Annotated in this window: 113 protein-coding genes, 5 tRNA genes, 1 rRNA gene and 1 pseudogene (1 of these 120 running past the window's edge); 73 read left to right on the plus strand and 47 right to left on the minus strand. The window is 44.7% G+C overall.

The annotated features are described in order from the left end of the window. Positions 1–61: 61 nt before the first annotated feature. Complete coding sequence (locus tag ACIM339_RS00005) at positions 62–1,309, plus strand: ORC1-type DNA replication protein (protein ID WP_015282557.1); 1,248 nt, start codon at positions 62–64, stop codon at positions 1,307–1,309. Here ACIM339_RS00005 and ACIM339_RS00010 read toward each other — a convergent pair. Continuing rightward, positions 1,298–2,134, minus strand: coding sequence for a S26 family signal peptidase (locus tag ACIM339_RS00010; protein ID WP_015282558.1), 837 nt, complete (start codon positions 2,132–2,134; stop codon positions 1,298–1,300). The two genes, ACIM339_RS00005 and ACIM339_RS00010, sit on opposite strands and share 12 nt — an antisense overlap. Before the next feature lie 87 nt (positions 2,135–2,221). Between ACIM339_RS00010 and ACIM339_RS00015 the strand changes: the two genes are divergently transcribed. Genes ACIM339_RS00015 through ACIM339_RS00045 form a run of 7 tightly spaced genes read left to right on the plus strand, consistent with a single transcriptional unit; the run spans position 2,222 to position 9,586 of the window. Next, positions 2,222–2,617: a translation initiation factor IF-5A gene (locus ACIM339_RS00015; RefSeq protein ID WP_015282559.1), complete on the plus strand. Its 396-nt coding sequence runs from the start codon at positions 2,222–2,224 to the stop codon at positions 2,615–2,617. A 2-nt stretch (positions 2,618–2,619) separates the two neighbouring features. Further along, positions 2,620–3,495, plus strand: coding sequence for an agmatinase (gene speB, locus ACIM339_RS00020; RefSeq protein ID WP_015282560.1), 876 nt, complete (start codon positions 2,620–2,622; stop codon positions 3,493–3,495). A 33-nt stretch (positions 3,496–3,528) separates the two neighbouring features. Next, positions 3,529–4,425 carry a hypothetical protein gene (locus ACIM339_RS00025; RefSeq protein ID WP_162007658.1) on the plus strand — a complete coding sequence of 299 codons (897 nt, stop codon included), beginning with the start codon at positions 3,529–3,531 and terminating at the stop codon, positions 4,423–4,425. Further along, positions 4,425–6,062, plus strand: a complete 1,638-nt coding sequence (locus tag ACIM339_RS00030) for a type II/IV secretion system ATPase subunit (RefSeq protein ID WP_015282562.1) — start codon at positions 4,425–4,427, stop codon at positions 6,060–6,062. The genes ACIM339_RS00025 and ACIM339_RS00030 overlap by 1 nt, the downstream gene beginning before the upstream one ends. Continuing rightward, complete coding sequence (locus ACIM339_RS00035) at positions 6,059–7,057, plus strand: type II secretion system F family protein (protein WP_015282563.1); 999 nt, start codon at positions 6,059–6,061, stop codon at positions 7,055–7,057. The genes ACIM339_RS00030 and ACIM339_RS00035 overlap by 4 nt, the downstream gene beginning before the upstream one ends. Continuing rightward, positions 7,054–7,926, plus strand: coding sequence for a type II secretion system F family protein (locus tag ACIM339_RS00040; protein ID WP_015282564.1), 873 nt, complete (start codon positions 7,054–7,056; stop codon positions 7,924–7,926). Before ACIM339_RS00035 ends, ACIM339_RS00040 begins: the two co-directional genes overlap by 4 nt. A gap of 7 nt (positions 7,927–7,933) precedes the next feature. Next, on the plus strand, positions 7,934–9,586 hold the full coding sequence (locus tag ACIM339_RS00045; protein ID WP_015282565.1) for a type II/IV secretion system ATPase subunit: 1,653 nt from the start codon (positions 7,934–7,936) through the stop codon (positions 9,584–9,586). Position 9,587: 1 nt separating this feature from the next. On the opposite strand, the gene ACIM339_RS07720 is transcribed toward ACIM339_RS00045, so the two are convergent. Continuing rightward, entirely contained in the window at positions 9,588–14,750 is a 5,163-nt protein-coding gene (locus tag ACIM339_RS07720; RefSeq protein ID WP_015282566.1) for a CARDB domain-containing protein, read from the minus strand. Positions 14,751–15,016: 266 nt separating this feature from the next. Between ACIM339_RS07720 and ACIM339_RS00060 the strand changes: the two genes are divergently transcribed. The 4 genes from ACIM339_RS00060 (at position 15,017) to ACIM339_RS00075 (ending at position 20,865) form a co-directional block, all read left to right on the plus strand. Then, positions 15,017–17,965, plus strand: a 23S ribosomal RNA gene (locus tag ACIM339_RS00060). Between the two features lie 69 nt (positions 17,966–18,034). Beyond that, entirely contained in the window at positions 18,035–19,024 is a 990-nt protein-coding gene (locus ACIM339_RS00065) for a class I SAM-dependent methyltransferase family protein (RefSeq protein WP_337954327.1), read from the plus strand. Between the two features lie 24 nt (positions 19,025–19,048). Further along, positions 19,049–19,768 carry a hypothetical protein gene (locus ACIM339_RS00070; protein WP_015282568.1) on the plus strand — a complete coding sequence of 240 codons (720 nt, stop codon included), beginning with the start codon at positions 19,049–19,051 and terminating at the stop codon, positions 19,766–19,768. After that, a complete protein-coding gene (locus tag ACIM339_RS00075; RefSeq protein ID WP_015282569.1) occupies positions 19,732–20,865 on the plus strand; it encodes a transglutaminase family protein in 1,134 nt (377 codons plus the stop codon). The genes ACIM339_RS00070 and ACIM339_RS00075 overlap by 37 nt, the downstream gene beginning before the upstream one ends. Here ACIM339_RS00075 and ACIM339_RS00080 read toward each other — a convergent pair. The 4 genes from ACIM339_RS00080 to ACIM339_RS00095 are packed head-to-tail and all read right to left on the minus strand — an operon-like array spanning position 20,862 to position 23,106. Then, a complete protein-coding gene (locus ACIM339_RS00080; RefSeq protein WP_015282570.1) occupies positions 20,862–21,830 on the minus strand; it encodes a hypothetical protein in 969 nt (322 codons plus the stop codon). The genes ACIM339_RS00075 and ACIM339_RS00080 overlap by 4 nt on opposite strands. 7 nt (positions 21,831–21,837) lie before the next feature. Continuing rightward, positions 21,838–22,041: a hypothetical protein gene (locus ACIM339_RS00085; RefSeq protein WP_015282571.1), complete on the minus strand. Its 204-nt coding sequence runs from the start codon at positions 22,039–22,041 to the stop codon at positions 21,838–21,840. Between the two features lie 34 nt (positions 22,042–22,075). Beyond that, the gene (locus tag ACIM339_RS00090) at positions 22,076–22,492 is read right to left on the minus strand and encodes a hypothetical protein (protein WP_015282572.1); all 417 of its coding nucleotides are present in this window, start codon (positions 22,490–22,492) and stop codon (positions 22,076–22,078) included. A 35-nt stretch (positions 22,493–22,527) separates the two neighbouring features. Beyond that, positions 22,528–23,106 (minus strand): HVO_0476 family zinc finger protein, encoded by a 579-nt coding sequence (locus ACIM339_RS00095; protein ID WP_015282573.1) that lies wholly within the window; start codon positions 23,104–23,106, stop codon positions 22,528–22,530. Between the two features lie 102 nt (positions 23,107–23,208). Here ACIM339_RS00095 and ACIM339_RS00100 point away from each other — a divergent pair, with 102 nt between their 5' ends. Beyond that, positions 23,209–26,733 carry an exo-alpha-sialidase gene (locus tag ACIM339_RS00100; RefSeq protein ID WP_162007659.1) on the plus strand — a complete coding sequence of 1,175 codons (3,525 nt, stop codon included), beginning with the start codon at positions 23,209–23,211 and terminating at the stop codon, positions 26,731–26,733. A gap of 18 nt (positions 26,734–26,751) precedes the next feature. On the opposite strand, the gene albA is transcribed toward ACIM339_RS00100, so the two are convergent. Together albA and ACIM339_RS00110 are read right to left on the minus strand one after the other, a co-directional pair. Next, a complete protein-coding gene (albA, locus tag ACIM339_RS00105) occupies positions 26,752–27,024 on the minus strand; it encodes a DNA-binding protein Alba (RefSeq protein ID WP_015282575.1) in 273 nt (90 codons plus the stop codon). 82 nt (positions 27,025–27,106) lie between these two features. Beyond that, positions 27,107–31,180, minus strand: a complete 4,074-nt coding sequence (locus tag ACIM339_RS00110) for an MMPL family transporter (protein ID WP_015282576.1) — start codon at positions 31,178–31,180, stop codon at positions 27,107–27,109. A gap of 142 nt (positions 31,181–31,322) precedes the next feature. On the opposite strand from ACIM339_RS00110, the gene ACIM339_RS00115 reads away from it, so the two are divergent. Further along, on the plus strand, positions 31,323–32,393 hold the full coding sequence (locus ACIM339_RS00115; RefSeq protein ID WP_048103630.1) for a helix-turn-helix domain-containing protein: 1,071 nt from the start codon (positions 31,323–31,325) through the stop codon (positions 32,391–32,393). Here the strand turns inward: ACIM339_RS00115 and ACIM339_RS00120 are convergent. Then, entirely contained in the window at positions 32,330–33,481 is a 1,152-nt protein-coding gene (locus tag ACIM339_RS00120; RefSeq protein WP_015282578.1) for a M20 family metallopeptidase, read from the minus strand. The two genes, ACIM339_RS00115 and ACIM339_RS00120, sit on opposite strands and share 64 nt — an antisense overlap. A 78-nt stretch (positions 33,482–33,559) precedes the next feature. On the opposite strand from ACIM339_RS00120, the gene ACIM339_RS00125 reads away from it, so the two are divergent. From ACIM339_RS00125 to ACIM339_RS00150, 6 genes are read left to right on the plus strand one after another with little or no spacing between them, the layout of a single operon-like run. After that, entirely contained in the window at positions 33,560–34,135 is a 576-nt protein-coding gene (locus tag ACIM339_RS00125; RefSeq protein WP_015282579.1) for a hypothetical protein, read from the plus strand. Positions 34,136–34,187: 52 nt separating this feature from the next. Next, on the plus strand, positions 34,188–34,643 hold the full coding sequence (locus ACIM339_RS00130; RefSeq protein ID WP_015282580.1) for a 30S ribosomal protein S19e: 456 nt from the start codon (positions 34,188–34,190) through the stop codon (positions 34,641–34,643). 6 nt (positions 34,644–34,649) lie between these two features. Next, complete coding sequence (locus ACIM339_RS00135; protein WP_015282581.1) at positions 34,650–34,982, plus strand: DNA-binding protein; 333 nt, start codon at positions 34,650–34,652, stop codon at positions 34,980–34,982. Positions 34,983–34,984: 2 nt separating this feature from the next. Beyond that, a complete protein-coding gene (locus ACIM339_RS00140; RefSeq protein WP_015282582.1) occupies positions 34,985–35,140 on the plus strand; it encodes a 50S ribosomal protein L39e in 156 nt (51 codons plus the stop codon). Between the two features lie 10 nt (positions 35,141–35,150). Further along, a complete protein-coding gene (locus ACIM339_RS00145; RefSeq protein ID WP_015282583.1) occupies positions 35,151–35,414 on the plus strand; it encodes a 50S ribosomal protein L31e in 264 nt (87 codons plus the stop codon). Then, on the plus strand, positions 35,411–36,067 hold the full coding sequence (locus tag ACIM339_RS00150) for a translation initiation factor IF-6 (protein ID WP_015282584.1): 657 nt from the start codon (positions 35,411–35,413) through the stop codon (positions 36,065–36,067). Before ACIM339_RS00145 ends, ACIM339_RS00150 begins: the two co-directional genes overlap by 4 nt. Here the strand turns inward: ACIM339_RS00150 and ACIM339_RS00155 are convergent. Beyond that, positions 36,057–36,692 carry an MBL fold metallo-hydrolase gene (locus ACIM339_RS00155; RefSeq protein WP_048103924.1) on the minus strand — a complete coding sequence of 212 codons (636 nt, stop codon included), beginning with the start codon at positions 36,690–36,692 and terminating at the stop codon, positions 36,057–36,059. The genes ACIM339_RS00150 and ACIM339_RS00155 overlap by 11 nt on opposite strands. A gap of 66 nt (positions 36,693–36,758) precedes the next feature. Between ACIM339_RS00155 and ACIM339_RS00160 the strand changes: the two genes are divergently transcribed. Both ACIM339_RS00160 and ACIM339_RS00165 read left to right on the plus strand, forming a co-directional pair. Then, a complete protein-coding gene (locus ACIM339_RS00160; protein ID WP_015282586.1) occupies positions 36,759–37,280 on the plus strand; it encodes a HemK2/MTQ2 family protein methyltransferase in 522 nt (173 codons plus the stop codon). 24 nt (positions 37,281–37,304) lie between these two features. After that, positions 37,305–37,559, plus strand: coding sequence for a MazG nucleotide pyrophosphohydrolase domain-containing protein (locus tag ACIM339_RS00165; protein ID WP_015282587.1), 255 nt, complete (start codon positions 37,305–37,307; stop codon positions 37,557–37,559). On the opposite strand, the gene ACIM339_RS00170 is transcribed toward ACIM339_RS00165, so the two are convergent. Then, complete coding sequence (locus ACIM339_RS00170) at positions 37,537–38,115, minus strand: hypothetical protein (protein WP_015282588.1); 579 nt, start codon at positions 38,113–38,115, stop codon at positions 37,537–37,539. The genes ACIM339_RS00165 and ACIM339_RS00170 overlap by 23 nt on opposite strands. Next, on the minus strand, positions 38,112–38,807 hold the full coding sequence (locus ACIM339_RS00175) for an RAD55 family ATPase (RefSeq protein WP_015282589.1): 696 nt from the start codon (positions 38,805–38,807) through the stop codon (positions 38,112–38,114). The genes ACIM339_RS00170 and ACIM339_RS00175 overlap by 4 nt, the downstream gene beginning before the upstream one ends. Before the next feature lie 93 nt (positions 38,808–38,900). Here ACIM339_RS00175 and ACIM339_RS00180 point away from each other — a divergent pair, with 93 nt between their 5' ends. From ACIM339_RS00180 to ACIM339_RS00195, 4 genes are all read left to right on the plus strand, one after another. Further along, positions 38,901–39,614 carry a GNAT family N-acetyltransferase gene (locus ACIM339_RS00180; protein ID WP_015282590.1) on the plus strand — a complete coding sequence of 238 codons (714 nt, stop codon included), beginning with the start codon at positions 38,901–38,903 and terminating at the stop codon, positions 39,612–39,614. 128 nt (positions 39,615–39,742) lie between these two features. Then, the gene (locus ACIM339_RS00185; RefSeq protein WP_337954328.1) at positions 39,743–39,928 is read left to right on the plus strand and encodes a hypothetical protein; all 186 of its coding nucleotides are present in this window, start codon (positions 39,743–39,745) and stop codon (positions 39,926–39,928) included. Between the two features lie 57 nt (positions 39,929–39,985). Then, positions 39,986–40,058, plus strand: a tRNA-Thr gene (locus ACIM339_RS00190). A 3-nt stretch (positions 40,059–40,061) separates the two neighbouring features. Further along, the gene (locus ACIM339_RS00195) at positions 40,062–40,724 is read left to right on the plus strand and encodes a DUF47 domain-containing protein (protein WP_015282592.1); all 663 of its coding nucleotides are present in this window, start codon (positions 40,062–40,064) and stop codon (positions 40,722–40,724) included. On the opposite strand, the gene ACIM339_RS00200 is transcribed toward ACIM339_RS00195, so the two are convergent. Genes ACIM339_RS00200 through ACIM339_RS00225 form a run of 6 tightly spaced genes read right to left on the minus strand, consistent with a single transcriptional unit; the run spans position 40,699 to position 46,872 of the window. Further along, complete coding sequence (locus tag ACIM339_RS00200; RefSeq protein WP_015282593.1) at positions 40,699–41,628, minus strand: inorganic phosphate transporter; 930 nt, start codon at positions 41,626–41,628, stop codon at positions 40,699–40,701. The genes ACIM339_RS00195 and ACIM339_RS00200 overlap by 26 nt on opposite strands. 33 nt (positions 41,629–41,661) lie before the next feature. Beyond that, on the minus strand, positions 41,662–42,435 hold the full coding sequence (locus ACIM339_RS00205) for a TRM11 family methyltransferase (RefSeq protein WP_015282594.1): 774 nt from the start codon (positions 42,433–42,435) through the stop codon (positions 41,662–41,664). A gap of 31 nt (positions 42,436–42,466) precedes the next feature. After that, a complete protein-coding gene (locus ACIM339_RS00210; RefSeq protein WP_015282595.1) occupies positions 42,467–43,930 on the minus strand; it encodes an aminotransferase class I/II-fold pyridoxal phosphate-dependent enzyme in 1,464 nt (487 codons plus the stop codon). 30 nt (positions 43,931–43,960) lie between these two features. Continuing rightward, positions 43,961–44,899 (minus strand): carbamate kinase, encoded by a 939-nt coding sequence (gene arcC / locus ACIM339_RS00215; RefSeq protein WP_015282596.1) that lies wholly within the window; start codon positions 44,897–44,899, stop codon positions 43,961–43,963. 33 nt (positions 44,900–44,932) lie between these two features. Further along, on the minus strand, positions 44,933–45,859 hold the full coding sequence (locus ACIM339_RS00220) for a deoxyhypusine synthase (protein ID WP_015282597.1): 927 nt from the start codon (positions 45,857–45,859) through the stop codon (positions 44,933–44,935). Continuing rightward, positions 45,856–46,872, minus strand: coding sequence for a tyrosine--tRNA ligase (locus ACIM339_RS00225; protein WP_015282598.1), 1,017 nt, complete (start codon positions 46,870–46,872; stop codon positions 45,856–45,858). Before ACIM339_RS00225 ends, ACIM339_RS00220 begins: the two co-directional genes overlap by 4 nt. A 90-nt stretch (positions 46,873–46,962) precedes the next feature. Between ACIM339_RS00225 and ACIM339_RS00230 the strand changes: the two genes are divergently transcribed. From ACIM339_RS00230 to ACIM339_RS00265, 8 genes and pseudogenes are all read left to right on the plus strand, one after another. After that, complete coding sequence (locus ACIM339_RS00230) at positions 46,963–48,393, plus strand: MFS transporter (RefSeq protein WP_015282599.1); 1,431 nt, start codon at positions 46,963–46,965, stop codon at positions 48,391–48,393. A gap of 38 nt (positions 48,394–48,431) precedes the next feature. After that, positions 48,432–49,127 carry an RNA methyltransferase gene (locus ACIM339_RS00235; protein WP_015282600.1) on the plus strand — a complete coding sequence of 232 codons (696 nt, stop codon included), beginning with the start codon at positions 48,432–48,434 and terminating at the stop codon, positions 49,125–49,127. A 55-nt stretch (positions 49,128–49,182) separates the two neighbouring features. Beyond that, positions 49,183–49,437, plus strand: coding sequence for a hypothetical protein (locus ACIM339_RS00240; protein WP_048103635.1), 255 nt, complete (start codon positions 49,183–49,185; stop codon positions 49,435–49,437). A 5-nt stretch (positions 49,438–49,442) separates the two neighbouring features. Further along, positions 49,443–49,649 (plus strand): hypothetical protein, encoded by a 207-nt coding sequence (locus ACIM339_RS00245; RefSeq protein WP_337954329.1) that lies wholly within the window; start codon positions 49,443–49,445, stop codon positions 49,647–49,649. A gap of 26 nt (positions 49,650–49,675) precedes the next feature. Then, positions 49,676–50,014 (plus strand): annotated as a pseudogene (locus ACIM339_RS08090) (DUF5320 family protein); the annotation flags it as partial. A 1-nt stretch (position 50,015) separates the two neighbouring features. Further along, the gene (locus ACIM339_RS00255) at positions 50,016–50,495 is read left to right on the plus strand and encodes a NifB/NifX family molybdenum-iron cluster-binding protein (protein WP_015282604.1); all 480 of its coding nucleotides are present in this window, start codon (positions 50,016–50,018) and stop codon (positions 50,493–50,495) included. Between the two features lie 81 nt (positions 50,496–50,576). Further along, positions 50,577–51,284, plus strand: a complete 708-nt coding sequence (locus ACIM339_RS00260) for an ATPase domain-containing protein (RefSeq protein WP_015282605.1) — start codon at positions 50,577–50,579, stop codon at positions 51,282–51,284. A 3-nt stretch (positions 51,285–51,287) separates the two neighbouring features. Beyond that, positions 51,288–51,956: a hypothetical protein gene (locus ACIM339_RS00265; RefSeq protein ID WP_015282606.1), complete on the plus strand. Its 669-nt coding sequence runs from the start codon at positions 51,288–51,290 to the stop codon at positions 51,954–51,956. Here the strand turns inward: ACIM339_RS00265 and ACIM339_RS08030 are convergent. The 3 genes from ACIM339_RS08030 to ACIM339_RS00275 are packed head-to-tail and all read right to left on the minus strand — an operon-like array spanning position 51,933 to position 54,103. Then, on the minus strand, positions 51,933–52,055 hold the full coding sequence (locus ACIM339_RS08030) for a hypothetical protein (protein ID WP_015282607.1): 123 nt from the start codon (positions 52,053–52,055) through the stop codon (positions 51,933–51,935). The genes ACIM339_RS00265 and ACIM339_RS08030 overlap by 24 nt on opposite strands. 59 nt (positions 52,056–52,114) lie before the next feature. Further along, on the minus strand, positions 52,115–52,474 hold the full coding sequence (locus ACIM339_RS00270; protein ID WP_015282608.1) for a hypothetical protein: 360 nt from the start codon (positions 52,472–52,474) through the stop codon (positions 52,115–52,117). 9 nt (positions 52,475–52,483) lie between these two features. Continuing rightward, the gene (locus ACIM339_RS00275; protein WP_015282609.1) at positions 52,484–54,103 is read right to left on the minus strand and encodes a flagellin; all 1,620 of its coding nucleotides are present in this window, start codon (positions 54,101–54,103) and stop codon (positions 52,484–52,486) included. Between the two features lie 107 nt (positions 54,104–54,210). Between ACIM339_RS00275 and ACIM339_RS00280 the strand changes: the two genes are divergently transcribed. Beyond that, positions 54,211–55,164 (plus strand): D-glycerate dehydrogenase, encoded by a 954-nt coding sequence (locus ACIM339_RS00280; RefSeq protein ID WP_015282610.1) that lies wholly within the window; start codon positions 54,211–54,213, stop codon positions 55,162–55,164. On the opposite strand, the gene hisS is transcribed toward ACIM339_RS00280, so the two are convergent. After that, the gene (gene hisS / locus ACIM339_RS00285) at positions 55,161–56,390 is read right to left on the minus strand and encodes a histidine--tRNA ligase (protein WP_015282611.1); all 1,230 of its coding nucleotides are present in this window, start codon (positions 56,388–56,390) and stop codon (positions 55,161–55,163) included. The two genes, ACIM339_RS00280 and hisS, sit on opposite strands and share 4 nt — an antisense overlap. Before the next feature lie 70 nt (positions 56,391–56,460). On the opposite strand from hisS, the gene ACIM339_RS00290 reads away from it, so the two are divergent. The 9 genes from ACIM339_RS00290 to ACIM339_RS00330 all read left to right on the plus strand — a co-directional run bounded on the left by ACIM339_RS00290 (position 56,461) and on the right by ACIM339_RS00330 (position 65,500). Next, the gene (locus ACIM339_RS00290) at positions 56,461–57,795 is read left to right on the plus strand and encodes an MATE family efflux transporter (protein WP_015282612.1); all 1,335 of its coding nucleotides are present in this window, start codon (positions 56,461–56,463) and stop codon (positions 57,793–57,795) included. Positions 57,796–57,835: 40 nt separating this feature from the next. After that, positions 57,836–57,909: transfer RNA gene (locus tag ACIM339_RS00295), tRNA-Ala, on the plus strand. A gap of 264 nt (positions 57,910–58,173) precedes the next feature. Then, positions 58,174–58,836 carry a biotin--[acetyl-CoA-carboxylase] ligase gene (locus tag ACIM339_RS00300; protein WP_162007660.1) on the plus strand — a complete coding sequence of 221 codons (663 nt, stop codon included), beginning with the start codon at positions 58,174–58,176 and terminating at the stop codon, positions 58,834–58,836. Between the two features lie 31 nt (positions 58,837–58,867). Then, positions 58,868–60,127 carry a phosphoadenosine phosphosulfate reductase family protein gene (locus ACIM339_RS00305; RefSeq protein ID WP_015282614.1) on the plus strand — a complete coding sequence of 420 codons (1,260 nt, stop codon included), beginning with the start codon at positions 58,868–58,870 and terminating at the stop codon, positions 60,125–60,127. Positions 60,128–60,152: 25 nt separating this feature from the next. Beyond that, the gene (infB, locus tag ACIM339_RS00310; RefSeq protein ID WP_015282615.1) at positions 60,153–61,889 is read left to right on the plus strand and encodes a translation initiation factor IF-2; all 1,737 of its coding nucleotides are present in this window, start codon (positions 60,153–60,155) and stop codon (positions 61,887–61,889) included. Continuing rightward, positions 61,890–62,336 (plus strand): alanyl-tRNA editing protein, encoded by a 447-nt coding sequence (locus tag ACIM339_RS00315; protein WP_015282616.1) that lies wholly within the window; start codon positions 61,890–61,892, stop codon positions 62,334–62,336. A gap of 41 nt (positions 62,337–62,377) precedes the next feature. Continuing rightward, entirely contained in the window at positions 62,378–63,772 is a 1,395-nt protein-coding gene (locus ACIM339_RS00320) for an NCS2 family permease (protein WP_015282617.1), read from the plus strand. Positions 63,773–63,821: 49 nt separating this feature from the next. Continuing rightward, positions 63,822–65,012: a dihydropteroate synthase gene (folP, locus tag ACIM339_RS00325; protein WP_015282618.1), complete on the plus strand. Its 1,191-nt coding sequence runs from the start codon at positions 63,822–63,824 to the stop codon at positions 65,010–65,012. Continuing rightward, on the plus strand, positions 65,009–65,500 hold the full coding sequence (locus ACIM339_RS00330) for a hypothetical protein (RefSeq protein ID WP_015282619.1): 492 nt from the start codon (positions 65,009–65,011) through the stop codon (positions 65,498–65,500). The genes folP and ACIM339_RS00330 overlap by 4 nt, the downstream gene beginning before the upstream one ends. On the opposite strand, the gene ACIM339_RS00335 is transcribed toward ACIM339_RS00330, so the two are convergent. Beyond that, positions 65,429–65,971, minus strand: coding sequence for an AAA family ATPase (locus ACIM339_RS00335; RefSeq protein ID WP_015282620.1), 543 nt, complete (start codon positions 65,969–65,971; stop codon positions 65,429–65,431). The genes ACIM339_RS00330 and ACIM339_RS00335 overlap by 72 nt on opposite strands. Before the next feature lie 107 nt (positions 65,972–66,078). Here ACIM339_RS00335 and ACIM339_RS00340 point away from each other — a divergent pair, with 107 nt between their 5' ends. Next, positions 66,079–66,543 carry a hypothetical protein gene (locus ACIM339_RS00340; RefSeq protein WP_015282621.1) on the plus strand — a complete coding sequence of 155 codons (465 nt, stop codon included), beginning with the start codon at positions 66,079–66,081 and terminating at the stop codon, positions 66,541–66,543. Here ACIM339_RS00340 and ACIM339_RS00345 read toward each other — a convergent pair. Together ACIM339_RS00345 and ACIM339_RS00350 are read right to left on the minus strand one after the other, a co-directional pair. Continuing rightward, a complete protein-coding gene (locus ACIM339_RS00345; RefSeq protein ID WP_015282622.1) occupies positions 66,540–67,994 on the minus strand; it encodes a mechanosensitive ion channel family protein in 1,455 nt (484 codons plus the stop codon). The two genes, ACIM339_RS00340 and ACIM339_RS00345, sit on opposite strands and share 4 nt — an antisense overlap. 36 nt (positions 67,995–68,030) lie before the next feature. Next, entirely contained in the window at positions 68,031–70,085 is a 2,055-nt protein-coding gene (locus ACIM339_RS00350; RefSeq protein ID WP_015282623.1) for a sodium-translocating pyrophosphatase, read from the minus strand. Between the two features lie 115 nt (positions 70,086–70,200). Between ACIM339_RS00350 and ACIM339_RS00355 the strand changes: the two genes are divergently transcribed. The 4 genes from ACIM339_RS00355 to ACIM339_RS00370 are packed head-to-tail and all read left to right on the plus strand — an operon-like array spanning position 70,201 to position 72,954. Then, on the plus strand, positions 70,201–70,515 hold the full coding sequence (locus ACIM339_RS00355; RefSeq protein WP_015282624.1) for a DUF134 domain-containing protein: 315 nt from the start codon (positions 70,201–70,203) through the stop codon (positions 70,513–70,515). A 40-nt stretch (positions 70,516–70,555) separates the two neighbouring features. After that, a complete protein-coding gene (locus ACIM339_RS00360) occupies positions 70,556–71,128 on the plus strand; it encodes a potassium channel family protein (RefSeq protein ID WP_015282625.1) in 573 nt (190 codons plus the stop codon). After that, entirely contained in the window at positions 71,119–71,688 is a 570-nt protein-coding gene (locus ACIM339_RS00365; protein ID WP_015282626.1) for a potassium channel family protein, read from the plus strand. Before ACIM339_RS00360 ends, ACIM339_RS00365 begins: the two co-directional genes overlap by 10 nt. A 33-nt stretch (positions 71,689–71,721) precedes the next feature. After that, entirely contained in the window at positions 71,722–72,954 is a 1,233-nt protein-coding gene (locus ACIM339_RS00370; RefSeq protein WP_048103637.1) for an MBL fold metallo-hydrolase, read from the plus strand. On the opposite strand, the gene ACIM339_RS00375 is transcribed toward ACIM339_RS00370, so the two are convergent. Further along, positions 72,947–73,120 (minus strand): DNA-directed RNA polymerase subunit K, encoded by a 174-nt coding sequence (locus ACIM339_RS00375; protein ID WP_015282628.1) that lies wholly within the window; start codon positions 73,118–73,120, stop codon positions 72,947–72,949. The genes ACIM339_RS00370 and ACIM339_RS00375 overlap by 8 nt on opposite strands. Positions 73,121–73,184: 64 nt before the next feature. On the opposite strand from ACIM339_RS00375, the gene ACIM339_RS00380 reads away from it, so the two are divergent. Next, on the plus strand, positions 73,185–74,525 hold the full coding sequence (locus ACIM339_RS00380) for a tRNA(Ile)(2)-agmatinylcytidine synthase (RefSeq protein WP_015282629.1): 1,341 nt from the start codon (positions 73,185–73,187) through the stop codon (positions 74,523–74,525). Here ACIM339_RS00380 and ACIM339_RS00385 read toward each other — a convergent pair. After that, the gene (locus ACIM339_RS00385) at positions 74,508–75,158 is read right to left on the minus strand and encodes an RNA-binding protein (protein ID WP_015282630.1); all 651 of its coding nucleotides are present in this window, start codon (positions 75,156–75,158) and stop codon (positions 74,508–74,510) included. The genes ACIM339_RS00380 and ACIM339_RS00385 overlap by 18 nt on opposite strands. Positions 75,159–75,274: 116 nt before the next feature. Here ACIM339_RS00385 and ACIM339_RS00390 point away from each other — a divergent pair, with 116 nt between their 5' ends. The 4 genes from ACIM339_RS00390 to ACIM339_RS00405 are packed head-to-tail and all read left to right on the plus strand — an operon-like array spanning position 75,275 to position 82,974. Continuing rightward, positions 75,275–75,625: a ribbon-helix-helix protein, CopG family gene (locus ACIM339_RS00390; RefSeq protein ID WP_015282631.1), complete on the plus strand. Its 351-nt coding sequence runs from the start codon at positions 75,275–75,277 to the stop codon at positions 75,623–75,625. Then, on the plus strand, positions 75,626–76,678 hold the full coding sequence (gene ftsZ, locus ACIM339_RS00395) for a cell division protein FtsZ (protein ID WP_015282632.1): 1,053 nt from the start codon (positions 75,626–75,628) through the stop codon (positions 76,676–76,678). It begins immediately after the preceding gene. Positions 76,679–76,724: 46 nt separating this feature from the next. Continuing rightward, positions 76,725–81,482, plus strand: a complete 4,758-nt coding sequence (locus ACIM339_RS00400) for an RING finger protein (RefSeq protein ID WP_015282633.1) — start codon at positions 76,725–76,727, stop codon at positions 81,480–81,482. Between the two features lie 4 nt (positions 81,483–81,486). Then, a complete protein-coding gene (locus ACIM339_RS00405; RefSeq protein ID WP_015282634.1) occupies positions 81,487–82,974 on the plus strand; it encodes a DUF5591 domain-containing protein in 1,488 nt (495 codons plus the stop codon). Here the strand turns inward: ACIM339_RS00405 and ACIM339_RS07785 are convergent. Genes ACIM339_RS07785 through ACIM339_RS00440 form a run of 7 tightly spaced genes read right to left on the minus strand, consistent with a single transcriptional unit; the run spans position 82,971 to position 90,901 of the window. Continuing rightward, the gene (locus tag ACIM339_RS07785; RefSeq protein ID WP_015282635.1) at positions 82,971–84,719 is read right to left on the minus strand and encodes a DNA-directed DNA polymerase; all 1,749 of its coding nucleotides are present in this window, start codon (positions 84,717–84,719) and stop codon (positions 82,971–82,973) included. The genes ACIM339_RS00405 and ACIM339_RS07785 overlap by 4 nt on opposite strands. Positions 84,720–84,749: 30 nt before the next feature. Then, positions 84,750–85,682: a radical SAM protein gene (locus tag ACIM339_RS07955; RefSeq protein WP_015282636.1), complete on the minus strand. Its 933-nt coding sequence runs from the start codon at positions 85,680–85,682 to the stop codon at positions 84,750–84,752. After that, complete coding sequence (trmY, locus tag ACIM339_RS00420; protein WP_015282637.1) at positions 85,679–86,248, minus strand: tRNA (pseudouridine(54)-N(1))-methyltransferase TrmY; 570 nt, start codon at positions 86,246–86,248, stop codon at positions 85,679–85,681. Before trmY ends, ACIM339_RS07955 begins: the two co-directional genes overlap by 4 nt. Continuing rightward, complete coding sequence (locus ACIM339_RS00425) at positions 86,245–87,594, minus strand: signal recognition particle protein Srp54 (RefSeq protein WP_015282638.1); 1,350 nt, start codon at positions 87,592–87,594, stop codon at positions 86,245–86,247. Before ACIM339_RS00425 ends, trmY begins: the two co-directional genes overlap by 4 nt. A 35-nt stretch (positions 87,595–87,629) precedes the next feature. Further along, positions 87,630–89,933, minus strand: a complete 2,304-nt coding sequence (locus ACIM339_RS00430; RefSeq protein WP_015282639.1) for an adenosylcobalamin-dependent ribonucleoside-diphosphate reductase — start codon at positions 89,931–89,933, stop codon at positions 87,630–87,632. A gap of 30 nt (positions 89,934–89,963) precedes the next feature. Then, a complete protein-coding gene (locus ACIM339_RS00435; RefSeq protein WP_015282640.1) occupies positions 89,964–90,620 on the minus strand; it encodes a hypothetical protein in 657 nt (218 codons plus the stop codon). Beyond that, positions 90,617–90,901, minus strand: coding sequence for a hypothetical protein (locus tag ACIM339_RS00440; RefSeq protein WP_015282641.1), 285 nt, complete (start codon positions 90,899–90,901; stop codon positions 90,617–90,619). The genes ACIM339_RS00435 and ACIM339_RS00440 overlap by 4 nt, the downstream gene beginning before the upstream one ends. A 140-nt stretch (positions 90,902–91,041) precedes the next feature. Here ACIM339_RS00440 and ACIM339_RS00445 point away from each other — a divergent pair, with 140 nt between their 5' ends. From ACIM339_RS00445 to ACIM339_RS00465, 5 genes are read left to right on the plus strand one after another with little or no spacing between them, the layout of a single operon-like run. Further along, positions 91,042–91,413 carry a hypothetical protein gene (locus tag ACIM339_RS00445; protein ID WP_162007662.1) on the plus strand — a complete coding sequence of 124 codons (372 nt, stop codon included), beginning with the start codon at positions 91,042–91,044 and terminating at the stop codon, positions 91,411–91,413. 46 nt (positions 91,414–91,459) lie between these two features. After that, on the plus strand, positions 91,460–91,705 hold the full coding sequence (purS, locus tag ACIM339_RS00450) for a phosphoribosylformylglycinamidine synthase subunit PurS (protein WP_048103641.1): 246 nt from the start codon (positions 91,460–91,462) through the stop codon (positions 91,703–91,705). Then, positions 91,702–94,008 (plus strand): phosphoribosylformylglycinamidine synthase subunit PurL, encoded by a 2,307-nt coding sequence (gene purL / locus ACIM339_RS00455; RefSeq protein ID WP_015282644.1) that lies wholly within the window; start codon positions 91,702–91,704, stop codon positions 94,006–94,008. Before purS ends, purL begins: the two co-directional genes overlap by 4 nt. A gap of 4 nt (positions 94,009–94,012) precedes the next feature. Beyond that, a complete protein-coding gene (gene purQ / locus ACIM339_RS00460; RefSeq protein WP_015282645.1) occupies positions 94,013–94,768 on the plus strand; it encodes a phosphoribosylformylglycinamidine synthase subunit PurQ in 756 nt (251 codons plus the stop codon). A 31-nt stretch (positions 94,769–94,799) separates the two neighbouring features. Continuing rightward, entirely contained in the window at positions 94,800–95,453 is a 654-nt protein-coding gene (locus ACIM339_RS00465; RefSeq protein WP_015282646.1) for a histidine kinase N-terminal 7TM domain-containing protein, read from the plus strand. Between the two features lies 1 nt (position 95,454). Here the strand turns inward: ACIM339_RS00465 and ACIM339_RS00470 are convergent, their stop codons facing one another. Further along, positions 95,455–95,754, minus strand: a complete 300-nt coding sequence (locus ACIM339_RS00470; RefSeq protein WP_015282647.1) for a metal-sulfur cluster assembly factor — start codon at positions 95,752–95,754, stop codon at positions 95,455–95,457. 94 nt (positions 95,755–95,848) lie between these two features. Here ACIM339_RS00470 and ACIM339_RS00475 point away from each other — a divergent pair, with 94 nt between their 5' ends. Together ACIM339_RS00475 and ACIM339_RS00480 are read left to right on the plus strand one after the other, a co-directional pair. After that, positions 95,849–96,604: an RNA 2'-phosphotransferase gene (locus ACIM339_RS00475; RefSeq protein WP_015282648.1), complete on the plus strand. Its 756-nt coding sequence runs from the start codon at positions 95,849–95,851 to the stop codon at positions 96,602–96,604. A 30-nt stretch (positions 96,605–96,634) separates the two neighbouring features. Next, positions 96,635–96,708: transfer RNA gene (locus tag ACIM339_RS00480), tRNA-Ala, on the plus strand. A gap of 247 nt (positions 96,709–96,955) precedes the next feature. On the opposite strand, the gene tsaA is transcribed toward ACIM339_RS00480, so the two are convergent. The 4 genes from tsaA to ACIM339_RS00500 form a co-directional block, all read right to left on the minus strand. Beyond that, positions 96,956–97,327, minus strand: a complete 372-nt coding sequence (gene tsaA / locus ACIM339_RS00485) for a tRNA (N6-threonylcarbamoyladenosine(37)-N6)-methyltransferase TrmO (protein WP_015282649.1) — start codon at positions 97,325–97,327, stop codon at positions 96,956–96,958. A 60-nt stretch (positions 97,328–97,387) separates the two neighbouring features. Then, positions 97,388–99,025, minus strand: coding sequence for a bifunctional aspartate transaminase/aspartate 4-decarboxylase (locus ACIM339_RS00490; RefSeq protein ID WP_015282650.1), 1,638 nt, complete (start codon positions 99,023–99,025; stop codon positions 97,388–97,390). A gap of 86 nt (positions 99,026–99,111) precedes the next feature. Continuing rightward, positions 99,112–99,196 (minus strand) — tRNA-Leu (locus ACIM339_RS00495). A gap of 29 nt (positions 99,197–99,225) precedes the next feature. Continuing rightward, the gene (locus ACIM339_RS00500; protein WP_015282651.1) at positions 99,226–100,104 is read right to left on the minus strand and encodes an MBL fold metallo-hydrolase; all 879 of its coding nucleotides are present in this window, start codon (positions 100,102–100,104) and stop codon (positions 99,226–99,228) included. Between the two features lie 75 nt (positions 100,105–100,179). On the opposite strand from ACIM339_RS00500, the gene ACIM339_RS00505 reads away from it, so the two are divergent. After that, positions 100,180–100,599 carry a bis(5'-nucleosyl)-tetraphosphatase gene (locus ACIM339_RS00505; RefSeq protein ID WP_015282652.1) on the plus strand — a complete coding sequence of 140 codons (420 nt, stop codon included), beginning with the start codon at positions 100,180–100,182 and terminating at the stop codon, positions 100,597–100,599. On the opposite strand, the gene ACIM339_RS00510 is transcribed toward ACIM339_RS00505, so the two are convergent. Beyond that, entirely contained in the window at positions 100,587–101,723 is a 1,137-nt protein-coding gene (locus ACIM339_RS00510; protein WP_015282653.1) for an amidohydrolase family protein, read from the minus strand. The two genes, ACIM339_RS00505 and ACIM339_RS00510, sit on opposite strands and share 13 nt — an antisense overlap. A 74-nt stretch (positions 101,724–101,797) precedes the next feature. On the opposite strand from ACIM339_RS00510, the gene ACIM339_RS00515 reads away from it, so the two are divergent. Further along, positions 101,798–102,451, plus strand: a complete 654-nt coding sequence (locus ACIM339_RS00515) for an SDR family NAD(P)-dependent oxidoreductase (protein ID WP_015282654.1) — start codon at positions 101,798–101,800, stop codon at positions 102,449–102,451. Here the strand turns inward: ACIM339_RS00515 and ACIM339_RS00520 are convergent. Beyond that, positions 102,448–102,684: a hypothetical protein gene (locus ACIM339_RS00520; protein WP_015282655.1), complete on the minus strand. Its 237-nt coding sequence runs from the start codon at positions 102,682–102,684 to the stop codon at positions 102,448–102,450. The genes ACIM339_RS00515 and ACIM339_RS00520 overlap by 4 nt on opposite strands. Before the next feature lie 4 nt (positions 102,685–102,688). Continuing rightward, positions 102,689–102,763: transfer RNA gene (locus ACIM339_RS00525), tRNA-Arg, on the minus strand. Positions 102,764–102,840: 77 nt separating this feature from the next. Between ACIM339_RS00525 and ACIM339_RS07790 the strand changes: the two genes are divergently transcribed. Genes ACIM339_RS07790 through ACIM339_RS00540 form a run of 3 tightly spaced genes read left to right on the plus strand, consistent with a single transcriptional unit; the run spans position 102,841 to position 104,144 of the window. Beyond that, complete coding sequence (locus tag ACIM339_RS07790; RefSeq protein WP_015282656.1) at positions 102,841–103,278, plus strand: hypothetical protein; 438 nt, start codon at positions 102,841–102,843, stop codon at positions 103,276–103,278. 47 nt (positions 103,279–103,325) lie between these two features. After that, positions 103,326–103,532, plus strand: a complete 207-nt coding sequence (locus ACIM339_RS00535; RefSeq protein WP_015282657.1) for a ferredoxin — start codon at positions 103,326–103,328, stop codon at positions 103,530–103,532. A 36-nt stretch (positions 103,533–103,568) separates the two neighbouring features. Beyond that, on the plus strand, positions 103,569–104,144 hold the full coding sequence (locus ACIM339_RS00540) for a regulator of amino acid metabolism, contains ACT domain (RefSeq protein WP_015282658.1): 576 nt from the start codon (positions 103,569–103,571) through the stop codon (positions 104,142–104,144). A 5-nt stretch (positions 104,145–104,149) separates the two neighbouring features. On the opposite strand, the gene ACIM339_RS00545 is transcribed toward ACIM339_RS00540, so the two are convergent. Beyond that, a complete protein-coding gene (locus tag ACIM339_RS00545) occupies positions 104,150–106,456 on the minus strand; it encodes a NosD domain-containing protein (RefSeq protein WP_015282659.1) in 2,307 nt (768 codons plus the stop codon). 83 nt (positions 106,457–106,539) lie between these two features. Here ACIM339_RS00545 and ACIM339_RS00550 point away from each other — a divergent pair, with 83 nt between their 5' ends. Beyond that, the gene (locus ACIM339_RS00550) at positions 106,540–106,806 is read left to right on the plus strand and encodes a DUF2116 family Zn-ribbon domain-containing protein (RefSeq protein ID WP_015282660.1); all 267 of its coding nucleotides are present in this window, start codon (positions 106,540–106,542) and stop codon (positions 106,804–106,806) included. Beyond that, positions 106,803–107,762 (plus strand): inosine/xanthosine triphosphatase, encoded by a 960-nt coding sequence (gene yjjX / locus ACIM339_RS00555; RefSeq protein ID WP_048103643.1) that lies wholly within the window; start codon positions 106,803–106,805, stop codon positions 107,760–107,762. Before ACIM339_RS00550 ends, yjjX begins: the two co-directional genes overlap by 4 nt. Here the strand turns inward: yjjX and ACIM339_RS00560 are convergent. Beyond that, complete coding sequence (locus ACIM339_RS00560; RefSeq protein WP_015282662.1) at positions 107,740–109,671, minus strand: PQQ-binding-like beta-propeller repeat protein; 1,932 nt, start codon at positions 109,669–109,671, stop codon at positions 107,740–107,742. The two genes, yjjX and ACIM339_RS00560, sit on opposite strands and share 23 nt — an antisense overlap. Positions 109,672–109,771: 100 nt before the next feature. On the opposite strand from ACIM339_RS00560, the gene ACIM339_RS00565 reads away from it, so the two are divergent. Continuing rightward, a complete protein-coding gene (locus tag ACIM339_RS00565; protein ID WP_015282663.1) occupies positions 109,772–110,629 on the plus strand; it encodes a zinc metalloprotease HtpX in 858 nt (285 codons plus the stop codon). Here the strand turns inward: ACIM339_RS00565 and ACIM339_RS00570 are convergent. After that, positions 110,626–110,892: an elongation factor 1-beta gene (locus ACIM339_RS00570; RefSeq protein WP_015282664.1), complete on the minus strand. Its 267-nt coding sequence runs from the start codon at positions 110,890–110,892 to the stop codon at positions 110,626–110,628. The two genes, ACIM339_RS00565 and ACIM339_RS00570, sit on opposite strands and share 4 nt — an antisense overlap. A 10-nt stretch (positions 110,893–110,902) precedes the next feature. Then, positions 110,903–111,070, minus strand: a complete 168-nt coding sequence (locus ACIM339_RS07795; protein ID WP_015282665.1) for a zinc finger domain-containing protein — start codon at positions 111,068–111,070, stop codon at positions 110,903–110,905. Positions 111,071–111,153: 83 nt separating this feature from the next. Between ACIM339_RS07795 and ACIM339_RS00575 the strand changes: the two genes are divergently transcribed. Next, positions 111,154–111,690, plus strand: a complete 537-nt coding sequence (locus tag ACIM339_RS00575) for a DUF998 domain-containing protein (protein WP_015282666.1) — start codon at positions 111,154–111,156, stop codon at positions 111,688–111,690. On the opposite strand, the gene ACIM339_RS00580 is transcribed toward ACIM339_RS00575, so the two are convergent. Beyond that, positions 111,673–112,131 (minus strand): DUF2284 domain-containing protein, encoded by a 459-nt coding sequence (locus ACIM339_RS00580; RefSeq protein ID WP_048103645.1) that lies wholly within the window; start codon positions 112,129–112,131, stop codon positions 111,673–111,675. The genes ACIM339_RS00575 and ACIM339_RS00580 overlap by 18 nt on opposite strands. A 50-nt stretch (positions 112,132–112,181) precedes the next feature. Between ACIM339_RS00580 and ACIM339_RS00585 the strand changes: the two genes are divergently transcribed. The 3 genes in view from ACIM339_RS00585 to ACIM339_RS00595 are tightly spaced (at most 32 nt apart) and all read left to right on the plus strand, a layout consistent with a single transcriptional unit that may run on beyond the window. Then, a complete protein-coding gene (locus ACIM339_RS00585) occupies positions 112,182–113,372 on the plus strand; it encodes an aminotransferase class I/II-fold pyridoxal phosphate-dependent enzyme (protein WP_015282668.1) in 1,191 nt (396 codons plus the stop codon). Positions 113,373–113,392: 20 nt separating this feature from the next. After that, the gene (locus ACIM339_RS00590; RefSeq protein ID WP_015282669.1) at positions 113,393–113,815 is read left to right on the plus strand and encodes a NifB/NifX family molybdenum-iron cluster-binding protein; all 423 of its coding nucleotides are present in this window, start codon (positions 113,393–113,395) and stop codon (positions 113,813–113,815) included. Between the two features lie 32 nt (positions 113,816–113,847). Then, positions 113,848–115,343, plus strand: the 5' portion of a protein-coding gene (locus tag ACIM339_RS00595) for a phosphoenolpyruvate carboxykinase (GTP) (RefSeq protein WP_015282670.1). It continues 373 nt past the right edge of the window; the window shows 1,496 of its 1,869 coding nt (coding positions 1–1,496); its start codon is at positions 113,848–113,850; the stop codon falls past the right edge of the window.

Consider the following 115,343-nt stretch of genomic DNA (forward strand, 5'->3'; position numbering starts at 1 on the left):
ATTTGATAAGAAAATCTTTTTTAACTCCAAAGATATACCTACCTTTGCTTCGGGTGGAAACATGGCACAAGTGAATTTATTTGAGAAGCATATGCGCAAGGTCTCGCTTTTCAAGGGGAACAGGGAAGCACTATACCCAGATTACATTCCAGACAACCTTCCCCACAGAGAGAAAGAAATAGATAAACTCGCAGAGATTTTAGTGGCCGCCCTTGAGGGAAACAGGCCCTCAAACATTCTCATATTCGGAAAAACGGGCACAGGAAAAACAGCCGTTGTGAGATATGTGGGAAGAGAACTGAAGAGGGCAGAAAAGGTCTATGCAAAAAGAAAAATTGAGTTCATATACCTGAACTGCGAAACCGTGGATACCCCATACTCCATTCTCCAAAATCTTGGAAACCATTTCATCGAGGAGTGGGATGAGAAAATCCCGTTTACTGGATGGCCCATGGACAAGGTATTCTCAACGGCAAAGGAAAGAATTGATGAATGGAACGGAATAGTGATCCTCGTTCTTGACGAAATAGATAAACTTGTTGTTAAAAGCGGGGATGACATACTCTACCAGCTGCTTCTTCTGGATTCAGAGATGAAAAATTCAAATCTGAGCATAATAGGTATATCCAACGAGTTGAAGTTCACAGATCTTCTTGATCCCCGGGTGAGAAGCAGATTGAGCCAAGAAAAGATGGTTTTCTCCCCCTACAACGCCTTTCAACTGCAAGATATCCTTGCTGAGAGGGTTCAATTGGCTGTGAAGGAGGGTGCTGTCGGTGAGGATGTTATTGGCATATGTGCAGCCATAGCCGCCCAGGAACATGGAGATGCCAGAAGGGCCATAGACCTGCTGCGCATATCTATAGAGATCGCAGAGAGGGAGGGAGCAGATAAGGTAAATGAGAGGCACGTGTATATGGCAAAAAACAAAATTGAAATGGACTGCATTGCAGAGGCAATAAAAACATTACCCCTGCACTCAAAAATAGTTCTCTTGGGTGTGGCCCTCAACGAGGAGGCAGGTAACAAGTTTCTGACCACGGGAGAACTCTACAAAATTTATATGGTTCTCAGCAAGAGGGTTGGTGTATCTCCGCTTACCCAGAGAAGAATCTCGGACCTGATATCTGATATGGACATGCTCGGTCTGCTCAACACACAGGTAAAATCCTTCGGAAGGTACGGAAGGACGAAGATTGTTGAACTAGCCCTGCCCGTGGTGGAGGTGAAAAAGATCGTACTTGAGGATGAACTTCTCGTGGATCTTCAGGGAGCCAAGTTAGCCTCTCAGAAAAAACTATTTTTCTGAACTTCGTCCCCGTATTCTCTCAACCATCTCCTTTCTGTGGGCAACAACATAATCTATCCCAAATGAACAGGCAATTATCAGAACTATGGAAACAACAAGATCTGTATTGGTATTATGTGGAATTTCCCCCGTATTTGTATGCGTAAAATAGAGTTTTATCGCACCAAACCATGGGATCTCTCCCCGGGCAACGCCAACAATCATATTGAAATTCACAAGTTTGGGACATATGGGTATAAACCCTCCAGTATTACTCTGGTCATAAGCACTTCCCCCAAACTGGGCAAGATTGTGATCTCCCATGGTTATGAAACCTGAGGTTCCAAACTTTGAGGGATTCAAATGGTACGGGTCTATATTTATCACCACTTCCTTTCTGGCATATCCCACATTATCAATGGTTATGTAATCCCTGGTAACGTGAAGCCATGAGGGGTAGTTTCCATTCTCAAATCCCCTTATCTTCCACTCCCTGCCGTTCCAGTGCAGGTACACAATTGCCCGGTGGATTATCAGTCTTCCATTGCATTTATATATGACCACATCCCCATAATCCCCATAACTCTTGTATCCGTGCATTCTACCTTCAACATAACTCACAACATCTTCGGGAGAGTAAACCTTCTTCACGATCACTATGTCTCCCGTATCAATGGTACCTATGTGGGACAGAGACCCATGCTGCATACTTCCAGATTCAATCACAACTATCGGAGGCCATGTCTGAGCATAGGCATACAGAGAGAGAAAAATAACGGCAACAATAACTAAGGAGATGACAATATCCTTCACCGTATCCTTTACAATATTTTCATCCTTTGCCATTCAGGAAGGTATATTCCCAAGAAATAAAAATGTTTTGAAAGAAAATCTATATAAATGCAATGCCATTTACCCTCCGAGGGATTAAAAATGTCATGGAGAGATGTTGAAGTTCGAGAACTCAAGGTTGGCGGTTATATGGTTGTGGATGATGAGCCCTGCAAGATAGTGGAGATGACCACGAGCAAACCTGGGAAGCACGGAGAAGCCAAGGCAAGAATCGTCGCCATTGGAGTGTTTGACGGGCAGAAGCGGAGCATAGTGTACCCCGTGAAGCACAAGGTGAAGGTTCCAATAATAGAGAAGCGAAACGCCCAAGTTCTGGCCATAATGGGGGACGAGGCACAGTTGATGGATTCAGAAACTTTTGAGACCTTTGAACTGCCCATACCCGAAGAACTCAAGGGCAATATTGCTCCCGGAAAGAACGTTGAATATTGGGAAGCACTCGGAAAGAGAAAGATAATGAAGGTTACAGGCGAATAAACATGCTTCTGCACTTTGCAGATGCAAATGGAGATTTTGATTCTTCTTTTTTCGTAATATTTGGAGTACCCTTTGATGGTACCTCTTCCTTCAGGCACGGTTCAAAATTCGCTCCAGACGAAATAAGAAAGGCATCCTACAATCTTGAAAGTTATATGCTTGAGCATGGCATATCAATTCCAGATCTGCCAGTACATGATATGGGAAACATAGGCACTTTAGACGAGTTTGGCTCCGTCGAAGAGGTTATAGAGACCGTGCATTCCACTATGGATTACATTCTTCCAGAGAAATTCCCCATAATGCTTGGGGGTGAGCATTCAATAACCATCGGAGCAGCAGAGGCACTGAAAAAGATAGGTGACGTAGGAATAATATTCATAGATGCCCATGGAGATTTTAGAGACGAGTACCTTGGAAACAGATACAGCCATGCATGCACTGCCAAAAGGGCCTATGAAATTCTCAATAAAAAGGTGATTTCAATCGGTGTGCGTTCCGCCTCAAGGGAGGAGGTTGTAGATGCAAAAAAACTTGGGTACGCTTGGATCGATGCCTACGAGTTCCATAAAATCGGATGGAAAATGGCAATAGAAAAGGCACTAAAAATTATGAACGTAGAGCAAATATATTTATCAATCGATATTGATGGCATTGATCCTGCCTATGCCCCTGGTACAGGCACTCCCGAATTCTTTGGCCTGACCCCTCTTGACGTGAAAAACATAATAGATTTTTTGGGACCAAAACTCATAGGGGCGGACATAACGGAGGTATGCCCGGTTTACGATAACGGGAACACGGCAGTACTCGCTTCCAGACTTGTTCAGGAGATAATAGCAGCAAAAGCCAAAACCTGGAAGGATAAGTTTAAATAACATTTCTCCCCTATGGTTCATGGTGCTCGAATTATGAGGAGGATTTACAGGAAAGAGGGAGGAATTGCCTCGACAGTAGGTACGATATTCGCATTGATGATATTCACATCTCTACTCTCCATGTTCATGGTGCAGGTTGTGCCCGTACAGATAAAGGAAAGTGAGGCAGAGCACGATATGCAGGTATTATCACAATTCTCACAACTTCGCAGCATGGTTGATCTCCTCACACTAACAAAGAATACAAACTACACAGCATACGTGCCCATAAAACTAGGTGCTCCCGGGGTGCCTGTGGTGGCCTCACCAACCTACGGACAACTATCTGTTTATCCGGCTGGATTGAATACAACATTTAGTATGAACGTGAGTTTTTACGATAAATATTCAAATTTCATATACCTGAAATCCCAGGGAAGCATTCAGTTCACCGCTCCAAACAGATACTATGTTCCAGAAACTTTCTCCTATGAGAACGGGGCAATCCTGAGGTACAATTTCTACGCAAAGAATGCCATAATGCCCATAAAGCCTGATATGAAATTTGTGAATTCAAGCAGGTATGTGAATATCACAATGACCCTGCAGAGCATATATGGACTTCCAGTAACCGTGACAGGTGTTGAAACAAGGAGTCTGGGTATATCCCTGGAGGGTATAAACACCCAAACCTATTTCCTTGGCGGGAAGGAATTAAATATAACAATAAACGATACCTATTACTATGGCCTGATGCCCTTAAACTTTACAAAATACTGGATAAATTTCATAATGCAGGCACTCAACAGCAGCGGAATTGCTGAAAATGCACCCCCTTCAGCCACATACCCCTATTACACGTACACACCGGGAGGAAACACCATCCACATATTCCATGTTTGGAACCTTAAAGTTAAGATGGTGTATCTGCAGATAGAGGTGGGATCCTGATGATGCCAAAGGGGTTCAAAAGGCTGAACATGTCCATATTCCAAGGCATATTAAAGCCCCAGGTTAAAATCAAAATCCCAAAGTTTGAGGTGGCCAAGAGCAGTGACATCACCCCTATTCCTCCGCTGGAGAGGGACAACTATGAAACTGTTGAGGTGTACCCTGTTTACCCTCCATATGTTTACGTGAGAATAATTTACGATAGGGAAGAGTACGAGTACATTTACCAGCTCATAGAGCCTCCCCTGAGCGAGGAAGAGCAAGACTTGCTTGAAGAGCTCAACGATACTTTAAACCGCACGCTAAGGTATAACTGGGAGATGATGAATATCAAGGACAGAGAGCAGTACCTTATGGAGAGTGTTGACAGTTTCCTAAACAGCAGGGAGATCAAAATAGATAAATTATCAAAGCAGAGAATAATGTACTACGTTGTGAGGGACCATGTGGGTTATCAGAAAATTGATGGCTTGCTGAGGGATGAGTTCGTTGAAGACATATCCTGCGATGGAGTGGGTGTGCCGATTTACGTTTTTCATAAAAAGTATCAATCCATAAAGACAACCATTTCATACAAGGACGATGATGAACTCAATTCATTCATAGTTTACATAGCTCAGAAATGCGGAAAGCAGATTTCTGTGGCCGAGCCAATACTGGATGGAACCACCTCTGAGGGACACAGAGTCCAGGCCACATACGGCCGTGAGGTTACAACAAGGGGAGGTACTTTCACCATAAGAAGATTCAAGGAGCGCCCATTCACGCCCACTGAACTGGTACTGTTCGGGACTGCCTCTCCTGAGATCGTAGCATACCTCTGGCTCATGGTTGAGCACGGGGAAAGCGCCATAGTCATAGGAGGACCTGCATGCGGCAAAACATCCACTCTCAACGCCTTTTCAATGTTCATCCCTCCCACCGCAAAGATTGTGAGCATTGAGGACACAAGAGAAATAAACCTGCCACATCAAAACTGGATACCCGGAACAACTAGAAGCGGAATTGGAGAGGCAACCCTAACAGGAAAATCGGCAGGCGAGATTGATATGTACGATCTTGTTCGTGCTGCGTTGAGGCAGAGACCCAACTACATAATTGTGGGAGAGGTTAGGGGCAAGGAGACCTACACAATGTTTCAGGCCATGGCAACGGGGCATACAACATACTCGACCATGCATGCAGATTCCATAATATCAATGATCCACCGCCTTGAAAATCCGCCAATAAACTGCCCCAGAATTCTCATGACCGCATTGAACAACGTCATAATTCAGAAGATGGCCAGGGTTAAAAACGAGACTGTTAGGAGGATAACCCAACTGGTGGAAAATGTGGGTTTTGAACCTGAAACGAATGAACTGATAACGAATGTGGTATTTGAGTGGGATCAGGGGAAGGATACCCACAAGTTCAAGGGACACAGTTACCTCTTTGATAAGATAATGACCATGAAAAATCTGACCCACAATGAGATGATGGAGGAATTTGAGCGTAGAACCGATGTTGTTAGGTACTGGGTTGAAAAAAGGATTCTTGATTTCCGAGAGATATGGAGCACAATCTCAGATTACTACAAAGACCCAATCGGAACCGCTGAGAAAATAAGGCTCGAACTTGGGGAGGTGGAGAAATGAGGTTGATGGCAAGACTCTTCGAGAGGTACGCACCCAAACCCAGAGATATGCCCTACAAGATCAAGTTACCAAAGGGCACACTGCCAGCATACATAACCCTGGATCCATATCATAAAATCGCGTGGAAAATTATGGGCAGGATGGCCGAGAGAGCGGTGAAGAAGAAAAAGTACTCAAAACTCGAAATGGATCTTTTAAAGGCCCATATACTTCTAAGGCCCCAGGAATATCTTGCCTACACGTACTTCACAACCCTTTTGGTTGGTATTATCAGCATAGTTATGGCTGCCTTTTTGGCTCTTATGGGTCTCGCCATTAAAAATCCACTAATAACCATTCTGTTTCTTATGATTGGAATATTTATGGCAGTTTTCATACCCATAATGACGTATTTTTCTCTAATATCTTCACCATCATCCAAGTCCAAGAAGAGAGGAAAGGATATAGATACCCATCTCCCCGCAGCGGTAAATTTCATCGCTGCATTATCCTCTGCCGATGTGACCGTAGCAACGATATTCAAGGAACTATCACTAAGAAATGAGTATGGAGAAATAGCAAAGGAGGCCGAATGGATAACCAGAGATACTGAACTTCTCGGCAAGGATATACTCTCTGCGATAGAGGAGGCCTCAAGAAGGAGCCCCTCGGTAAAATGGCAGGAGTTTCTCCAGGGGGTTATAACAACTGCCACCTCTGGAGGACGCCTTAAACCCTTCTTCCTCTCAAAATCGGAGGAGTACGAGAAGGAGAAGAAATTGATGCTCAAAAAGAACATGGAGAGTCTCGGCCTTTTTGCAGAAATATACGTCACCGTGGGAGTGGCCTTTCCCCTGTTTCTCGTGGTGATAATAGCCATAATGGCTCTTATAAATAAGAACAGTGCAGCGAGCACCGTTATGCTTCTGGAGATCATTGTGATTGTTATGATTCCCATTCTAATTTTCGTGTTTAGTTATTTCATCTACAGCACAAGTAAGGAGGTGGCAGAGTGAATAAGGAAAAAATTGTGTTCTACACATCTGCCCTTATAGCCGCGGCTTTCATCAGTTTGGGGATACTTCTGTACAAGAGAGATATGCACATCCTCGGGCTCAAGTATCTTGATTTCATTGTCACTGGGACATCTGCCTTTTTATTTGGACCCGGTATATACGACATGCTCTCAACACGCAGAATTAAAAAAATGGAAGAGCGTTTTCCTGACTTTCTAAGGGATGTGGCCGAATCCTCAAGATTCGGTATGACCCTTGCAGAGGCTATAGTTGTGGCATCTTCAGGAAGGTACGGTGCTTTGACAGATGAGATAAAGAGGCTGGCAGCAAAGATAAACTGGGGAGTGCCTGTGAGAGATGCTTTGCTTTCATTCAATGAGCGCGTGAAGACGCCTCTAATAGATAGAATAATCGCAATAGTTATAAAATCAAACGAGGCGGGAGGCAATGTATCGGATGTGCTCAACATGGTTGCAAGATCCGCCAGAGATAGTCAGCTATCACAAAAAGAGAGGAACATTGAGATGTTCACCTATGGATTTGTTCTTCTGACCTCGTTCTTCGTGTTCCTTGCCACAATAATAATCCTCAACAACTCGTTCCTACCAGAAATGGGTAAGGCAGGAATGGCCGTAGAAGAGAGTTTCAAAAAAGCATCGCTGGCTGGGGCGCTGCCGGGTGGTGGTATAGCATATGAATACGTACCCATAATAAGTTTTCTATTTGTGATCGCAACAATAATCCACGGAATAGGTGACGGTATAATGATTGGCATACTTTCAGACGGGCGCATAAAGAGCGGGTTCATATGGGCCTTTGTGCTCTTGGTATCCGGATATTTCATCCTCAGACTTCTGGGGGCGGCTTGAGGAGGCGATGAAGTTGGCAATGTCCAAGAAGGATATACCTGCAAAATTGAAGATTGTGAACCTGATGAAACCCGTGTTCAAGCCGGATAATCTGAAGGTTAAAGAGCCCGCAAAGAGGCAGTATCTGGGCAGTGAAGTAACCCCAATACCCCCAATAAGTTCCTCAAACATCAAAGAAATTGAAGTAAATCCAATAGAAGAGCCCTACTCCTACGTTAGGATTCTGTACGATAGTCTCACAAGCGAGTACATTTACGAGGTTATAGAGCCGCCAATGACTGACGAAGATTGGGAAAATTTAAAAAAGATAAAGGATGAGATGATAGAAATACTGGAACTGAAAAATTTTGAAACAGAGGATGAGAAAAAAGAGTATCTTTTTGAAATGGCAGAAAATGTGGCCAAAAAACTTCAGATTTCGGTAGACCCTATTTTGTGGGAGAGGTACAAATACTACATTTACAGGGATTTTATTGGGTATGGACCTGTGCAGGTACCCATGCACGACGGAGAAGTTGAGGACATATCCTGCGATGGTGTAAATATTCCTATTTACATATACCACAGAATGTACGGATCAATAAGGTCAAACCTTAAATTCCAGAAGGAGAATGAGCTGGATAACTACGTGATTTGGATCGTGCAGAAATCCGGCAGGCACATATCAATATCCATGCCAATGGTTGATGCCTCCCTCCCAGACGGTTCAAGATTGCAGGCCACTCTGGGAAAACATGTTACAAAGAGAGGGTCCTCCTTTACCATAAGAAGATTCAAACCCAATCCGTTTACCCCTGTGGATCTCATAAGATTCAAAACAATGAGCAGGGAGATGATGGCTTACCTGTGGCTCGCTGTTGAAAATGGAATGAGCATAATCGTATGCGGGGGCACAGCAAGTGGAAAAACAACTACACTTAATGCAATACTCCTGTTCATACCTCCAAATATGAAAATAGCTACCATCGAGGATACAAGGGAACTCAACCTTCCCCATGAGAACTGGATTCCTTCGCTCACCAGAGAGGGACTTGGGGAACCGAATCCAGTAACGGGTAAGAAACCAGGAGAGATAGACATGTTTGATCTTCTGAAAGCCGCCCTGAGGCAGAGACCCCATTACATAATGGTTGGAGAGGTGAGAGGACCTGAGGCCTACACAGTGTTCCAGGCCATGGCCACTGGAAAGACATGCTACACCACGTTCCATGCAGATGATATAAAGTCCATGGTTCACAGATTTGAGAATGCCCCCATTAATCTACCAAGAGCACTTATAGCTGCACTGGACATTGTGATTTTACAAGCGCAGGTCAAGGTGGGCACAACAATGACCAGGAGGGTAAAATCCATAACAGAGATTGTAGGAATAGATCCGGAGACAAACGAAATAATCACAAACAACGCATACACGTGGAACCCTGCAGACGATACTTTCAATTATAGTGGACACAGTTACATATATGAAAAAATAGCCATAATCAAAGGATGGACCCAGAGGAGAATGGAGCTGGAGGTTAAGAGAAGGGAGAGGATACTGGAGTATATGGAGAAACTTGGAGTGAGATACTACAGAGATGTGGCCAGAATAGTAGCCGCCTATTACAAAAATCCAGAGGATGTATTAAAAAGGGTGGAAGAGGTATTGTCTCAGAAGTGATTTACTCTTTCTCCTTTTTCACTGCGATTACCTTCTTTATTATCTTCTTCCTCACCACTGGCTTTTCTTCCTTCTTCTCCTTTTTCTCTAATTCTTTCTCTTCCTTCTTACCAGTCTCCGTATCTCCGGCCTTCTTTTCCTCTTCTTTCTCCCTCTTTTCCACCTGTTTTCTCTTGGCCCACTCTTCAACTGTAACCACACCTGGTCTCTTAAGCCTTTCAAGTTCTTCCTTGGGTATCACTGGCGTTTCTTTCTTACCTTCTTCCCTCTTCTCCTCATGCTCCTTTTCCTCAAATACCGGAAGAGGTGAGCCGCAAACTCTGCAAATCTTTGCACCCTTTGGATTCAAAGATCCGCATATCGGACATCTCACTGTAGCTCCCTCAATTTTCTCCTCCTGCCTCTTCACCCATTCAAGGAAGGATATGAACTCGGGGTGAGTCTTCCACCACTTAAAGAACTCCTCCGTGGTGAACTTTTCACCTATATACTTCTTCGCCTCTTCCTTGTACTTGTCAATGTACTTCTCATAGTTCTCTTTCAATTTTTCATACTTCTTGAACTCTGGATCCTCGGGTGGCATGAATATTGTACCGCAAACTGGACAGAACTTGGCATCTTCATCAATCCAAGAGCCACACTCTGGACACTTGACTTTCTCCTTCTCAAACACCACACCACAGTATGGGCACTTTTCAGAATCCGCAGGTATGAGATGCCCGCAATTGCCACAGACCATGTATTCTGGAGCTTCCCTCTTGAATGAGATGTAACCGTAGAGGAAGAAACCCGCTATTGCTGCCACAATCACTATTATTATGATCCAAAGCCAAGGTAAAGTGAATGGTTTCTTTTCCACGTTTATGGCCATTCCAGAAGGTGTGTACTTCTCCACATAGCCCTGGTAGGTCAGCTGCAGCTGAGGATTGTAAGTTCCGGGAGCGGTTGCCTTAATGTGGAATATTGCCAAACCATAGGCATTGGTTGTCTGGGTGTATGTACCCAATCCACCAGTCAGAATTAGCTGAACCTTCACCCCCTTCATATATATTGTTTTGCCCTGAGATTCAGTGGCATTCATATTTATTATCTTCACCACAACAACCAGGGTGTCTCCGACATAAACCTTTGTATTGTGCTCAAGAGAATAACTTGTAACTATGATCTTCAAACTTGGCATAATGACATTGAGCTTCTTGACTGCCACATCGTCCCCATAGATGCTCTCTTGAACTGTACCATTTGGATTTACCTTCACCTCAATATTATGGGTCCCAAGAGAGGTTACTGTGTAATTGTAAAATATAACCTTGTAATTTCCAGGAGCAAGGATTCCTGCCTTGCCCCATATCAATGGCTTACCGTTGTCCAAAATAACATAGTCGAGTGCTCCAGGTAGGCCTCCATAATTCCTAACAATGAAATGAATGCCTATTTTCACACCCTCCGCCACTGTGGAAACCTGCCTTTCACCTTGGGTTATGAGGAGTGATGATAGCACAAAATTGGTTTTTTCCTTTATCACAAATTCCTTGCCGGGATGCACATACTTGGCATTTCCGGTGATATCAGAAGTGATATTTATCTGATAGACCACATTGATTGATGCCTTCCCTTTAAGATATCTCTGGTAGAAGGTTTTTTGGATTAGAAATGCTACCGTAACAGGAGTATTTGCCTTAAGATTTACTGGATTCTTCGGAGTTATGGGATTAAGAGCCATGTTCCAATCTGGAATGTAGAGTACAAGTGATGCATTTGCATCAACATTGCTTGTCACAGTAACATTCACCACTATATTTGTACCATTCACATATTCATTGCCGGCACTTATAGATAAAGTGAAAGGTTCAGCATACACTGTGAATACCTTGCTCATTACATTGTTTGAGGACACATAATCTCCAGGAGCAACTACCTTCACTTCAACCCTGTAATCCCCAACCATGTTGGGAACAAACGACAACGCATACGTTGATGGATAGGCAAAAGTCTTATTTTGAACCAGAGTCCCTAGAGGGTCGTAAATATTTATGTAAACCATTGCCGATGATGGGGCTTCCTTTCCTAAATTAACAATGCTAGCCTGAATGCTTAAAGTTTCCCCTATGTAAACCTGATTGGGAGTAATGCTCAGAGAGGAAACTGCAAGATCAATATCTCTCTTGACATTTATGGAAAAGCTGCCGAGAAACACTCCGTTGCTGAGATAGAGCAAAAGGGTGTGTGGGCCTGCTGAAACATTATCAGATATGTACCATCCAAAGGAAATTTCTGTAAGTCCTTTATTTATATTTGTTACTGTGCTATTTACAACCACAGTTCTATTGTCCAGATACAGATATATGCCCACGTTATTCCAAGAATACTCAGAATTCAAGGTGACGTTTACCCATATGCTACTATACCTCACTGGAGTACCAACACTCCAAGCACTCACCCATATGCTCCCCACATTTATCAATACACTTCCCCTGTTATTGCTCAAATTGTAATCCCATTCCTGCACTACATCAATGCTTATGTTGTAACCACCATTCGTCGGAAATTCGCTCCCATTTATCTCCCACTCGTACTCCTTGCTCTCCTGTCCCCCTATCGTCCCCACATCGTATACCTTGTACAAATTCCCATTGATGTACACATATACCTCTACCCCATCTGCCTCGTCCTTACCATAATTCTCTACACTCACCCTTATACTCTCACTCCTTCCTGGTACATAGGGACTGGCACTCACTACATCCACACTCTTTACTCCTATGTCTACATCCCTCTTTATCTCTATCCTGTATACCCCTATCTCTACCCCGTTATCCATGTAAACCCTTATGTAATGTGTCCCTGGTGCCACTGCCCCACTTATGTACCATTCAAAACTCATAAACGTATTCCCGGACCTTATGTTAACCTCGCTCTCATTCAGTAAATTGCTCTCATTGTCTAAGTACACATAGATCTTTACTCCGCTCCAGTAATATACCGAACTTATTGTGTAGTTTATCCACACATCATGGTACCTTATGGCTTCCCCTATCTGCCAAGCACTCACCCATATGCTCCCCACATTTATCACTACACTTCCCCTGTTATTGCTCAAATTGTAATCCCATTCCTGCACTACATCAACACTTATGTTGTAACTACCATTCGTCGGAAATTCGCTCCCATTTATCTCCCACTCGTACTCCTTGCTCTCCTGTCCCCCTATCGTCCCTACATCGTATACCTTGTACAAATTCCCATTGATGTACACATATACCTCTACCCCATCTGCCTCGTCCTTACCATAATTCTCTACACTCACCCTTATACTCTCACTCCTTCCTGGTACATAGGGACTGGCACTCACTACATCCACACTCTTTACTCCTATGTCTACATCTTTATACTTATCCAAAGTGATATTCTCAATGCAAGTATTATTTGAAACAAGTAGCCATGGATAATACCCAAGCCCTATCTGAGCATGATAAAACTCCTTAGTAGAATTTTTTATGGACAGTTGATAAACACCAACAAACTTGCTATTTGGCTCTTCAGTTTGATTTATTATATCAGAAAGAAGCGGCAAGTATACTCTGCCATTCACAGTTTTATCATATATCACATTACCAGATATACGAACATCACCAAGTTTCATCAATGGAATCAACGCAGTATTTTCAACATATGTTCTCATAACACCCATCATCTCAGAAATCAACTGAGAATTATCACTGAAATCAACAGGATATGGTGTGGCAGAAACATTAAGACCATCTAGGGAAATATTCCTAAAATAAACCTTCGTAAGACTGTATCTTAATATGTAAGCTTCCGAGTTTGAATCGTTCATTAAAAACGCTGTATCATACCGTGGAGATTTTCCAGTATCGTTTATGGTGAGATTCAAAGCATACATTCTAGAGGCTCCAGTAAAATAGAACATGTTATGGGAAACACCCAAATCAGCCCTTGGAGAATAATCAACATCCACATACACATCTCTCAGATAAAGCGTGGAACCAATTACATTAAATGAGAACTTTTTTATACCGTATTTCAAAAGATTCTTCTCAATTTCAATTCCAAACGAAACTTTAGAAATTGTCACTGTCTTATTCTTTGAATTTGTAACATAAACTCTTATATCCCCACTGCTTAATTTCTCGTAAAACTGGTTCGGAGTCCACCCATACTCCATCAATAGAATATTGGCATTCAATATTCCAGACGCACCATTGCTCAAAGCTTGAATTGTCATGTTCAAAAGTTGTTTGTTCTCGTATTCAATTATAAAGTTTGATGATGAATCATACCCAGTTGCATTTGAATAATCCACCCTAACAGCAACGTTCTTCAAAACAACATAACTCCAATACCAAGAATACAGCTTACTCTCTTGAAAATTATCAATCACCGCCCCAGAAGATGAAGAAATGGTATAACCAGTAGTGTCGTTGATCCATCCAATGTTTCCACTTCCTCCAGTCTGATTTTTAAATAAATTCCTGAACTGCGTATTTCCGATGTAAACCTTTGAATTGTAAAAATAAGGAGTAGGGCCATAGGAAGGGGGCGCAGGATAATCTGTTGGGCTTGAGGACATCTTGGCAAATGTGGTGTTATAGATCACCACGTTACCATTTTTATTGGTCACGTTGAACCACCCTGGAAAGAGTAACCTACTGTTTATTATTTCAACTTTGGAGTAACTTGGACCACTTATAGTGAATTTGAATGGGAAATATGGTTCCACCAGTCCATGAGCTATCGTGAATGTAACATTGTAAAAATAAAGTCCCCCATTCACAGTTAAAGAATATCTGTGATTCACATCGGAGAGAAAATAAAGAGTAGCATTTTCCACAATAAGCTTTCCTGTTGAAGTAACAACCACATTTGCATCAAATCCATACTTACCCTTCTGCCCGGTTAAAGGATCCACCGTTGTTTGATTTATAATATATGTTCCAGATATGTACACAGTATTTGAAACCGTTGAAGATATCGCTCTGGTTTCGTACCTATCGCTTATAACTTTAACCACATTAGTATCCTTTGTGGACAAACCTTGGTGCTCTTGAGATGAGTTCCAACCTGAAGATATATTCACAAGATATCCAAATCCCCCTAACACCATTATTATAATTACCAAAACGCTTACAATCGTTCTTTTCATCTATGCACCTCCTTAAGCATCCAGAGCATATTGGTAAGTTATAGATACCAAACTATATATACCTTACTTGTGTGCCAGGACTCAATATGATATATTACAAAAAAGTTGATATAAGCAAAAAAATAAGTAATCCGTTACCCTTAAATACAAGTTCACTATACCACAAATTGCGCTTTTAAGATGCACCCGGTAACAGGGGTTATCGGGGAAGGGCTTAGACCATCAAGGTCAGTGAGGCCAATCACACGCACTCCGGCATAATGGACTGGAAGGTAGCACCATAAGCCACCTGGGGGATGGCTTGGCTCGGGTGCCGAAGAAGGACGTGCCCAGCGGCGATACGCCACGGGGAGGCGTATGGAGCCTGAGATCCGTGGATTTCCGAATGGGACCTCCTGGCCGTTACGGCGGCCACTCCCTTATGGGAGGGGGAACCCGGGGAATTGAAACATCTTAGTACCCGGAGGAGGAGAAACCAATAGGGATTCCGTGAGTACCGGCGAGGGAAAACGGAACAGGGCAAACCGAATCCTCATCCAAAAGGATGGGGAGATGTGGAGTTGTGGGACCCGACCCAACGCCTCCCAGGCGAACCCGAAGTCCTCTGGAAAGAGGCGCCGTAGAGGGTGAAAGCCCCGTAGGGGTAAGTCTGGTGGCCACGAGGTCGGGTATCCCGAGTACCGTGCCTTGGATATGGCGCGGGAATCTGGGTGACATCAGGCATCCAACCCTAAATACACCCCGAGTCCGATAGCGAACTAGTACCGTGAGGGAAAGTTGAAAAGTACCGCGGAAGCGGGGTGAAAAGAGCCTGAAACCAGGTGGTGACAACCTGATGGGGCGAGAAAGGGAAGAAGTCCCGTAGCTGGGATGGACCGTCGTCCCATCGTCCGTGTTGAAGAACGGGCCAGGGAGTTCCGTCCGTCGGCGAGGCTAAGCGCGGAGGCGCGTAACCGTAGCGAAAGCAACATGCCCGCAGCCCCGCAATGGGGTCAGGGGCGGGGTGTGCTCGCCCGGAGTCGGCGGAGGGAGACCCGAAGCCGGTCGATCTAGGCCTGGGTAGGTTGAAGCCTCTCGAAAGGGAGGTGGAGGACCGAACCGGTGCTGACGTGCAAATCGCTCGGTTGACCTGGGTCTAGGGGTGAAAGGCCAATCTAGGCCGGCATTAGCGGGTTCCCCCCGAGACTGCCCGCAGGTAGACCTCTCCGGAGGTAGCCGGTGGGGTAGAGTTACTGATTGGGTGCCCAGGGGGCGAGAGCCCCCAGCTCCCTTTCAAACTCCGAACCTGCCGGCGCCGTAGAAGGAGGGAGTTAGGGTCGTCGGGATAAGCTTGACGCCCGAGAGGGAAACAACCCAGAGGTGGGTTAAGGTCCCAAAGTGCCGGCTAAGTGTCATGCAAAGGGCGTCCATGGCCTAAGACAGCGGGGAGGTTGGCTTAGAAGCAGCCACCCTTTAAAGAGTGCGTAACAGCTCACCCGCCGAGGTCATGGGCCCCGAAAATGGACGGGACTAAGCCGGCCACCGATACCCACTGCCGCCGAGAGGCGATGCGGTAGGGGGGCGTGCCGCGGGATGAGAAGCGCCTGCGTGAGCAGACGTGGATCGCGCGGCATTGCGAATCCTGGCGGGAGTAGGAGCAAAGAGCCGTGAGAATCGGCTTCGCCGAAGGGGCTAAGGGTTCCTCGGCAACGTTCGTCAGCCGAGGGTTAGGCGGTCCTAAGGTGCACCCCAACAGGAGTGTACCGAATGGGAAGCCGGTTAATATTCCGGCCCCGTGGGTGTTCTGCCCAGCGGATGACGCTTCGGGCTAGGCCAAGTACCGTCGCCGCGGTATCTAAGCGTTGAAGCTCCCGGAGTCGCGTAATGCGGAGAAGGGAGCGAAGACGTGATGGGCCTTCCTAGGGGAGGTTTGGCTGATGCCCGGAGCCCGTGAAAAGTCCGTTGGGGTCAAACCCACGACCGTACCAAGAACTGACACAGGTGCCCCTGGGTGAGAAGCCTAAGGCGTGTGGGGCTAATCGACCCGAGGGAATTCGGCAAATTAGCCCTGTACCTTCGGTAGAAGGGGTGCCTACCTCGCGAAGAGGTAGGTCGCAGTGACTAGGGGACTCCGACTGTTTAACAAAAACATAGGTCGGTGCAAGCCCGAAAGGGTGCGTACACCGGCTGAAGCCTGCCCAGTGCCGGTACCTGAAACCCCGGTACAACGGGGCGAAGGGCCGGTAAACGGCGGGGGTAACTATGACCCTCTTAAGGTAGCGTAATACCTCGCCGCTTAATTGGCGGCTTGCATGAAGGCCCAACGAGGGTCCCACTGTCCCCGGGTCGAGTCCCCTGAAACCGATGCACTGGTGCACAATCCAGTCTCTCCCACGTGAAAGCGAAGTCCCTGTGGAGCTTTACTGCAGCCTGCCGTTGCGGTATTGTTGGGGATGCAGAGGGTAGGCGGGAGCCGTCGAAGCGACCTCTCCGGGGGTCGTGGAGGCGCCGATGGAACACCGCCCTTCTCCAGCGATACCGCTAACCCGCGCTGCGGGGACACCGGTAGGTGGGCAGTTTGGGTGGGGCGCCACGCCCTCGATAAGGAAACAAGGGCCCCCAAAGGTCGGCTCAGGGGGGTCAGAAATCCCCCGTAGAGTGCAAGGGCAAAAGCCGGCTTGACTCGGATCCGCACAACAAGGGTCCGAGATGGGAAACCAGGGCCTAGCGAACCACCCTGTCCTCACCGATGGGGGCGGGTGATAAGAGAGAAGTTACCCTAGGGATAACTGAGTTGTCTCCGGCAAGAGTTCACATCGACCCGGAGGCTTGCTACTTCGTTGTCGTCTCTCCCTATCCTGGCGGTGCAGCAGCTGCCAAGGGTGGGGCTGTACGCCCATTAAAAGGGATCGTGAGATGGGTTCACTACGTCGCGAGACAGTAGGGTTGCTTTTCCGTGGGAGTGCTCGGCGCCTGAGGGGAAGGAGCCTCTAGTACGAGAGGAACGGGGCTTCGCGGCCTCTAGTCTACCGGTTGTCTGGCAGGGCATTGCCGGGCAGCCACGCCGTGTACCGATAAGTGCTGAAAGCATCTAAGCACGAAGCGGTCCCTGAAACGAGGCGCCGTTGAGGGCACCCCTAAAAGAGGGGTTTGATAGAGCCCGGGTGTAAACACCGAGCCTCTTCGGAGGCGAGGTGTTCAGCCTGTGGGTTACTAACGCCCAAAGCTACCTTCCGGTCCATGCTAAAGGAGTGTGTGTGATTGGCCATTCAAAAATATTTTATTGTGCAATTCCATATTTATTCGTGGTTTATGCCATAAGGGTAAGAAAAAAAGATGCGGAGAGAACTCGAAAAAAACTGGTAAAAGGGGGCCTTTTAGATGATAGGTGGTCCATTGTGGAGGATGGAGACTTCATAATATTCCCCGTTAAAAGAAAAATAGATGGCTCAGAGGAGTTTCACCTTCCCCCAAGAGAGAAAAAAATTTCCCCATACCAAAAAATAAAAAAAATCATTGAAGATGAGAGGATCCCAGATTTCTGGGAGAAGATAGGCGATATAATTCTACTCCCTCCATTTCCCCAGTACAAAAAAAAGGGCAAAATCGTGGGCGAGGCATTTGCAAAGGTTCTCAAAGCCAAAACCGTTGCCGCGTATATTGGCACAGAGGGGGAGTTAAGAAAACCCAAGGTAGAAATCTTGTACGGAAAAGATACCGAAACCGTGCACATTGAAAATGGTATAAGGTACAAACTAGACATTGCCAGAATAATGTTTTCATCAGGAAACGTTGACGAGAGAATCAGGATGGGAAGGATGAACGTGCAGGGAGAAATAATCGTTGATTTATTTGCTGGAATTGGATACTTCACATTACCACTGGCAAAGTATGGTAAAGCAAAGAAAGTATATGCCTGCGAAAAAAACCCCGTGGCAATATGGTATCTTATTGAAAATCTGAAATTGAACTCCATACAAAACGTGATTCCTGTACTTGGAGACAACAGGAAAGTTGCCCCTATGCACATAGCGGATAGGGTGATACTTGGTTACATACATACGGATAAATTTCTGAATCTTGGGTTCAATGTTCTCAAAAAGAGTGGCGGTGTTATTCACTATCACGATACCTTCACCTCAGAGGAACTCGAGTGGAAGCCCGGACAAAATTTGAAATATTACGGTAAAAAAAATGGTTTTAGGGTGGAGATACTCAGAAAGAAAAGAATAAAATCCTACGCACCACACATATGGCACGTTGTGGTGGATGCCAGAGCAATTCCAAAAGATTAAGTAAATCTTGAAATATACGCCAATATGCCGGACGTACCATTTCTAGTAGCCACGATCGTTGGATTCGTTCCATCCTTTGGAATTCTATACTTTGCATGGGGAAAACTTGAGGGGCTTTTCAATGAGAAGCAAATGTTCTGGAACTATTTCCTCGGATGGATAATGGGCGTGTTCATAGCAGTATTTTTTCTCATACTGAAATATTCTGTGGGAGCCTACCTTGATCTGTCACTAATGTTCCTTGTATTCTTTGCCATATTCACCGAGAGCCTGAAATACATATACCTGAATATCCCAAAAAAGAGGGAAAACTACCAACTCCCGTATCAGGGCTTCGCCCTCGGACTGGGTATAAGTGCCCTTTGGGCTGTGGCAGTAATATATCAGTACCTGAGATATGCAAATTTAAATGATGCACAATACATCATCGGAATAATATCATTCTTCCTATTTTCAACTGGCATCGCAGCAATCCATGCATCCACAGGAGCAATGATGGGCTACGGGATATTCAATAGAGAGGGTGAGAGATTTCTCTTAAAGAGCATGGGAATCATGATCATTTTCAACCTAACCCTTCTCCCACTGGTCTGGGAAATGAACCCAGTTTACTACATTTTCGGATTCTCTATAGGAATTCCCTACCTTTACTTTAAAGTTTATAAAGGTGTACTTGTTAATGTAATACCACGGGAGGTAAAATCAAAATGGTTAAGAGAAAGAAAAAAAGTAAGGGGCGAGTAATCGCCAAAGTGGTTGCAGTTGTGATTTTTCTTCTGATCCTGTACATGTTCTTACCAACTATCAAGAACCTGGTGGAGCATCCACCATCCCTGGAGAGTATGGAAATTCCAGCAAAGATGACCTTTAAATTTGAGAGGGTGATAAACATAGAAGCCTCAGGTAAATACACTTTGAACATCACAGTACCCTACAACAATCAGTTCCAGAACGTACAGGTGAAGGATCTCTCCGGACTGAAAAAATCGGTGATAAAGGAGTACAACAAAACTCTGTGGCAGTACAATTTGAGTGGTTCCTCCAAAATAACCCTTCTTTATCAGGGCACGGTGGTTGCAAAGGTGTGGAACATAAAAGATAGTTTGGGTGTAAATGCCATACCCAAATCTCTGAAAGAGCAGTACAATCACAACGAATCTATAAAGGTATACGATAGACAAATGCATCAATACGTAACAAAGACAGTAATCACACCCTCAGCATTCAAGGAGGTAACAGAAAAATACACCAAGAATGATACCACAGTACTTGAAAAATTGAGAACAATTTACAACATAATTGTGGAAAATTTCAGGTACAACTCAGAGCGTAGTGGAGCACCAAATACGGCAATTCAAACCTGGAACAACAGGTACGGAGATTGTGATGAACTCTCATTTGTATTTGTGTCCATGGCAAGAAGCATTGGTATACCCGCATGGGTGGAATACGGGCTTGTGTACGTTCAGGGTACATGGGGACCACATGCATGGATAGGTACTGTTGTACCAACCAAGAATGGGCTCATTAGGGTGAACATAGATACAACTGAAGAAGTTGGACACAAAAACATCTACTACATTGGATTTCTCAAACGCGGTGCAGATAGAATCACAGAATGGGTTGATGACGGAAACAGTCAGCATTTGAATGCATTCTATTCGTTCATACGGGGATATTACAGCAATTTGCAGTACAGCGAAAAAATAAACGTATTCTATGCAAATCAAACGGGCACAATAAACATCCCGGTACCCGGCTCACAGTTTCCATCATGGCTTGTTCTATTTATAATAGCCATAGTGATACTGGCAATTTTTATCATAATAATAAGATTTTAATATATTTTTTCTTTTATTATTTCTCCCGTTGCGGCGTTTATTGTTATAATACCCCTCTTACCCTCTATAACCCAGAGAGGCAAATAATAAAGACCCATAAAATGGGCCTTTATGCTTCCCTTCTTAGGCCTTGTTTTTTTCTTCTCAATAATTGTAACATTTTCACCCTCTATTTTAACCTCCTCTTCCCGACTATACTGCTCTTCAAGTATACTCTCAACCTGGCTCTTTACCTCTTCAAATCCAACCTTGGGCTCCATTTTACGATGCTCTAAATTAATTCTTGTGGTTGTTTCATATCCTCTTTTCCAAAGATCGTGTTTTCCATTTATTGCATTTATGGCAAGTACTCCCTTTACGGCCTTGGTCTGCATGGTACCCTCAATCAGCAGTTCCAGGGAGTATTCAAAGAGAAAATAGGGAAGAAGAACAAGTTCCTGATGGAAACCATGAATGTAATTTCTCGCAATCTCCTCAGCCTTTTCAGGCATAACTATGGGCTTGATTATCCTCTCCTCACCCTCCTCATCAACCTCCTCAAGGAAAATAGGAATGGTATCTTCATCCTGCTCAGTTTCAAATTCCTCCACCTCAATATCTTCCTCCTTCAGGATTTCAAGATCATTGAGCTTACCCTGCTCATAAATCTCAATAAGAAACTCTCCAAGCACATGGGCAAATTCCCGCCGATCTAGGAGATCTATCTTCAATTTCTCCGCCATATCCCGGGCATTTGATGTGCAACCCTTCAGACATATTATGGTCTTGGATGCGTGGATCTGTTCAGTTTTTCTTGAGAAGGATACAACATACTCTCCATTCACCTGCACAGAATCTTCCAGATATATGAGTTCGAGGCCCTCCACATCCCTGGCCCAGATGTAATCGTAGGGCTCCCTATCCAAAATCTCAACGCCCTTTAGCGCGAATATCTTTTTGAGCAGTTCCCTTAAATCCACCACCATAAATCCATTACCTCTTATTAATTGTTTTCTCAAATTCGTTAAGCAGTATCCTGAAATCTGTTCTCAATGTACCTTCGCTGTTCTCGATCATCTCTGCAAGAAGGTTTCTCAGCTCCTCGGGACTCTTGCCTTCATTCTCATCAACAAATTTTTTTATTCTATCCAGATTTGAAATGTAAGGGGCAACCTCCTCAAAGACAGTTCTGAGCATAAATCAAAAAAAGGATGATTTGATAAAAACCTTTCTACTGCGGCGGTGGCTGCAAGGTACTCTGCTGTGAATATGCACCTACATTCTTCAACTCACCGAGCTGAATGTACGCAATGAGAAGAAGTATACCGACGACCACCCCAAATATGAGGGTTAACACGATCCATACCACAAGAAGATCGTAAAGGGCCTGATATCTCCTCTCATTCAACATACCAACAAACTCGTCAAATTTCATATATGCCATCAGATTTATTATGGCAGACACGATCCAATATATGCCTCCGGGTATTCCTCCCCAAGCCCCATAAATTATAGGCCATGCTGCCCATGCGGCAAGAAGAAATCCCACTATCCCAATAACCAGAGCGAGGATCTTCGCCACGTTGAAAAGATCCAGAATGGAACGCACCTTACTCGATTCCCCAATATACGGTCCTTCCCCATCCATAATTGCATATGGGCATTTCAATATTTAAACTTTTTTTAATATTCCCGGACCTCACGTATCTCCTTGGCATATATCCTTACAATATCCCGTGCCATTGCACCGCCACGCATTATGAAACGCTCCTGGGTTTTTATTTTGTGGATAACGGCATGCATTTTCTCCAGATCCAAAATATCTCCAATATAAAACTCCTCGTCAGGGTGGGCAACTATCTCGTATTTTGCAGTTTTAGGACCCATATTCACGGATATTTTTACAACAACCCTATCAAATCTCTTAGCCCAAAGCGTGTCTATATCCTTCACCTTGGCCTTTTTTACCCTTATTCCATGGCTGTCTATGGCCGTTATCTGAGAGTTTATACCCTCAACCTTGATTTCATCACCCACAGAGATAACATCCTCCTCAAGGAGGGTTATTCTCTTGACCTCGGATCTGTCCCTCCAACTCCAAACAACCTTCAGTTCCCTCATTTTCTCATCTTCTATGAATTTTTTATACGTGTAGCCGCAACTCTTGCACTTAAGCGTGTATTCAGCCCCATTTTTACGCGATTTTATGGAAAGGATCTCATGCTCCGTCTCCTGAGCGCAGTTCGGACATAGCAGTTTCATAATGCCCGTATTGCCTCTCCCTTGTAAAACTTTGCCTGTGTATCAAAATAATGATGAATTTTCTCATAAAAATGAAGAAATAATTTATAGGAGGGTGGCATGGTGAGAAATGTGATAAGAAAGATACTGGAGAGATACGGGCTGGATTCGAAGGATATTGATGCTCTGATAGCCCATTTTGGAAGATTAGAGGATATTGCAAATTCAGATCATTCAAAAATCGCATCTCTCACAAATTTAAGCAAGGACGATATTGTAAAGCTTCAAGATTATTTGAAAAATTATCTGAAAAGTAAAAAGGACAATAACAATGTGGGCAAGGATTTCCTGAAGAGGTGGGGAAAGGTATCCTCTGAAGAGGATCTGCTATCTGCCTACGAGGAGTACAACAGGCTCTCAAGGCTCTATCCAAAATCTCCGGTTGTCTGGGAGATGAGGGGAGAGATCCTCGAAAAAATGGGAAGGATTGAGGAGGCTAAAAAATCATACAAGAAGGCCTACATACTCCACATCAAAAATGGAGATACGCCACCAAGAGAATTGAAAGAGAAAATTGAAAAGAAAACCCCTGCAGCAACTCCAAAAATAGGGTTATCAAATGGGTTTGGAAACATAAACGGATTCAAAAACGGGATAATAAATGGCACGGGAATAGTGAATGGTACCTCCACTGGATGGAGCGGGCCGAAGGGTACAAATCCCTGGAAGGCCACGGTAGCCATACTTCTGGTGTTCCTGATAATAGCCGCACCACTGGTAGGGTTCATATTCTTTGAAAAACACAATGTGTACGCTGTTGACGGGAATTTCTCCGAATGGTCCCAAGGAGTAGCATACCATGGCCTAGAGCAGGGAAATAAAAGTGTTAACATAAACTACGTGAAATTCCATACCGCAAAAAATGGTATTTATTTCTATGTGAATCTTACCGGAAAGAATGATTTTAAATCTCCCCACGGGATTTACATATTTTTTGACACAGATAACTCCACAAGCACAGGATACCTCGTGGAAGGTATAGGGGCAGATTACATGGTTGAGCTGTATGGATGGAACAATACACTGAAAGGAAAGGAACTCTACAAATTCAATTCTAGTGATCAAAACAATTACGGAGGGTTCAAGGCAATTCAATCTGTACCTGCAGTACTGGAAAGGAACCAGATTGAGGGTTTTGGACCCATTGAATCAAAGAATTTCAGGGCGATTGTGATATCTTACAATTACAGAAACAGCCAAGATGTAGCTCCATGCCCAGAGTATGGAAAAACCGCGCTCATAATAGAGGAATATGCAGAACAGAAAGTTATACCCGTGAACAAACCAGCAGAGATCTTGCAACTTAAAATAACAGGCCCAAAGTTTATCATCCACTCTATATCATTCAGAATAAAGGGAACTGCAAACATATCGGAACTTGGAAATTTCACCCTTGTAATGAATGGCACACCCCTATCTAAGATCTTCAGTATTTCAGGCGATGTCATCACATTTCCAAACATAAACAAAGAAATACCTGCAAATTCAAAAATAAGCCTAATTTTAACATCCTCCTCAAAGAATATGGAAAAAACTGTTATGTTCTCAATAGAGAACATTGATGTGAATATACCCTACTATATTGAAAAAGTTATAATCGGTGCGGATTACATAGGCGCTCTACCAAGCACTCCGCAGATAGATGGAAGTTTCCTAGACTGGAGGGACGTCAAGAATGATTCTCCCAACGATGTTATCTCTCCTAACGGCACCAGAGTTAGCGACCCAAACGTAGACATACTGAGATATGGAGACTACACATCAAACTCCACACCGCTTCTCGTATACCTGCAGGTGCAGGGTAAGATGCTAGGAGGGACGGATGTACCCGTGGTGCGTGCACCCCTACCTCCAAAGAATAACAACAGCGTTATAATAAATCAGACAAACTTGCCTCACAAAAAGATATACGGAATGGACACAATTGATATATTCATAAACAGCGACAACGACAAAAATACGGGCTTCTCCCCCTCAAACTATAAATTTGGAGCGGATTACATGGTACAGATTTACGGGCGAGATGGAGTGGTGTACAATGCCTCGCTTTACAGGTATGTGGACGGTAACTGGAGTTTTGTAAGGCATGTGAAATACGCACTTGGATACCACTCAATAGAACTCAACAGTTTTCTACATTTCACAAGTGGAGATGTTCTCATTGTAACCTTCAACTGGAAGGAGTACATGGACGTTAGTGATAGCCCACTAGTGAATGAAGGATCTACGGAAAACATTCTCAGTATTCACTTATCAAATAACACGCCTGTCCAGCATAGTAAGCCATATGAAAAAATCGAACATTTTAAATTTAAGGTTAAAGATGGTTCTATTAAATATGAAAAAATAAAACTCACACTAACACAAGGGTTTGGACAGGATATTCCTGTTACTTCATCCAATTACACAGAATATATGCCAGATATAACCAGAACAAGTGATGGCACCATATGGGTTGTATACAACAACAATTCAAATTATCTAAGTTTAGCAATATCAACCGATGGTGGCAAGACATGGGGGATTACGCATCCATTCAACGTAAATAATGCCATAAATGCAACCATAATTGCAGATAGTTCTGACAACGTTTACATATTTTACGAAAACCATTCATCAAGCTCAAATTTCTCATATATAAAAATATCACCCACTGGAGATGAAACCCTATACATTTACAATTCCACAAACTGGTGGAAATACGTTTACCATCCGTCCGTGGCCATTTACAATGATTACATCTATCTATTCTTTGACTATCATCCAAACAATTATTATTACATAGGATACATCAACTCAGCAGATTTAGGAGGAACATGGAATGGATATTTAATATACAACGTTACTACGTATCCCGGATTGCCCCAAGTGACTATTACCACCGGAAGTTTACCCAAGGTCTTTGTGGCGTTTCAGGATTACTACTCTTATACATATTCTTTCATAACTCTTATTTATAATAACACGGAAATCGGAAGTAATCAGTGGAACATAAGTGAAGTGATATATGCGTATACTTCAAGTGGTTTTGGATATAGAGGTGCCCTTATCCCATCAATATACTCATCAGGAGATTATATATATGTAGCGGTGGATAGTCAATACGGCTATATGCTCTCTCTGTTTAATTTACGATGGATACCTATAGACTGGGATATATTTGTGGCATATTCCTCGAATAACGGTGCCTCATGGAACGTTACTCAAGTTAAATCCACCCTGTCAACCAACGAGGAATACCCCTGGGTTGTAGCCAGCAGACAAACTGTATACGTTTTCTACCTGAATGCAACCACGGGCTATATATGCATGGTTGAATCCGATGACGGAGGAAATACGTGGAGCAATGCATACCTGGTCAGCGATCAGGGCTCCGGAGTAGGAATATACCGAACTGTGAACGCCATACTATCTGGAGGGCGATTATATGTGGTATGGACAGACAATAGAAACGGACAGGATGATATTTATTTCGACACAGAGGTCCCTGAATTTAACAATGCAATAATACCTCTTATCATGATAGTGAGTATTGCGATAATTCTAAGGAGAAGAAATACAAAAATGGGCACAAAATCAGAACAATAAAAATAGGAGGGGGAAGGTTTACTCCCTCTTCATCTCTATTTCGATGGAAGATACGTTTGTTTCTCCCTTCTCGCTCTGAAGGGTCTCTGTTCCTATCTTTATCTCGCCGTACTGCAAACTGGGCACGAAGCGGTTACGAACAATCTCAGCAACATCAACGGCCTTGCTTATGGCCTTTCCCCTTGCCTTCAAAATCACAGTGTCAACACCGTTGTTAAACTGTGTGACCACAGCGAGTACGTAGTTCATTGTTGGCTTCTTTCCCACGAACACAACGTTTTCTTCTGCCATTTTTCATCGCCTCCTTTTTGTTGGGTATGTGAGGAATAGGATTTAAATATTTATATTTTTCTTCAGAAAAAAGAGGGAAAAATTACTCCCTCGATTCTCTCCACTTGGCCCACATGTACAGGAAAGTGGGCAGGATGAACACGGATAGTATGAAACTGTAAAGAATGGACAGCGTGGAAATCTCACCGAACTGCTGTATTGGGGGCATGGAAGAGAGTGTAAGCGTGCCAAATCCAGCCATTGTGGTGGCTGCCGCTCCAAATATGGATGTACCCGTATGCCTGACCGTTTTCTTTATGGCATCTTCTATGCTCTTTTCCCTTTCCCAATCCTCAAGGAACCTGTGGGTTATGTGTATGGCATAAGTGATTCCCAGTCCTATGGTCAGAGATGTAACAGTTACAGTTACAACATTGAAATTTATTCCAAGGAGATACATGGTTCCAAGAAGCCAGAGAAGGGCAAGCATTACCGGTAGAGAGGTTATAAGTCCAAGGATCAAACTCCTCCTTTCATAGAAGAACACTATGGTCAGAACTATCAGAGAGGCAATCAGAGTTATCACAAGGGAGTTCCATTCTGTTCCCTGAAGCATATCCAATATGTGGAAGGTGAGAATATTTGTGCCAGTCAGAGTTGCTTTCAGTCCTGCATTTCTCAATGGCTCTATATCCTTCTCAATTTCCTTGGTAAGGATCCTGTTTGCCTCCTGGGTACTCGCAGTGCTCCTGATCACGATTATCATGGAGCTGTATGTACCGTTGCTCTTGTGGAGAATGGCCCTTCCATCGGCATGGTCGTATAGCCAGTCATATATACCAACCACATTCTTATCCGGCAGACCATCTCCATTCGTATCATTCTGGCTCACCATACTTGCGAATGTTGCATTTCTCTCCTCCCACTGAGAAATGAGGGTAGTTATACTGGAACACTGTGAATAATCCACGTATTCATCATCCTTCAGACTCTCCATCGTCTGTTTAACCGCTTCAAGGGCTTTAGGTGTAGCCACATTTCCCTCTATGAGAATGTAGTTATCGTTCATTCCAGATGTGTTGAAATTATTCATCATGAAATTTATCGTATCTGTAATCTCCAGATTCTGAGGAAGGAAATCCTTTAGATCAAATGTGGTACCAACGTTCATACCCCCATATACCGCCGCCCCTGTGATTAGAAGCACTGCGGCTATAACCCCGTATCTGTGATGCTCTGCAGCCACAGCACTTAGAGCCATGAACTTGTTGAGCACTATGAGTCCAGAGCCTTCTCTTTCCTTTTCCCTTTTTATCTTCAACTTGCCCTTTTTCTCCCTGTGACCGTCTATAAGGATTTTCACAGCAGGTATAGCAGTCGTGAATATGATGAATGCCCCAAATATACCAACAGCGTTCATAACTCCAAAGTCCTGCACGGGAGGAATGGGCGAGGAAACGTTGGATAGAAATGCGATTATCGTGGTTATTGTGGCAAGTATGAGCCCCATGCCAAGATGGGTTATCATTTCCTTCATCGCATCACGTACATTTCTACCCTTTCTCAACTCCTCCCTGTAGCGCAGTATGGTGTGAATTGCATAATCTATACCCAGACCAACAAGCAGAACGGCCACCGTTGTGCTTATCTGATTGAAATTGTATCCCGCGAGAACCCCGTATCCATAGGCCCACGAAATTGCCATGCCCAACCCAAGCAATCCAAGAAGGGTATCCACAATGCTTCTGAAGGTTATAAGCAGGATAATAACCACAAGAATCATCGAGACAGGAAGCAAAACGTTCATCGTCTCGTTTGCCGTTTTCTCTGTGGCCTTGGATATGAGGTAGGATCCAAGGACCATAACCCTGCTCTCGATCTTGGAATTCCTTGCAATTGTGCTAACCCTCTCTTCCAGAGATTCCATCCTCTGGCTGTGCTGCTTATCCGTTTCTCCAGGCAGGTATGTTTCATTGAGCATGACGATCATCATTGCCGCTCTGGCAGAATAACCATTGAAATCCTTGGAAAACATACTCTTCAACTCCCCCGAGAACTGGTGCATCATGTAGGTGAATCCAGAGATGTGGGGGAGATACCCAGCCATGTATTTCAATCCAGAAGATGCGTTGGATATATTTCCATACATACTTCTGTATAATACCAAACTCCTGCTCACATTCTCATTTTTCGTTGTTCTGTAAACAAACTCTATTGAATCCACAATATTCCTTAGAACACTTCCCACCCTTCCCATCTCGGAGGTAACATTGTTTATAACGGGTAGGGTCTGATTCAGGGTTGATGTGAGTTCGGTGGAATTGTAGTTCTCAATATTTTTCAAGGTTCCTATTATCTCCTTCTGGCTCATGTTCTCAAGCATTTTTTTCTTATCCGCAGCACTCGGATTCAGCTTCGGAATCTTAATGGCAGGGGAGGATGGCATGCTTGGCATTTTATCAAATTCTCCACCCATATTGGCCATACCCATTATTGTGAGATACATACTTTGAATCTTGTACTTGTAAACATCCGCCACGGAGGACATGAATGCATCTTTCAGTGCGTAGAACACATCAAATCCCCCAGAGCCAGAGGTGTGGGGCTGGTTCATCATTCGAATCGTATAAGCGAATATGTTCAGGGCATTTTCTCCCACACGTGAATTGTGCATAACATAATCAAGGTCCCCGATCATCTGGGAGAACCACTTTGGATAGGGCTCATTCATGGCGGAGATTATCTCCTGCAACTTATCCCTCTGAGCCTCAAGTCCCTGATTCATACCTTTAAGGTACCCGGATAGGGTATCTATATGCGCCGTAGTATTAGCCACAGTATCATGATTTATCTCCATTCTTATGCCTGCGAGAGAATTCTGGAGCATAACCATGGCATCGTAATTTCTAATAAAATTCTGAACGATCTGCAATGTTGAGTTGGCCTCGTATGCAACATCGTAGAAGAGGTAGTTGCTATTGAGCCATTGGGTGAATGTTGAGTTGAATATTTCCATCATATTTTTCAGATCACCCTGGGAGACGGATAGCATTGCCGAGATATTCTCCTTCACACCAAGGATATCCTGGGGAGTTAGAGTGCCCATCTCCATATCATACAGAAACTTTGACACTGATTCATTATAAGCCCTATAATATGGGAGAACACGCCCCATCTCGTTGAGATTTGAGGATACTCCCTGTATGGTCTGATTCATTATTTTAAGTGCTGTGAAGTTATCCCCGTTCATTACATACATTTTCACTGCTGCAAGAGCATTTATGAGTTGTGAATTTCCATTAATCGCAGAGTTCACCGAGGACAGGGAATACTGCAGGGATATGGATGTGAACTCGTTGCTCAGAGAGAAGTAATGAACTGCAACAGCCTTGTCATCATAACTCATATTTGACTCTATATTCTTCACAAAATATCCAAACAGGGGATTCTCCATGCTCGAAGTGGCAGAGGAGGTCCCACCCTGTGGAGGGGTTACTATTGTCAGAACCTTGGCTTTTATCTCAAAATTCTCACCATTTACAAGCACCGCTGTTATGTTCTGAAGTAAGGGTTCAATATCAACCATTTCTGAGCCATTGTGCTCAGAGGGCATATTGAAAAGCATAAGCACTATGGTCTGGGCATCGCTTCTTATTAATGAGGCATTGTTGTATATGTTCTCATAATCAGCCAGAACGGAGTTCATAGCATTCAGAGGCATGAGCATCAGAGTGAAATTCAAATCATCCATGGTTGCGGTAAAATTTTTAAGCATTGAAATCAGGGATTTCTCAAATCCAAGAGTTATATTGCCCATAACAATTATATCTGCAGGAGAAACTATGCTATTTCCGGGATTATCTGGAGTTTTCAAATTCTTCAAAATCACACTGTCATTTTCGAGATTTGCCTCAACAGTCAGCATATCTTCCAGAGTTGATTTTGAAAGAGTATTATTGGACACAAATACAACCTGCACAATATCAGTATCCCCAAATTCATCACTTATCTTCTCCTGAGCACGCACCATTTCATCGTTCGGCAGAAATGTCTGCATATCGGCACTCATTTGCATCTGCGCCGCATAGAACCCGAAAACTGCAGTAATCAGGAGGATAACAATGAGCACCGTGACCGGCTTCCTGCTCACAATATTTCCCAGACCTCTCAGATCCATAACCACCACCAATGGAGCATGGGTAGGCGATATTTAAATTTTTGCTATTTTTCCATATTTTTTATCAAAATTATCAATTATTATAAGTTATTTTTTGAATTTTTTGGAAATTTTTAAATATGGGCTCTCCATTATGGTTTTGATGAAGTTCAACAGTGTTCAAAAGGAGATTCTCTGCGGGGCGTTGAAAAATCCGGATATGTCCGTTAAGGAACTTGCAGATTTTCTGGATATGAATTACTGGACAGTTTATAAATCCCTGGAGAAGATGAAAAAGGAGAAAATATACAGGGAAGTTATCATTCCAGACTTTCACTCCCTTGGATTTGAACTTCTTGTTGTTGGATACGGGAGCCTGAATAAGAAAAAGATGAACAATTTGCAGAAGGTGAAAAACATAAGGGATTATCCCCCCTTCTCATCGGGGATATTTTACTCCTTCGCAGAGTCATACAGAGGGTTCGTCATAGCAGTATCAAAGAATTTCACCGAGGTTTTTAAGGGACTGATATACGCTGAGAGGCTGATAAAAGTGAGAGAGTTTCTCCAAACAGAGAACACAAGGATGATCATATTTCCATTCGAACTGACAGAGATTCCCATGTTCTTTGACTATGCGCCCTTGATATGTAAGGATTTCAACATAGAAATGGAAGGATGGACTAAGAATTCAGAAGAAAAGGAACCCCTGAAAGGCAAGGAATTTGACGTGCTCCTTCAACTGGTGAAGAATTCTGCAAGCACTGTATCCTCCATTGCAAGGTATACAGGTCTATCACAACAGAGCGTTTCAAAAATAAAGTCCAAATTGTTCAAGCAGGGCTGGCTCTCAAGAAAGATAATCCCCAACCTAGCCAAGATGGGCTACGATGTGCTTGTTTTTGCACACTGGACCTCAAATCCAGATCCAATGGAGAAATTGAAAAGAAAGGATCTGAGAAAGTTTGGATACGATCTATCAAACATAGTGTTTGCAGCCTACAATTCCCTGGAAGGGGTTGCCCTAGCACCCTTCAAAACCCTGAAGGAGAGCAGAGATATAGTGTCATTTTTTGAAAAATTGGGAGAGGAAACAGGAGTGCTCACCAAGGAGCCCAATATCCTGTTTCTCTCACTCCAGGAGGGAATAAAAATAAAGGACCATGTTTACTACCCGATATTGCGATCTTTCATCAGTTCAAGGGCCATAAGAACTTCAAAGGCAACACCGTAGGGCAGAGCAGATTCATCAATGTCAAATTTGGGGCTGTGATGTGGATTCGTGATTCCCTTTTCCTCATTTCTTACTCCAAGATATGCAAATAATCCAGGAATTCGTCTTGCGTATTCTGAAAAATCCTCACCTCCCATGTTTATACCCTGATCCAACACCTGTGTGAAAGAGGCAACTTGTCTTCCTATCTCTGCCATCCTTTCCTCGTTTACAGTGGCATAATTCAGGTGCATATACTCCAAGTTAGCCTCACACCCATAAGCACGGGCAACGTTGGTGCATATCTCACCAATTCTTCTCTCCACCAACCTCTGGGTACCATCCTTGAACGTGCGCACGGTGCCGTCCATCTCCACACTCTCAGGGATGACGTTAAAGGCGGATCCTCCATGAATCGACCCAACAGTGAGAACTGCAGTATCAACAGGATCCACGTTCCTGCTCACCACACTCTGCATGGAAGAAATGATTTGAGCAGAGGCAACTATTGGATCAGCAGTCTCATGGGGAGATGCTCCATGGCCTCCTTTCCCCAGCACCTTTATTTTAAACCTGTCAACCGCCGCAAGAATGGGGCCGGGAGATATGCCAATACTTTTCGATGGCAGATTTACCCACACATGCATACCTATGATCCTATCCACCCCTTCAATCGCTCCCTCTTCAACCATCTTTGCCGCTCCGTTCAATCCCTCCTCTGCAGGCTGAAATATGAAGCGCACATTTCCATCAAATTCCATTCCGCTCAGAATCTTTGCTGTGACGAGAAGCATAGCTGTGTGGGCATCGTGGCCACAGGCATGCATTTTTCCCGGGACCCTTGATTTATATGGCACCTCATTTTCCTCCTGAATTGGAAGAGCGTCCATGTCAGCCCTGATTCCCACGGTAACCTCACCTCCATTGTTCAGATAACCAACAACACCCGTTTTGGCCATGCTCACCGTCTCTATTCCAAGATCGCCCAGGTAATCTCTCACAATGCCAGAGGTGCGGAACTCTTCAAATCCCAGCTCGGGGTGCATATGGAAATCCCTGCGAAGGGCAATTATCTCATCCTGATACTTTAGAAAATTCTCAAGTCGCATGGGAAGAAATGCAAAAGAAAGTATAAAAATTCATTGGTTCTGCAAAAAGCATTTATACAAGTTGAAGCATTGAGAAATGTGGGTTTGCTTAACGAACTTGAAGAGATCAAGCGCCAAGAACGGGCAAGTAAAAAGAACCTGCAAAAATTGAAGAAGAACTTCTACGAAGATACCATCAACAGGATAGAGGAACTCAGAATGAATGCCAGAGTTTACATGGAGAAGATGGACCTGGAGAAGGCAGGAAAGATAATGGGAGAGATAAAGAAAATTGAGAAGGCTCTGGATGAGATCATAGCACTCAGGACCCGGAAAATTCTACTTTCCACACTCTGGAAAAACGAGAGGGAGGTAAAAAACCTGACCAAGGAGGAGGAGGTGCTGTACAGAGAAGTCAAGGATGCCATTGAGAGACACAAAAACGCCATTTACAGAAGGGAGGTAAGCCCGCTTCAGGAAAAGAAGGAAAAGGAGAGAAAGGTTGAGGAGATAGAGAAGGAAGAGTACGTTCTCGCCCGTGTTAAAGTTCCATCTATGAAAATAGCGCTGCCCGATAGGAACCTTATTTTGAAAAAGGAGGATGTGCTTCATATGCCCAAGAAAATATTCAGCATTCTCTCGAAGAACGATGCGGTCGAAGAGATCAAACTCTGAACCAACGAAATACTCTTATATAGGTAATGTATAGGGCGGTTTGGCGATTGATATGGTCACAGTGTATGATGTTCCCCCAGATAAACTCATTCGGGCAGTTGCGGAAAAGTTGAAAAAAGAGAAAAAAACAGAGCCTCCAGAGTGGACCAGATGGGTCACCACGGGAGTGCATAAAGAGAAGGGTCCCGAGCAAGAGGACTGGTGGTACGTGCGCTTAGCATCTGTGCTCAGAAAGATCTACATAATGGGTCCAATTGGAACCTCCAGATTGGCAGCAGAGTATGGAGGAAAGGAGGATCGTGGCTCCAAGAGATACAAGGCAAGGAAGGGTAGCAGAGCCATCGTACGCAAGGCACTTCAACAACTCGAAGAACTTGGATACGTGAAGAAGGATAAGAATGGCAGGACGGTCACTCCGCAGGGGAGATCATTCATGGATAACACTGCCCACGAAATAATGAAGGATCTTGTTAAGGAAAATCCCCAGATGGAGAAGTACCTGAAGTGAGGGAGTATGGAGGATAGAGAACTTGAGGAAATTAAGCGTCGAAAGATGATGGAACTCATGCAGCAGAGTGCTGCCCAGGAGAATGTGGAAGAGAGGAGAAGGGAGGAGGAAGAGGCCGCCAGACAGGCAATACTCCGCCAGATCCTAGAACCGGAGGCCAGGGAGCGCCTTGCACGAATAAAACTTGTGAGGCCCGAACTTGCAGAGGCTGTGGAGAATCAGCTCATAATCCTGGCCCAAAGCGGAAGGCTGGGCAGAATGATAACGGATGATGAACTAAAAAGTATATTAAGCAGATTGACTTCACAAAGAAGGGAAATAAGGATTGAGAGGAGATGAAAATGGCAAGAAACAAGCATGTGGCAAGGAAAATGCGTTTAATAAGAAGGATGAACTCCAACAGGAGGGTTCCTGCCTGGGTTATGATGCGTACCGATCGAAAATTCACGTTCCATCCACACAGAAGGAACTGGCGCAGGAACAAATTGAAGGTGTAAGGTGAGGAAGATGGCAGAGAAGGAGATGATATTTAACGTTCCGCTCAGAAAGGCCAAGATGGTGCCCCGTACCAGGAGAGCAAATTACGCGGTAAAATTGCTCAAGATTTACATTTCAAGGCACATGAAGGTGCCCATGGAGAACGTTTGGATTGACAACAGGGTTAACGAGGAGATATGGAAGAGAGGAATGCAGAAACCTCCAAGCAAAATAACGGTAAAGGCTATAAAATTTGAAGAAGAAGATACAGTAGAAGTACTGATGCCTGAATGATAAAGAAAGCATCTATCAATGGGAGCACGTTCATTGGAGTTTACGCCGCATGCAACAATAATATTGTGGTTTTGCCCAATCTGGATGTTGATATTTCCACCTTTGAAAGGGCCCTGAGGGCAAGGGTTTTTAAGACAATGCTAGGTGGCTCGCCCCTGATCGGAAGTTTAATGGTTATGAACTCAAACGGGGCGGTTGTAACAAACTTTGCCGATGAAAGGGAGGTAAGTTTTCTCGTTGATGAAATGAACGTTCTGTTTGTGGAAGACAAAATAAATGCCATAGGCAACGACATTCTGGCAAATGACAAGGTTGCCCTCGTCCACGTGGATTTTGATAAAGAAACTGTGAAGTACATTGAGGAGGCCCTAGATGTGGAAGTGGTTAAGGGTACCATTGGCGGGATAAAAACCGTGGGTTCAGCAGCCGTTGTAACGAACAAGGGGATGGTAGTGCATCCCGAGGTTGATGAAGAAGAAATAAAATCTCTGAAAAATCTTTTCGGTGTACCAGTTTACGTTAGCACCGCCAATTATGGAAGCAAATACCTGGGTGCAAGTCTGGTGGCCAACGACTACGGTGCAGTGGTGGGAGAGAAAACCACAAATGTGGAGATAGATAGAATAGAAAATGCCCTTGATATCATAGAGTGAATACCCAAACCTGCATTTCCTTGGGCAAATCATCCCTCGTTACATATATGGAGTTTCCAACGTACTCGACCTGGTCCTTTCTGAAAAGTTTCAAAAATTCGTCAACGGGAGCTATGCCCAAACTCATACCTGTAATCTTGTAGTGCATCGGCACAATCACTTTCGGCCTGATCCTTATGGCATTTTCATAGGCACCCTTGGCATCCACAGTGTAAACTCCACCAACGGGGATGAAAAGGATATCAACCTCTCCGATTTCTGAGAGCTGCTCAGAAGCGAGTATATGTCCCAGGTCTCCCACATGCAAAAGTCTTATTCCCTCCTTCTCAACCTTGAACATTGTGATTCTTCCCCTCTTTCTTCCGTTCATTTCATCATGATAGGCCTCAATACCCTTGATGCGTAAATCCCCTACTTCATAATCCCCAGGAGAATCAATTACCTGGTAATTTCCCCTTACCACGCGTACCGCATCATGGTCAAAATGGTGGTGAGTTACAAGAACAATATCTGCCTGAACTCTCGGCGTTTTTATGCCTATTGAGCGGCCGTCATGGGGATCTATCACTATCCTCGTTCCATCGCCTATCTCAAAGCACGAGTGTCCGTGCCACCTAATCTCCACATCTCTCACCCCATTTCAATCCTTTACACCGAAATTATAATGTAATTTCAAATATAAACATTTTCAATGGACGTTTACCCCATATCGGAGGATACGCTGCTCATACTGAAAAACATAAGATGCGGTAGAGATGTTCTTGATATGGGCACGGGAAATGGTGAAATTGCCATAGAATGCGCCAAAAGAGGCAGCAAAGTTACAGCCGTGGACATAGATCCAGAGGCAATAGATTACTCCAAAACACGAGCAAGAAGGGAAGGCGTGAAAATAAAATTCATCGTATCAAATCTATTTGAGGATGTGCAGGGCAGGTACGATACCATAATATTCAACCCACCCTATCTTCCAGGAGAGGCAAAAAGCATAAAGGATATGCAGTGGGCTGGAGGAAAGCATGGTGATGATACCACCATAAGGTTTCTAGAGGAGGCATGGAAACACCTGAAGCCTGATGGAGAGATTTACATCATTCTATCCTCATTCAACAGAATCAAGGAAATTCTAAAAATGCCCTACGAATTCACCCTCATCGATAGGATGAAACTCTCGTTCCACGAAATATACCTCTACAGGGCAAGAAAAAATTAAAAAGATATGTGGCCATAAAGCAGTATGGAACTAAAAGAGGCACAGAGGATAATTGAGGATTTCTACGGCCAGAAGGACAGAAAAAGGGGAATCAACGCGGATTTGGTCTGGCTCGGAGAGGAGGTGGGAGAGCTGTTCAAAGCCGTGCGTGAGGGTGAGGGCATTGAGGAGGAGATTGCAGACGTGTTTGCCTGGCTTTTATCTGTGGCAAATGTGCTCAATATTGACGTGGAAGATGCATTCAGGAAGAAATACATCAATCCTCCAAATCCTCCCTAGTCAGGTCCCGTAAATCAATGATGTCATCCACAAATGTGGTTGCCTGACTGAACTCAACGTCCTCAAGTTCCTTGTCGAGCATGAAAATTATTCCTATGAGACCGTAAAGCCGAATCTCGTTGGTTATCATTCTCAGAAACCTTATAAATGATTGATAGGAATTGTAGGCCAAAAAAGTGCTCATTGACTCAATGTAAACAAAATTGCGCTCCCCATCCAGAACCCTGAGGCCATGTCTCAGAGCACCCTCCATGAGGATTATAGAGGGTTCACTCAGGTATATCACATTCTCACGCTCTTCAGGTGATTTTATGGAAGCTGTTATGCAATCTATGAAAAACAGTTTTGATGGATCCGCACCAAGTTTCCGCACCCTTTTCTCCACAGTCAAGTGTGGTATATTGAGAGCCACGTAGAGACCCTTGGTGTTCTCCTGCTTCAAAAGATGAGCCACTATCTTGTACCCCAGCAATGTTCTCAACTCTGCCTTTGTGAGAACCATCACTATCTTGGAATCGTCAACCATGCTATCTATTATCTCGTCTAGCCTGGTCATAGCACAATTCCCTCGTCCCGAATGTGGAATGGGATCCAGTAGGTTGGATGATTGAATCCGTATCTCTTCAAAATTTTCATGGCCCTCATATGAAGATTCTCGTGCTCCTTGTAATCCATCACAACCGTGGCCTCACTGAAATTCTTCATCTCCCCGTATTTGACCTTTAAATCTCCGTCCATCTCCTCAATGAACAGCATTGCAATCTTTTTCTCGTGGAAGAACCTTATCCAGGTGGCTCCAAGATACCTGAACATTGCCGGATCATCAACCATTCTCTCAACCGTTGTTAGGCTATCAAGAACCAGACGATCAATCGGTTTTATAAGATTTAACTGCTCGTCAAAGTAATCTGGAAGGACCCTGTGTATGAGATGAAGCATCTTTTCGGTGGTGAAAGGAATAAGATCCTTCGGGCTTATGTACATATCGTACCATCCAATCTTATCCACCACCCCCTTCAAAAGTTTCATCTCACCATAGTATGCTATAACGGCCTCAGAAGGTATTGTGGTGGACACGTATACACAAGATTCTCCATTTCTGGCTCCCTCTGCAAGCCACTGGAGCGCAAGTATCGTCTTGCCTATTCCAGAAGGTCCAACCAAGAGTGACATTCCATTCCTGGGAAAACCTCCGCCAAGCGCTTCATCAAGTTTTTTAATGCCCGTTGGGGCGACCGGAACTGTCATAGTTGACGCTTCAACTTCCTGAATTTAAATTTTTCCTTTTGATTATCAATTATGAAAACAAAAATATTTAGGAGGTATGCACATTGAGCTTCAATGATCCTTAAAAACCAGAAAATGAAAGAACTTGAAGATTTCTGCAAGAGGGATCCTGTGAGGCACGCCTTTACCCTTTGGGACCTGAGGGTAGAGCGTGAAAGCACGGAATTCTATGTGAACTGGGAGCGAGGGATAAGAGGATACATGCTGATATACCATGGAGCAGCAGTACCCTCCGTGATAATTTATGGCAACGAGGAAAGCACCAGGAATTTTCTTGATATTCTAGATCTTGAAAAGGGAATCATCCATATGCCCTACAAATTCCATCATATGGGGAAGGGAAAGAAGTACCGAATTCTGGTTATGGCAAGAAAACCCGCAAGATTTAAAATCTCAGAGAAGGTGGTTGAAATAAAGGATCCTTCGCTTCTAACCTCACTTTTTCAGGATCCCTCGTACCTAGTTGAGAAAGCCAGAACGTGGGGAATTGTGGATGGGGAGAGGGCAATAAGTTCCGTTTCAGCCCTCACATACCTCCCAGAGGTTTGGGTTTTGGGAGCTCTGATCACAAAGAGAGAGTATCGCAGAAGGGGATATGCAAAGGCATTGATATCCCACTTCCTAAACGAGGCCTATGGAAAAACCGAAAATGTGGTGCTCTGGGTCAGAGATGACAACTACCCTGCCATAGAACTGTACAGAAAATTTGATTTCAAAACTGTGGGAGAAGATGCTTGGATCAACGTAGGGGTGGATATAACTCCCTGATTTCGTCATCAAAAAGTCAGCCATTATCATTTTCCATACCTTTTCGTATTTTGGTAATTTTTCGCGAAAACTTTAAATACTTATTTGTCATATATTTGTCTGACAATAAGATGACTGGAGGAATAAAAATGGAAAAAATGCCAAAAAATGTGGAGAAATGGCTCAAATCACACACGGTTGAGGATCTTGAGGCTGCTCTCTGGGAGATGAAGGGCAAGAAAGCTGAGGTTCTGGCTGAGATACTCAGCATTCTTTACGAGATTAATGACGATCTCCTTGGTACAGAGATCCCCGAAATAAAAGCTCTCGCATAATTTTTTCCCTTTTTCTGGGAAATATTTTTGTAGTGGAATTTCATGCGCATCTTGTAAGCCACCGTAGCTCAGCCGGTGGAGCGCCACCTTGGTAAGGTGGAGGTCCCGGGTTCGATTCCCGGCGGTGGCTCTGATGTTCAAATCCAAGAGGGAGAAAGAGGCAATTGGAATTTACGAAAAGCATTCAAACATTGCTCTGGAATGTATGGATCTATTCATAAAGCAGGTTGAGGCTCTCCTGAAGGAGGACTGGGAAGAAATTGAGAAAATTGAAGGCATAATATACGAGAAGGAGAAGGAGGGAGATTCTCTACGAAGAAAAAATGAATTCCTGTTTTCTGAAGGTCTTCTATTTCCATCAGATAGGGCAATATTCATAAACCTTTCAGAGGAGATAGATAAGGTCATAGATAAGATACAGCAGGTTAGCAGGATAATCGCCCTGAGAAAGCCCTCCAAAGATGCCATAGAGTTTCTAAAGGAAAGCAAGATAATGGAGTACCTTAAGGTCACAAAGAAAAGTGTTGAAACCCTTAACGCTTCGGCAATGGAACTCCTGAAGGGAGATATCCACAAAGCGGTGGAAAAGGCCCATGAGGTTGAGAAGTACGAGAGTCGGGCGGACGATTTGAAACTTGAAATTCTTCGAAGACTCTACACCCAGGAAAAGAAGATTGACGACATACTCTCCATACTTCAAATTGAAAAGATAATTCTATGGATAGATGCAATAAGTGATAAGGCAGAAGATGCCTCGGACGTTATCATTCTCATATGTGCCAAGATAACACCATAACTATGAAGTAGGTAAGGGCAAAACCAACTATCGGCGCAATGGACCATGATAAAAACAGATTTTTCACAGTTTTCTTATTCAATTCCCGATATCCCTTCACCATCCCGGTTCCTATAACACCCCCTATTATGGCCTGGGTTATGGACACAGGAAGATGAATCTGGGTAAATGCCTCAACAACAATGGCTCCAGCTATCTGGGCAGCAAAGGCCCTTGGAGGATCCATATTGGTTATCCTGCTTCCAACGGTGACTACCGTTCTCTTCCCCAAAACCACCGTGCCAACCAGAGCGGCAACACCTGTCACGATAATAGAATACCAGGAAAGATTCAAGGATGCTATCAGCCCTATGGTGTTTGCCCCAAGGGTATAGGCCATAAAGGCGCTGCTTATCAGCAGTGAAACTGTGTAAAAACGGCTCAAGGCAAAAACGTTGAAATGTTTTGTGAGCCTAGACGTAAGAACGTATATTGAGAGAGACAGGAAAAGGGATATGGCGAAATTCAAAATCCAAGAAACAACGATGAATGCCGTAAATCCACCATTTATGCTCCACCCAAAAGCGAAGGCAACACCTATTATTGAACCGACCATCAGCTGGGACGCGGACATGGGAACTGCAAGGATCGTAAAGAGAAGCATGAGCAGGATAACAGAGAGCAAAACCAGCAGAGACATTTCAAGACCCAGTGGATAAGAGATGAGCCCCCCCTCAATGGCCCCAGACATTTTCCAGCCCTCAAGAAATGTACCGAGCATAACAAAAAATCCGGCCATAAATGCGGCTCTATAATACGAGGTAATCCTAGAGCCGTAGAGCGTTCCAACACTCCCGGCCGAGTTGTTTGCGGCTATCACGAAACTTACGACTGCGGCCAAAAAAATATAGGCAAGTTCAAGCATTTCCAAGAGGAAAGAATTTTTAATATTTCAAATTTATGAATTTTTCACGAAAAACATAACGTATTCGTGCTTGAAAATGTAATACCCGTCCTTCAGGGCACGATAGCGCCATAGGGCATATTGTCCCCTCTTTCCTCTATTCTCCTCTATGTTCTTAACCACTATGCTCTTCAAGGTGAATCCCTCATCCATAACCTCCCGCATTGTGTAGAATCCAAGAGGTATCCATTCACCCTTGGAATACTTGTCCCCTATAACGAGGACCAAATAACGTTCCTCATCAAGATGCTGGGATGCCAGATGCACCGCCCTTCTGAATTTATTCAGAAATTCATCAAGTGATTGGGAAGCTGAGAGATCACCACCCTTATTGGAAAATTTTATTATGTCCCAGTAGGGAGGGTGCATTATCACCATCTGAAAATTTCCGAGATCTTCATATACCTCCTCGCTGGTGGAATCTCCAACTATAATCCTTGTTTCCACATTGTATACATTGTCTTCATTCTCAACAAGATCCATCGCCTTCCTCGCAATTTCCCCGTTTATTTCTATTCCAACGGCATTTCTCCCCAGTCTGCGTGCCTCTATGAGGGTTGTACCGAGACCTGCAAAGGTGTCCAGGACCCACTCACCCCTCCTCGTGAAGCGCAGCATGGCCTGGCGTGGAATCTGCGGAATGAAGTTCCCATGGTACTCCGGAGTATGGGCGCCGGTATTATCCCTGGCAGGGAAGATCCAGAGAGAATCGGTTATTATATCATCATACTCTTTCCACCTTCTCATATCTATATCGTTTATTTTCACGTCACTGCAATTGCATTGAAGTATTAAAAATTTAGAGCACGTAAATCGTGTCAAGTGTCGGATCGCGGGCGCTTATGTGACCACCCATCTCTTTCACCGTGAGAAGATACTTCACGTTATCCTGTGTTATTCTGAATCCCTCAAGAATCACGGGTATTCCAGGTGGGTACACCTCTATATGCTCTGCTGCAATCTTTCCTATGGCATCCCGCAACGGAACCTTTCTGCCTATGGTCTGTGCAACTCTTCGAGCAACATAGGGCTCTATGACTGGCTTATTTTCCAGATGTCTGAATGGATTCGGTATTAACTCCTTCTTACCGGTTTTTGTAAGTTTCTTCATTATTCTCTGCATGGCATCCACCGTTTTATCAACATCTTCATCCCCAATCTGGAAGGTTGCCAAGAAAAGAAGTGTGTTTAAGCCGCTCTTCTCAACAACAATTTTGTATTTTTTCGCCAAAATCTTGGCAATCTCAAAGCCCGTTTCCCTGAACTTGGTGAGAGCGATCACAGTCTTTGCCTCATCGTACCCAGATATGTAGTTTTTCACAAGATCCAGTTCCAGGGAATCATCCATCATTCGCATGGGAGGGATAACCCGCTCACCAAGAAGATCCTTTAACTTGTGGGCTTTTTTCACCATATCGTTTACAGCCTTTTCCCCATTTTTCTCCATGTACGCAGTAACAGCGTCCAGCGATGCAAGTAGGTGATAAGAGGGACTGGTTGTAACATATTCCCTGAAGGCCGCGTACATGATATCGCTGTCCACATACTTCTCCTTCCAGTGAATCATACCTGTTTGCTGCAAAGAGCCACCCTCTTTGTGTGTGCTCTGAACCGCAATATCCGCCCCGGCATCCATAGCGCTTTCTGGAAGGGAATCAGAAAAATGAAGATGCGCACCCCACGCTTCATCAACTATCACCTTTATTTCTTTATCAAAATTTTTAACTGCCCGAGTAATATCTCCAATACGAGCCACCAGACCGTTATATGTGGGCGAGGAAATTATTATGGCATTTGTCTCAGGATAATTGTTAAGCGTATCTATAACATCCTCTGGTTTTGGAGGTATCAGACTCTCAAACTGTGGATCGTACGCGCATTTTATAAATCTGAATCTGACACCGAGCCATTCAGCAGCGTGAAGTATCGAATGATGAATATTTCTTGTCACAAGTATCTGGGGGGTATCATTTTCAAGAGATATCATCCGCATAACTATGAAATTGCTTCCAGTTGTGCCATTGACCGTGAAGAGGGTTTTATCAGCACCATAAACCCTTGCCGCCCGTTCATGAGCTTTTCTGAAAACACCTGTGTTATCAACATAACTGCCGAAAAAATGCGCGGACACGGATACATCCGTGGAATATATGTCCGTTAATTTTTTCTGATTGGGCAGAACAGATGGTGTGCACCAGCGAATGTATCTGGGCACATCTTTAAGTGCATCCAGTATGTACGTTTGCCCGGCTCTTTCACCCATGGCGGGATATGGGATTGCCTATATAAAATATTAATGAGAGGGATACACCCTGGTACCCGTATTACCATTCAAAGCATCCATAAGTTTTTCAGGAGAGGTTATCAGAACTTCCTCTCCCCCGTTTCTGATGAACCTTATGGAGGCAAGTATCTTGGGGTACATGCTTCCCTTCTTGAAATGTCCCTCTTTGAGATATCTCTCTGCCTCATCAACGCTCATCTCCCCTATCCCCATTTGCTCGGGTGTTCCAAAATTCAGGTAAACCTGTTCAACGCTGGTTAATATGATCATCTTCTCGGCCCTGATATCCCGGGCAAGGGTGGCGGATGCCAGGTCCTTGTCTATTACACCCTCCACACCCTGGAGTTTTCCATTTTTTCTGATCACAGGAATTCCACCACCGCCAACAGCGATGGCAATGAACCCTGAATCTATAAGTCTCCTTATGGCATCCTTCTCCACAATCCCCAAGGGATCTGGTGAGGGCACGACCCTCCTCCATCCGCGACCTGAATCCTCAATCACATGCCAGCCCTTCTCCCTTGCAAGTTTTTTTGCCTCCTCCTCGGTGTAAAACGGCCCGATGGGCTTTGTTGGATTCTTGAATGCCGGATCTTTCTCATCCACAATCACCCGCGTGAGTATGGCAACCACACTCTTATCTATACCCTTATTTCTTATAACCTCATAAAAACTCTGGGCAAGAAAGTAACCTATTTCACCCTGAGACATGGCTCCGCATACATCGAGGGGCATGGGTGGAACAACATTTCGGGAATTCTCGTTCTGAAGAAGTATGGCCCCGACCTGAGGCCCGTTCCCATGGGTGATGACCACTTTATAACTTTCAAAAAGTGGATATATGGCCTCCGCAGTTTCCCTTGCCCTTAGCATCTGCTCCGCCGCAGTCCCTTTATCCCCAGGTCTAAGCAGTGCGTTACCACCCACAGCGAGAACAACGGTTTTCATAGAAAGGGAAAGGCAGGGATTTATATTAATTTTTCACAATTTTTCAAGCACACTGGCAACAAGGAGAGGAAGAATGACAGTAACGTCTCCTTCCACGGTCACGTACTTAGCATCCTCTCTGACCTTACCCCAGGATACAGCCTCGCGCACCCTTGCACCACTCAGGGAGCCGTCCCACTCAACCGCGGTTGTGATGTAAACCGCATAATCCAAACCCTCTCTGAACTGATTCCACCATATAGTGTGGTGCTTTGAGATTCCTCCACCAAGCATGAGTGCGCCTGTCTTACTCGCATCAAACACTATATCCGCAAGTTCATGCTCGTCCTTCAGGATATCTATACGGAAATCAGGATGCATTTCCCTGAATGACCACAACTGCGAGCCGAATGATCCGTCGGTTATGCCGGGAACATAAACGGGAATATTATTTTTATGGGCCCAGTAAAGGATAGAATCCTCACCCAACCTTTTTCCAAACTCCTCAATTATCTCCCTAGGTCCCCACTCCTTCTTCTCCCTGTATAACTCCTCCAGAATGGGCATCATAAAGTTCTCCATTACCTCACCGTACGATTCATTTGGTACAAGAACATTGCCAAGACGATTCACACCCATCCTGTGCAATTCCACATCGTCCAGGAGAAACGAGCCATGGTAGTAGGACTTGAAACTCCTCGCAATATCGTGATCCAGAGTGCCGCAGGTTGTGATGATCACATCCACAAGTTTCCTTTTAACAAGTTCTTTTATGACACCCCTGGTGCCAGTGGCAATTATGCACGCTGGAAAAGAGAGGAATGTGGTATTTTCCTCGGAAAACATTCTGAGAAGGATCTTCTCCGCTATGGCAAGGTGCTTTGCCACAAATCCACCAGACCTGTAGAGCTGATCCATCAACTCTCCGGCTGTCATTCCCTCCCGAATATCCATATCCTCCACAGGAATCATATCATTCATCTTCCCCACCCCAGAGCACGGGGAATATCATCGTTTTTCTCAACATACTCACGCACGGGCTTCAGAATGCGGATCAACTCCCCCGCCACAGCCATCTTCAGGTCCATTGGGTGAAGTTCTCCCTTGGCATAGGCCCTTTCAAGTTCATCGTAGGAATGAAAGATGATATCCCCACCCCATTTCTCGGGTCTTTTTATCACCATTTTCTCAATATAGTACGAGAATAGAATGTGTCTTGCGATCTGAAGCACCGGATTTCCCTCAACCTCAGGAGGGCAGAATGCCTTTTTCATCTTCCTCCTTATATCCTCCTCACTATCATCCACAAAGATCGCACTTCCCTCCTTGCTCTTGCTCATCTTAGCCTCAATTGGATCCATTCTACCTGTGCCCTTCAATCCTGCGAGAATGACCGTGTGCACCGCCACAGGTTTCTTGTACCCAAGTTTATCCGCCACGTCTCTAGCAAGCATATGAGCGTGCCTCTGATCCATGCCCCCAAGGGCGATATCCAAATCCATGTCAAATATGTCTGAGACCTGCATGAACGGGTAAATGATCTTTGAAGAATCAAGTTCTGCCTCGTCCTCCTTGCGGCCCATTATGCTCATTGCCCTCTTGGCGCGTTTGAGCGATGTTCTCTTTGCCACCCTTATTACCCTTTTCCAGTACTCCTTTCTGCTAACCAGCTCATCTGCCCATACATACCTTGGCCTTATATCCAGGGCCCCAAAAACTCCCTTCATGTATTCCCCCGCAAGGCGAATCTTCTCAATATCCCCTCCAAACTTATCGTTTATGAATGCGTGCCAATCCGCCAGAAACACTATCATATCCACACCTGCATCCATAAGATCCCGAACCTTCGCTCCTATTATGAGTCCGGTGCCAAGATGCACCCTGCCAGATGGCTCAAGACCAACATAGCCCCTTGGATTGCCCTTTAGAGCAATCTCCAGTTCTTCAGGGGTGATAACCTCAACCACGTTGCGCATGAGTTTATCTGAAAGCATAGATAGGCGATGAATTGAAGATATAAAGAATTTATGAATTGAAGCAAATTTATATAAGGGCAATATCATTCAAGTAACGGGTGGAAAACTATGGAAAAATATGACCTGAAATACGCAAAAAGAGCAACCGCAATTTTCGTACTCCTTCCACTCCTGGTTATGTACACGGAGGCCGTGCTCATTCCATCTCTTCCCACAATACAAAAGGATTTTAACATCACCCCTGGCAACGCCAGCTGGATACTTTCAATATACCTCCTCGTTGGAACCGTAAGCGTGACGGTCATGGGAAAACTCGGAGATATGTACGGAAAGAAAAAGATGTTCCTCATATCCCTGATATTCTACACGTTGGGCGTATCAATGAACGGTTTTGCACCCAATTTTCAATATCTCCTGTTCTCAAGGGGGCTTCAGGGTATAGGCATGGCCATATTTCCGCTTGGATTCAGTCTGGTAAGGGAGGAATTTCCACCGGAAATGGTTCCTGAGATTCAGGGACTCATAAGCGCCATGTTCGCCATAGGAATGGTCATAGCCTTCCCCCTGGGTGCATACATATCCCAGAACTATGGATGGAGATGGACATACCACAGTGTTGCACCCTTTGCAGTATTGATGCTCATTGCATCCTATTTTGTGCTGCGTGAGAGCAGATACATCACAAGAAGTAAGTTTGATTTTGTTGGCCTGATTCTCCTAACCTTCTTCGTGGTGCCAGCACTGGTGGCGGTTACAAGAGCACCAACCGTTGGATGGTACAAAACTCAAACTCTGCTCCTGTTTGCCATCTCCGCCGTATCCTTTACCATCATGATTCTCTGGGAAAGAAAGACGAAGGATCCACTGATCCCGATATCCGTGATATCCAGCAGAAACCCCATGATAGCCAACATTGGGATAATGATGGCTGGATTTGGCATACAGATGATGAGCCAGGCCAACACCTACATACTCCAGATGCCACAACCCTACGGATTTGGAAAAACCATACTGGAAACGGGCCTTCTTATGACGCCAATGGCCGTTGCCTCACTGATAATAGCACCAATTGCAGGAAAACTTATGCCCAGAGTGGGTGTGAAAATCTTTGCAGTCCTTGGTTCCCTAACAGCATTTTTCGGGCTGGTTCTCATGGCAAAATATGCAACAAGCGTGGACCTCTGGAGATTCATAGGAATGACCATTATTGTCAGTTCTGGAATCGTGCTTATGAACGTATCCCTAATCAACGTGCTCATATTCAGTGTAAATAAGAGGGTTATGGGTATTGCCACGGGGGCAAACAGCCTTTTCAGAAATTTTGGGGCCACATGGGGTCCAGCAATAGCGGGGACGATTATGACCACCTACTACACACTCATTCATCTCCCTGCACCTCCCTACGTGATGCAGATACCGACAAACAAGGCCTACGAGATACTATTTTCAGGTTCGGCTCTGATTTTCCTCCTGCTGGGCATACTCTCCCTGTTCATAATTGAGGTCATGAAGAAAGGAGTAATAGGAACAAAACAATAATCAGCAAATTATTTGTTCTATACTCTCATGCAAGCCCCATGGACATAACCGTGATCTTCGTTGAGCCCCAGTTCACAGGAAACATAGGATTCCTCGCCAGAACCATGGCGAACTTTAACTTCAAAAATTTAGTGCTTGTTAATCCTCCCCCACTGGACGATGATGCTTTCAGATTCGCGAAGCATGCCAGATACATTTTGGAGAATGCAGAGATCGTGAAAGATTTTGAAGAGGTACGAAGGTCATTTGATTATCTTGTCGCCACAAGCGGTGTGAGCACAAAATCTCCAAAGAAATTCAAGAGAATCGCAATGAGCCCCAGAGAATTTGCAGAGAAGGTCGGAGGATACAAGGGAAAAATGGGCATGGTTTTTGGAAGGGAAAACTACGGGCTCTACAATGGGGAAATTGAGCAATGTGATGCCCTGATAACAATCCCCACAAGCGAGGATTACCCCATCATGAACGTTACCCATGCGGCGGCCATCGTGCTGTACGAATTATTTCTTCAGGAAGAACGGAAGGAGGAAATGCCCATTGCCGAGAACTTTGAGTTGAATCTTCTTAATTCAAGATTCTCCGAAATTCTAGATGCAATAAATTTTCCAGCGCATAAGAGGAAGAACACGGAGGTGATGTTCCGCCGCATAATTGGAAGGGCGATGCTCACCAAGTGGGAGTATCACAGCATGATGGGAGTTTTCAAAAGGATTCTATACAAACTCGAAAGGTAACATATGTAAGAAACTTTTAAATATTAAGTCGCATTTGAGTAATTTGGTGATTAAGATGCCCTATGGTGATGGAACTGGACCTGATGGTCGAGGGCCCAGAGGTAGGAGAATGGGACCCTGCGGGCGTGGGATTTATCCATTCAACGGATACAGTGGTGGCTATGCTGATTACGGACCCAGAGGATACTACGAACCCCCAATGGGATATCCGCGCAGGACCTACCTTGGAAGGTTCTTTACCCGTCTGTTTGGAAGTTTCAGGAGATACGGAAGGGGATACAGACGTGGACGCAGAGGGAGAAGATGGTGAGAGGGATGCCCCGAGGTGGTAGATACCTGTACTCCCCTCCATTGGGATTCAGATTCGCAGGCATTTACTCACTCATAGACCTCGTGATCCTGGTGCTGGTGATAATAATACTGATACACCTATTCATAGTGGCATCATTCTATGTGATAGCCCTCGTTGGGCTTCTCCTGCTAAGAGAGTTTGTAAGACCGAGATATGGAAGAAGATGGTAAGGAGGTGATGAAAAATGTATGGATATTACGGATACTACCCGTATGGACCCGGCTTTGGCTGGGGCCGAGGATGGGGTAGAGGAAGAGGATTTGGACGTGGTCGTGGCTGGGGAGCCATGCTTGGATACTGCCCATGGACAGGCATGCCAAGGGGATGGAGATGGATGTACCCCTATGGAACCACCTACAGTATGTACAGCCCTTACTACCCGAGGTACTACCCATACTACGGAACAGGCACCCAGGCATACGTACCGGCCTATGCGCCCGTGAACGAAAGGAGTATGCTTGAAAGTGAAGCGAGAAGTCTTGAAGAGAGATTGAAGGAGATAGAGCGGAGAATAGAGGAACTGAAAGGTGAATGAAATGCGCGTGGCAATAACTGCAGATGCTCCCTCTGAAAATTCACCGGTATCGCCCATATTCGGTAGATGCGCGTACTACGCAATATACGATACAGCCACTGATAAACTTGAATTTGTGCCAAATGCATCGGCCATGTATGCAAGGGGCGCGGGAGTTCAGGCTGCACAACAGGTTGCAAATCTTGGAGTGCAGATGGTCATAACTGCGGGAATAGCAGGGCCCAACGCCTCAATGGTCCTGGCACAGGCAGGAATTCAGGTGATCAACTCATTCCAAGGAACCGTGAGAGATGCCGTTGAAGCTGTGAAATCAGGAAGGGTGACGACCACAAACATACCTCCAGCACCATTTGAGCCACAGTACCCTCCGTACTACCAGGTGAGCAAGGAGGAAGAACTGAGGATGTTGGAGGAGGAAAAGAGGTACATAGAGGAGAGATTGAAGGAAATAAAGAAACGCCTTGAAGAACTGAAAGAATGATTTTTTTCTTTATTTTCATTTTATTTTCATTTTCAATAATCACTGCACAAAACTTAAATAATCCTCAAAGATAGAAAATTGATGAGAATTAGAACAGGCGTGCCCGGATTTGATGAACTTGTTCAGGGAGGGTTGGTCTCCCAGAGAGTTTATATTGTTGCTGGTCCACCTGGCTCGGGCAAAACAACATTCGGAGTACAGTTTCTGATTCAGGGGGCAAGGGAGGGAGAGAGGGGACTCTACGTGACCCTAACAGAGGATCCACACAGCATAATTGAGGATCTTTCCACATTCCGATTTAATCTGAGAAGATATACCATTAGTGGTATGATCTTCTTTGCAGATATGGGACCATTGAGCATACAGTACCTAGGTGCTGTTAAATCCCCAGAGAGCATAAGGGAGACCTATGCCCAGGAGGTTTTCAAGAGGATTAACTCCATAGTAAAGGCAAAGGGTATAAAAAGACTGGTAATAGATTCTGTGCTCACCTTGAAATATGGCGGAGGAGACAGGGAGGAGCAAAACAAGGAAATTGCCAGATTTTTCAGAAGTTTGAAAGATCTAAAAATCACGGTTCTCATACTTTCTGAGATGACTGATCTAACCAACTACAGCCCAGAGCACTATATGGCCCACGGTGTCATATTCCTACACAATTTTCTAAACGGGCACACCATGACGCGAGCATTGCAAGTTATAAAGATGCGCGGCACGATGCATGATTGTGATATGCACAAGATGGAAATAACTCCCGATGGGATAAAGGTATACTCTTCGAAGGTGTGAAAAATGGTTATCTGTCCAATTTGCGGCTCAAGGGATGTGACGAAACTCAAAACTGGCAGTTACAGGTGCAATTCCTGCGGCTTTGTGTTCTATCCCACAAGAGAGGCAATTATAGATATGAGGGACCTGCTAACAGCAGAGCAACTCACGGAAGAAGAGATCAAAGAACTTGGTAAGAAAATGGAGAAAAGCACAACATCAGTAGGTGAGGCTATTTTTGGGGAGAAATTAAACAACGTGTTTAGGAGTTTAAATTCTCTAGATGAAATCTTGGCACAGTACAATGAGGATGACAGGGTATTCGGCATTTTTGTGGATTTTGTGGGAAACATAAGGGGTACCTTCTTAATAATGGTCCACGAGAATAGCGTTGAAATAATAAAGAAGGCCTACGGTAAGGAGAGCGTTGTAGAGGCTCTGAAAATATTTGGCACAAGCATTGCAAGCAAGTTCAAGGATAACTTCAGAGATTACCTTGAAATTGAGAAAATAGATATCGCCTACGACACAATACTTTCAATGATAAATTACCTAATTTCAGACATTGCGGGAGATAGGGAGGTCATGTTCCTCAATGTGAAAATGCAGACAGAGCAAACTCCCAGGGGAGAGATAATCTTCGTGCCTCAAAAAGATAGCATAAAGTATTTAAAAAGGTTTCTTAACGAATGATCGCATCTCCTTCTTTGACACGCCATTCACAAATGTCCGTGACTCCCTCTCCAGATTCTCATCGTAAATCTTTATCCAGGTAACCTTATTTTCCTTCATATTTGAATATCACCCATATGAAAATTTAAATAAATCGCTGTGAAAATCTAAAGGTGTAATCAAAATTGATTACGTCTCCTGAGAAACCTTGGCAAATCCATAAATTGCATTCTCAACTCGTACCTGCGAATTAACCTTATTGTATTTCTCTCGACCCTGATACTTGGCTGTTCCATCGGCTTTTCCTTACCCTCTGTGATCTCATAACTTCTTTTTCTCCTACCCTCATCCTTTCCCCTTTTGTAGACCTTCTCAATTTCTTTTTCTATACCCTCCGCTCTTGCCAACTGCTCAATTTTACGCAGTTCTTTCTTCACCCAGCCAACTGCCTCATCATGAGAGTAGTAACCAACCTCGTAGCCAAGCACGTATGCGCGCTTGATCAGATTGTATTTTTTCTTTGTCTTATTGGAGCTCATTGGCATACCTCAGTATATCTCCACATATCTATTTAACATTACTGGCGGAATCTCAATCACTGTGTATATGGGAATTCCAGGACCCGGAATTATCTTCATCGTGAGTTTCGTCTGAGGTGTCAAGGTCAATCCCACATCCCTTGCGTTAATGTACATTATTATTATGGCTCCATCTTCAAGAATGTAACTCTGCCTGAACTCTCCGGAGGGGTCATTCACGACCTGCACTCCATAAAGGGTTGCATTGGCGGCCTCAACACCAAATCCAGAGGAATTCAGTTTCAAAGATGCTTCCACATTTCCATCGGTAAGTTCCACAATAACATTGTTGAAGTCAACTGGCTTAGAACCAGGTCCAAGTGCAAGTTTTATCTCCAGCACCTGAATTGAGCTCTGAGGTACTATTATCTGCCCGTAATTGGATGCGTTATCCACAGCAACAACCAGATAATAGTAGGTCTGATAAGGCATATACACATAGTCGTTGAAATAGGTACCCTTCACAAAGGCATAGGGCTTGCTGTTGAACACCTGCGTTGTTGCCACAGCCAGATAATTTGTGGAACGATATATGTAATAGCCCTTTATACCACTCTGATTATCCCGAACCGGTTTCCATTCAAGATGGATGTAGTACTGAGAAGTATACGCCCGAAGACCCTCCACTGAGGGAGGAGAAGTATTATCCACCCTTGTAACAGTTATGCTATTCGTTGTGGCCGAGTACAAGGCACTGTTTCCTGCCCTATCATAACCTACAATGGCATAATACCAAGTTCCATTGGCTGGTGGATAGTCAATGTAACTCCTCACATCAGGACCCACCGTGGCAACCAAAGTGGCATTCTCCACATTAGCCGCTGTGATTTCACTTCTGGAACGGTAAATTTTTTGATAGTCCAGACCACTTCCGCTATCACTCGCGGTCCATGTTATCATCACCCCATATCCAGATGGGGTTATGGTTTCTATGTTGCCTGTGGGTGCCGTGGTATCAGGAGTGCCGGTTCCTGTGTAAACAGTTTGATTCAACGCAGTATAAAGAACGCTGTTACCTGCCCTATCGTATCCAATTATTGCATAGCCATAGTAAGTGCTGGAATTCACACCGTAATCCACATATGTTCTATCATCTCCAAACCCGGAGGTAAAGGTCGCCACAAGGGTTCCAACACTCTTTATGTAATTCTCATCCTTTAAAATGAACTTTATGGTGGAGGGCGCTCCAGAAATTCTGTAAAGCTCCTCTTTCCACATACCGCTCTCAGTGTCAACGGCAGAATTCCACACAATTTTCACCGACAGCGGATCCGTGCTGTTTACCGTTACATTCAGAATCAAACCACCATAGGGAGGAGTGTAATCCCTCTGAATTGGCGCCTTGACATTCACCACAGAGGGATCCTTTCCATCAATATCCCTATCTCCCAAAATATTCAGGATTCTAACGGAACTGGTTATTTGAGAGGTTACATCCGATGCCACCTTCTCACCCTGCTCCCTCAAAGTCACACCTACATATATTATGAGGGATGCTGCGATGGCGGCCACTATGATCATCGCAATGAACAGTATTAGGGTTGCAATTCCTATATCACCCTCTTCCTTCCTTGTGTACAGCCTCTTCATATTCCAACCACCCTTTGTTTCTTATTTAAATAATTACGTGTGATTATCATTTCGTAAAATCACTTAAGAAACGGTAAATTTTAATGCCTTCAAGCGCATTCTCACCTATGAAAATCTTTCTAACAAGAAAAATCCCAGATGATGGGATAAAGGTACTGAAGAACCATGAATTCCAAGTGGATATATTCCCGGAAAACAGGCAGCCAACCAAGGAGGAAATAATAAAGGGCGTGAGAGATGCAGACGCTTTAATATCTCTCCTCTCAGATCCCATAGACAGGGAAGTTATAGACTCTGCACGGAATCTCAAGGTTATTGGCAACTACGCTGTGGGCTACAATAATATTGATGTGGAGTACGCGAGAAAAAAGGGAATCATCGTGGTAAACACCCCGGGGGTTCTAACAGATGCAACCGCAGATCTAACCTTCGCCCTCATACTTGCAGCTGCACGGAGAGTCGTTGAGGGCGATAGATTCATGCGCGATAAAAAATTCAGAGGCTGGGAGCCTATGTTAATGCTCGGCAAGGATGTGTGGGGTGCCACCATAGGCATAGTCGGAGCAGGACGCATAGGACAGGCCGTAGGAAGAAGGGCAAGGGGATTCAACATGCGCATACTATACCACTCACGCACCCGAAAAATGGAATTTGAAAGGGAAACAGGTGCAAGATTCGTATCTCTGACCGAACTGCTAAGAGAATCGGACATTATAACCCTACACGTTCCCCTAACCCAGGAGACAAGGCACCTCATAGGCGAGGAGGAATTCAAAATCATAAAGGAGGGGGCAATTCTGATAAACACAGCCCGTGGAGAGGTGGTGAAGGAAGAGGCCATGATTCGAGCCCTCAAATCCGGTAAATTGTTCGCTGCAGGGCTAGATGTGTTTTACGGAGAACCTAATGTGAATACAGAACTGCTCTCACTGCCAAATGTGGTTCTCACCCCACACGTGGGGAGCGCAACGGAGAGAACCAGAAGAAAAATGGCAGAGATGGTATGCGAGGACGTATCCAGGGTTCTTCTGGGAAGAGAACCTCTACACAGGGTTGTTTAAATATCCTCAATTTTTACAACTTTCTGCTCACCGGTTTCCATGTTTTTAAGCGTTACCTCTCCACGCTCTATCTCCTCACCCACAATCACGGCAAATTTCGCGTTTATGCGGTTCGCATACTTCATCTGCTTCCCAACGCTCCGGTTTCCGAGTTCAATATCCACAACATACCCCTTCCTCCTCAGTCGCATCGCAACCTCAATGGCCCTTCTCCTAAATCCAGGAATTATAACAACAAAATAATCCACCTCAATTTTCTCCTCCGGCCACACGCCCTCCCTCCTCATGAGGAGTTCAAGCACAGCATCCCCCATACCAAAACCAACGGCGGGAGTGGGCTGCGCTCCAAATAGTTCCACAACCCTATCGTATCTTCCCCCTCCCAGCACGGCGCGGAACTCTCCACTTGGATCGTGGACCTCAAAAACCACGCCCGTGTAATAGGCAAGTCCCCGCACAATTGAGAGATCGAAAACCGCCCTTTTTCCATAGGCATTGAGCAACTCCTTTAACTCTCCAAGAACTTCGCTCCTCTCAAAATGCTGGAGTTTTGATAGAACTGCATCAACATCTCCACGGAGTTCCATAAGGGAAAGAAGTTCATCCACATTCTCCTCTGAAGTGATCTTCTCCATCTCCACCCGAAAAGCATCCTCTCCGATTTTATCCCTCTTGTCAATTATTCTGAAGGCCTCTTCTACATTTTCAATACCCATGGATTTCAAAAGATCCTCCATTATGATTCTGTCGCTAAAACGCATAACGTACCTGTTTTTGAGTCCAAGGGAGTCCAGAATCTCCATGGCGAGGGCCATTACCTCCGCATCTGCAGTTATGTCCTTGACCCCGAAAATATCAGCGTTGAACTGGTAGAATTCACGCAACCTTCCGCTCTGGGGCTCTTCGTACCTCCACATTTTCGGAAAGGAAAACCACTTGACAGGCTTAACAAGATCCTTTCTAGCCGCAATCATCCTAGCAACTGAGGGTGTGAGTTCAGGAATTAGAGTTATTTCACGTCCTCCCTTATCAACGAAACTGAAGGTCTGTTTCACTATCTCCTCACCACTCTTTATGCGAAACAGATCAAGATATTCCATACTTGGAGCATCTATCTCGTGAAAACCAAATTCACGGGCAACCGAGCATATTTTATCAAAAACTATTCTGCGGGCACGCATATATTCCGGGTACATATCACGAAATCCCTTGAGACGCTGAATCATAGATGCTTATCCCTGACCCTTATAAAAAATTTACCTCAAAATTTATCTACAGGCTTACCATTGCACATACGTGCAATTAAGGAGAACAGTGTTGAATCTCGCAATTCCTGCCGTGATATCAAACGTACTTTACACTTTCCAGAACATAGTTGATGCCATGATGCTCGGCAGATACGGCAATCCAGCGGTAACCCTGAGTTCCGCAGGCATAGGCGGCATGTTCTACTTCCTGACCTTCCCGCTTGTGATGGGAATAACAACGGGGGGCGTGGCAATCATAGCCAGAAGGTGGGGCGAGAAAAGGTACGAGGAGGCAAGATACACCTTTGAAAATCTCTACATTCTCCTAATTCTCATCTCCATACCCATATCCCTATTCGCCGTATTATTTGGATGGACTCTGCCCACGGCGCTTGGGGCCGGACCTGCTGTGGTGAAGGGAACGGCACGATACATAATGGGCGTGTTCACCTTCTATCCCTTTGCGGTGTTTATGGCAGCGTATCAGGCATCACTCCGGGCAGCAGGAGATACCAAAACACCCATGAACGTGGACATATTCGCCAATCTGTGGAACGTGTTCTGGAACTACGCACTGATATTCGGAAATTTCGGATTTCCACAACTTGGAGTGCTAGGTGCGGGTATTGCCACGGGCTCCTCATACCTCTTCGGTTCCCTAATCTACCTCATTATGCAAAGCAAGGGTAAACTCGTGATATACCCCAAACTCCTTGCAAGGGAGAAATGGAACATGGAACTCATAAAGAAAATGTTCAGAGTTGGCATACCCGCCGGAATTGAGAGAGGTATGTGGGCCATAACATCCTTCATATACGCAGCCCTGATATTTGCCGCATCCGGTGCACTCGGCTACGCCTCATTTCAGATCGGCCTAAAGGCGGAGAGTTTCGCCTATATGCCAGCATTCGGGTTCTCAATCGCAGCCACCACACTGGTGGGACAATCCCTTGGAGAGGGAAACGTGAGAAAGGCAAAAATGTCAGCAATTGAGGCAACGAAGATGAGCATGCTCTTCATGGCAGTGGCAGGAGCAATAATGATCCTCTTTCCACAGTACCTTGCAGAGATATTTACGGGCGATGAGAAAATCATACACTTCGCATCCATATACCTTTTCCTGATGGGAATGACAGAGCCAGCACTTGGAGCATTGTTCACCCTTGCCGGCGGAATGCGTGGAGCAGGATACACCACAATGCCCATGGTGATAAACCTCACCGGTTTGATGGGCATACGTCTTGGCATTGCTGTTGTTCTTGCCTTTCCCTTGGGAATGGGACTTGTTGGGATATGGCTCGGAATGTTCTTTGAGACCTTCATAAGGGCAGGATGGATGTACCTTGAGTTCCGCAGAGGTAAATGGGCAAAGGTTAGGGTTTGACCGAAAAAATTTATATTCGTTCTTACCTTCCCCACCTTAGGGGCCGGTAGATCAGCCCGGAAGATCGCTGCCCTTGCAAGGCAGAGGCCGCGGGTTCAAATCCCGCCCGGTCCATTCCGCTACGCTCCATGGACCAGGCTTATGTTCTCCTGTCGTCGAACATCCAGCCCGGTCCACTCACTTCGTTCGTGAACACGGGCTAAGTCGAAAATTGTAAATTTTCTCCTCCCGCCCGGTCCACCAAGCACCTTTAAAAAAGGTGGTTTACCCCAAAAGGATGATTTTTAGATGATTCGTGGAATACTCCGTATTCTTTCTATCACCCGATTTACAGCAAAAAAAATAAAAAGTATTAATTGGAGGGGAAAATACCCCTTTATGGGCTCAGAGTTTCAAATTCTGCACTTTCAATACGTGAACTCAACGCAGGATTTGGCAAGGCAAATTCTGAGAGAAAACGTTGTGGTTCTGGCAGATACCCAGAAAAGCGGAAGGGGTAGGTTTGGAAGATTCTGGCACTCTCCCATCGGAGGTTTGTGGTTCACAGCCATAATACGGGTCAAATTACCTCTTCAAATTGTATCACTCATGGCCGGAGTGACCATTGCAAAGGCCCTGGAGGATATGAATGTAAGAGTGTGCCTAAAATGGCCCAACGATGTCATCATGCAGGGAAAAAAACTGGGAGGCATAATAGGAGAAGTGCACGGAGATTACGTACTACTGGGAGTAGGAATAAATCTGCGAAACGAAATACCTGAAGAGATTTCAGATATTGCAATAAACCTTTCCAACGTTTCCAGGGACGAACTTCTACTGAAGATCCTTGAGATTCTGGATGAGGAGAAGAAAAAAAGCAAGGATGAAATAATAAAAGAATGGAAAGCGTACAACTGCACACTTGGAAAAAGAGTTAGAATAGTGGATAACGGTGAATACGAGGGTAGGGCTGAGGATATTGACGATGATGGTTTTCTCCTGGTACGGGTGGGCGATGAACTCAAGAAGGTACTCGCAGGAGATGTTCAGATTTTAGAGTGAAACTTATAAATCACATAAGAGATTGCCCGTCGTGATCGGATACTGCCCAAAATGCAACGTTCCTGTGCGAGGAGAGAGGTGCGGAATATGCCACTCTCACCCAGCAACTCTAAGATTTCATCCCCTTGGAGATATAAGGCCTGCAAGCCCCTATGAAATGGGAATACTGAGCAAACTCATTCCGTTCAGGGAGGCGAGGGATTACGTGAGAAGAAGATTTGTACTTCTATCAAAGCAACCTGGTTTGGATTACAGAAAGGATGTCTTCGTTGACGGTTTTAAGATTGGAACCCTTGAGTATGTGAAGGACAGAAGGTGGAAATACGTATTCGTGCCCACAGGTAGGGGTGCTGCCCTCTTTTATGCACTCACAGACCATGTGGATTTTGAGATACATCAGAGGGGTCATCTCAAGGGAAAGAAAATAAGCAGAGATGTGGAAAGCTGGGAGATTTTCTCTACCGGAAGGTGCACGGGTGTGGCTGTGAAAGCCCGGAATGGAGCAAAAATAAAGGATCTGTACTGTGAAAGGGTTGGAACTAAAAAAAGAAGCAGTATGAAAGATGCCATAAGTGCAAACGAGAACTTTCTCCGCGAGATGGAGAGAGAAGCAATTAATATGGTAAAAAAGGGACGGGCAAACTACGTGGCATTCTCCGGGGGCAAGGATAGCGAGGTCGCACTCTACATTGCGTGGAGGGCGGGGGTGAGAAAAGCCATATATGCCAACACAGGCCTTGAATTTCCAGAGACAGAGCGGTTCGTTTACAATTTTGCAGACTATCTGGACATTGAACTTATTGAAGTGCATCCCAAGATCGATTTCTGGAAAACCCTGGAGGAAAAGGGCATACCCACAAAGGACAATAGGTGGTGCACAAGGTACCTGAAACTTGAGCAACTAAAAAAATTCAGGGGCGTGGTGGTGGACGGCACGAGAAGGTACGAATCCCTTGGAAGAATGATGCGCTCCGGTGACCGAACTCTCGGAAACTTGAAGATGATCTATCCGCTGCTTGAGTGGCTCGCTCTGGATGTTTGGCTCTTCATAAAGTGGAAGGGTCTGCCTTACAACCCGCTGTACGACATGGGCTACGAACGTATAGGATGTTTCATGTGCCCCTCGATGCTCAACTCAGAATTTCATAATCTGAAACGCACCCATCCACAACTTTTCAAAATATGGTACGATTATCTGCAAAGCCATGGTTACTCGCACGAAGAAATCATGGATGGGCTATGGAGATGGAGGGAACTGCCTCCAAAGATGAAGAAAATCCGCAAATCTTAATACAACATTGCCATACGGAAAAAATATGATAAGGCAGCCCATCGTGAGCGTTCTGGGCCATGTTGACCATGGCAAGACCACACTTCTGGATAAGATAAGGGGCACCTCCGTGGCAAAAAAAGAGGCAGGTGCAATAACCCAGCACATAGGGGCAACCGAGGTGCCCATTGAGGCAATATATCGTATATGTGGAAATCTCATCAAGAAAAAGTTCAAAATCCCAGGACTGCTGTTCATCGACACCCCTGGACATGAGGCATTCACCACATTGAGGGCAAGAGGAGGGGCACTGGCAGACATAGCCGTGCTCGTTATCGATATAAATGAGGGTATAATGCCCCAGACCATTGAGAGCATAAATATCCTGAAGAGGTATCGCACTCCCTTTGTTATCGCAGCCAACAAGATAGATCTAATCTACGGATGGAAAAATGCAGACAACATGCCATTCATTTTGGCAATTCAGAAGCAAAAGGAGGAGGTGCAGCAGGCGATCGATGAGAAGATATACGGCATAGTGGAGAAATTGTACGAACTCGGGTTTTCCTCAGAGAGATACGATAGGATTGCGGATTTCACGCAGAACGTTGCAATTATACCCATGAGTGCAAAGAAGGGTATAGGCATTGCAGACCTTTTGCTCGTTCTTGTAGGACTTGCCCAGAGGTTTCTTGAAAAAAATTTGCACACCGAAGATGGTCCCGGGGAGGGAACTGTGCTGGAGGTAAAGGAGGAGCGTGGCCTGGGCAAAACTATCGATGTGATCCTCTACTCAGGAACAATCAGAAAGGGAGATACCATCGTGGTTGGAAGTACAGATGAACCGATAGTCACGAAGATAAAGGCGATACTTAAGCCAAAGCCCCTGGACGAGATGCGTGACCCGAGAGATAGATTTCTCAGTGTTGATGAGGTTCACGCTGCAGCAGGTATAAAAATAGCCGCACCGAACCTTGAAAGAGCCCTGGCAGGATCTCCTGTGCTGGTGGCCAATGAAAATCTTGACGACGCGCTTAGAAGGGTGAGAAAGGAGACAGGTATACATATAGAGATCCAGGAGGAGGGCATCATAATAAAGGCGGATGCACTCGGCTCTCTGGAGGCCCTTGCCTACGAACTCAAACAGGAAGGCATACCAATAAAAATGGCAGATATAGGAGATATAAGCAAAAGAGATATAGTGAATGCCCAGACAATTGGCAATCCACTGTACCGAGTGATCCTCGGATTCAACGTTAAGATTCTTCCGGATGCTGAAAATGAGGCTGAAAAAATAAAAATATTCACCAACAACGTTGTGTACAAACTCATAGAGGACTATGAAGAATGGGCCCAGGAGAAGGAGAGAGAACTTGAGGCGGAGAAGAGAATGGATATAACCTTCCCGGGTAAGTTCAAGATCCTGCCAGAGTACATATTCAGGCTGAGCAAACCTGCCATTGTAGGGGTGCGCGTTTTAGGGGGTAGGATCCGCGTGGGGCAGAGAATACTGCGGGATGATGGACGCGTTGTGGGGCGCATAAAGAGCATAAGAAAAGGAGATAATAACATCACAGAGGCAATAATGGGCGAGGAGGTAGCCATAGCCATAGATGGCGTTACCGTTGGAAGACAGATAAAGGCGGGAGAGACATATTACATAGATATCCCCGAGGAACATGCAAAAAAACTGTTCAAGATGAACTTAAAATACGAGGATAAAGAGGTTCTTGAAGAAATTGCCAGAATAAAGAGAGGAGAGAAACCTTTCTGGGGGTTGTAAATGGACGAGGATATAAGAACCCACACAGCCCTCCATATACTCAAGGGCGCCGTGGTAAAGGTACTCAACGCAAAATGGACGGCTAGCGTGTATGTGAATGGCAGCCACGGAAGGCTAACTGTGAAATGCAACAGAAAACCCTCAGAAGATGAAATAAGGGAAATCGAATACCTTGCAAATGAGAAAATAAGGGAAAATGCACCCATAAAGGTGTACACCCTTCCAAGGGAGGAGGCCGAACGATTATTCGGTGAAGAGATGTACGATCTTTTTCCGGTTCCTGAAAGCATAAAGGTTCTAAAAGTGGTCGAGATAGAGGGCTGGAACGTCAATGCCTGCAACAAGGAGCACACAAAAACCACTGGCGAGGTTGGCTCAATAAAAATAAGAAAAACAAGATTCAGAAGGTCAAAGGAACTCCTTGAGATAAGTTTCGATGTGGAGTGAAACTATTAAATATGGGATCGATATATTAAATGGGTGGATACATGAGTTGGTCTGAAAAACTGGACTCATATTTTAAAATTAGTGAACATGGCTCAACGGTGAGAACAGAGATTGTAGCAGGTTTCACCACCTTTATGACCATGGCATACATTATTTTCGTGAACCCCGCAATTTTGAGCCAGACTGGCATGCCCTTTGCCCCCCTCGTGACCACAACAGTACTGGCTTCTGCACTTGCCACTGTGATAATGGGCCTTTACGCAAAAAAGCCCTACGCTCTGGCTCCGGGAATGGGTTTAAACGCGTATTTCACATACACTGTTGTAATCGCCATGGGCTACACCTGGCAAGTTGCCCTGGCAGCGGTTTTCATTGAGGGTCTGATTTTCATCGCCCTTTCAGTGACCAAAGTTAGAACTTGGGTGGCAAACTCGTTCCCGACAAATCTAAAGTACTCAATAGGAGCAGGCATAGGTCTTTTCCTCACATTCATAGGACTAAACAACGCGAGCATAATAAGGTACACGGCAGATAAACTCCTTCCAAACCACCAGGTAGTGGGTGTGGTAATCTCAATGAACTACCTTAATCTACCCTCAGTGGCCATAGCACTGTTTGGAATCACCATAACCATAATATTTCTGGTGAACAGGATAAAGGGTGCATTGCTATGGGGCATACTGAGCTCAACCGTGGCGGCGGTCATCTGGGCCTCCATAAGTCCATGGGCTGCATCCAATTTATATCCATCTGGATTCTCCCTACCATCCTCACCGGTATCCCTTCCCGCATCAATTGCACCAATAGCACTGCATATGGACTTTGGCGGGCTTATGGCTGCCGGAGCTCTCGGGGTGATATTCGCATTTTTAATGGTGGATTTCTTTGATACACTTGGCACGGTAACGGGCCTGAGCGCGAAGGTCGGTGATCTGGATGAGAAGGGAAACATCCCAGAGAAACCACTGACAAGAATGCTGCTAACAGACGCTTTGGGGACAACCTTCGGCGCACTTATGGGAACATCAACTGTAACAACATACATAGAGAGTGCAGCGGGTGTTGAGGAAGGAGGACGTACAGGACTAACAAGCGTTGTGGTTTCTCTGCTCTTCCTAACCGGATTGTTCATCACACCCATAATTGCCCTGGTTCCATCTGCCGCAACTGCACCTGCGTTGATACTCGTGGGCCTGTTCATGCTCTCAAACATGCGCAATGTGAATTTTGAGGACTACACAGAGTACATACCCGCGTTTATGACCCTTATAGTGATGCCATTCACCTACAACATATCCAACGGCATAGGTGCAGGTATAATCGCATATGTGATAACAAAAATAGCGTCCAGGAGAGTCAGGGAGATAAGCCCTCTGATGTACATTCTCGCCGTCATATTCGCCATATACTTCCTATGGCTCTACTGGCTCCACTAATTTTTCCCTTTTTTGCAAAAATTTTTAAGGCAAAATCCAATCTTCCGGTATGTTCAATCCCCTCGTATTCCACGGAAATCAGGGTGCAAAGGATATGATGTGCAAGATTGGTGTGAGCAAGGAGGGCACAGAAATAATGGACAAAAAATCTAGATTCTTCATTCTGAAACTTGAGAATCTTCCACTCAAAGGTGCCCTACTTTTGAAGCAGGAGGCTCTGGCGGCGGGTATGGAATGTGCCTTACCCTGGTGCACCGCAGCCCTCAACTGCGAGGAGACGGATGCCGTTCTTTTCGGCACAGAGAGGCAGTTTGAGATTCTCATGGAGAAGATGAAATTACAGCCTTTCAAGGGCAAAACCATTGCGGAGGAGATGCACAGCGCCATTGAAAATTTTCAGAGAGAAAAATATACCATAAGGGCCAGAGAGTACAGAGTCTCAATACCACCAACAAAAATAATGGGCATACTCAATGTCACTCCCAATTCCTTCTCTGATGGGGGCAAGTACCTTGATGTGAATAGCGCCGTGTCCCGGGCCAGGGAAATGGTCAGAGAGGGAGTGGACATAATTGATGTTGGAGGTGAATCCTCACGCCCATTCTCCGAGCCAGTGAGTGAAGAAGAGGAACTCAGAAGGATCATTCCGGTAATTGAAGAACTGGAAGATATCAAGGTACCAGTATCTGTGGATACCTACAAGCCTAAAGTGGCAGAGGAGGCTCTCAAGAGGGGGGCAAGCATGGTCAACGACATATACGGGCTGAGAAAAGAGGGAATGGCGAAGGTTGTGGCAGATTATGACGCTGCCGTGGTTATTATGCATATGAAGGGTGAGCCAAAGAACATGCAGAGAAATCCATACTACGAGGACACGATTGGGGAAATTGCAAAATTTCTGCGGGATAGAGTTGAATTTGCCCTCAGATATGGAATAGAGGAGGACAGGATAATAATTGATCCTGGAATTGGGTTCGGCAAGAGGGTTGAGGATAATCTCCGCATATTGAAGTACATCTCTGCCTTCAAATCCCTGGGCTTTCCCATTCTCTTAGGCGCATCCAGAAAAAGTTACATGGGTAAACTCTTCAATCTGGATGTGCAGGACAGATTGGAAACCACGCTGGCCAGCGATGTTATGGCGGTTATGGGTGGAGCATCTATAATCAGGATCCACGATGTTAAGGAAAATGTTAGGGCCATAAGAATGGTGGAGAAAATCATGGAAGTGGGAATATGAGGCTGCCCTGGCAATGCCCCACATGCTATGCAGAACTGGGTGATAAGAGTTATGCAAAAATGCTCACCTGCCCTTACTGCGGCTCTCTGCTCATCGTGAACGGGAAAAACAAGAAATTTTTCAGAGTGCCAAGAGGCAGAGGATGGTATTACTTCTCAAAAATGCCCATGCCCGGATACATAAAATTTGGAGAATACGAGGAGGCATATGTTTACAAGGAAGAAAAATGGTTTCTCGTAAGAGATGATGGAGTTTATGAGATGCAAGGTATTGCGCATGAGTTTGAGGGAAAAATGGTGGAAGTAGGAAAAGTGAAGTACATATGGGGAGAGATTCCATTTGTTGCACCCCCCGGGAGCTTGGTAAAAACTGCTAAAAATGGCCACATCTTGGCCAAAATTGCACCCAGAGAGACCCTACTCTTTATCAAGAGTGAGGAGAAATTCCCTGACATTTCCGTGAAACTCCTCCAGGGTACCCATGTTTAGAAGCATGTGATCCGAAAGGGCGAACACATTTCCAAGTCCCCATTGAAGTTCTCTCATCTCCCTGCGGACAAACTCATCCCATGTACGCACATCATCTTTTCTGCCCCTATGCAGAATCCTCTCAAATCTGACCTTTCTGGGGGCAAATATACCCACAAGGTGCACCTCCTCTCCAAGTTCTCCTTTAAACACTTCAACCTCCTCAATGCATCTGACCCCATCAATGAGGATTTTTCTGCTCCCCTTTATCTTCTCCAAAGTTCTCCAAGCCCAGACATCAATACCATGCATTTCCCTCTCCTCATGTGCAATTTTTCCCACTATTTCATCCCTCAACTCAAACCCAAGGGATGATACGTGTTCGCGCACAACATCACCCATCCTAACAACATCATAACCCATCTGAATTGCGACTTTCACAAACTCTTCCTTCCCTGCACCTGGCATACCAACAAGGAGAATAACCGGCATAGTAGAGAATTCACGATGGGTTATTTAATCCTATTGCTTCTCCCATGATTCTCATCAAGAAGATTCAGAACGATTAATATAAATAATTCTCCGTAAAATCATTCACCGTGGCCACCATTGAGGAGATCAGAGAGGATTTCATATACGTGTACTTGGTTGAGTTGGCATTCTTAATTTCACTTATTTTCAATTTTGCATACCTCAATTTGTGGAACGAAGTAATACTCTACTCACTTATATTCTGGGCAATATTCATGTTTGAAGACAAAGTAATGAAGTCACTTACCCTCCAGAAAACTAGAGATCTGAAGAGGATTTTTGAACTTATAAACAGGTGGAAAAGGTACTCAAAGATTGGCATCGCATTTTACCTCTCCCTGATGATAGTGCTTTCAAGCTGGGGAATAATCGCCTACATCTCAAGGTATGTGCAGATAGAAGCAATAAAAATAATAGTGGAGATTCTTCCATTCTACATTGCAATTTACGTGGGCTGGCTCATATCATTAACCTACATAAAGTCCAGGTACACAAAATTGGTGCTCTATCTCCTCAAAAAGAGAAGAAGTTAGGAGTTTGGCCTTACTGGCTTTATGTGCACATCCACCTGTGGGAACGGTATCTCTATGCCCTCCTTTCTGAAACGGTTCACTATCTCCTGCCTAATCTCACTGGGCACCTCCCACTGCTTCATAACATCCTCAATCCAAACGTAGAGGGAAAAATTCAAACTTGATGAGCCAAATTCTCTGAATATGACCTGTGGTTCATACTCGCCTCCACGCATAACTCCTGGATGGGATAGGGCTATATCCTTCAGCACATGGATAACCTTTGAAACATCACTTCCGTATGACACGCCCACATCTATACGAACCTTCATCCTGTTGTTTGGCCTATTGAAATTGATTATATTCTGGGCGGCAAGTTTACTGTTGGGCACGAAAACAACGGTGTTTGAGAATATCTCGTAGAGCCTCGTGCTTCTAACACCCACATCCAGCACACGATAAACTCCATCACTATCCTCAAGCATGATCAAATCTCCAATTCTGAAGGCTTTATCGATAAGAATGTGCAATCCAGAGAAAAAATTACCCAAGGTTTGCTGGGCTGCAAGACCCAACACTATGCCCGCAATGCCCATACTTGCCAGAAGAACACTGACATTCACTCCCATTACCTGCAGGATCATCAACCCACCGAGGGTTCCTATGGTAACAATGCCGAGTTTCTCAAGTATAGGTATGAGAACGTTTTCCAGATCTCCACGCTTACCCTTAGAGAGATGGAACATATAACGGATAACTATGTCCTTGAAGAATCTGTAAGCCAGCCATGTGACTATGACAACCACTATTATGTTGTAAATCTCGATGATCAGAGGGAACAACCAATTTAAAGGGGACAAAGTAAGAAGTGCTGTGGTGAGTCCGTAAGATATCACCCATACGGTAATAGGTTTATGCAGGATCTCCACTATGATATCATCCAACTCCGTCTTTGTTATCTTTGCAATTTTCTTTAGATAAGGGAACACAATGTAGAGGATCAACGTTATTATGACCCAGGTAAGAATAACATTGAGAAATGTGGCCCAGTACCCGAAACTCGCAGGCCAGGGTATTTCAAAAAGATAAAAGGGCGTTGAAAGAAAGGAAACATGTAGGGAGTAAATGTACCTCACAACCTCTCCATTTTCATCGTAAACAGAAACTTCAAATGGTAAATTGAAGTCACTAACACCGTAACTCTTGGGTGCCCTTAAGTGGATTTTCACCACCTGAGAACCCATGGAATGTATTATGCCGTTGGAGGGAGTAACATTGATCTTCCAGCCATTGATCTGTGGAGAATTTATCACAAAAAACACCGATTCATTGCGTGTATTCACAATAGAAAAGCTCAGGCTCACTTCCTCACCACCTCTCAATTTAACACTGCCCGAAGAGGGCAACACCTGAGCCGTGGCAAGGGGCAAAATAACGATCAGCAACAGCACAATTGCAACAGTTCCTCTCATTCAAAGGGCATATATAAAAAAGAGTATAAAAAGTTATCACAGAAGCAAAAATAGGGGCGCAAGAAGCAGGGATACTATACTCATCAGCTTGATCAGTATGTTTAGAGACGGCCCCGCCGTATCCTTGAGAGGATCTCCCACAGTGTCTCCCACAACTGCTGCCTTGTGGGCATCGCTTCCCTTGCCTCCAAAATTACCCTTTTCAATGAACTTCTTAGCGTTATCCCAGGCACCTCCAGCATTGGCCATGTAAATTGCCAACAGGAATCCGGATGCGATGGACCCGGCCAGTAGCCCTCCAACCGCCCTAGGGCCAAGACCTGGCGTTATGCCCACCACTATCGGAACTATTATTGCAAGCAGTGTTGGAACTATCATCTTTCTTATGGCAGCCCTTGTGGATATATCTATGCACTTCTCGTACTCCGGTGTGGCCTTGCCCTCCATTATACCCGGAATCTCCCTGAACTGACGGCGAACCTCATTAACCATATTCTCAGCAGCATGACCAACGGCAAGGAGGGCAAGGGCGCTAAAGAGGAATGGCATCAATGCACCTATGAATATGCCCACCATCACCGAGGGATTGGCAAGATCAATTACTATTTTCTGCCCAAGTCCCTCAAGGGTCTGGTTGTAGGTGGCAAAAAGAGCCAGAGCAGTGAGTGCGGCAGAACCTATGGCAAACCCCTTACCTATAGCGGCTGTGGTATTGCCCACCGCATCAAGTTCTTCGGCACGTTCTCTAACATTTTTACCGAGATTCGCCATTTCCGCAATGCCCGCCGCGTTATCTGCCACCGGACCGTAGGTATCCATGCTCAGGGTCATTCCAAGGGTGCTGAGCATACCCACAGCAGCTATGGCTATGCCGTAAAGATCCGCAAGAATGTATGCTATGATTATTGCCACAGAGATGGATAGAACTGGAATCACCGTGCTGAGCATTCCTATGGACATTCCTGTTATGAGATTTGTAGCCGCACCCGTTGTGCTCGCCTTTGCAATATCCCTTGTGGGTTTGTACCTGTCAGAGGTGTAGTACTCGGTGGAAAAACCTATGATTATTCCCGCAATGAGCCCGGAAACAAGGGCAACAAACATATTGTACCAGGGCACAACCTTCCCAATGGATACAAACTTGTAATCTCCGTTGAGGTACATAACCACAAATGCAAGAAGGATCATAACTATGGAACTGGTGATGACTCCGCTGTTCATGGCCTTTGAGGGATCCTTGTTTCTCAGCATAACAACCACGGATATGCCAATGAAGGAGGAAATTATTCCTATTGCAGCGAGCAAAAGGGGCAAGAAAACAATGGCGGTGTTTAGTGCTGAGAAAAGAATTCCTATGGCGATTGCAGAGATTATTGAATCCACATAACTCTCAAAAAGATCGGCACCCATTCCCGCAACATCACCAACGTTGTCTCCAACGTTATCGGCTATGACAGCTGGGTTACGGGGATCGTCCTCAGGTATTCCCGCCTCAATTTTACCCACAAGATCAGCACCAACATCCGCCGCCTTGGTGTATATACCTCCCCCAACCCTGGCAAATAGGGCGATGGAGCTCGCTCCAAAACCGAAACCGAAAAGAATGTTTGAAAGCCCCTGGGGATCCACAACATTGAATATGAGGTAAATCGCACTAACACCAAAAAGTCCGAGCCCCACAACGGTTAGACCCATCACAGAGCCTGATGAGAAGGCAACCTTCAATCCAGAGTGCATATCCTTTTCAACAGCCTTGGCAGCCCGAACATTTGCAAGGGTAGCTATGCGCATACCCACATTTCCTGAAAGAGCTGAGAATATGGCACCAACCACAAATCCCACGGGTGTGTACGGGCTCACTCCACCGTTCTTGATGAAACTGAGAAGGTACAGAAACACTGCAACCACTATGATGTACACCGAAAGATACCTGTACTCCCTGTTAAGAAATGTCATTGCACCTTTTCTTATGTATCCGGCAATTTCAACCATCCTGCCCTCGCCCTGGTCCTGTTTTCTAACATAAAGGGCAAATACAAAGGCAACGAGCAGGGATAGCAAACCTACACCCAAAGCAATGTACTCTATCATCTCTCTCACCCTTCAAATTTTGAGGCAAATTAACTTTCAATTATTAAAATTTTGCCCTATTTATTTTGCTCCATTTTCAGCAATGCATATATATTAAGTCGCATTTGTGTAAATAATGAGAGGATATGGCCGTCGTGGCAGGAGACGTGGGCCAAGGTGGATCTCCTACGTGCCTCCCGTAAGCACCTACGCACCAATGGGAATGCCATACACAAAGAGCATTGTCCTAACGTATTCAGAACTTGAAGCCCTGAGGCTCGTGGATGTGGAAGGATTGACCCAGGAGGAGGCTGCTGCAAGGATGGGTATTTCCCGAAAAACGCTGTGGAACGATTTGAAGAGCGGAAGGAAAAAAATAGTTGAAGCCCTGCTATACGGCTGGAACATAGAGATAAGAGGAGGAGAAAATTACTACGTGAGACAGGATTAAGGCGAAAACATTATATCTTTTAATTTTCTTCGCACCAATAATGGAGAATGTCAAGGATTTGCTCGTGGAAATAAAGGAAAAATCGGAACTCATCGTGGATCTCGCCTATTCTGCCGTAATCCTAGACAGCAAGGATCTGGCAAAGGAAGTTGAAAGCTTAGAGAAAGAAATTGAAGAGCTCACCTATAAGATAAGAATCCTCACCATGCTGGCAGCTAACACTCCTGATGAGGCAGAACAACTTGCAGGCATTTTGCAGATGGCCGATTCATCCAAAAATCTGGCCAATGCGGCGGCTGATATAGCATATCTCCTTGATCTTGACATAACGGCAAGACCGTTTCTCCCAAGTTTGTTCCTGAAGGCCGATGAAAAAATCCATGTTGTGAGGGTGTATCCAAATTCAAGCATAGTGAACAGAACACTCGGAGATCTAAAGGTGGAAGTTGAGAGCGGTGTGCGAATAATAGCCATAAAGAGGGGACGTAGCTGGATTTACGACCCAGAGGATGATGTTAGGATCAAGAGCGAGGATTTGCTCATAGTCAGGGGCACTGAGGACGGATACGAGTTCCTGGATAGGGTTGCAAGGGGTGAAGAGTCATGGGACTAGGTGAGAAACTAATCCAGATGAAGAACATATCAGAACTTATGGTTGACCTTGCCTACTCTGCCCTCATATTCAACAACAAGGAAATTGCAGAGGAGGTGAAATATTTAGAGGAAAAAATCGATGAAAGTTATTATCACCTTGAGGAGGAGGCAATAAAGCAGGCGATCGAGGAGAAAAATCCCTATGCTGCGCTGATTCTAATAAGACTTGCAACAAGCATCGAGGCAATTTCAGATTCTGCGGTACAGATTGCAGATGTTGTTCTGCGCGACATTGAACCCCATCCAATCATAAGGGAGAGCATAAGGGAGAGCGATGTGACCATCACCCGCGCCAGGGTAAGAGAGGGGAGCATCCTCGCAAACAGAACCCTGGGCGATCTTAATCTGGCAAGCGAGACGGGAATGTGGATTATAGCAATTAAGAGAGGTAAAAACTGGATCTTCGGGCCCACTGAAAATACAAAAATACTTCCAGGAGACATTTTACTCGCAAAGGGACCCATAGAGGGAGTCAGGCATTTCATAAAACTATGCAAGGGCGAGGATAAGAAACTTTAAATAGGTTGCCCAATAACCACAAGGATGGTAAAGATGGTAAGAGCGCGGTTTCTTGGAGGCGCAGAGGAGGTTGGAAGCCTCGGATTGTACATGGAATTCGATGAGTTGAGATTGCTTTTTGATTATGGGCTCACTCCCTCAAAACCTCCCGCGTATCCCCTACCTGCTCCCCCCGTGGATTCCATGTTTCTAACCCATGTGCATCTTGACCATTCGGGCATGGTGCCGAAAATCTCAACAGCCTATGAGGCAAACATATATGCAACAGAGCCAACAAACGCCGTTCTTCCCCTCATGCTCAACGATACAATCAAGGTAGCCAATATTGAGGGTTTTCCCATTCCATACACAAAGGAGGAGGTTGAAAGCACCACGGATGCGCTCATACCCGTTGAGTACGGAAAGCCCGTTGAACTTGGCTCATTGGATATAGTGCCCCACAGTGCGGGACACATTCCCGGCAGTGCAATGTACGAGATAAGGGACGATAAAACCATACTCTTCACAGGAGATATACAGACCGTAAATACCCATCTCGTATGGGGCACAAAGCCCGTGAAGACTGATGTGCTTATCATGGAGAGTACCTACGCGGGCAGGGAGCACCCTCCCAGGGACGAAGTGGAGAGAAATTTCCTGGAAAAGATTGAGGAAATCGTGGAACGCGGAGGAAAGGCAGTGGTTCCTGTATTTGCAGTTGGCAGAACCCAGGAGATCATGCTGATACTGGCAAAAACTGATTATGATGTTTGGATAGATGGTATGGGCAGGTTCATAACAAACCTATTCCTACAGTATCCACAGTACCTGAGATCCGCAAAAAAGTTGAAAAGGGCGAGGAACAAGATGAACATTGTTAGAAGGAGGAGTGACAGAAGAAAGGCACTAAATGGGGATGTGATCGTTGCCACCGGAGGCATGCTTGAGGGGGGTCCCGTTCTGCATTACATAAACCACCTGAAAAATGATAGGAGAAGTGGGATTCTTCTCACAGGATATCAGGTTGAGGGTACAAATGGAAGATTGCTCATGGACGAGGGAATACTCGAACTCTACGGGATAAAAGAGAAAATAGATATGGAATTGAATTTCTTTGACTTTTCCGCCCATGCGGGACATTCAGAACTCGTGGAATTCGCCGAAAAATGCTCACCTGAGAAGATAATACTGATGCACGGCGATAACAGAGAGGCTCTGGCAAAGGATTTGAAAAATATGGGCTTTGATGTGTTCCTTCCGAAAAACGATGAAGAGTTCCTTATTTAGCCCTCTTCACGGTTATGGGAATAATCCCCTTTTCAAACTCGTACATTGCAATATCCAGAGGATCAACTATGTCCTCCGGCAAATGAATCAGAACAGGAGCGCCCATTGATATTTGAAGGGCTCGTGCGCCGATTATGCGCGCTTTCTCAAATCTCGTGTACTCCATAAAACCCACCAGAGGTGCTTAATCCCTTTTCATATTTAAATTTTTAGATGCGATAAATCCAAATATGCGAGGGAAATGTAAGGACGTGTACATAGGCATGGACGACACGGATTCACGCAGCGGGATGTGCACCACATACCTTGTAAAGGTTCTTGTTGAAGAGTTTCAAAAGGAGGGGTTTGATCTTATCGGTCCCCCGAGACTGGTTAGATTGAATCCTAACATACCCTGGAAAACGAGGGGCAACGGTGCCGTGGTTCTAAGAGTTGGAAGGGGATACGGGGAGAAAAGAATAGTGGGAGAAATCAGGGGAAGAAAAATCCATGCCTACAGGAACGGCAAGAACATATCCCTAGAACTGAAAGATATTGTGGAAAAGGTGAAAAATTATTTTGTTCTTGAGAATGATTCCACAAACCCGGGCATTGTGATATCAGAGAGAAAACTACCAGAAAAATTGTACTGGATAACGGTCAGAGGTGTGGTCTCTCTGGATTATGTTGAAGGGATATTGAAAGAGCACGGGGCAAAATACGCAAAATTCAAAAATGGACGTGGCATAATTGGAGCATCTGCAGGTATTGCATGGAGGGCAAGGCATTTCACCTACGAACTTCTCACCTACCTTCCAGAGGATAGGTGGAACAAGGAAAGGTTCATAGATGCCAGGAGCGTAATTGAGATGGACAGTGAAATAAAGAGCACCTTCGATAACTACGACTATGAAAACGGATACGTCGCCATTGTACCCCATTCAAAAACCCCCGTACTTTACGGTATCAGGGGCACGGACCCGGACGATTTAATAAGGGCCAAGGATATGATCATAAGTGAGCAGTACGACTCCTGGTTCCTGTTTCTTACAAACCAGGGCAGTGACGACCACATAGTTTCCAAAAAAATAGGGGAAATAGGGATGAACGAGAACGTTAAAATCAGGGGCAAAGTTACAGCAAAGCCCAGAAAAATTGAGGGAGGGCACGTGATCCTCACACTGAGGGATAATACGGGCGAGATTGACTGTGCAGCCTACGAACCAACCAAAAATTTCAGGAGGATAGTGGAAGGACTCATTGAAGGAGACGAGATAGAAGTTTACGGAAGCGTACGCAGTGAGCCAAGAAGCGTAAACATTGAAAAAATACACGTGCTCAAACTGGCAGAAAAAAGGGTAAAGGTCTCAAATCCCGTATGTCCAAAATGTGGAAGAAAAATGGAAAGCATTGGAAGGGGAAAGGGCTACAGATGCCGCAAATGCGGATTCAAACTACCTGAAAGTGCAGCCATCTACCGGATAGTTGAGAGGGAAATAAAAGAGGAGTGGTACGAGGTGCCTGTAATAGCCAGGAGACACCTTGCAAAACCCCTGAAAATAATGGGAAAAAGGTCATCTAAGATATTTTAAAACCTCCTTTCTGGCATTGTTTCTCTCCTCATCGGTCAATGCTGGCATCTCTCCAGGGGTTCCATTCTTGGATTCATGGGACAAGAACATCCCCTCGCTGACCACTCCAAAAAACTCAGCCGGAGGAAGGAGAGCAACTGCGAGTTTTTCACCCTCTTTCACACTCTCAATATTAGTTACCACAGTTACTACCTTTCCAACGTTAACATTGCATATCCTCAACTTACTTGCATTTGGATGCTTCATCACACTCTCCACCTCACCTATGCGGATATCAACAGCGTACTCGGGCTTGGATGGCAGTTTGAGCCGATTTTCAAGATTGTACAGAATGTTGAGACAGAATTTTATATGGGCTATACTGAGAGCACTGAACTTCATACCCTTCAACCTGGTCGCCCACTCATTTCCTCCAAGAATATTAACAATATCCACGCAGAATTTTTTAATATCTTCAAGAATGGTTTTGAGATCTTCCAACTCGCCGTAAGAGTACTTCAACTCCATTATTTTTGCCTCCAGTTCCTTCAAAATGCCACTCTTTTTAACATCCCTCATATTCCCAATGTACTTCTCCATATCTCTCACGCATTTCTCGGCCATCAGGATCCTGGCATCGCTTGCGGTGTCCATACCCACCCAATATTTTTCCAATAAATACATTTTTCCTCGGTATGAGGAGGAAAAAGTATATATACCCCCCACGTGATACATATCGTCAGACAAAAATTTGAAAAGAGGCAGTTGGAATGTCGGATTCCATAAGGATCACCATAAGGCTATCCCGCAATGCGGCGGAGAAGATGGAAGAACTCGTCAAGAGCGGTGAGTTCAAAAACATATCGGAGGTTGTGCGCACAGCCATTGAAAATTTCCTTGCAGAAAAATTTGCTCCCAGAAACATTGAGAAGATAAGCGTTGATCTGCCAAAGGCCACAGTGGCAATGCTCACACGTCTCGTGGAGGAGGGAGACGCTGTGGACCTGGACGATGCCATACGCACCGCAGTCAGGGAGTACGTAAGAAAGCAGATTTCCATGCTTGCAAAGGAGAGCATAGAAAGGGGGCTGAAGGAGGAACTGGAGGAGGGTGAGATATAATTGAGCATAGAATCCCTTTTCAGAAGGGCCTCCGCCTACGCTCTCGCTGGCCAAGGGTTCTATGAGGATAAGATCAACGTAGTGGTGGTTGGTGTCGGAGGGGCGGGCTGCAACGCAGTTAACAGAATGAAAAAATTGGGTTTATCCACCCCCACAATTGCCATAAACACGGATATGGCACATTTGATGAGCATAGAGGCTGATAAAAAAATCCTCCTAAAAAAGGGCACGAGAGGTCTCGGAGCAGGTGGGCTTGTGGAGAGGGGAGAGAGCAGTGCCATTCTCGCAAGGAAGGAAATCGCGGAATTTTTCAAGGGTGTGGATGTTGCATTCATAACCACAGGTCTTGGCGGGGGCACTGGAACCGGAGCAACGCCCGTGATTGCGGATATTGCAAGGGAATTTGGGGCACTCGTTATAACAATAGCCACACTACCATTCAAAATAGAGAAGGCAAGATTCTCCAGAGCCAAGGATGGTCTAAGAAGAATTGTAAAATCTTCAAACACAGTGATCGTGCTGGAAAACGATAAACTCATGAAAATTGTGCCCAATTTACCGCTTCAAAAGGCATTTATGGTCATGGACCAACTGGTGAGCTATACCATCATTTCATTTATTGACGTGCTCACAAAGCCCTCACTTATGAACATAGATCTCTCAGATCTGAGAAGATTAATGGCAAGCGGCCGTTTTTCCACAATTCTCATAGGGGAAGGTGATACATACGATCCAAGAAAGATAGTCACTGATGCCCTCAACAGGCCGCTCATAATGGATATGGACTACTCAAAGGCGAAGGGAGGGCTAATACACATAACCACAGGGGAGGATGTCCCCATTTCAAAGATCCACGCCGCCATAGACGCCATATCATCCATGCTGGAAGATAATTCAAATATAATAATCGGGGCAAGAATAGACCCTGAGTTTGGTGATAGAATGCGTGTCCTTGTTGTTCTCACGGACATAAAGATTCCCCTTCTGGAAGAGCGCTATGAGATGGGTGGAGAAAAACTACAAAAAGATTTGAGTCTGGAGAAGATAAGGTAAAATTTAAATCGGGAAGTTTAATAAGAGTTAATAAGGAGGTTTGAAATTGCCAAGTCCATATCTTAGCAGGATAAAACTCGAGAAAGAGTTAGAGAAAAGGGCACAGGAAATTAAGCAAAAAAGGGAGAGGTCAGAGAAACTCATAAAGGATATTGAATCTGGCCTAAACATTCTCAAAAAATATGTGGATGTGGGGACATATTTAAATGATTTCAAAAAGGCCAAGGATGCCTTTTCAATCAAGGATTTTGATAAGGCACTTGGAATCCTAGAACCAATGTTCACCAAGCTGAGCAGTGAGGCCACCAAGGTATTTGAAGAGAACGAGAAAAAGATCGCCAAACTTCTTTCCTCCGGAAAAATAGAAGATTCTGCAAAAATAAAGGCGAATATGGATGAGGCAAAATCCAAACTCTCCACAAATTTTGTTGAAAGTTTGAACATAATGGAAAACATTTCATTGCAGATTTCATCTTCCCTAAAAGACCTTGCGGAAAGAAGGAGAAGAGAGATACTCGCAAAAATAACGGGTCTTGAAAATTTTGAGGATATAAAAGAGGAAATTGAAAAAATCAGCGGTTCCTCTCTGGAAATACTGGATTCCCTAGAAAAAATTGAGAAAAAGATAAGGGATAGGGTAAAGAAAATAATGAATGAGAAAATAACCGAGGCAGACAAGCTCATAGCCATAGCAAAATCAGCCCACTACACCCTACCTGTGGATGAGGGCAAGAAAAACGATGCTGAAAATGCGCTGAAAAACGGAGATTTCCCCGCAGCGATAAGGGCCTCCAACGAGTATCTCAAGGATACAAAAAGCGCATTTAAGCTGTTCTTCACCAAGATTATAGACATATCCAAGATCCTGATCGGAGAAGGGGAAGCGATGGGGGAGGATATGAGCGGTCCCAAATCCCTTCTGGAGAGGGCAAAGGAGGCCTATGAAAAAGAAGAACTTGAAGAGGCCGTGAACCTTGTAAGAAAGGCCACCGAGGAAGCCGAGAAAATAAAACTCAGAAAGGTCATGGACCTCATAAAAATAGCAAGGGATAGACTTCTGGAGGCAAAGAACAACGGCATTGACATAGGCCCATATCTATCAATGATAGAGAATGCAAGAAATTTCATAAAAATAGGCAAGCACAAAAGGGCCTACGATACTGTGCAAAACGCCATAAATATGGTTGAGAGGAGAGTAAATCTTTATTCACAACTCAAAAGTGAGATAAAGGAACTGAAGGATACCATTGAAGGTTTCAAAAGGGAAAACATAATTTTGGAGGGGGTTGAGGACAAACTTGCTGATATTGAGAAGAAGGTGGATGAAAAGCCAGAGGATGCAGAGAGGATGATAGATGACCTGAAAAATTTAATCAAGGTAAACATCAGGGAAATAGCCACCTCCCTAACCCAGGAAATAAACTCCAGGATATCCAAGGCCCAGGAGGCGGGAATTGACCTTGAGGATTTGAAAATCGAGGTTGACAACACCTACAAATTAATTGAGGAGGAAAATTACAAGGATGCCATAATAACCCTTCGTAAGATTGAGGAGAGATTGTACACGAACATCCTTGATTCAATAAAATCCCGCATCTCAGATTTTGAGAAATACGAGGAGTTAAAAAGAGAGCTGGAAGATCTCAAAAATTATGTGGATTCAGGGGATATAGATAGCTCTCTTGAAAAGGTAAAGGCCATGGAGAGTGAGGTTTTCAAGATAGAAGCAAAGAAATACGAAGATATGCTGATTGACTTGGAGAGCAAGTGTGACTTCCTCAGATCTCTCGGAGAGGACGTATCAAAAATAGAGGAGTACATAAACTCCGCAAGGAATGCTCTTAATTCCAAGGATCTTGGAAAGGTAGAAGAACACGTTAAGGAGGCAAGGGCACTTATTGAGACATTTTCAAAGAGCATAGCACAGAGAGCATTTGAATCCGCAAAGGATTCCCTAGACGATGCGATCAGAGCCGGCATAGACGTGAAGAAAAATGGAATAGAGGATATGCTCACTGAGGCTGAAAAATGCCTTAAAAACGGAGATTACCAGGGAGTTCTTGAACACACATCCAAGTTGAAGAAGTTGGTGCAGGAACTTATTGGTAAAATTAAGAAATTGGATGAGAGAAGAGGTGCACTTGAAAACAGATTGGAAGAACTAAGAGATATGGGGCTGAAAGTTAATGAACTGGAAAAACTGCTCAAAGATATAGAGAGGGAAATCAAAGAGAACAACTTTGATTCTGCAGAAGAATTAACAAATCAGGGATTTGAGAGAGCAACTCTTATCCAACTGGAGGAGAAAATAGAAGCCCTGAAAGATGAAATAGAAGCGCTGGGAAGAATAATGAGGGATTTCAATTTGAGAAAGGAGTACCTGAGCATAACTGGAGAGTTCTTTTTGAAGTACAGGAATAAGGAGTATGAGGCTCTTGAAGAGGTGGGAAAAGAGACACTTGAAAAATTGAGAAAATCTGTGGAGAAGGTGTTTGAAAATTACGTTTCTCAGATTGAGAGTATGGTTCAGGATCTTCAGGACATGGGTGCAACCATCAACACAAAACCAATCAGGGAAGGAAAAGAGATGTTCTGGGGAGGAGACATCATAGGCGCATTTTCCATCCTAAAGAAATTTGAGGAGGATGTGAAGAGAATTCACGGAGACAAGATGAAACTTCAGGAGATTGAAGATAGGATCTCCTCCCTCCTGGCAATAATGTCCTCTCTGGGTCTGAACTCTGACAAATTTGCAGAGAGGATAAAAGAGATTGAGGAAATTGAAGATAACACAGAAAAAATAAGCAAACTTGAAGAACTCCTAAAGGAGTTAGAAGATGCGATAAGAGAGAAGATAAATGCCATCCTTTCCACCGTAGAAAATGAACTTGACAAAATGCGCAGGATGGGAGAGGATGTGACTGCGGCCGAGGGCATGATCTCACGTGCTAGAAGCCAAATGAACCAAGGAAATTATAAGACTGCACTTTATTTGATGTTTGAAGCCCTAGAAGAGGTGGAGAATATTGAAATGCAAAAGAATACTGCCTATGAAATGCTCAGGACCACGGAGATGAAGATAAAGAGCATGGGTCGTTTACTTCCTCCAGACATAATAAAGGAATACAAGAACGCAAGAATTCTATTTTTAAATGAGAGGTACAGAGAAGCCATACACAGAATCTTGGAGATAAGTGAGAAACTATGGAGCATTGAAAGGACCATATACATCATAAAGGATAGAAATGCCAAGATAAAGGTTTACATCCAGCAAGCCAAGAAGAAGGGCATAGATATGAAGAATGTGCTTCTCTCGCTGGCAAGGGCAAAGAGTGAACTTCAGAAACTGAATTACGAGGCGGCACTGAGGTTTGTTAACGATGCATACAAGAGGGCAAGGAGATCAATTGAGAGTACGAAGGAGCAGTACAGGGTAAAATATGAGCCACTTTTGAAAATGCTCATCGAGTTCGATCTGCGCGATAAATTTGGAGATCTGGTAAAGTCCATCGACGAGGCCTTTGAAAAAGATGACATATCAAGGGCGGAGAGCCTGATAAACCAGTTAAAGGTAGAGATAGATAATGCGTTGAAAGAAAGGATGAGAGCCTTTATGGATGAATTTGAAGAGAGGAGAGCCTTCGTAGAAAACTCGTCTCTCAGAAACAAGATCAATCTTGCGGAGGAGAGGAGAAAACTTGAAGAACTAATGAAAAATCCAAGAGATTTCTTTAAAAATTTTCCCAAGGTTATGGAGAAGGTGGATTCCATCATCCCTGAAATTCTAAAAAATTACATAGATGAATTCGTAGAGAATGTGAAAAACTTTGAAAAAGCAGGAGTGAGTGTTTCGGATTACATTGAAAAGGCAAAGGACCTGGCAGATAAAATAGGAGAGAGAGATTACAAGGAGATTATGGAAGACCTTCAATCCCTTAAAAATAACTTTGAAGTTTACATTGATGAGTATTCCAAGGAGAAAATGCAGCGTTCTTTATCCATGGTTGCAAAGTACAGCAAGAAGAAAGCCGAGGAGTTCAAGGAGAGAATGGAGGAACTATACCAGAAAAAGGATTATCTCAACCTGATCAAATTGACTGATGAGGCCATATCCTATGTAGGCAACTATAGAAATCTTGTAAGCAGGTTCAACACAAAGGCTCTCAGCCTTAAGGATCTGATAAAGCGTGCCATTTCCCTGGGTTTGAATATGGATAAGCAGATAAAAAAACTGAAGGTTATTCTCGCCTCTCCAGAGGATCTTGAAAAGGCCATCGAGAAGATGGATGTAATTGCCAATGAGATAAACGAGGAAATTGACAAACTAAAGCCGGAGATAAGGGTAACGATAATGAATGCAAACAAGACGGATGACAGGTACATGGTCAAACTTGAAATAAAGAACACAGGAAATGTGGATGCAAATAACATATCCATCACAATGAACGGGGCTTTGAACACCGATAAGCCAATAGGGGTTGTGAAACTTGCAAAATCAGGCACCGAATACGTGGATACGCTATTAACTCCGGGAGAAGGGGATGCTGTGCATATAAATTTAAAATATCAGAGGTTCGATAACAGGGAATATGAAGAAGAAATAACAACAAAGTTCAAGGTAAGCAAGAAGGGATTCCACATCGAGAAAAATAAGGAGAAGGTTAAATGTACTCTATGCCGTGGTACAATACTTCCAGGACTGGATATTGTGGTATGCGACAACTGCGGTGCCGTTTATCATCTTCCATGTGCCAAGAGAGTGGGCAAATGCTTAAAATGCGGCACACCATTCAACTTCGAGTGATTCCATGCTACAAAAAAGATTTGGACTGGCAAAAATTACGGAGGGAGAAATAACAACTCCCGGGCTACTCAAGGTGGGAGAGGACATAGAATTCAGGAATAACTCATTCCGATTCCTGGATTTTGAAATTGAGAGGGATGTGCTCTTCTCTCCATTATTCAAGGAGAGAGAAATAAAAATAAAGGAGAGCATTTACCTTGTTCCAAACATTCTCACCATGCTCAGGAACACAAGGGATCTTGTGGATTTTACCATTGATTTGAGGGAAAGAATAGGTTACGACAAACTTCTTTACGCTCCCGGCACTCCTCCACACCTGTTTCCAATAATGGTATATCTGGGCTACGACCTATTTGACAACTCCATTGAAAAGATGGATGAATACTCATTCCTTGGACCGGGAAGGGGCATTGATAACTTTTCAGAACTCATGATCAAGCAGGTAAGAATTGCCCTGGAAAACGGGAATCTCAGAGAACTGGTGGAGAGCGTTCCAAACGTAAAGGCAAAGGAGATTCTGAGGTACCTAGATATGAAGTACTACCACATCCAAGAGAGATTCTATCCAGTGTGGTCCAGAACGCTCAAGGCAGTTTCCCTGGATTCTCTTTTCAGACCGGATATTCAGAGATGGTTGGAACGTTTGAGGGAGAGATACAAAAAACCAGATTGGGCAAAATACCTTCTTCTCATACCCTGCAGTGCGAGAAAACCATATTCGGAGTCCAGAAGCCACAGGGAGATGAGGTTGTATATAAAGAGCACAATGCATGAGGTCATACTCACTTCCCCACTAGCCCTCGTTCCCAGAGAACTTGAAAGGTTCTATCCTGCCCAGAATTACGATATACCTGTGATCGGACACTGGTACGAGGATGAGAAGAAAATTATAGAAGAAAATCTACGATGGTACCTGGAAAACAATGAATACGAAGGAATAGTCTCCTTTCTCCCCGAAAGCATGAAATTCTTGGAAAAATTGCTTAACGAGTTCGGTGTAGTACAGATATGGGGCAAAGATTTTGAAAATCTTGAAAAAGAAACGAGAAAACTCGGATACCATGTACCCAGAGGAAAAATGGAACTGGAAAACATGAAATCCCTTGCAAGATTCCAGTTTGGAACCTGTGAGGATATGCTTGATGGAGCAAAGATAAAGGGCAGGTACCAGCAGATCAACATCTGGAAGGATGGAAAAAGATTATTCGGGTACAATCCGGAGAAGGGTATGCTCACCCTAACTGAGGAGTCCGCAAAATGCTTGCTCTCTGAGGGTAAGTACATTGTAGAAATAGACGACTTCTACCCGGAGGGTGATGTTTTTGCCGCTGGTATAAACTATGCTTCCGAGGAGATTAGGGAGGGAGACGAGGTTGCGATCGCCCACAAAAATGAGTTAAGGGGATGGGGCATTGCAAGGATGAGTTCCTGGGACATGGTGGAGCAGAGAAGGGGAAAGGCCGTGAAACTTAGAGGGAGGGTCAAAGGTTAAAACCACTGCTTTATAGGACTCACCCCGAATGGCTCAAATGTGCGATTTATTGTTTCATCGTACAGTTTCAGATAATAATTCACATCGACATCCTTGGGGTGAACCATCTCAATTGGTCTTGCCCTGTGGGTTGGACCTCCAGCTCCACGAACAATGGCAATGTAAATGTACATACCCCTGTGAACTTCAATCCCAAAATTCTCCATCAGCAATCTCGCAGCGACACTCGCCTTTGTGGCCTTCTCATACTCCTCTGGCTTCTTGGTCATCTGCTCCACAATTGCAATTTCTTCAATTTCAAAATCAAAACCACTTATCCTGCGACGGTACTTATTTCTTATACTTCTTGCCTCATCGTACTCACCCTTCAAAAGATGCTCAACAACTGACCTCTGGGCCTCCTTTATTATGGAAGGGTAATCCCGGCGTATGTATTCAAGCCCAACCCCGTAAACCTTTTCGGATGATAGATGTGCGTATTTTTTCTTGCTCCAGTAAACTGCCCTATCTGCAATTCTCTCAAACTCCAGATCCAGTGGAAGGGAGGAATTTATATCTTCCAAGATCCTATCAACATCACCACCAGTGAACTGGATGCCATCCGTGTCTATATATATCACCTTACCACCCATGCCCTCTATCCTTTTCTTCACCTCCTTTATATAGTATCTCGCAAGGGCTGCTATAAGCTGCGCTGCATTTCTATTGTAGTAAGTGGCTCCATTCCACCCCATATAGCCGTACATGGCATTTGCCATAACCTTCAATGCTCTCTGCTCAGCATCCAGCTTCTTGCTGTATTTATCCCTCAATATCTTTTTAATTTCCTGCCTTCTAATTAAAAAGTCTTCAATAAGATGAGGTATGACTCCCTGAAAATCCCTCCTTACCCTGTGTCTTGTACCCTCAACCTCAACCATTTCGCCCTCCCCCATATCCACAGTTTCGGGACTTATGTTCCATACCCTGATTATGCTCGGATACATGCTCTGGAAATCAAGATACACGACACTCTCATAAACTCCAGGAGATTTAAGATACACGTACCCTCCCTCGTATCTACCCTTTCCCCCAACCCTTATCTTCCCTATTTTTCTCTTTTCCATCTCCCTTTTCACAAGCACATCTATGAGTTCTCCCACAGTCATTCTCGTCTGTCTGTGCAAGGGCACACCCGTGATTTCACTCAAACTCTCCTGGAAAGGTAGAATCTCAGAGGAAATTTTTTCCACAATTGAAATGTAATCCCTCGCATATTTTTCCATATCTTCCTGTAACAGATCCTTCAGTTTGAACTGGAAAATCCTCTTGAATTTAAGACCGACCGCACCCGCAAGTTCGTCAATATCCTTCGTTGGGAGATTTGGAAAATCGCGCCAAGCTATGGAAAACATATCAATATTCTCCCTTCCATGAATTTTTGTTTCCTTTAAAATTATGCCCCTGAAATATTTACCGGAAAATTCAATTTCACTTCCATCTCTCCCAAGATTCAATGGAATCCCATACATTCTTGATCTTTCTTTGAGAAGTGGAAAATCCTCAGAATCCTGCCTGAATCCTATAACCCTGTCGGGATCATAGGCCTTGAATATCTCAACAAATCTTTCAATAATCTCGCGTTCTCCACCATCCAGAATCTCAAGGTTATCGCTTTTCACCGCAATGAGATTTATTCTATCCCTCTTGGGATTTATGTAATTGCACTCCGTTCTTGAAAATACCTTGAAATACAGGGTTCTCATAATTCAAAATCCACTAAAAGATATTAAAATCTATCGCAAATTCAAGTAGGAAGTTAACTGCTTCATCACCATCCTGATCTCTTCTTCACCAGGAAGGTTGGGGTAATTGTAAATCATGCCACCCGGTCTTTCATTGTAAAAAGGTCTGTTGCAACCCGGGCATCCAGAGGTGAGAAAAGGTATGCCCCTGAGCACATTTCCCATCTCATCCTCCGGAATGGAAATGCTGGATATTTTGCCATCTTCAAACTCTGCAAATTCCCGGTAACCCTTGAAGATAAGGTACCTTGAAAGCTGTATGGCACGGTATCTCCCTACAGGAGGGGCAGACCCTCCAAGAACCGGAGTGTAGGAGAAAAGAGCCACGGTTATGCCAATCTCGTACAATTTCTCCATAAGGGTATAAATATCCAGATCCTCCTCGCCAAGACCAACAATGAGATGGGTATTGGCAGCACCGAAAATTTCCCTAGCCTGGAGCAATGCGTTCCAATGAGAGGACCAAGTAAAGCGATTTCCGACATCCTTACCCTTAACCCTGTCAAATAGTTTCGGATTGGCAGCGTCAAGGGCTATGCTGAGAATTTCCACGCCTGCATCCCTAAGTTTTTTCATATCTTCACGGGAAATTGGAACTATTGAAACCGAAACGGGTATATCTGGCAGAATTGGAAGTATGCTCAAAAGATCCTCCACAACCTCCGGATAATCAAGGGTTTGAAAGCATATACGGGAGAATCCACGAATGTTTTTAAGCACGGAGACATGGTATTCGGGCCAGAGAATTCTTGAAAGATATCCCTCCCTCCTGGCATCCCTTCTTTGAGAGCAAAACGAGCAGTTGGATACGCATTTCTCCCCCAGCATAATGTATGCTGTTGTGGGCTCTGCAAGCATCCTGCCCCTGTGCAATCCCATCTTAACCGCTGTACCATAGGATAAACGAATCCTTATGGGCTTCATAAACCTCGCCTGTCCAGTTCATTATGAACTATGGTAATTGTGTGAGATGCAAGTATGCTTCTCGGTCCAACGGATATACGGGCATCTGCAAATTCCAAAATCATCTTCTCTTCCTCCGGGCTGAAATTCACACTATCGCTGAGGATAAAGGCGGATTTATCCGAGAGAGCTATCCCCCTCATATCTTCACCTTTCTCGTGGAGATAATAAATCCTGCCCAGGGATTTGATCTCTTCAATAACCTCTCTGAAACTCTCACGCTTCACATAAAATCCAGGAGAACTGCATATTTCCTCATCATCCATTTTTATTATTGCATTTCTGATGAGCGCGGCTGTGCTTCTCTCATCAGGATTCAGGTACTTGACCCTTGAAGAATCAATTTTTATTCTCGCAGAGATCTGGGGAAAATACGCTAAAAAGATCACATCCCTCCTTATGTCATGGGAAAGAAAAATGGAGGCATTTATGCATCTTGCAATCACATCGATCCTACCAGAGCCAGGAAGGTCGTTTAGATTTATATCGCCCCTGAACTTGTGACCTACAACCAAGAATGACCTCATGCCAATCCCGAAAAGTCAAAATCTCCACTCTTCATCTGCCTTCTCAGAGCGCGCATTAGTTTACGATTTCCACGCATCTGCTTCATTGCCTTCCTCATCCTGTGATACTCCTTGAGAAGCGCACGAACCTCCTGCTCGCTCTTGCCACTGCCACGGGCTATACGCCTTATTCTGGATGCCTTTATTATTTCTGGGTTCTCCAGTTCCTCATAGGTCATGGAGTCCATAATTATGCGGTACCTCTTCAATTTCTCCTCGCTCTCCTCCACCATATTCTTATCTATGTCTCCCATTTTGAAGAAAGGAATGGAATAGAGAATTTTCTGAAGCAGACCAGGCTTGGCCATCTGCTCCCAGATCTCGTACATATCCTTGAGGTTGAACTTTCCGCTCATCATCTTCTCCATGACCTTCTCCGCCCTCTCCTCATCCATCTCAAGTTCCTTGGCGGTCTCAAGTAGAGTTTCCAGGTCGCCCATTCCCAATAGGCGTGAGATGAAACGTGTTGGATTGAAATGCTCAAGATCATCAAGATGCTCTCCCGTGCCTATGAATACCACAGGCGCTCCTGTGGCTGCAACCGCGCTTAAGGCTCCTCCACCCTTGGCAGAGCCGTCCATCTTCGTTATTATCACTCCGGTTATGCCAACAGCATCGTGAAAAGCTTTGGCCTGCTTACCCGCCTGCTGTCCTATAGTGGCATCCATAACAAGGAAAATCTCATCTGGTTGAATTATCTCCTTCAGATCCTTTATCTCCTCAATCAGATCGTCCTCCAATGCATGCCTGCCGGATGTGTCAAATATCTTAACCTGTGCCTCACGGATCTTTCGCATAGCCTCACTTGCAATCCTTCTCGCATCCTTTTCGCCAGGAATTCCGAACACAGGCACATTGATCTGCTCTCCAATCTGCTTCAACTGCTCATAGGCAGCGGGTCTATGAACATCACAGGCCACAAGGGCAACGCTGAGCCCCTTCTTGTGAAAATACTTCGCAAGTTTTCCCGCAGTTGTGGTCTTACCCTGTCCGTACAGGCCGACGAGCATAATCTTCTGGGGCTTCAGTGCCACTTCCTTTTCTCTGCCCAGAATGGCAACTAGTTCCTCATAGATTATTTTTATGAGAAAATCGCGATGACTCATTCCACTCGGAGGCTTTTCCTCCATTGCACGGCGCTCCACATTCTTTGATAATTTCAAGGCGAGATGCACCTCAACATCCGCCTTCAAAAGGGCACGCTGTATGTCACGCACCACTTCCTTTATCAAGGACTCATCCACATAACCTACCTTAGATATCTTTCTGAGCGTGTTTCTTAGGGATTCACCCAGGGAATCAAGCATAGACCTTTAACGCGTGGCACATTTAAAAGTTTTGCTCAATCGCATGTGCCATCCCTGCAGGCAGCGGTTTCAGTGGAATCTAACTTGACATACTCCTCGGGAAACAACTTTAACTGGACCATCTCTTCCTTTCTCTCCATAAGTTTCTCAATAGCCCTATCCGCCTTCTCTATGACTTGCTCCTTCTTGCTCTTGTCCCTGTATATGGTTATGCCCTTACATTTGAGTTTGAAGGCAAGCATATAGGCGTTTTCCACATCCTGGGGAGTTGCATCGTACCTCAAATTCACAGTCTTGCTAACGGCATTATCCACATACTTCTGGAAGGCAGCCTGCATCGCCACATGCCATTCAGGACTGATATCATGGGCTGTGCGGAACAGCCTCTTTATCTCCTCCGGAACGTCAAGATTTTGTATGCTTCCAGATTTTGCAATTTCAAGCATGAGATCCTCTGAGTAAAATCCACGCTTCTTTGCAATTTCTTCAAATAAAGAATTCACCTCAAGTAGCTCCTCTCCCTCAAGCACTCGGCGAATGAATGCTATGGCAAATAAAGGCTCTATGCTTGATGAAGTGCCTGCGATTATGCTTATGGTGCCCGTTGGTGCTATCGTGGTCGTGGTCGCGTTCCTTATTCTTATGCCCCTCTTCCACCACTCGCTCCCCTCCCACGCAGGAAACACTCCTCTCTTCTCCGCAAGTTTCATGCTCGCCCTGTGCGATTCGTCGTTTATGAATTTCATTACCTTCTCGGCCAGTTCTATGGCCTCCTCGCTATCGTACGGTATCCCTAACTTGATCAGCATCTCTGCCCAGCCCATTACGCCCAAGCCTATCTTTCGAGTTAGCAGGGTCATACGCTCTATCTGTGGCAGAGGATACTTGTTCGCGTCTATAACATTATCAAGGAAATGCACCGCAGTATGCACCGTTCTGCGAAGTCTATCCCACTTCACCTTCCCATTCTCAACGAAGAGCGATAGATTTATTGAGCCCAGATTGCAGGATTCGTAGGGCAATAGGGGTTGCTCTCCGCACGGATTCGTGCTCTCTATCTCGCCCAGATGCTTCACCGGATGCTTCCTGTTTATCTCGTCTATGAATATTATTCCCGGATCTCCTGTCTTCCAAGCCTGCGTCACTATTAAATCCCATACCTGCCTCGCCCTTATCCTCTTAACCTCCTCCCCCGTCCTTGGATTTCTCAATGCATAATCCTCATCGTTGAGCAACGCTTCCATGAATTCATCCGTTATCGCCACGCTTATGTTGAAGTTACTCAGCACCCTGTTCTCGCTGTCCTTCGATGTGATGAAATCCAAAATGTCCGGATGATGCACGCTCAGCACTCCCATGTTCGCGCCCCTTCTCTTTCCTCCCTGCTTTATTACATCAGTCGCCACATCAAATACACGCATGAAACTTAAGGGCCCTGAGGCCACACCCATTGTGCTCGCCACTATGTCCCCCTTGGGCCTCAATCGTGAGAATGAGAATCCAGTTCCTCCCCCGCTCTTGTGAATCATGGCCGCATATTTGACCGCGTCAAATATGCCCTCTATGCTGTCAGGCACAGGAAGAACAAAGCACGCGCTTAACTGCCCTAACTTCGTGTTCGCGTTCATTAACGTGGGAGAGTTTGGAATGAACAGGCGATTCACCATAAGAGAGTAGAACTCCCTGGTCCTCTCCTCCAAAACATCCCACTTATCGCTCAGAATGCGCATAAACTCGGAAAAATCCACCTTCATATGCCCCTTCAGGTTCAATCTCCTGTAAGCACGACGGAGCATTTCATATTCGTAGGTGCTCAAATTGTGCTTACCCGTGAACTCCGTCTTTCTAATTTTCTGCTTTCCACTGATATCGTAAACTTCCTCGAAATAAAGGGCATCCACGAGGGCCACAAATTTTGCAACGCGATAAAACATCTGCCTTGGCGTTTCCACAATATTACCGTTCTCATCCTTCAAAAGATACCTCGCTTCAAGGACCTTCACGGCATTTATACTTAACTTGAGATCATCCTTCACACCAATAATCTCCTTTGCCTCCCTGACTCTCTTCCTGTTCTCCCTGTAAAGAATGTAGGCCTTTGCCGTGGACACATATTTTTTTTCCATAAGTACCTTCTCAACCTCGTCCTGAATCTGCTCAACTGTGGGCACATCGTACTTCCTGATTCTCTCCTCCACGAGGATGGATAAATCCTCCGCCACCCTCTCGGGCTCATCAACCTCTCCCGTTTCCAGAAATGCCTTCTTTATGGCGTTTACAATCCTTCTTCTATCGTAAAGCACGTAGTCTCCACTTCTCTTCCTCACCAAACTGGGCATCACGCATATATGGGATTTTGGGATAAAAAATTATAGGTGCAGGGCCTCGTACCTCGCGATGATCTCGTAGGCGGCAACCCAGGCCATGAGGGTTTCATCGGCAATTGATACTCTTCTGGCAAATTCAACGTTGCTCAGAAAATCACCGCTGGGGAAACCACCAATTATAAACGTAACATCCTGAGGAATTTCAAAATCCTTGAGATTCACCCTCTCACCCTTCTCGGAGAGAACTATTACGGGATCACCTATCTCCATGGCCAGTGATTGAAGGGATTTCCTCTCAACCCACATCAGAGGAGAATCGCAATTTGGAACGCACTCATTGTGAAATAGATTCTCCATAAGCCCCACGAAGCGGGGATAGGACTTCGGCAAACGGGTTTCGGGAGATATGTGGATAACCTCATTGTTTCTGGTGTGCACATAAACTCTCAGTTTGCCCCGATGATTTAGGATTGATTCCTGCACATTCATAAGGAAGAAATGCACGATGTCTGGTCTGCCACGCCTTTCGGCTTCGCTTCCATACTTGCTCCTTATGGCCTGATGATGGTAGGTGGCATCCAAGAGCAGATTTGAGGGTCTCTTCTTCCTAGCCCTAGCATGCTTCACTACTGCGGGATGTCCCTGAATCTCACGGGGCACGATTTCCAGTTCGCTATCCGCCAGGATTATGTGCATCATCCGAATATGGCCCCCATTCCAAGAGAGGCTTCCTCCTCTTCCTCTTTTATCTTTTTGTATACCTTCTCCGCCTCTTCATCCCTTATCTCAAACTCACCAGCAATCTCTCTGGCGCGTCTCAGGGCTTCCTCGCTTCCCTCTACCAGGATGTATACCTCATTTCCCCCCATTCCAAGAGATCTGGAATCCCTCTTGACTATGGTCTGTCTCGCGATTACGTCATCTTCGTAAATCCTGCGTATCTTTAGATCCTCTCCCTTGAATCTGAATACTGCGTACATATCAATCACACTTCCCGTAAATTCCCAAGGTAATTAAAGATTTCTAACATCCGCTTTGATCCCCCGCACTTGCTTTAATGAAATCAAAATAAAAAACATAAGTGGAAAAAATTATATTCAATGAATTTATTCATACCATGGTGAAAAATATGGATGGCAAGAAGGAAAATTTGAGTTTTGCACAGAGAGCCATAAGGAGCCCCAAACTCATCTATGCCGGCATAATAATCTCTGTGATTCTAATATACATAGGTGCCATTCTTTCATCTACGGCGCCATTCTACGATAGCAGTACCAGCGTTTTCTTTATGTTCTTATCCGCCATAATATACAACCTGGGAATACTCTGGCTCGTGTTGATATTTTTGGGACTCGGAATTGGCAGACACGATTATCCCCAGTGGGTCAGAGTCTCCCTCATAGTCGCAGCGTTCCTTCTGATACTGTTCGGGCTAATGAATTTTAAAGATAGTATAATTCTCTACAGATTTAGCACCCAAATCATCCTCTAATTTTTTTATATGCAAGGATTAAGTACAACTTCCACATATGGTAAATATGCTCAAAGCCACGGTAATTGTGAAACTCAAAGGGGGCGTGGACGATCCCGAGGGAAGGACAATAAAGCACAGTCTGGAACTTTTGAATTTTGAAGGGATAGAGGATGTCAAGGTTGCCAAATTGTACGAGATTTACCTTGATAAGCCCCTGGAAGAGGGCAGAAAAGAAGTGGAGGAGATGATACGCAAACTCCTTGTGAATCCCGTGATACACGATTACGAGTTAAGGGTGGAGGAGATATGATATTGAGAGAGATCTTTCCGGGAGTCCATGAGGTTAAAATTCTCAGTGCCAGTGATGAGGAATTGAACGAGATAAACGAGAGCATGGGCCTTGCACTTAGCTTGAATGAGATGAAAAAATTGCAGGAATTTTTCAGAGAGATTGGAAGGGAGCCAACTGATTTGGAGATTCACGCAATTGCGCAGGGATGGAGTGAGCACTGCTCCTACAAATCATCAAAAAAGGTGCTAAAGGAGCACATATTTGGAATACCATCCGAGAATGCCATAATAGTGATGCAGGATGATGCAGGAGTGGTGGAATTCAATGAGGACTATGCTTATGTATTCAAGATTGAGAGCCATAACCACCCAAGCGCTGTGGAGCCTTACGGTGGGGCGGCCACTGGAGTGGGCGGAATAATAAGGGATGTACTCAACATGGGTGCAAAACCCATTGCCCTCGTGGATCCCCTGTTCTTCGGTCCACCCGATTATCCCTACGAGAAACTCAATCCCGGAATAAAGCATCCCCTCTACCTTATGAAGGGTGTCATTGCAGGTATAAGAGATTACGGGAATCGTGTGGGCATACCCACAGTTGCCGGCATAACATACTTCCATGAGGATTTTGTGAACAACATTCTCGTTAATGCCGGATGCCTTGGAATAGTGAGAAAGGACAAGATTGTGAGAAGCATAGTAACCGAGCCTGGACTCAAGTTCGTCATGGTGGGCGGCAGGACAGGCAGGGATGGAATCCACGGCGTGAATTTCGCCTCAAAAATTCTCACGGAGAAGAGTGAGGAGGAGAAGCAGGCTGTGCAGCTGGGCAATCCCATAATAAAAGAGCCACTGATTCATGTGGTATTGGAGGCAAATGATGCAGGTATAATTGAAGGAATGAAGGACCTTGGGGGAGGAGGCTTGGGAAGCGTTGTTGGAGAGATGTGCCACGCTGGAGGAGTTGGTGCCGATATTCATCTGGAAAATGTGCTCCTGAAGGAGAAGAATATGGCACCCTGGGAGATATGGGTCAGCGAGAGTCAGGAGAGAATGCTTCTGGCCCTGAGGGAAGAAAACATGCCCAAACTCAGAGAAATATGCAAGAAATGGGACGTTGAGATGAGCGTAATAGGAAAGAGTGTTGAGGGGGAGAATTTGAGAATATTCTGGCATGGAAATCTCATCGCAAATCTACCCTTGGATTTTGTTACCGCTGGCGTGGAGTATGACAGGCCATACAGGATGGAGAAGATTACGAAAAAACAGGAGATTCCCCTTGAACCAAATTACAGAAGAGTTCTCCTTTCACTCCTGAATTCTCCAAACATAGGGAGCAAAGAATGGATAATAAGACAGTACGACCACGAGGTTCAGGGAAGAACCGCAATAAAGCCCATGCAGGGCATAATTGGGTACGAAACACATGGAGATGCGGCCGTGCTAAAACCCCTAAAGGATTCATGGAAGGGTATTGCCATAACAACCGTGGCAAATCCCCAGATTGCAAAGATTAACCCGTACTTAGGCGCGCTATACACCGTGGATGAGGCCGTACGCAATCTCGTATCTGTTGGAGCTAAACCACACGCATTCTCAGATTGCCTCAATTTTGGAAATCCGGAGAATGAGGAGATCATGGGAGAGTTCCGAGAATCGTGCAGGGGATTGGGCGAGGCTGCAAGATTTTTGGGCATACCATTTGTTTCAGGAAATGTTAGTTTTTACAACGAGGCCTTCGGAAAGAACATACCACCAACGGTTGTGCTCATGGCCGTTGGAATAGTGGAAGATGTTAGAAAGGCTACCACCGTGGATTTCAAAGGAGAGGGAAACTCCTTATACCTCGTGGGTGAGACGAGGGAGGAGATGGGTGGAAGCGAATACTACAGGCTCATAGGAGCGGAGAGCACCACCGTGCCAGAGGTGAATTTGAAGGAGCTGAGATCGAGAAGCGAGGAGATACTGAGAGCCATGAATCTTGGACTCATAGCCTCCTGTCATGATGTGTCCCAGGGAGGTCTAGCAGTGACCCTAGCAGAGATGAGCATAGGTGGAAATCTGGGTGCTGAAATAGACCTTGCCCCCATTGGCTTCATGCGCGCGGATTTCAAACTGTTTTCAGAGAGTGCAACCAGATGGGTGTGCGAAGTCAAAAACGGGAAGGATGAGGAATTTGAGGAGGTGGTGAAGGCGAGAAAGATAGGTATCGTTGGAGGAGACACCCTCAAGGTCAGGGACGGAAACAGGTGGTTATTTAACATACATCTGAACATCCTTCGCAATGAATGGAGAAACGCGTTGAAGGGGTACATGGGGTGATTATATGAGAGTTGCAATACTTCAAATTGAGGGTACGAACTGCGAGGAGGAGAGTTACACCGCATTTAAAGAACTGGGGCACGAGCCAGAATATGTGCATTTGAATCTCCTTAAATGGGGCAAAAAAAGCCTGGAAGATTACGACATGCTCTTTATTCCCGGAGGATTCTCCGCGGGAGATTACATTCGCGCTGGTGCCATATTTGCTGCAAGATTGAAGGCTATAGCCCTAAAGGATATAAAAAAATTCGTGGATGAAGGGAAGAAAATAATGGGGGTATGCAATGGATTTCAGGTTCTCATAGAACTGGGCCTTTTACCAGGCACAAACGGAATAAGTGAGGTACCAGAGGCCGCTCTTATGATAAACGATTCCAATCGCTTTGAATGTCGGTGGACATATCTGAAGAAATTGCAGGATGGGCTCTTCACAAGTGATGTGCCTGAGATCATATCACTCCCGGTGGCCCACGGGGAGGGAAAATTCGTCACCAGCGAGAGAATAATGGAGGAAATAATTGAAAATGGGCAGATAGCATTCAAATATGTCAAGCCCGACGGCTCCAAGGCCACATATCCCTGGAATCCAAATGGCTCAATGGAGGATATTGCCGCATTGACGAATCCTGAGGGAAATGTCCTTGGCATGATGCCACACCCTGAGAGGGCATTCTTCCCGTATCAGCATCCGGATTGGATGAGGTTTAAAAGGAAGCGTGGAGATGGATATCACATATTTTCCTCGTTAAGCAAACATTAAATATGATGTGTATAATTTCCCCACGAGGGAGATGGGTGAAGCAATTGGTGTGATAGCCACAATTATAAATGCGATACTATTTTTATCCGTATCCATCTATGTGCTATTCACAAAAGGGGAGAAAAACCTGAGTCACTATTTTTTCTCAATAATGAGCTTTTTCCTGTTCCTATACAGCATAGTGGAGGCGCTAAAATTCACAGAGGAATACGATACCGCACTTCTCATGGCTAGAATAGCACCCTCGCTCTTGGCCCTTTCACTTTACTTTTTTGTCCTGTTCACACACTATCTGCGAAGGGGATGGAATGTGAAAGAAGCCATACTCCTATTCCTCCCGATGATCCTTGCATTCAGCATTTCCTACACTAATATGATAGATGGCCTGCGTTCTTCCTCCTACGGTTGGGTATCCATGTTTAATATGCCCGCTCTCGCCATATATTACCTAATTATGGGAAGTTATATAGTGCTGGGCATCGCAAATCTATTCATTCTGCATCGCTACGTGGATGGGAAATTCAAAAGGAAAATTCTATACCTCATTATAGGCAGTTTTGTGGTTCTGTTTTTATCAATGCTCTACGTGCTTCAGGTAATTGAAAACGAGTATCTCCTTCCATTCTTAAACATATCAATCCTGATTTTAGGACTCATATATTTCTACACCCTGATCTCACCATAACTCAAATACCCAGAAGTTTCTTGGCCTGGGGAGACATCATATCAGGATTCCATGGCGGATCAAAGGTCACCTCAATATCCACATTCTCCACACCCTCAATTGCCTTTACCTTCTGATAAACATCGGCAATTATGGCATTTGCCAGAGGACATGTGGGCGTTGTAAGTGTCATCTTTATGTAAACATCCTTGCCGTTATCCACACGAACCTCGTAAATCAAACCCAGGTTAACAACATCCACTCCAAGTTCAAAATCAATGGCCCTTTTGAGGGCATCCCAGACCTCCTTCTCGCTGACCATGGTCGCAAAAATGGCAATTATATATTTAAATTTGTGGATACTCAGTGGATAACCTTTATATCCTGTTTTCTATTCCTCGTTAGGTGGTGATGGAATGGTTCAGTTGAGAGAGTGTGAAAAGCATGGGCCGTTTAGGGGCGATGTTTGTCCGATTTGCGGTGAGGAGGGAAAGTTCCTTCTTAATGACTGGGAATTGACGGCAATAAGCAGAATGCTTGCGGGTATTTTAAGACATTTTCCTGAGAGGTTTCATGTTCAACTTGATGATAGAGGATGGGCGGATATTTACCAGATTGTAAAAGGAATAAAGAGAAAGCATCCACGATTCAGATGGCTCAAAACAAAGCACATAATAGCAATAGTGCTAACGGATGATAAGGGCAGGTATCAGTTGGATGTTGAGCATAACCGGGTTAGAGCCACCTACGGGCACTCAATAAAGGTTGACCTCAGCGATCTCCCAACAGAGGGTATACCAGAAAAACTGTATTATCCCACCACAGAGGAGGAACTGGAGTACATCAAGGAGATAGGTCTTCAGCCTGGTGATAGGAAATGGGTACACCTAAGCAAGACCTATGAGGATGCGTACATTGCCGGACTGCACCGCGTGGAAGAGCCAATAATCTTAGAAATAGACACTCAAAAAGCCATCGAGGGAGGATACCAGATATACAGAGCAGCAAAAACCGTGTTCATAGCAGCTCAGATACCCCCTGAATTCATCAGCGTGGCGGAGAAAAGAGAAATCGAGATACCAGAGGAAGAACTTGAAAAAATAGAGGAGGAGAAGAGAAGACGTGAGAGAAAACTCCAGAGAGAGATGGAAAAGAGGGAGAAAAAAATTTAAAATACTGCTTTGGAATACTCTAACTCCCATGGGCCGGTAGATCAGACCGGAAGATCGCCACCTTGGCATGGTGGAGGCCGCGGGTTCAAATCCCGCCCGGTCCATTCCGCTACGCTCCATGGAGCAGGCTTATGTTCTCCTGTCGTCGAACATCCAGCCCGGTCCACTCACTTCGTTCGTGAACACGGGCTAAGTCGAAAATTGTAAATTTTCTCCTCCCACCCGGTCCACCAAGCCCCTTTAAAAAATGTGCTTTACCCCCAAACAATTATTTTTTGAATAACTCGTTAAATATTTCGTATTTTTCTATCGTCCGATCCATTAAGTCCCTTTGTTGGAGATGGGCTTGAACTAAGGACAATCCAAATCTTTCACAAACGGCTTTATATCAATAACCGGTGTACCATCGTAGGCGTCAATATCCTCAATCTCTATTGTTAGGCCCTCAATTCTGTAAATTTTCACATTGTATAATGCAACTGGATTCGGGCGCACCGGAGAGCGTGTTGCAAATACTCCCCTAACGGGATATCCCGGCTCCCCATGGGAATGAACCTTCAGAATTTTCCTCCTATCTCCATCACTTTTATGAAACCAGAGAAGCAGCAGGATTCTGTTGAAATTTGATAGGCCGTAGAGAGCATCTTTGTACTCATCAAATATCTCAACTCTGGGTTTTCCATCCCTTTTAAAAATCCCAACGGGGTATATTTTGTAGTTCATAGACACCATATACAAAAATAAGTTAAAAAAGTTGCATCATAAAACAAAAATTGTTGATTTTCAATTTTTGGCATCGTTTTCCTCCAGAAACCTTTGATGATACTCCTCCAGAAGTTTTCTAATGGTTTTCCCTATTTTTATGTAATCAATTTCCTTCAAATTGGCCAAGGATATACGTGCGGAAGGGTGCAGAACCTCAAATCCTCTGCCAGGCAACAGTACAACCCCAGCCTCCTGAGCTAGGCGGATCACAAACTCCTCGGGAGGTAGTGCATTCACAAACCAACTGGCAAACTCCCTACCGTAAAGCCGCTTCGCAAGCCTCTCAGTATCAAGCAGGGTATAGTAGTAGGCATAGTTCGTATGCTCGCTTGGCTCAATTCCCAAACCCCTGTAAAGCGCACCGTATCTGCGCTGAAGAACATGCCTCACTGCATTTTTGTATCTTTCCTGCTCATCCATGAGAGCGTAAAGGGCAAATAGAACCATCTGAACCTGCTGGGGTGTGGATAGCCCGGCAGTATGCCTTAGAGCAACGTTCCTGCTATCTGCCACAAGCCTATCTATAAATTTTAATTTTCTGGCATCTGGGGTTATTGGAGAGTATCTTCTTTCCATCTGCTCCTGTACATCTTCAGGCAATTTGCGAATGAGGGTATCAACCACATTTTTCCTGTGCATAGCAATAACACCAAGGCGCCATCCTGTGGCTCCAAAATATTTTGAGAATGAATACACGAGGATTGTGTTGTGGGGCAAAACGGTGTAAATGGATTTAAAATTCTCCGTAAATGTAGCGTAAACATCATCTGTAATGATTAGCAGATCCTTTCTGTGTTTTTCAACTATTTTTCTGATCTTTTCAAGGGTATTCTCCTGAAGTTTGACCGATGTTGGGTTGCCAGGATTCACAATAAACAGGGCCTTAATATCCCTATCCCTTAGTTTATCCAGCTCGTCATCGGGTATCTGAAAACCGGTATCCTCACGGGAAAAAATCTCCAAGATCTCCAATCTATATGTATCAAGTTTTGGAATTTCAAGATAGGGGCTGAATATTGGCACAGCGAGGGCTATTTTATCTCCAGCATTCAGTATGTGATTTGCATGAAGGGATTCAAACAGGTAAGCCATGGCAGCGGTGCCTCCCTCCACGGCGAATAACTGGGTTTCGTCCACCAGAGAGTAGCCAAGATCATAGCCAGCACCCATCTCCTTCATAATGTACCTTGCAACTATCTTCTCGGAGAGAGAAAGCATACGTGGAGGCGAGGGGTAATCGCATCCCAAATAACCCTGGACCATCTCATGGAGAAAATCTCCCGCAGAAAGGCCAAGATAATCTCTCACGTAACTAACTGCGGAGTTCAGAAATGCTGTTCCCCTCTCATTCCAGTGGTTTCTCACAAATATTTCAAACCTTGCCTCTATTCCCTCCCTGTCACTGTGCCCTCCAATCAGATCACCCATGTAGCCAAAGTGTCTCTCTGCCTCACTTAATGCAAATTTTCCCAGTTGCAAAAAAGCATACCTGGGAATCAAAGCCAGGAAATTCGGATTGCCCCTGCCAGCATTGAGCATCATCCGCTCTGATTTTCTTCTGGCAATTTTAACAAGAAGTTCCTTCAACTCAAAGGGACTCAATTCTTCAAGTTTCACACCCTTAAGAGCCTTTTCCACGTCTTTTATTCTGGCCATTATAAACACCTCTCAAGCAGATCATTATCTCTTACATATCCTTCATATAAAAACATACCTCCTGGTTATGAAAATCCAAACGCAAGTGCGGGGGCTGGGATTTGAACCCAGGAACCCCTACGGGACTGGCCCCTCAAGCCAGCGCCTTTGGCCAAGCTCGACAACCCCCGCTCTGAGGGGATTATGAATAACATATTAATTTATCTTTCGCTCAAGTTTATGCTCATACCTGCGTGGAGTTTATGGAATTTATCCCCAAATGCTTCTGAAAATTCACATTCTGCTCGCAAACCCGTGCAGTGACCAGTGTAAATCTCCTTCACTCCCATATCCAGCAAATCTCTAACAGTTCTCTTTATGCGTTTCTCACTTGCATTCACAAGGTGAAATCCACCAATAACCGCGCGGACATCCTTCATACCTGTAATCTCCACTGCTCTTTTCACCATGCCAACAATTCCGGGATGTGAGCACCCTCCTACCACCACAAGCCCACCCTCAGTTATCATAGCCAGACCGATCTCATCCTCCATAAAGTCCGGAAGGTACTGATTATCCTTTTTCATAAAAACTCCTGTGCTCTTCATTACCTCGTAATCAACCCTGTTCCCATTTAAAATCTCTCCAAGAGTCCAAACACCCGGGAGAATCTTCCACGGCTCCCTACGAAGAATCCACCTTGCGCCAAGCGTCTCAGCCCTCTCGCGCATATCCATTGGAGGACCTATGTAACGGGTTTCCTTTCCAACCGCGTATGATTCTTTGAAAATATCGGGATGTGCAATCACATTCACCTCCTTCCCCATCTTTTCCAGCACGCCCAGCAGTCCTCCAGTATGGTCGTAATGGCTGTGGGAAAGGACTATGCTCTCCAAGGACCCAAGATCCAGAGCAAGCATCTGGGCGTTGAAAAGCACTGGCTCTGCATGGTTTCCCGTATCAAACAGAATTCTGTGCTCTTCCAGACCCATTTTCATTTCAATAAAGAAGGATATGCCATGCTGGGCCCAGAACCTGCTGCTGTACCCCGCAAAATCTTCGGCAAGAACGTGTATGCATACATCTGATATTCCCTGCATAAAGATAAAATGCACACATTTTACTTATCCTTTTCCGCACCAAAAAATATAAATTTAGCGGTAGAATGTAAAACTATGAGAAGGGAGAAGTCCGCAGGGGCCGTTGTGTTCAATACAAAAACGAGAAAATATCTCATACTGCACTATCCAACAGGGCACTGGGACTTCCCCAAGGGCCACGTGGAGAAGGGGGAGGATGAGACAAAGGCGGCCATGAGAGAGATATTTGAGGAAACGGGAATAGAGGTGGACCTAATTTTCGGATTCAGGGAGATCGTAAGGTACCACTTCAGAGAGGGAGGAACACTGGTGGAAAAGACCGTGATTTATTTTCTGGGTACAACAGAGAAGGAGGAGGTACGACTATCCTACGAACACGATGGTTATCAATGGCTCAATTACAGAGATGCGCTTAATAGGATAACCTATGAATCATCAAAAAAAGTGTTGGTAAAGGCGCATCTGTTCCTGCAGAAGATGGGCTACGACTCATAGATCACCCTACCCTCACCTATGCTCATTATTGGCCAAGATTCCATGCTAAGGGGCTCACCGTTCCAAATGACCATTGAGGCTTTGTAACCCTTACTTATCTTTCCTATTTTCTTAGCCCCAATTATATCTGCGGCATTTCCGGAAATCAGTGCGATGACCTGCTCCCGGGTCATACCGAACCTGCGGAAGAAGCGCAGTTGAAGATACAGGTTCCTCTGCAGAACAACAGGGTGATCACTCATAACTGCAAATCTCAAACCGGAATCAACAATGAACCTTATGTTATGCCATGATTCGTTCTTCAATTCAACCTTGTAGGAGAATGAATCCACTGGTCCGTAGATCACATCCATTCCCATTCTCTTCACCTTTTCCCAGAGTTCTGGAGAGTGCACATCACAACCGTGATTTATAACGGCACGAATTCCAAACTCATTGACGAGGTTCATGAGGGTGATGATATCATCCTCCTTGTGCACATGCACCATCAGCGGCATCTTCCCATCCAGTATTGAAATGAATATCTCTGTGAGGGGCTCAACCTCCTCAGGCTCCTTCTTTCCCTTGTTAAGCAAAGATTTTGTTTTCTTGGCCTTCATAAGCTCCTCCCGGAGCATGGCAATTGCACCCATCCGCGTGGTGGGTCTCGTGCCTTTCCAGTCGGTGGTGCTGCGTGGATTGTATCCAAGGGCAGCTTTTATCCCCACATTCTTAACGAATGCATCGCCTATATCCCTCGCAAAATTGCGAATAAGCGCAGTATAACCACCAATTATGTTCCCGCTACCGGGCATCACATGGGAGTACAGCACACCAAATTCAACGCTCTCCCTAAAGGCAGGATCATCCATGTAAATGGAGTGAATTGCATTGACAAGGGGATATATTGCGTTCATCTGCTCATTTGTCTCATCCTCCTGATAGGGCTCCCCGCTCCTTGCCATACCTATGTGGCAGTGGGGATCTATGAAACCTGGAGTTACGATGCCTTCTCCAATCACCTCGGCTCCACCACGTTCCCTGGATATGCCCTTTATTTCATCCTCCTCAAAAAGCACATAGACGTCCTTTCTGGCCTTCGCTCCCGTACCATCATAAAGAACCTTTGCTTTTATGGCCTTCATAGTGGAGTAATCGCACAGTGGTGCATTAACCTTTTCATGGGAATTTTAAAATATGAGATTGAAGATTTGTATGCATGGAAGTGGCAATTGTGACGGGTGCAAGCAGGGGCATTGGCAGGGCAACAGCATTGAAACTTGCAGAGGAATACGCCGTTGTGGTGAACTACCACCACCAGGAGAGCAGGGCTATGGAGGTTGTTGCAGCCATTGAAAATAAAGGGGGAAAGGCAATAGCGGTTCAGGGAGACGTGAGCAACTACGAAGATGCAAAGAGGATCGTGGAGAATTCCACAGAGATGGGAAAATTGAAGATTCTGGTGAACAACGCTGGTGTTTATGATGTGAAACCTTTCATAAGAACCCTGCCAAGCGAGTGGGAGCGCATATTTCAGGTCAACGTTTTTGGCATGTTTAATATGATACACGCATCAATTGAGCACATGGAGTGGGGCAAGATCGTTAATATAGCATCAATAATCGGTCTTCACCCAATGGCACGGGCTGCACCCTACTGCTCTTCCAAGGCCGCTGTGATTGCACTCACAAAATCTCTGGCTCAGGAACTGGGACCGAAGATAAAGGTAATGTGCGTTGCCCCGGGCCCCACGGATACGGATATGCTCAGAAGAATCCACGGTCCCATGCCGGCAGATCCTCCAGAGAAGGTGGCAAACGTGATAATGGAAATCATAAAATCAGGAGTTGAAGGAGAGTGCAGGGTGGTTTAATCGAATAGAACGAGTTCTTCCTCCTCTATCCACTCCTTATAGTGGGGGCATTTTTTGTTCTTTCCATCGCAGGTGAATATGTGCAATTTCTTACAGTACCCGTCACGCCAGTATGCACATACTCCCTCAGGAACCATGTACTTTCCATAATCCTCGCACTTCTCCTCTATGCACTTGAATCCCTTATACCGGCCATGGCAAATGCCCTCGTCATCTATAAAAATGCACTTCATTCAGCGGGCGCGGCGGGATTCGAACCCGCGACTTGCAGCTTAGGAGGCTGCCGCCATATCCTGGCTAGGCCACGCGCCCCAATGGGTATTGGGATTTCCCTTATAAAAAATTCGCTCATGGAAAATCATAATATACGGGAAAATTATGGCTACCGTATGAGAAAAGGGCTGCTGTATATCGGCCTTGCACTGATAATCATAGGATTTGGAGCCTACATTTTGTTTCCATCGCACGTGTTCACCCCCGCCTATTCGGTTGATTCAGAAAACTACAAGGTCGGAGAGAAGATCACCGTTTACGGAGTGATCACGGATATGAGATACTCGCAAATTCTGAATGCAACGATCATAGAACTGGATGGAAAATTGGATGTACTTGCCCACGGGAACATTGAAGGGTGCCACATTGGAGACGAGGTTTACATGACGATAAAGAAAACGTCAGCAGTGAGCGTTGGAACTTTCCAGATAACCTACTGGAGCAAGGAGAGAAGCGAGATGGGAAAGGTGAAATTCTACAGAGATCTATCTGAGGGCACTGCCATTCTTGGAATAATCCTTGTGATTGCAGGTGCTGTACTGCGTAGAGAATGAGAAAATTTTTATATTCTCTCACAATTCCCCCACTTGAGGTGATATAGATGGGAAAGTGGAAGGTTACTGTGGATAGAGATGCCTGCATCGGTGACGGAATTTGCGCTAGCCTGTGCCCTGATGTCTTTGAAATGGATGACGAGGGAAAGAGCATGGTGATCAAGGAAGAAATAGGCGACGATCTCAAGGACTGCGTGCAGGAAGCCGTTGATTCCTGCCCTGTGAGCTGCATCACAATGGAGCAGATAGAGTAAAGGAAAATTTATTAAAACCCTTTACTTTTCCCTTTTATGCTTCTTATTGTTAGCGAGTATTTTAAGAACTTCCCTGCAAGGAAAAAGGTAGCCGAATTATTGGTAAATCTTGGCATATCGGTTAGAAATTCTAAACTGTACATCGGAGATGTGGATGTGCCAGTAAATTCCATAGCCGAAGTAGCGGGAGTGAACCGCAAAATAGTTTATCACACCATTGATTACATTGAAAAAACCTATGAGTTGAGAAGCATATTTGAGAGACTGGAACCTAAACTCTCTCTATCAAAGGTTGCACCCATAATGGGCTGGGAAGTTCTTGAGATAGAGTTCAAAAAGCCAAAATACGGGTGTCTGCTGGAGAGGATATTCAAGATTTTAAGTGATTCCTCCTGTGAGATAAGGCAAATAATAGGCGAGCGGCTATGGACAAATGGGAGTAAGGTTACCATCGTGCTGGAAAAACCGATTAGCATGGATGCCGTTGGCCTCATAAGAAAACTTGATGGGGTTGAGACAATAACCCTGCACACCTCCGAGATGGATAAACAAAAGATAGTGTGCAGTTACTGCAAGGTGAAGTACTGCCCAAGAAAGATATCGATAAGGTAAATGACCTATTCTCTTTTTGAAATGTACCTCTTTTTGTAAATAACAATACAAATGAAAATGGCCGTTAAAGCCATTCCCAAAATTTCCAAATCTATCCAAATATAATCCCCACCAGAGGATTCTTTACCCCAATTCTTATTTGGAACATTATAGGATATGGTGACCATCTCACTTGGATCGCTCTCTCCTATGGCATTTACCGCAGTTACATAGAAAACATACACCCCAGGATATTTGGGGGTGTAATTGTAGTAGAGAATTTTATTACGATACGGATAAATTCTAGCTATCAACTCTCCATTGCAGTATACCCTGTATTCAAAAATCTCCCAGCCACCGTTATCTCTGGAGGCGTTCCACGTTATATTAATATGATTTCCCTCATTGATCACCGTAAGATTTAAAGGTGGAGAGGGAATTGCACCTGCACGACCAATAACCTCCTTGGACTTTGGACCCTCTCCATACTTGTTAACCGCACTTACACCATATAAGTAGGAGGCCCCATTTGTCACATTGGCATCCACATAATACAACTGTGCCGCAGGAACCACGGCAATCAACACCCAACTCAGTGGCCCTTGTGGGCATGGAGGGGGGAAGATATAGAGTGCACGGTATACTTTGTAATACTCAACATCAGAAGCCCCCTTATTTAGAGGTGGTTCCCAAGAAATATAAATATATCCTCTCTCGCTGTGTGTCCTTAAATTTAATGGCTTCCCGGGGACTCCTGGAACTCCTCTAACAACATTGCTTCTTAAACTCTCTTTTTCAGAGTTGAATGCGGTAACGTAATATTCATATTTCACCCCGTTCATAACAGATGTATCATTGTAATATAATCTCGTGGCCGGCAATGTGGCAATACCCTTACCATTTCTGTAAATTATGTATCCAACTATGGGCGATGAGCCATTCCCCACAGGAGAGCGCCATGATATATTTAGATACCCATCGCCATATATGAGCCTTAATTTTCTAGGTGGAGTGGGTTCAATTTTGTAGTTCGTTGGTATGTATTTGAGTGGATAATAGTCAATCCCCTTCCCAATTTTATATGGATAATCAACAATGCCATCTCCATTTTTATCGTTGGTATCGTTGTTTCTGGCCCAATCATCCCAGTAATTTCCGTATCCAGAAGGATCGTACCACCTCGCAGCACCATCTTCATCATAGGCCTGAATTAGAGAGCTGTTATATTTATCCCCCGAACCACGATTGTAAAAGAATGAATTGTTGTATATTTCTATGGATTTACCTCGTGAAACATCAATTCCCATACCGTTAAACGCTATCAGATTTTTCACAATAAGAATATTTTGAGAATCATACACCTCAATACCCTCAAAATCATTATAGGTGATCCTATTGCTCTCAACAACTGCGCCCACATCATAAATGAAGCTTACTCCTTCCCCTGAACTGATAGATATATCATTTTTATCCAAAGTAATATTCTTTCCATTTGTAACTTGTATCCCATAACAATCAGAATTCATTATTTTGTTTCCCCTGATCATAGCTTCCTCAGGAGATTCAAGGCTAATTCCATAACATTGGGATTTCCCACCCATAATGGTATTGTTCTCTATCAAAATGAACTTGGATAGGTCCATCCACATTGCTTCCCGCGGCCTATCTGAATACTTCAAGCCTCTTTTAACCTTTATTTCATTCTTGATAATCTTCAAGTGTGCAGAGAATTCAAATAATATGCCCCCCTCTTTGTAGTAAGATATGGTATTGTTGAGCAAGGTAATATTGGTCACATAACGACCGAGTACAAAACTTTCTCCCCTCTCAAAATAATTGTCAGAGATTTTAACATTTTCAGATCGTTTAATATACACTCCGCCTTCGTCTTCTGCATAAAACTCATTATGCACCACATCCACATTTGAAGACTCATAAATGGAAATGGCCATTTCATCCTTATAGAAGATATTGTTCTCAATCACGGCATTTGCCACATTGTAAAGTTTAATCCCCGAAATTATATTTTCGTTATCGTTATGAGCAAAGGAAATGTTGCAGTTTCTTATTATAAAATGCACCGTGGTGTTTGATATAAATATTCCATTAGTCTGAAAAGGCACCTTCATCGTAATGTTCTTTATTATGTACGGGTTTTCAGCGCTTCCATCTCCCGACCAGTTCATTTTACTAGCCCATTCCCGAAACTCCTCATTTCCATTGATTCCGGTCACATTCTCCGTATATTGAGAAAACCCCAGTGATATCTGATGGGAGGATAACAAAAATATAACCACGAAAAGCAAACCTACAAATCTAATCGCCCCGTGCATAGAGTAAAAGAGATTTACTCAAATAAATAACTTTCCCAAACTGCACCGATGAATATAAATCCCATCAAACTTTATGGACAATTATGACAGACATTGATGAACTTATGGACGAGATCGAAGGGCTTAAACTCGAAATTAATGCCCTGCGGAAGGAGATCAAGGAAATCCCTCCACACAAGCACTGCCTCAACTGCGGAATTGCCATTCCTCCTGACAAGGATTTCTGCTCAAAGAAGTGTGAGGACCAGTGGAACATGATGATCAAGAAAAAGAAGAGATTCACCTACATATGGCTCCTGTTCCTGGGAATCCTGTTCGTGATCCTCATGTTAAGCTACGGTGGGTTATGAAACGCGTGGTAGTTGGCGGAACCTTCGAATTTCTGCACAGGGGACACAGGGCATTGTTGGAGAGAGCCTTTGAACTCGGTGACTTTGTGGTCATTGGTATAACAGGTGATGGATTCAAAAACAGCTGCACGGTCAGATTTGAAGATAGAAGGAAGGAGGTTGAGAATTTCGTGAGGCAATTCGGAAAGGAATACAGAATCCTTGAGATTCACGATAAATACGGCCCAACCCTCACGGAGGATTTTGACATAATTGTGGTATCAAAGGAGACTAGAAAAACCGCAGAGGAGATCAACATACTCCGTGAAAAAAGGGGATTGAAAGATATTCAAATCGTAGAGATACCTATTTTTTACGCCGAGGACCTACTCCCCATCTCCTCAAGAAGGATTCGCAACGGAGAGATAGACAAGGAGGGTAGGAGATTAAAGCCCCTTATTGTGCATGTGGGCTCGGCAAATCCGTCCAAGATACGAGCTGTTGAGAAGGTCTTCAGAGAGCTTTTCAATTTTGAAATTGTGGTGAGAGGTGTGGACGTTGAGTCAAACGTGCCTCCCCAGCCCAGGGACTCTGAGACCATAGAAGGTGCCATAAATCGGGCAAAAAACGCAATTGAAAACGCAGATTATGCCATAGGTATAGAGGCCGGCCTGTTCTGGAATGAAGAGGTTAAGGAGTATTTTGATAAGGCATTTTGCGCCATTCTGGACAAATACGGAAATTTAACCTACGGTTACTCGGGTGGATTCACGTATCCCCACAGAGTGATTGAGATGGTAGAAAAAGGTATGGAAGTAGGAGAAGCCATGGAAATAATATCGGGCATAAAGGAAATAAAGAAGGGAATGGGAGCCATAGGATACCTAAGCAAGGGAAAAATAAAAAGAGATGAGTTTAATGCACAGGCAGTGCTCATGGCAATGATTCCACGCATCAGCCACGAACTCTACTTCTGAACAACAGTACAATTGCAATAAAAGCCACCATGATATACGCTGCATTTAACTCTGGCACTGAAGGGAGAACCTGTGCAATTTTTACGGAGGATGTGGAAGATACCCCCGTTGAATTCACAATTGTAACATAGTAATACACATTCCCCGATGTATCTTGGGCGGGTATGTACCCCACGTAGCTGCCATTGTGATACTGCATCCAAACCACGTGCCACTCATCGCCGCTCACATTTTTATAGTAGAGCAGTGCCTGATACTCTTCCCCACTTTTCACCGTTATTTTTATGGGTGAGCCAACATAGGCAGTGTTCTGCACAATTTCCCCAATGGATGGATATGTTAGATTATTCCCGAGAGCGTAGAGGTACCCATTGTTGGAGGCTACAAGCACATAAGAATCCGCAATTATTGGAGATGATAAAATGTAATTCTCTGGCCTCAAGGTGATGCTCCAGTAGGGCGTTCCATTTGTGAAGGTAGCGTAGAGTGTCCCATTCTGGGTATTCGTGACAGCAAGGACCTCATCACCCACACATATAACTCCACCCTGCACAGGGCCGTTCAAACTCAAACTCCACAGAATCTGAGAGTTCGTGCCCTCATCCTCTATGCCGTATAGCGTACCGTTGTTATTACCAACAAATATACCTCTATTCTTAACCGCAGGAGAGGATACCGAACTTCCTATGTTTAAACTCCATCTCAAGGTGCCGTTCATATTGAGAGATATCAATTTTCCACCGGAAGTTACAAAGTAAATATTCCCATTCTCAACTGCAACTGATGATCTTACAGATGAATCTGTTGTGTAATTCCAGTAATACGTGCCATTTGCATTTATACACTGAACTCCATATGGAGGGTTCCACTGGTAGGATGTGTTCTCTATACCCCCCATTGGCACTATTATCTTTCCGTCATAAAATGCTGGTACACCAAAATAATTGCTCCCCATGAGCGTGAGGTCCCATTCCTCCGTGCCGTTAAGGGCATTTATGGCGTACAACTTCCCCACAGAGCCAAGATTGAAGGTGGCAACGAAAACCATGGGTTTCTTGTCCACAATCCCCAAAGCAGGTGAGGATGCTATATCCTCACCGATGTAAACTTGCCAAGCCAATGTTCCATTGTTCACATAAAATGCTCTGAGATACTTATCGGAGGTCCCTATGATCACGTATTTCCCAAACAGTACAGGTGAAGCAATGCCATAGTATCCAGCGGCTCCGGAGGTGGTGTTCCAGAGCAACGTGCCGTTCATATTCAGGGCATACAGCGCAGAAGAATCGGCAATGAATATCTCCCCATCCCCAGATACGGGTGTGGATGAGAACCCCCATGATGATTGACCCCTAAATTTCCAGACAACATCGGGAGCATATATTGTTTTTTCAGAGGATGCGGTGTTATTCATATTACCCCTGGGAACACCCCATACCCCATAATGCCCCGGATAGGCCAGGGACCCTGTATAGGGCACCCACGAAGGATTATCCACAGTGTAAACCCAAGCAATCAAATCTCCATTACTGAGATTCAGGGAGGATGCACCCACGCTTGATGATATCCATTGATAGCTATTGTTGCTCCACAACATAAGGTGCCAGTAATAACCCGTACCAGCCCAATCGTTCTTGTCCCATCCAATTTGATTCACAAACGCACCATAGGAACTCCATGAAACATTTATGCCCAATCCCAGTTCCTCACAGGCAAGTTCCGTTGCCATTATGGCCGTATGATTATCTGATGGGAGATAGACATTGGCGGTAAGCACTTCCTGATTTCCAAACTGGAATATTACAGATACCACCGTCTCGGAGTTCCCCGTCATACCTGAACCAGCGCCTCCCGTAAGAAGCAAAGCAACCACCATGAGCAGCGACACCAACCATATTTTCCCACCCATTGAATCACCTCAAATTTATTTTACTTTTTTCCAGAAAACTTTAAAATATTTAAAAATTGGCCCATAAAGATTTAAATACCTCAGCATATTGCGTTTTGGGATGAATGCCACTGCAAGAACTCTGGGATTATTCGCAATACTCACGCTTCTATTTGTGGGAATAGGATATCTGATCGGCATGTACTATGGAGATACTTTGACATCACTTCTATTCTTCCTTATTCTCGCACTTGTGCTCAATCTTTTCTCCTATTTTTACAGTTCAAAAATTGTGCTCTGGAGTTATAGGGCAAGAATAATAAGCGAGGAGGAAAACCCGCGGCTCTACGGTATAGTGAAAAATGTGGCAATGAAGGCAGATATTCCCACGCCAAGGGTTGCCATCATCCCTATCTCCCTGCCAAACGCCTTTGCCACCGGAAGAAATCCAAAAAATGCCGTTGTATGCGTGACCGAGGGGTTGCTTCGAATTCTGAACGATGATGAACTTGAGGGAGTTATTGGGCATGAAATAGGCCACATAAAGGATAGGGACATTCTCATAATGACCGTTGCAGCCACCATAACCGGAGCACTGTCGTTCATGAGTCGTGCGTACCTGTGGAGAAGTGTGTTCAGTAGAGATGAGGATGATTTTCTCGCCTACATATTCATCGCTCTTGCCGCCCTTGGAGCATTGCTTATTCAACTGGCCATATCCAGATCAAGGGAGTTCAAGGCCGATGAGCAGAGCGCAAGGATAACCAAGAAGCCTCTGGCACTGGCCTCTGCCCTCAGAAAACTGGAATACCACGCATCAAGAAATCCTCTGAGAAGGGGCAATCCATCCACCGCATCACTGTTCATTGTGAACCCGTTCAGGGGATACGGCTTCATAAGGCTGTTTTCAACGCATCCTCCCACGGAGGAAAGAATAAGAAGATTGGAAAAAATGGCAAGAGAGTTTTCATACCTTTAAATCAGGGTAACCTCTTCTATAACTACGCCCTGCACACCTTCAATCTCACCCAGGGCCTTTTCAATTTGATCCGCAACGCCCCCCTCATCCTTCACTATAACCTTCACAACCAGTGCCTTCAATCCAAAGGCTATGGGCTGCAGATCAAACTCGGCAATTTTTCCCACATTGCCAATTTTATTTTTCACTTCTTCCTTCATCTTCTCAAAGTTAACATCCACGCCTTCAGGCATAATCTTGTAGGTTATTAAAACATCTCCCATTTTGCTCACCTCATGGACCTTCAAACCCGCAGTTGGGGCATCTGTACGGTATGCTCTGCTCCCTGCACCTGTTGCATCTCGCTATGAGAGCGCCGCAATTGGGGCATTGAAACACAACGGAACCTTCATCGGTAAGTCCTCTTCCGCATGATGTGCAGAATTCTATCGTCTCTTCCATATTCTCACCTGTTAGAGGGTATTGGCCTTTCATTTAAAAAGATTATGGCAATTTTTTTACACGTATATTTCATACCCAAAATTATGAGAACAAAAATTCTGGGGTATTTCGGCATAATCACCCTAATCGTTTACTGGTCATTCACCATAGCAAGCATCCTCCAGAATCCATGGTTCTCCGTTATGCATAACGCTCTCAGCGATTTGGGCTCAGATTCCGCCTGCTGCCCGTGGATTTACAATTACGGGCTCATCCTGGCATCCCCATTCCTTCTGGTATTCTCCCTATACCTCATATACTCTGCTCAAAACAAGCTGGAAACCGTGGGCGGGGCCTTTATCTCCATATCCTCCATATTTCTCGCCCTCATAGGTGTGTTCCACAGCGGAACCAGGCCACACACCTTCGTGGCACCCTATTTCTTCCTGCAGTTCTTCGTTGGTATGCTGGTCTGGGGCATTGGCACTTGGGGTGCCATAAAAAAATTGACAATTGCGCTCTTCATACTGGCCTTCATAGGAGCATTTATACCTTGGCCCTCCACAGCCACCCTTGAGATCTACGAAATTGCTCTGATAGGTATATTCGTATCTGCATTTCCCTCAATCAAGGAAGATTAGAGAGTAGAGCACGTTCTCCCCAAAATCTATTCTCACAAAGGAGGTGATCTCAACCCCTATGGCATCAAGGGAAGGACGGACATCCTGGATTCTGGGGCATATACCACTCCTCTCATACTCGCATTCCCTGCAGAGATTACAGGCTCCTGGAAACAGGGCAAAGACATAGGGATACCTTGAAAACAGTTCCCTCTCACGATTCAGGATGTAATTCAACACATCCCTCTTCTCATCTTCAAAATTTTCCATATCCACTTCAAATTTCAGGAGAAGGGCTCTTTTATAACTCTTAACCCACTCCCTAGCCTCACGCCAGGATGGAACCAATGGGGGACAAGAGGGCCTCTTTCCATAGAAGGTGCAAGTACGGCATTTCCACACGGGTCTGGGGGATACAACGATTCTCGAGGCATCAATCTCCATCTCATAGACCAATTTCACGATGGGAAATACTCTCACAAAGATTAAATCTTCGCCAACCATGCCCCATTATGATAAAAGCATCGGTACGTTCAAAGAGAATTGAATACGCGATACGCGATGTCCTTGTTCCGGCAAGGGAACTTGAGAAAAAGGGAATTGAGGTGCTCAAACTCAACATTGGAGATCCAATAAAGTATGATTTCAAAACACCTGAGCATATCCGCAAGGCGGCCGCGGAGGCGGTGATGAACTCCAGAAGCGAATACTCACCTTCAGAGGGATTACCAGAATTGAGAGAGGCCATAGTGGAGAAGGAGAAAAATTACGGAGTGGACATAACCACCGATGATGTGGTTGTTACCACGGGCGTGACTGAGGCTCTTATGCTCATCTTTGCTGCGGCCCTTGATCCCGGAGAGGAGATTCTCGTTCCCGGACCGACTTACCCGCCGTACATCACATATCCCACATTCTACGACGGAAAGGCAATATCTTACCGTACGGTTGAGGAAGACGAATGGCAGCCGGACATAGATGATATCCGCAGGAAGATAACTTCAAAGACCAAGGCAATTGCTGTCATCAATCCAAACAATCCTACAGGTGCGTATTACGGGGAAAAGGTGCTGAGAGAAATAGCGGACCTTGCCGGCGAGCACGGGATTTTCCTCATAAGTGATGAGATTTACGATAAGATGCTCTACGACGATGAGTTCATCTCTCCCGCAAAAATCGCAAAGGACGTTCCAATGATTATTCTTAACGGAATTTCCAAGGTATATCTCGCTCCGGGATGGAGAATTGGATACCTTGCCATCAGAGATGCGGAGGGTAAACTTGAGGATATTCGCGATGGCATAATGCGTCAGGCCCGTGCCAGGCTCTGTGCAAACACCCCGCTGCAGCTGGGCTACCTTGCGGCGTTGAAGGGGCCACAGGATCACATAAGAAAAACAATGGACATCCTGCGCAAGCGCAGAGACTATGTAACAAAGAGGGTTGGGGAAATTGATGGACTCAGTGTTGTGCCTCCGAATGGAGCATTTTACATGTTCATAAAGATTGAAGGTTGCAACGATGATAAGAAATTCGTGCTGGATCTCCTGAGGAAGAAGCATGTTCTCACCGTACACGGCTCAGGGTTCTGCCCCGTCTACGGCAGAGGGCATTTCAGGATAGTGAACCTACCACCAGTGGAATATCTAGAAAGGGCCTTTGATAGGATAGAGGAGTTTATGCGAGAGGATAAGTTTTTATAATTTTTAGGCATGCCTAAACCATGAAGGTGGCAATAAGCACAGAGGACGGTTTCACAATAACGAGAGACCACTTTGGAGAGGGAAATGAGTTTCTGATCTACGAGTTAAGCAGGGATGAGATCAAACTGATAGAGAGAAGGATAAACAGCACACCCGAAGAAGATGAGCACGGCAGCAGGGAAAAGGCAAGGGCCATATCCTCACTTCTGAAGGATATTCCAGTTCTTGTAGGCTATCAATTTGGACCGAATATACTTAGAATAAAGGACAAGTTTTTACCTGTGCTCTCAAAGGAGGCAAGAATTGAGAAAACGCTGGAACTTCTAAAGAAACATTACAATTCAATTGAGAAAGAAGCGAAAAGCAGGGGCCATGTGGTTATACTTATGGAAGATTCAGTTAGAGTGGTGAAAATTAATGCCACAAACGCAAAAGATTTTTAATTCTGCCACCATATCCCCAAGAAGGTGATAATATGAACGATATGGAGTATCTGAAAAGCGTTATGGATGAAGAGCAGTACAGGAAGATTGAGAAAATAAACAACCCTGAACTTTACAGTTTTCTGGCTGAACATATCAAATTACTCAGACCATCAAAAATTTTCGTGGCAAATGATAGCGCAACTGACGAACTGTACATAAGAAATAAGGCAATAGTGTATGAGGAGGAGCGTCTCCTGAAAACACCTGGACACACCGTGCATTTTGACAACTACTACGATCAGGCAAGGGATAAGGCCCACACCTACATTCTAACACCCCATGGTGAGAAATTACCCTATCTAAACACAATGAAGAGGGACGATGGGCTAAGGGAAGTGAAGAAAATAATGGATGGAATAATGGAGGGTAAGGAACTCTTCATTCTCTTCTTCTCATTGGGTCCCAAGAACTCTCCATTCATGGTACCAACTGTACAACTCACAGACTCAGCCTACGTGGCGCACAGCGAGTTCATACTTTACCGCAAAGCCTATGATGTGTTCGTTGGCAATCCAAACATGGAATTTTTAAAATTTGTGCATTCTGAGGGTGAGGTTGATGAACGCAAAACCAGTAAAAACCTTGACAAGAGGAGAATTATGATCGATCTTGAGGGAAACATAACCTATGCGGTGAATACCCAGTACGCGGGAAACACTATAGGTCTCAAGAAGCCCGCATTCAGACTTACCATAAACAAGGCTGTTAAGGAAGGGTGGCTCAGCGAGCACATGTTCCTCATGGGTGTTAACGGTCCCAATGGACGCGTTACTTACTTTACCGGGGCATTTCCAAGCATGTGCGGAAAGACAAGTACCTGCATGCTTATAGGAGAGAGACTTGTGGGAGACGACCTTTCATTCATAAAGGAGATAGATGGGGAAGCACGTGCAGTGAATGTGGAGAACGGTGTATTCGGCATAATTCAAGGGGTCAATAAGGAGGACGATCCCTACATATGGGAGGTACTTCACAGCCCCCACGAACTCATATTCTCAAATATTCTGGTACACGAAGGTAAGCCCTACTGGAACGGAATGGGCGAAGAGATACCATGCGAGGGAGAAAACCACAGTGGCAAATGGTGGTGCGGAAAGAAGGATGCCGAGGGAAATGAGATACCTCCAAGCCACAAGAACGGAAGGTTCACCGCCCGCTTAGAATACTTCCCCAACCTGGATAGGGAAGCACTCAATGCAAAGAACGGTGTGAAACTCTCGGGCATGATCTTTGGAGGACGCGACTCCGATACATGGCCTCCCGTGTGCGAGTCATTCAACTGGCAGCATGGGGTCATTATGAAGGGCGCTTCAATTGAGTCAGAGACTACAGCTGCAACCCTCGGCAAGGAAGGGGTTAGGAAGTTCAACATAATGTCCATACTGGACTTCATGTCCGTGCATCTAGGAAAATACATAGAGAACTACTTGAATTTCGGCAAGAAACTAAAGAATCCACCAAGGATCTTTGCTGTTAACTACTTCCT

The sequence above is a fragment of the Aciduliprofundum sp. MAR08-339 genome (assembly GCF_000327505.1).
Lineage (GTDB): Archaea > Thermoplasmatota > Thermoplasmata > Thermoplasmatales > Aciduliprofundaceae > Aciduliprofundum.

Coding starts and splice junctions, on each gene's coding strand:
- ACIM339_RS00005 (WP_015282557.1), top strand. CDS start 62: ATGGCACAAGTGAATTTATTTGAGAAGCATATGCGCAAGGTCTCGCTT.
- ACIM339_RS00010 (WP_015282558.1), bottom strand. CDS start 2,134: ATGGCAAAGGATGAAAATATTGTAAAGGATACGGTGAAGGATATTGTC.
- ACIM339_RS00015 (WP_015282559.1), top strand. CDS start 2,222: ATGTCATGGAGAGATGTTGAAGTTCGAGAACTCAAGGTTGGCGGTTAT.
- speB (WP_015282560.1), top strand. CDS start 2,620: ATGCTTCTGCACTTTGCAGATGCAAATGGAGATTTTGATTCTTCTTTT.
- ACIM339_RS00025 (WP_162007658.1), top strand. CDS start 3,529: ATGAGGAGGATTTACAGGAAAGAGGGAGGAATTGCCTCGACAGTAGGT.
- ACIM339_RS00030 (WP_015282562.1), top strand. CDS start 4,425: ATGATGCCAAAGGGGTTCAAAAGGCTGAACATGTCCATATTCCAAGGC.
- ACIM339_RS00035 (WP_015282563.1), top strand. CDS start 6,059: ATGAGGTTGATGGCAAGACTCTTCGAGAGGTACGCACCCAAACCCAGA.
- ACIM339_RS00045 (WP_015282565.1), top strand. CDS start 7,934: ATGAAGTTGGCAATGTCCAAGAAGGATATACCTGCAAAATTGAAGATT.
- ACIM339_RS07720 (WP_015282566.1), bottom strand. CDS start 14,750: ATGAAAAGAACGATTGTAAGCGTTTTGGTAATTATAATAATGGTGTTA.
- ACIM339_RS00070 (WP_015282568.1), top strand. CDS start 19,049: ATGCCGGACGTACCATTTCTAGTAGCCACGATCGTTGGATTCGTTCCA.
- ACIM339_RS00075 (WP_015282569.1), top strand. CDS start 19,732: ATGGTTAAGAGAAAGAAAAAAAGTAAGGGGCGAGTAATCGCCAAAGTG.
- ACIM339_RS00080 (WP_015282570.1), bottom strand. CDS start 21,830: ATGGTGGTGGATTTAAGGGAACTGCTCAAAAAGATATTCGCGCTAAAG.
- ACIM339_RS00085 (WP_015282571.1), bottom strand. CDS start 22,041: ATGCTCAGAACTGTCTTTGAGGAGGTTGCCCCTTACATTTCAAATCTG.
- ACIM339_RS00090 (WP_015282572.1), bottom strand. CDS start 22,492: ATGGATGGGGAAGGACCGTATATTGGGGAATCGAGTAAGGTGCGTTCC.
- ACIM339_RS00095 (WP_015282573.1), bottom strand. CDS start 23,106: ATGAAACTGCTATGTCCGAACTGCGCTCAGGAGACGGAGCATGAGATC.
- albA (WP_015282575.1), bottom strand. CDS start 27,024: ATGGCAGAAGAAAACGTTGTGTTCGTGGGAAAGAAGCCAACAATGAAC.
- ACIM339_RS00110 (WP_015282576.1), bottom strand. CDS start 31,180: ATGGATCTGAGAGGTCTGGGAAATATTGTGAGCAGGAAGCCGGTCACG.
- ACIM339_RS00115 (WP_048103630.1), top strand. CDS start 31,323: ATGAAGTTCAACAGTGTTCAAAAGGAGATTCTCTGCGGGGCGTTGAAA.
- ACIM339_RS00120 (WP_015282578.1), bottom strand. CDS start 33,481: ATGCGACTTGAGAATTTTCTAAAGTATCAGGATGAGATAATTGCCCTT.
- ACIM339_RS00130 (WP_015282580.1), top strand. CDS start 34,188: ATGGTCACAGTGTATGATGTTCCCCCAGATAAACTCATTCGGGCAGTT.
- ACIM339_RS00135 (WP_015282581.1), top strand. CDS start 34,650: ATGGAGGATAGAGAACTTGAGGAAATTAAGCGTCGAAAGATGATGGAA.
- ACIM339_RS00140 (WP_015282582.1), top strand. CDS start 34,985: ATGGCAAGAAACAAGCATGTGGCAAGGAAAATGCGTTTAATAAGAAGG.
- ACIM339_RS00145 (WP_015282583.1), top strand. CDS start 35,151: ATGGCAGAGAAGGAGATGATATTTAACGTTCCGCTCAGAAAGGCCAAG.
- ACIM339_RS00150 (WP_015282584.1), top strand. CDS start 35,411: ATGATAAAGAAAGCATCTATCAATGGGAGCACGTTCATTGGAGTTTAC.
- ACIM339_RS00160 (WP_015282586.1), top strand. CDS start 36,759: ATGGACGTTTACCCCATATCGGAGGATACGCTGCTCATACTGAAAAAC.
- ACIM339_RS00165 (WP_015282587.1), top strand. CDS start 37,305: ATGGAACTAAAAGAGGCACAGAGGATAATTGAGGATTTCTACGGCCAG.
- ACIM339_RS00170 (WP_015282588.1), bottom strand. CDS start 38,115: ATGACCAGGCTAGACGAGATAATAGATAGCATGGTTGACGATTCCAAG.
- ACIM339_RS00175 (WP_015282589.1), bottom strand. CDS start 38,807: ATGACAGTTCCGGTCGCCCCAACGGGCATTAAAAAACTTGATGAAGCG.
- ACIM339_RS00180 (WP_015282590.1), top strand. CDS start 38,901: ATGATCCTTAAAAACCAGAAAATGAAAGAACTTGAAGATTTCTGCAAG.
- ACIM339_RS00185 (WP_337954328.1), top strand. CDS start 39,743: ATGGAAAAAATGCCAAAAAATGTGGAGAAATGGCTCAAATCACACACG.
- ACIM339_RS00195 (WP_015282592.1), top strand. CDS start 40,062: ATGTTCAAATCCAAGAGGGAGAAAGAGGCAATTGGAATTTACGAAAAG.
- ACIM339_RS00200 (WP_015282593.1), bottom strand. CDS start 41,628: ATGCTTGAACTTGCCTATATTTTTTTGGCCGCAGTCGTAAGTTTCGTG.
- ACIM339_RS00210 (WP_015282595.1), bottom strand. CDS start 43,930: ATGGGTGAAAGAGCCGGGCAAACGTACATACTGGATGCACTTAAAGAT.
- arcC (WP_015282596.1), bottom strand. CDS start 44,899: ATGAAAACCGTTGTTCTCGCTGTGGGTGGTAACGCACTGCTTAGACCT.
- ACIM339_RS00220 (WP_015282597.1), bottom strand. CDS start 45,859: ATGAATGATATGATTCCTGTGGAGGATATGGATATTCGGGAGGGAATG.
- ACIM339_RS00225 (WP_015282598.1), bottom strand. CDS start 46,872: ATGCTTTCAGATAAACTCATGCGCAACGTGGTTGAGGTTATCACCCCT.
- ACIM339_RS00230 (WP_015282599.1), top strand. CDS start 46,963: ATGGAAAAATATGACCTGAAATACGCAAAAAGAGCAACCGCAATTTTC.
- ACIM339_RS00235 (WP_015282600.1), top strand. CDS start 48,432: ATGGACATAACCGTGATCTTCGTTGAGCCCCAGTTCACAGGAAACATA.
- ACIM339_RS00240 (WP_048103635.1), top strand. CDS start 49,183: ATGCCCTATGGTGATGGAACTGGACCTGATGGTCGAGGGCCCAGAGGT.
- ACIM339_RS00245 (WP_337954329.1), top strand. CDS start 49,443: ATGCCCCGAGGTGGTAGATACCTGTACTCCCCTCCATTGGGATTCAGA.
- ACIM339_RS00255 (WP_015282604.1), top strand. CDS start 50,016: ATGCGCGTGGCAATAACTGCAGATGCTCCCTCTGAAAATTCACCGGTA.
- ACIM339_RS00260 (WP_015282605.1), top strand. CDS start 50,577: ATGAGAATTAGAACAGGCGTGCCCGGATTTGATGAACTTGTTCAGGGA.
- ACIM339_RS00265 (WP_015282606.1), top strand. CDS start 51,288: ATGGTTATCTGTCCAATTTGCGGCTCAAGGGATGTGACGAAACTCAAA.
- ACIM339_RS08030 (WP_015282607.1), bottom strand. CDS start 52,055: ATGAAGGAAAATAAGGTTACCTGGATAAAGATTTACGATGAGAATCTG.
- ACIM339_RS00270 (WP_015282608.1), bottom strand. CDS start 52,474: ATGAGCTCCAATAAGACAAAGAAAAAATACAATCTGATCAAGCGCGCA.
- ACIM339_RS00275 (WP_015282609.1), bottom strand. CDS start 54,103: ATGAAGAGGCTGTACACAAGGAAGGAAGAGGGTGATATAGGAATTGCA.
- ACIM339_RS00280 (WP_015282610.1), top strand. CDS start 54,211: ATGAAAATCTTTCTAACAAGAAAAATCCCAGATGATGGGATAAAGGTA.
- hisS (WP_015282611.1), bottom strand. CDS start 56,390: ATGATTCAGCGTCTCAAGGGATTTCGTGATATGTACCCGGAATATATG.
- ACIM339_RS00300 (WP_162007660.1), top strand. CDS start 58,174: ATGGGCTCAGAGTTTCAAATTCTGCACTTTCAATACGTGAACTCAACG.
- infB (WP_015282615.1), top strand. CDS start 60,153: ATGATAAGGCAGCCCATCGTGAGCGTTCTGGGCCATGTTGACCATGGC.
- ACIM339_RS00315 (WP_015282616.1), top strand. CDS start 61,890: ATGGACGAGGATATAAGAACCCACACAGCCCTCCATATACTCAAGGGC.
- ACIM339_RS00320 (WP_015282617.1), top strand. CDS start 62,378: ATGAGTTGGTCTGAAAAACTGGACTCATATTTTAAAATTAGTGAACAT.
- folP (WP_015282618.1), top strand. CDS start 63,822: ATGTTCAATCCCCTCGTATTCCACGGAAATCAGGGTGCAAAGGATATG.
- ACIM339_RS00330 (WP_015282619.1), top strand. CDS start 65,009: ATGAGGCTGCCCTGGCAATGCCCCACATGCTATGCAGAACTGGGTGAT.
- ACIM339_RS00335 (WP_015282620.1), bottom strand. CDS start 65,971: ATGCCGGTTATTCTCCTTGTTGGTATGCCAGGTGCAGGGAAGGAAGAG.
- ACIM339_RS00345 (WP_015282622.1), bottom strand. CDS start 67,994: ATGAGAGGAACTGTTGCAATTGTGCTGTTGCTGATCGTTATTTTGCCC.
- ACIM339_RS00350 (WP_015282623.1), bottom strand. CDS start 70,085: ATGATAGAGTACATTGCTTTGGGTGTAGGTTTGCTATCCCTGCTCGTT.
- ACIM339_RS00355 (WP_015282624.1), top strand. CDS start 70,201: ATGAGAGGATATGGCCGTCGTGGCAGGAGACGTGGGCCAAGGTGGATC.
- ACIM339_RS00360 (WP_015282625.1), top strand. CDS start 70,556: ATGGAGAATGTCAAGGATTTGCTCGTGGAAATAAAGGAAAAATCGGAA.
- ACIM339_RS00365 (WP_015282626.1), top strand. CDS start 71,119: ATGGGACTAGGTGAGAAACTAATCCAGATGAAGAACATATCAGAACTT.
- ACIM339_RS00370 (WP_048103637.1), top strand. CDS start 71,722: ATGGTAAGAGCGCGGTTTCTTGGAGGCGCAGAGGAGGTTGGAAGCCTC.
- ACIM339_RS00375 (WP_015282628.1), bottom strand. CDS start 73,120: ATGGAGTACACGAGATTTGAGAAAGCGCGCATAATCGGCGCACGAGCC.
- ACIM339_RS00380 (WP_015282629.1), top strand. CDS start 73,185: ATGCGAGGGAAATGTAAGGACGTGTACATAGGCATGGACGACACGGAT.
- ACIM339_RS00385 (WP_015282630.1), bottom strand. CDS start 75,158: ATGGACACCGCAAGCGATGCCAGGATCCTGATGGCCGAGAAATGCGTG.
- ACIM339_RS00390 (WP_015282631.1), top strand. CDS start 75,275: ATGTCGGATTCCATAAGGATCACCATAAGGCTATCCCGCAATGCGGCG.
- ACIM339_RS00405 (WP_015282634.1), top strand. CDS start 81,487: ATGCTACAAAAAAGATTTGGACTGGCAAAAATTACGGAGGGAGAAATA.
- ACIM339_RS07785 (WP_015282635.1), bottom strand. CDS start 84,719: ATGAGAACCCTGTATTTCAAGGTATTTTCAAGAACGGAGTGCAATTAC.
- ACIM339_RS07955 (WP_015282636.1), bottom strand. CDS start 85,682: ATGAAGCCCATAAGGATTCGTTTATCCTATGGTACAGCGGTTAAGATG.
- trmY (WP_015282637.1), bottom strand. CDS start 86,248: ATGAGGTCATTCTTGGTTGTAGGTCACAAGTTCAGGGGCGATATAAAT.
- ACIM339_RS00425 (WP_015282638.1), bottom strand. CDS start 87,594: ATGCTTGATTCCCTGGGTGAATCCCTAAGAAACACGCTCAGAAAGATA.
- ACIM339_RS00430 (WP_015282639.1), bottom strand. CDS start 89,933: ATGCCCAGTTTGGTGAGGAAGAGAAGTGGAGACTACGTGCTTTACGAT.
- ACIM339_RS00435 (WP_015282640.1), bottom strand. CDS start 90,620: ATGATGCACATAATCCTGGCGGATAGCGAACTGGAAATCGTGCCCCGT.
- ACIM339_RS00440 (WP_015282641.1), bottom strand. CDS start 90,901: ATGTACGCAGTATTCAGATTCAAGGGAGAGGATCTAAAGATACGCAGG.
- purS (WP_048103641.1), top strand. CDS start 91,460: ATGCTCAAAGCCACGGTAATTGTGAAACTCAAAGGGGGCGTGGACGAT.
- purL (WP_015282644.1), top strand. CDS start 91,702: ATGATATTGAGAGAGATCTTTCCGGGAGTCCATGAGGTTAAAATTCTC.
- purQ (WP_015282645.1), top strand. CDS start 94,013: ATGAGAGTTGCAATACTTCAAATTGAGGGTACGAACTGCGAGGAGGAG.
- ACIM339_RS00465 (WP_015282646.1), top strand. CDS start 94,800: ATGGGTGAAGCAATTGGTGTGATAGCCACAATTATAAATGCGATACTA.
- ACIM339_RS00470 (WP_015282647.1), bottom strand. CDS start 95,754: ATGGTCAGCGAGAAGGAGGTCTGGGATGCCCTCAAAAGGGCCATTGAT.
- ACIM339_RS00475 (WP_015282648.1), top strand. CDS start 95,849: ATGGTTCAGTTGAGAGAGTGTGAAAAGCATGGGCCGTTTAGGGGCGAT.
- tsaA (WP_015282649.1), bottom strand. CDS start 97,327: ATGAACTACAAAATATACCCCGTTGGGATTTTTAAAAGGGATGGAAAA.
- ACIM339_RS00490 (WP_015282650.1), bottom strand. CDS start 99,025: ATGGCCAGAATAAAAGACGTGGAAAAGGCTCTTAAGGGTGTGAAACTT.
- ACIM339_RS00500 (WP_015282651.1), bottom strand. CDS start 100,104: ATGCAGGGAATATCAGATGTATGCATACACGTTCTTGCCGAAGATTTT.
- ACIM339_RS00505 (WP_015282652.1), top strand. CDS start 100,180: ATGAGAAGGGAGAAGTCCGCAGGGGCCGTTGTGTTCAATACAAAAACG.
- ACIM339_RS00510 (WP_015282653.1), bottom strand. CDS start 101,723: ATGAAGGCCATAAAAGCAAAGGTTCTTTATGATGGTACGGGAGCGAAG.
- ACIM339_RS00515 (WP_015282654.1), top strand. CDS start 101,798: ATGGAAGTGGCAATTGTGACGGGTGCAAGCAGGGGCATTGGCAGGGCA.
- ACIM339_RS00520 (WP_015282655.1), bottom strand. CDS start 102,684: ATGAAGTGCATTTTTATAGATGACGAGGGCATTTGCCATGGCCGGTAT.
- ACIM339_RS07790 (WP_015282656.1), top strand. CDS start 102,841: ATGAGAAAAGGGCTGCTGTATATCGGCCTTGCACTGATAATCATAGGA.
- ACIM339_RS00535 (WP_015282657.1), top strand. CDS start 103,326: ATGGGAAAGTGGAAGGTTACTGTGGATAGAGATGCCTGCATCGGTGAC.
- ACIM339_RS00540 (WP_015282658.1), top strand. CDS start 103,569: ATGCTTCTTATTGTTAGCGAGTATTTTAAGAACTTCCCTGCAAGGAAA.
- ACIM339_RS00545 (WP_015282659.1), bottom strand. CDS start 106,456: ATGCACGGGGCGATTAGATTTGTAGGTTTGCTTTTCGTGGTTATATTT.
- ACIM339_RS00550 (WP_015282660.1), top strand. CDS start 106,540: ATGACAGACATTGATGAACTTATGGACGAGATCGAAGGGCTTAAACTC.
- yjjX (WP_048103643.1), top strand. CDS start 106,803: ATGAAACGCGTGGTAGTTGGCGGAACCTTCGAATTTCTGCACAGGGGA.
- ACIM339_RS00560 (WP_015282662.1), bottom strand. CDS start 109,671: ATGGGTGGGAAAATATGGTTGGTGTCGCTGCTCATGGTGGTTGCTTTG.
- ACIM339_RS00565 (WP_015282663.1), top strand. CDS start 109,772: ATGAATGCCACTGCAAGAACTCTGGGATTATTCGCAATACTCACGCTT.
- ACIM339_RS00570 (WP_015282664.1), bottom strand. CDS start 110,892: ATGGGAGATGTTTTAATAACCTACAAGATTATGCCTGAAGGCGTGGAT.
- ACIM339_RS07795 (WP_015282665.1), bottom strand. CDS start 111,070: ATGGAAGAGACGATAGAATTCTGCACATCATGCGGAAGAGGACTTACC.
- ACIM339_RS00575 (WP_015282666.1), top strand. CDS start 111,154: ATGAGAACAAAAATTCTGGGGTATTTCGGCATAATCACCCTAATCGTT.
- ACIM339_RS00585 (WP_015282668.1), top strand. CDS start 112,182: ATGATAAAAGCATCGGTACGTTCAAAGAGAATTGAATACGCGATACGC.
- ACIM339_RS00590 (WP_015282669.1), top strand. CDS start 113,393: ATGAAGGTGGCAATAAGCACAGAGGACGGTTTCACAATAACGAGAGAC.